This is a genomic window from Winogradskyella vincentii, assembly GCF_020166345.1.
In the GTDB taxonomy this organism is placed as follows: Bacteria; Bacteroidota; Bacteroidia; order Flavobacteriales; family Flavobacteriaceae; genus Winogradskyella; species Winogradskyella vincentii.
The window spans coordinates 461,374-576,716 of sequence record NZ_JAIUJS010000003.1; the positions used below are offsets into that span (position 1 = coordinate 461,374).

The following is a 115,343-nucleotide window of genomic DNA, read 5'->3' on the forward strand; positions in this document are numbered from 1 at the left end:
ATGAACAAACGGTACTTCCACAAACAGAAAAAAGATAACGAATTTGTATCTTTCATAGAATCACTTAACGAGGAAAGGTTTAATATACTGTTGGACAATATACCACGAAATATCACAATTAGAAATCCTGATGAATTCACGGATTATGATGAGGTAAGAGTTGCTGATTTATTAATAGACTGAATGCTAACTCTAGTAACTGAGGCGTTATTCCCATCCTGAACATTATAAGTGCTTAAAAAATCAACTTCTGTGGATTCAAGAACTTTTTTCTTGTAAACTTTTGTAGAGTCTTGGTGGGCTAAAATTAAACCACCGTAAAAGAATATTATATATACAATGAATTCTTTCACTTATAAAAAAGTTTAATTATATCCACAGCCACCACCAAAATTTCCACCATTTGCACCTGACGCACCTTCTCTATACAGCTTATAACTAGTAGAAAAAATTTTAATTTTTTCTAAGATAATGCCATGTCTGGATCATTTAAATTTACTTTTTCATATTCTTTCAAAGCGAAATACTCAGGTTTTTTTGAAGTACTAAAAATGACTAAAAACTGACCATCATCATTACTAGAGGGAAGTTAAACTTGTACCTTTAAAATCTATTTAATCGATTAGTTATCAATTATTTAAAACATTATTTAGTCATGAAATATAATACTATAATTATAGGTGGTGGATTGGCAGGATTAACCGCTGGAGCGACACTCTCAAAGTTTGGAAAAAAAGTTCTTTTATTAGAGCAACATCACAAGCCTGGTGGCTGTGCAACCACATTTAAACGAGGCGATTTTATTGTAGAAGTTGGCCTTCATGAAATGAGTGGATTGACCGAAAATGGTTCAATAACACAAATTTTTAAAATGTTAAACGTGGATAAACACGTACAATTTGAAAAAGTTCCTGAGTTTTACGGAGTGGTTTCTGGCGATGAAGACTTTGTTATGCCACACGGATACGAAGCTGCCACTAAAGCACTAATCGAAAAATATCCTGAAGATAAAAAAGGTATCAACCGGTTTATGAAACTTATTGCAGGTACGCGTAAAGAGGCCATCAACTTACCACGATCTCGATTTATGCAGAAATTAATTTATCCATTGATGCCATTATTATACCCTAACTTAGTTGAGGCGACTAAACATACTGTTGGATCTTGGCTAGATAAATACATTACCAATGAAAATGCAAAATTAGATCTAATAGCACATCTTGTTTATTGGGGAGATGATCCTTATACGCTGTCAATGTTTTACTACGCTGTACCGTTTTCAGGCTTTATTGAGAATGGTGGTCACTTTATAAAAGGCGGATCACAGGAACTTTCCAACTACCTCGCTTCATACATTGAAAAAAATGCTGGCACTGTTCTTTTAGGCAAAAGAGTTGAGAAAATCAGTACCAAAAATGGCAAAGCAACTGGAGTAACATTCCGTGATAGTTTTAACGAAAATTCAAAACCTACAACTATTTTATGTGATAATGTTATAGCTAATTGTGCCATTCCTACGGTACCATCGCTATTAGACAAACCCTACTCTACTCAACTTCAACAAAAAATCGATTCAAAAACAAATTCATGTTCACTATTATGCATGTATCTAGGTTTCAACACTGATGTCGCAAAATTTGGTGTAAAATACTATTCAAATGTTTTTAACGGAGACGATGTAACTGCCATAAAAGATATTAAAAATAACCACCATGGCGATTGGTCTAAGCGCAGATTCATTTTTGTTGACTATAACAAGGTAGATTCTGGATTGGCTCCGTCACCTAAAACTGAAGGTGTAATTTGTGCAGTAGACTATATCGAAGATTGGGAAAATTTAAATAAGGAAGAGTACAAAGCCAAAAAAGAAGAAATCGCTCAAATATTATTAGAACGTTTAGATAAACGTTATCCAGGAATAAAAAGTAGTATTGAATACTACGAAGTATCTACATCTAAAACTATTAAAAGATATACTTCAAATCCTAGTGGTTCTGTTTATGGTTATGCACAAATTAAAGACCAAATTGCAAGTAAGCGATTTAGAAACAATTTCTTGATCCCAAACCTTTACTTTGCATCAGCATGGGCATTCCCAGGAGGTGGCTTTGAAGGGTCAATTCAAGGAGGTTTCTTGGCAGCATTACAAATGAATCAAGACAAAATTTGGTCAGAATGTGACGATGAGAAATATCAGGATGATAGGATAGTTCAACTTATAGACAGAAAAGAAATTGATGATCATACATTGCAATTATCCTTTGCCAAACCTGTTGGTTTTGAAAAATCAAACGGTGAGTATGCGATTCTTGAAATTATAAATCCAAAAGAACTGGCATTAGACTTACCATATCGCTGGCTACCGTTAGACAATAATAGCGATAGCCTGAGGTTTCAAATTAAATCAGATGACAGCAGTTTCTCTAAAAGTTGCGAACTCATAGATATTGGTGATGATGCTATTGTATACGGACCTATGGGTTAGTTAAAAAACAATTTTAAGTCCTATTAAAAAAGTTTATTACTTTCATTTTTCCGCTCGAATAAATCAAGTTTGTAAACACAGATTATACTGCTGTATGCAAACTTGTTTTAATAAGTGACAGTGTGGTTCATTCAAGAATTGGAGCTTACCATAAGGAATTAAAAGCAATGGATGTTAGTAGTATAATAAAATAATAACGCGTAACAAATTGTATATCAACGTTGAAAACACTGGCATATCTGAATACATAAAAAGCCTGTAACTATAGAAATTAATTATGACAAGCCAATAACGTGTATAATTCCATATATTTACTTCTTTTGTTGGTTGGGTAGAGATTAATAACCCATTTGATATTTAAATAAATGGAAAACACTCCCAAAACGGGTATTAAGGGACTTCTTGAGAATTGGCAAAGCGATTTAATCGCAGCGGTGAGTGTAGCACTCATTGCATTACCCCTTTCGTTAGGTATTGCATTAGCGGCAGGTGCACCAGCAATGTCTGGTATCTTTTCAGCCGTTATTGGTGGTGTGGTTACTACACTCTATCGAGGAGGTCATATTTCAGTAAACGGACCAGCTAAAGGAGTAATTGGAGTTATTCTCCTAGGTATTGTATTAATGGATGATGGAAAAGGTCAGGCATTTAATTACGTTTTGGCTGCAGTGGTTGTTTCTGGTGCTATACAAATGCTATTGGGAATATTAAAGTTAGGTCGATTGGCGGATATTTTCCATAGTTCCGTGATTCATGGCATACTAGCCGCTATTGGAATTATCATTTTTGCAAAACAGATCCACGTGGCTATGGGTACGCATTCTGATAGTCCGAGCATTATACAAAACCTTATTGATGCTGTTTTATTCTTGCCTCAAGCTAATCCATTCGTGCTTATTATTGCTTTGTCTGGATTACTCTTATTATTGTTTCATTCAAAAATCAGTTATAGGTTTTTTCATCTATTACCTGCACCAATGTGGGTTATAGCACTTTCTATTCCTCTCGTTTATGCATTCAATTTCTTTGACCAACAAACGCTTTCATTCCTAGGCAGATCCTATGAAGTTGGACCTCATTTATTATTGGATATTCCAGATACTATTGTGGATTCCATAATGCATCCCAACTTTGGAAAAATTAATACCATTGAATTCTGGACAACCGTATTTTCCATTTTGATCATAACAAGTATAGAATCCTTAGCTATTGCAAAAGCAGTTGATAAAATAGATCCTTATAGACGAAAAACAGATTTAAATAAGGATTTAACAGGTATTGGGTTTAGTACAATGATTGCTGGGTTAATTGGAGGTTTGCCAATTATTGCTGTGATTATACGAAGCACTGTTAATATCCACAATGGTGCAAAAACTAAATGGTCTAATATGTATCAAGGCCTTTTGTTGTTACTTTTTATAGTAGTATTGAGTCCAATAATGAGACAAGTACCATTATGTGCTTTTGCTATTCTACTTGTATATACAGGTTTTAAATTGGCATCTCCAGCTGTCTTTAAACAAGTGTATAATCAAGGAACTGAGCAACTCGTTTTCTTTATTGCCACAATGATTTTAACCTTATATACTAATCTATTAGTTGGTTTACTTGGTGGTTTATTACTAGCATTGATAACGCATATGTTACTTGCTAATGTGTCTATCCCACAGTTTTTTAAGATGGTTTATAGATCGCGTACAAAATTAATGAAACGTCCAGATGGTAGTTTTGATTTAAAGATTAGAGGTATTGCCAATTTCTTAGGAATTTTAAAAGTGGATAAACTGGTAGCACAAATTCCGGCAGGAGCAGATGTTAATATTGATTTATCAGATACAAGATTGGTAGGTATGACCTATATGGACTATTTGGTAGAATACCTCAAGATTCAAAAATCAACCGGTGGTGAGGTATTTATAACAGGATTGGATTCGCATGTTTCATCATCTACATATAATAGAGCTTTAAAACTTAGTTTAACCAGCTCAACAGTCAAATTATCTCAAAGGCAAAAACGATTAAGAAATTTAGCAACTGAAAAAGATTATGAATATTCTAGTCTGGTTGATTGGAATACAATTTATTTAAAGAAGTTCCACTTTTTTGAAATAAGACCAATTGAACGTAAATATAATTGCCTCAAAGGAACCTTTGAAGATTTAAATGTATCATGGGAAATTGCAGATGTAACTTTTAATGAAGGCCAAGCTTTTACAGCTGAGACGTTCAATACAACGCTCATGGTTCTAAAATTGAATAAGAAAATACCGATTTTCACAATGGAAAAAGAGGCGGTATTAGAAAAATTATTTGATCGTGTTATGGCTTTCACAGGGTATAAAGACATTGATTTTGAGATGTATCCAGATTTTTCTAAAAAATTCCTACTTATGGGAAATAATGAATCTGAGATTAGGTCATTTTTTACAGATGAAATAGTTCGCTTTTTTGAGAATAATCAGATTTATCATTTAGAAAGTAATGGAGAGGCAATAATTATTTTTGATAAAATCAAATTGGCACGTACAGATGAAACTATAGCGTTTATAGATTATGCCAAAGAATTGGCGACGCTATTAGATGCTAAAACGACATAATATTCTTTAAGTCAGGCTAAGATTCAGTTAAATTTTGATTGCTTTACTAATATTTAATTGATTGGCCAGCTACTTCGCGTCAGTTTGACAACTGGCAACAACTGAATATAGGCACTTGGAGAGCTATGGAGGAATTGCACAATAATGGTAAAATTCGTGCCATTGGCGTTAGTAATTTTTTAAAACACCACCTAGAGCCACTTTTGGAGAGTGCCAATATTAAGCCTTCTGTTAATCAAATAGAGTATCATCCAGGATACAAGCAAAAAGAAATCATGGAATACTGTAAGGATCATAACATATTGATTGAAGGATGGAGTCCACTAGGAAGAGGGAAAGTTTTACAAAATGAACATCTAAAAAGCATAGCTAAGAAACACCAAAAAACGGTGGCATAACTATGTATTCGCTGGGCAATACAGAATGAAGTGATACCATTACCCAAATCCATAACTCCACATAGAATAAAAGAAAACATCGAAGTTTTTGATTTCGATATATCTAAATCAGATATGGACATTATAGATCAACTGGATACATTTGGTAATTCAGGTCTACATCCAGAATATGTTGAATTCTGAGCTAAAAAGCCTTTTTTCAAAAATTTAGTTTTGTTTCATAAAAAATAAACCTGATTTGGAAATTAGCATACCAACTAACGTTAAATACTTGAAGCTATTTATCTGCTAAATCCCTTATTCTATTTTTGTAATTGATAAATAATATACGGGGCAATTGTTATCCAAATAAGTACTAAAACCCAAACTCGTCCTTGGAAAATATTATAGTCTTGAAATAACCTATTCCATGAATGGCCTGCAACGTAATGACCAAATGTAAATTCGAAGATTATTGTTAGAACGAGCCATAATAATCCAATTTTAATTGCTTGGATTTCCGAAGAGGGGTTCAAAATCTTAAATAATACCCACACGTAAATACCAAATAATACAATCATTGTTGCCGTTGATATTTGATGTGCCTGAAGCTCATTCAATTTATTTCTTATTACCTTTTCACGAAATAAACCGTTTGCAATTGCTATTATTATCATTGGAAACCAAGCAATTATATACCTCCACATTTCTCGAGTTGTTTTTCTGTAAGCCTAATAAAATTATACATTTTACAAAGGTAATTTTATGACTTAGATCAGTACATTTCAATTGAACATGCATTGTTCATATCAATTCATTATCTTAGAGATGCACAAATAATACTTATTGATTCTCAAAAATAGATTTGATTCATTCAATCTATGATAAAATAAATATAATATGGACAAGGCCTTGCAAACTATGTTAGATAATATGCCTGCGAAAACAGGTAAATCTTTAGAAGAATGGAAGATGATTTTAAAAGAAAAAAACTTTCAAAAACATTCTGAAGGCGTTAAGTATTTAAAAACGGAGCATGGTGTCACCCATGGTTTTGCAAATACTATCGTATCCCTGTCAAAGGAGAATAATGCCACTCCAAGTGATTTAGTAGATTCACAATACAAAGGGAAGGAAGAATTGCTACCCATATATAAATCGCTCATTGACTATATTAATACTTTAGGGTCTGATATAACTATTACTCCCAAAAAAGGAAGTGTAAGCATAATACGTAAAAGACAGTTCGTATTAATAAAACCTGCTACTAAAACTAGAATTGATCTCGGATTTAAACTTAAAGATAAGCCTTTAACTGAACGACTTGAAAACTCTGGCCCCTTTGGGACAATGTGTACTCATAGAGTAAAATTGACTACGGTTAACGAAATTAATAGCGAGCTTAAAGGTTGGATTAAGGAAGCTTACGAAAAATCTATTTAAAATATGCTAACATTCTCCTTTAACCATATTGCAATCTCTGTGAGCAATGTAGATCAATCCGTAGATTTTTACCAAAAAGTATTGCAATTCCCTGAAATTGAGAATACTGCTTCAAAATCTAAAACCAGATGGCTAGCAATTAATAATGAGGTTCAGCTTCATTTAATTCCAAGGCCAAATGCTGAGATTAAAACTAATAAAGCGGTCCATTTTGCACTAGCAACCTCAGATTTAAAATCTTTTATTGGCCGTTTGGATGAATTAAAAATAGAATTTTCAGATTGGAGAGATACCCCTGACAAAAGCTATATAAGAAACGATGGTATAAAACAGATTTACTTTCAAGATCCTGATGGCTATTGGATTGAAATAAATGAAGACTTCTAGTTTATAACTTTCCTATTGCATCAGTTAAACCTAAGACTGATGAATATCATTTCAAATTTTTACTATAATCTCTACATTTAAAACTATAAATGTATAGTACTACATTATTTACTAATTAAAATCGATCGTTATGTCTAGTAGAATTAAACAAAACAAATTAGGCAAACTACAGAGTTTCGTAATGGCATTTATATTATTATCTGTAGGTTTCCTAGCAAGCAGCTGTAATGAACAAGCAAGCGGATTTGCATTACCAGAAGGCGACATTGCAAATGGCAAAATTATGTTTGAGCAATTATCTTGTATTGAATGTCATAGTATATCAGATATTGAATGGCGTGGTGGAATTGATAGTCTTCATATTCCGCTTGGTGGTGATATTTCAATACAGAAATCTTATGGTGATCTTGTAACATCTGTAATTAATCCATCTCACAAAATCGCAAGACGCTATAAGGCAAGCGCAACGACAGAAGATGGACAATCAAAAATGGCATATTACAATGAAGTAATGACCGTTCAAGAACTTATAGATATTGTTACTTTCCTTCAATCTGAATATAACGTAAAAGCACCACCATCAAATTACTATCCTTATCACTATTGATAAGAATTATTGATTTTTAAAAACTAACTTATCCCACTAACAAAGGATTCAATTTAAGCCAAATTGGTTCTTTGTTATGGGTTATTAAGGAAAGGAAACCAAGAACTTGCTTAATGTTTCTTCGTAAATAGCTTCGTATCTAGGAACAATATTATGTATATCAAATTTCTTGGACTGTGTTTTTGCGTTCTTTTTAAATGTATTTAATACATCTTTATCCTTTAATATTCTTAAGGCATTTTTAGTCATATCCTTAACTGCGTTAACATCACTTAAATAACCTGAATATCCATCGACATTTACCTCGGGTAATCCTCCTGTATTAGTTGATATTACAGGTACTCCACTTGCCATAGCTTCTAGTGCCGCAAGTCCAAAACTTTCAGTCTGAGATGGTAATAAAAATAAATCGCTGAAACATAGTATTCTATCTATCTCATTACTATTTCCAAAAAATATAACCCTATCTGAAATACCTAATTCTTCAACCATAAGTTCCGCTCCCTCCTTCTCTGGCCCTTCGCCTACCATCATTAGCTTAGCTGGTATTTCTTTCTGTATATTGTAGAATACCTTAATAACATCTGGAATTTGTTTAACCTCTCTAAAATTACTGATATGCGTAATTATACGCTCGTGGTCTTCTGCCATCATTCCTCGCTGGCAATCTGTAAAATTATTAAGATGCTTTTCTAAATCAATAAAATTTGGGACAACATGAATATCCTTTTTAATACTAAAAAGTCTTAGTGTATCTTCCTTTAAGCTCTCCGATACAGAGGTTACTGCATCTGATTTATTAATACTAAAGGTTACTGCTGGTTTATAGAAAGGATGACTACCAACTAAAGTAATATCTGTGCCATGTAAAGTTGTAACAATAGGCACCAAAATACCTTCATCCAAGAGCATTTGTTGCGCCATATAAGCTGCGTAAGCATGTGGCATAGCATAATGCACATGCAATAATTGAATTCCATGCAACTTTACCATATCTACCAGCTTACTCGATAGTGCTAATTCATATGGTTGATAATGAAAAAGTGGATATTCTGGAACATGTACCTCATGAAAATGTACGTTGTTGCTTAATAATTCTAATCTCACAGGTTGGCTGTAAGTAATAAAATGGATTTCGTGGCCTCTACGAGAAAGTTCTAACCCTAATTCTGTAGCTACAACGCCACTACCTCCAAATGTAGGATAGCAAACAATTCCTATTTTCATGTATTACTAATTGTGTTAAGTTGATAACATTAAAAGTCGAAGTTATTCAAAATACTTACAACCTAAGATCTTTTTAACTTATTATTAAAATAGCTTATTCTATAATCGCCTCGTATATAAGACGTTGAATTTCCGTTCTAATATTTTCTCTCAAGAGTAAATTCTTTCCAGCTTCAGGATAGGTTCTATTGGCTAAAAACACATACACTATTTCTTCCTCAGGATCAGCCCAAGCATAAGTACCTGTAAAACCTGAGTGTCCAAAGCTTGTCATAGAAATACATCCGCAAGTTGGACCTTCATCTCCTAGCTGTGGTTTATCAAAACCTACACCTCTTCGATTATCAGAATCGCAATAATAACAGGTATTGAACTTATCAATAGTTTCACTCTTAAAATAGCGTTTCCCACCGTAAAAACCTCTCTGCAAATACAACTGCATAATTTTTGCAACATCATTGGCATTACTAAAAACACCTGCATGTCCTCCAACACCATCTTGCATCGCGGCACCCATATCATGCACGTACCCATGTATTTTTCTATATCTATAATACTTATCTACCTCTGTAGGTACAATATCTTTTAAACTAAATTTTTTTCTTGGGTTATAGGTTGTATAATTTGCTCCTAAGGATTTGTAAAAACGATCTTCAGTAATTTCATTCAACGGTTTGTCGTAAAATCCTTCTAAATATTCTTTTAAAATATAATAAGGTAAATCACTATACCTATACCTTAACCTAGAAAGTAAATCACTCTCTTTAATAATTTCTTGAATAGAATCTTTATAATCATTTCGTAAGAAAAGTGTATTTGTAACTTCAATATTAAAGCCTTTTGTCCGTTTTTTTCTATAGTACTTTGGATCGGGTTTGTTTGTTAATGAATCTAATGTAGCATAATAGAATGGAATCCAAGGTTTAAGCTGGGCATAGTGGGATAGCATTTTTTTTAAGGTAATGTCCTCTTTATTTGTACCTCGATAATCCAATATCAAATCTCCCAGTTTTGAGTCTAAGGAAACAGCTCCTTTCTCTTCAATTTCCATTAAAACCGGTAAAGTACCAAGTATTTTAGTTAGAGAAGCAACATCATAAATATCATCAAAATCTACCTTATTCTTTTTAGCATAGGTATGATACCCGAAACTCTTGTTGTAAATCACCTTACCACGTCTTGCAACCAACAACTGAATACCAGGTGTCATTTTATTCTTTACAGCATAATAAGAGACAGAATCTAATTTTTCTAATAGATCTGAGTCCATCCCTACACGCTCAGGAAGACCATAACTCAAATTTGAAATTGCATTATATGATTCACCAGTACCTAAAGGAAAAAATTGTCCAGTACTAACAGGCAACCTACCCTTAGCAGGTATTGCTCCAAAAATCACTTGAGCAGATTTTTGTTGAGCAATTTTACTATTCTGGTAACTCATAATAATTCCTTCAATATTATCAATTGACAATATATCATTCAATGCATAGGGTCTTGCAAATACGTCTAATATAACTGTATTGTTTCTAGAAATTTCATATAACCAAGCCATCTCCTTTTGTGCGAATTTGTAACCTTTCCAAGGATTAGCATTAGATTTGTGGAAACCAATAATTACGGTATTATAATTTTGAAGTTTAGAAATTAACTCATCTAGCTTATCTGCCTTAATGTGATGTACTTTGGTGTATTTTTTTAATTCACTATAAAAAGTAGAACCATTATCATCACCCAAATTTACATAAGCTATTTTTCTAGTTTCTAAATCACGCAATGGTAGGATTACTTTATCGTTTTTCACAACCGTAATAGCATTCTCCATTAGCTCTTCATACAAAACGTCATCTTTGAGTCTATTAAGGTCTTTCTTCAAATTTACAAGACTCACTGGGCTGTAATTGTTTAGTCCAACCTTATACTTGGCCATTAAAATTTTCTTTACAGAATGTTCTAACCGTTCCTCAGAAATAACACCTTCATTATAGGCCTCAACAAATCTTTCTATTCCATAAACAGGATTTTCAGACATAAGCATAACATCATTACCAGCTAAAAAAGCCATAAGATCTATCTCTCCACCAGTTCTGACAGAATTTTTATTTATTCCATCTATATCCTTTTCAATATAATCAGCCGCACCCTTCATAGTAAGAGCATCAGTGAATATTAATCCTTTAAAGCCGAGTTCTTCTTTTAAAATATCGGTAACTATGTGTTTGGATAGTGACGAAGGAAAACCACGACGCTTTTCTAGACTAGGAACGTTTAAATGGGCCACCATAACACTAGAAAGACCTTCTTTAATCAAACTGCGGTATGGATGAAGCTCAACAGAATCTATACGTTGTTCACTAAATGACACAGTTGGCAATGTTTTATGACTATCATCTTCTGTGTCACCATGACCAGGGAAATGTTTAGCATTTGCAAGGACACCAGAACTCTGCATCCCTTTCATAAACGCTAATCCCTTTGCCGTTACATTATCTCTATCCTCACCGAAAGAACGATTTCCAATAATTGGATTTTTAGGATTAGTATTGATATCTACAACTGGCGCAAAATTAAAATGTACACCAAGTCGTTTACAATGTTCACCAATATGTTTTCCTGTGCGTTCAATTAAATCATTGTCTGAAATTGCTCCCAAAGTCATATTCCACGGAAATGCGTATGTAGAATCTAAGCGCATACTCAGTCCCCATTCTGCATCCATTCCGATCAGCATAGGTACCCTAGAAACTGCTTGTAATTTATTATTTAGTTTGGCTTGACGCATTGGTCCGCCTTTAGAATAAATAATTCCACCAATACCATATTCATTTACTAACCTGAAATATTTGTTATTAACATCAGCATTGTCAGCCGACATTATCTGTACCATGAATAATTGTGCAATTCGCTCTTGGGTAGACAAGGTTTTATAAATACTATCAACCCATTGTTTTTGAAGTAAAGGATCTTGTGCCTGGAGTGGACTCTTTATATCATTTTGAGCAAATGAAGGAAGAAGGTTTAATAAGATAATGATAAGGGCAAATCTTCGCATGTAATAAAATTTCAAATTTAGATTAATCAATAACGAATACTATGCCAAAATAGTACAATAAACAGTACGAATGAAGACTTTAAGATAGATTTATAAACAAGTTTTTTACAACTAATCTTGTATAAATTTAATCCCTATTCCAATGTAATTTGCATCTAAACCTGTATTACGATTATAGTTGTTAAACTGAAGATCGATACTCTTCAATCCAAATTTCCAGATATGGGTATTTGTAAAAATATCTGTGTAACTAATTCCAATACCAAACTGATGAGCATTGAACTTTGATAAATCATAATCTGAAGTATAATAGATATCCGTAGTCAGATGTTGATCAAATGGCGCAAAATAATCTGCAGCTGTCTGATTATAAAACCTGTAAGAAGGATATAAAGTAAACTTTTGCGATATCTTTATTGGTATTTCCAGATCGAAGGTATGGGATTGAATTCCCCAATCATCATTATAGTATCTGTAGTATGTCCTAAAAACAATATTTTCATTCAAATAGTAATTAAAACGCATACCAACAGGAATTTTTAATCTGTTTGATGGTAGTCGCTCAATATCATCGGCTAATTGAAATACATCACGATTTTCATGAGACGTATAAATTGGAATACTCTGAGCATTACCAATAAAGTAATTCTCAACATCAGCAAAATAGACTCTCTGCAAAGGGTTTGCTAACCATCCCTGTTGCTTAACAACATCCATAAAAATGGAAAATTGAGCATTTTTACTGATAATTTGTGACCAACTTAGTGAAAGGGAATATGTATTTCTGGATTCATCCATTATTGTAGGGAAATTATTGAATGGACTCCATGTCGTTGAAGTATTACCAGACTGGTCTAATATAGTCACACCTTCAAAAAATCCTTCATTTAAGTTTCCACCTGTATCGCTATATGCTTTTAATTCAGTTGGATAAATTGGTCTCCAAGTATCTAAAAACACTTTACCACTGATTCCTAATGTTGTGTTTTTATCATTGAATAACCTGGTTAATCCACCACCAAAACCAATTGACATGTAATCATACTCATTTGCAAAAGAAGCATTTGCATTCCAAATAGTATTTCTATCATCCGAACTATGTGCATAATCTACATTGACACTAGACCATAAATCAGAGCGTGAAGCGCCAGATGAAGCAACCCAAGGACTACCTATTTGATCTTCTGACAGAAACCTTCTATCATCATCGTCGTCGTCATCATCATCGTCGTCATCTCCAGAAGCACCTGTTCGATCAAAAGGATTACCATTACTAGAAGAAGCCGATGTATAAGCCGAAAAACCAACATCTACAGTAAGTACGTCATCTGCATTTATAGGCATGCTCACAACAATAGTCCCGGTTAAATCAGTTAATTCTTCTGTGCCAATACCTCCCGTAACTGAGGCGTTATTCCCATCCTGAGCATAATAAGTGCTTAAAAAATCAACTTCCGTGGATTCAAGAACTTTTTTCTTGTAAACTTTTGTAGAGTCTTGCTGGGCTAAAATTAAACCACCATAAAAGAATATTATATAAACAATAAATTTTTTCACTTATAGAAAAGCTTAATTACATCCACAGCCACCACCAGATTTTCCACCATTTGCACCTGACGCACCTTCTCTATACACCTGATAACTAGTAGAAAAACGTTTCAATTTTTTTTGAGATAATGCCATGTCTGGATCATTTAAATTTACTTTTTCATATTCTTTAACAGCTTTGCAAGAGGTAAATAGTACGACTGCAATTAATAATAATGATAATTTTTTCATGATTTTAATTAGTTGTTTCTAATTCAATGTTTTTTGATGTCAAAATATTATTTTCACTATCCACAATTATACACTCAACCCCTTTGAGCTGATTGATAAAATTTAAACCTGATTCTACACCCATCACAAATACTGAAGTTGCCAGTGCATCTGCCAATTCCGCAGTAAGCGTAAAAATGGTAACACTCAAAATTCCTGAAGATGGATAACCCGTTCTAGGATCAATTATATGAGAGTATAGAATACCATCAAACTCAATATATTTTTCATAATTACCAGATGTCACAACAGCACTATTTTTAACTGGCATCCATGAAAAAACCTTTTCTTTATTTAAAGGATTAACAATTGCAACCTTCCAGTCTTTTCCATTTGGTTGTGTTCCCCATGTATTTAAATCACCTGAAGCATTTATAATACCTCCTGTTACACCAATATCCTTAAGCAGTGCCTTGGCCTTATCCGCAGCATAGCCCTTGCCAATAGCGCCAAAGCCAATCTTCATTCCTGGTTCCTTTAAGTATACTGTTTGATTTCCTTTATCTATAATAATATTATGGTAACCTACCTTTGATACAGAATTATTAATCGCTTCTTTAGATGGCATCTCAGACATTGATCCATCAAATTTCCACACTTTATCCATTGAAGCATAACTTATGTCAAATGCACCATCAGTAAGTTTTGATAATTTTAAAGCACGCTCAATTAAATGAAACAATTCCTCATCTACTTTGATTGGTTTAACTCCAGCAGACCTATTTATTTGTGATGTTTGAGACTTTGGATCCCACGAAGATATAAGACGTTCAATTCTAGAAATTTCATTTATCGCAGTATCAATGTACTTAGACCCCTTGATAGAATCTTTTGCCTCCACTGAAATATCAAAGCGACTACCCATTAATTTCACGGTCCTACTATAGACTTGTTGCCCAAAACAAATTGAACTACATAGAATTAATATGATTATTAATTTAGTTCGCAAATGACTTCAATTTATTGTAGTATATTTTAGGAGATGATTTTTCATACCCTATTGAACCAAGTGCTTTACCCTTAGCATCTAATACTACGACGTAAGGAAAGTATCCATAAGTATTATACTGTTCAGCAAGTTTGTTATTATGTGATTTTTGCTCTTCAGAAAGCTGGTTTTGCTTTCTTCTAGGAAAATCAGCCTTAAGCATAATGAATGAGTCTTGAGCTAAATTCTGAAATTCTTTAGTACTCCAAATTTCCCTATCCAGTTTCATACATGGCGCACACCAATCAGAACCTTGAAAAACCAAAACAATTGATTTATCTTCTGCTAAGGCGCGTGATTTCGCTAATTCAATATTAACTAACCAATCTTGAGAAAACGATTGAATTGAAAAGATCAAACAAATAAATGTGAAGAATCTTAAAATTGACATGTTGATGATTTAGTACTTACAATGTATAACAATTAAACAACACTTAAATTGTATTTAATTGGTAAAAAATTGTTTAGTCTAATAAATCAATGTGCCTATCGTGGTAACCTAAAAGATATAAAACACCGTCTAGACCCATACTTGAAATAGAACTCTGAGCATTATCCTTAACCTTTGGTTTTGCATGAAAAGCGATACCCAAACCTGCTAAATCTAACATCTTAAGATCATTAGCACCATCACCAACTGCTATTGTCTGACTAATATCAATACCCATTTTATCTGCAAGTAATTTTAAGTATTCTGCCTTCTTTTCTCCATTTACAATATCTCCAATATAATTACCTGTAAGTTTGCCATCTTTAATTTCTAATTCATTGGCATAAACATAATCAATGTCTAATTTTTCCTTTAGGTAATTTCCAAAATATGTAAATCCTCCAGAAAGAATAGCAGTTTTAAAACCATAACTATGGAGCGTATCAATTAACCTACGTGCACCTTTGGTAATAGGTAATCTTTCAGCAACCTGTTGCAAAACCTCTTCGCTAAGACCTTTCAATAGTTTCATACGTCTTTCAAAACTCTCGTTAAAGTCTATTTCACCTTGCATTGCAGACTCTGTAATAGCCTTAACTTGTTCTCCAACGCCAGCTAATTCAGCTAACTCATCAATAACTTCAGTTTGAATGAGTGTAGAGTCCATATCAAAGCAAACCAATCTTCTATTTCGCCTAAATATATTATCCTCTTGGAAAGCTATATCAACATCTAAATCATGAGCTATCTCCATAAATTTTTCAGTAAAATCGCTCTTATTTTCAATTTTACCCCTTACAGATAATTGGATTGAAGCTCTTGGATACTCCTCTTCTTTAACTAAGGAAATTCGTCCTGTTAGACGCTTAATAGCATCAATATTTAGATTTTTGTCAGATATAACTTTAGTAACCTCCGATATTTGTTCAGCAGCAAGTTTTTCTCCAAGAATAGTAATAATGTAGCGATCCTTACCTTGAAGATTCACCCATTTCTCATAATCCTCTTGCGTAATCGGTGTAAACTTTGCCTGTATACCTAACTCATAGGCCTTAAACAGTAAGTCTTTCAGTACAGAAGCAGATTTTTTACCTGAACTAATCTCAAAAAGAATTCCCAGTGAAAGTGTATCGTGAATATTAGCTTGACCAATGTCTAAAACTTTTGCACCATATTCCGCCAGTACGCTTGTGAGACTGGATGTTAATCCTGGTTTATCTTGTCCTGAAATATTAATTAAAAAAATATCTGTAGCCACTATTCTATTGTGATTAAAGTATTGTAAAATTCAATATTAAAAATGAATAATAAAACTTTTGTTAAAGTTCTATTTTAAAAAACGACTGTGCCAGCTTTCGCTAGCTGGTACTTCCCAATTTTCTTTAAACTCGGCAATGTTGTTAACCAAATTGTTAAACACAATGGTATTTTTACTTATCGCTCTATCTTTCGCCATTTTTTTAAACTCTAACAATGGTTTATAAGCAATAAACTCGCCTTGTTTATAAGATACGTTCATTTTATCCATTAAATCTACATTATATTTTTGTTCTAAACCTTGAATAAAGTGTACAGAAGCATCAATGGAGCAACCTGTTGCGTTATTCAAGTTTTGATTTAAAGCAATAACTATAAATCTCTTATAAACAATCTTATAGCCAGATTGAAGATCCTTACCGTGAGCTGTCCAGTTTTCAATAAAAACATCTAGTTCACTTTTAAGTTCCTTAATTTCATCATCAGAAAAACTTCGGTTTGCCTGATAAATCCAAACCCTAGATTCGTCTGGTAAAACATCGAAATCTACTAGCATTGTTTTAAGTCTTTTAAGGATTAAAGTATATCTTAAAGTTCTTCAATTTTAGTAATCACTTTTTTAATAATGTATTGTTTTTCACTTAAGTCGAAAAACTCTGCCTCCCTAAAGGAAACAATAAATGACTTACCAAAACTAGATTTCTTGAGAAGCTCATAGCCCTCAAATTCTTGCGTAATTAGGAATATGTGATTCTTGTCAAAATCATCTTTGGTTTGAATATATGATATAGCATCATTATTCATGGATACTAACTCTACCTCAATTGAAAGATTTGACGCCTCTTCATCCTCATAGCTCATATCGTCATCATCATCCACAATATCAATTAATTCTTCAGTAGAAAAAATAGACATAAAATCATCAACACATATTGTTGCCATGACCATACCCACTTCTTCTCCTATTTTTTCAAAATTGGTAGATTTTTGTTTGCTAAAATATCTAGACTTTGATTTGTGTTCATTATAACTTGAAATTAAACAAAGACCCAGGGCCATTTGCTTGTCATCCATGCTATCATTAGGGTTTATTTTTTTCTTAGAGATACACTCACATGTATCCTCAGCCATTAGCTCTAATACTTCTTCTTTTGATTTGTTTTGGGCATAAATTAGGTTAAGACCTAAAATGGCAACTAGGGTAATTGTAATTTTCTTCATTTATATATTAATCTATGTGTTCGCAATTAATTCAGCAATATCCATGACAGATATTTCACTCTCTTTTTCTTTGAACTTAATGCCGTCTGTCATCATTGTCTTGCAATATGGGCAACCCGTTGCAATAATTTCTGGCTTTGTTTCTAGAGCATCTTCAGTACGCAGAATATTGATATCCATATCTCCTTTTTCAGGCTCCTTAAACATTTGTGCTCCACCAGCTCCACAACATAACGCTGTAGATTTGTTTCTCTTCATCTCTACTATAGTTGCGTTGGTTTTGCTCAAAACATCTCTTGGCGCATTATATTCACTATTGGCTCTTCCTAAATAACATGGGTCGTGAAAGGTAATTCGTTTCCCTTTATAGGTATTGCCCTCTAATGAAAGTCTACCATCATCAATGAGACTCTTTATATATTGCGTATGATGAATTACTTCGTAATTACCACCTAAACTTGGATATTCATTTTTTAAGCAGTTGAATGAATGTGGGTCACAAGTTACAATTCGCTTTACTTCGTAAGCATTCAATACCTCGATATTCATCATAGCTTGCATCTGGAATAAAAACTCATTTCCAGCGCGTTTGGCAACATCACCTGTATTACTTTCTTCAGTGCCTAAAACAGCAAAATCTACATTTGCTTTGTTCAGTATCTTTACAAATGCCTTAGTTATTTTCTTAGCTCTATCGTCATAACTGCCAGCAGAACCAACCCAAAACAATATTTCTGGCTGTTTTCCTTCAGCCATAAATTCTGCCATAGTTCTCACTTTTAGTTCTTCTCCCATATATTATACTTTTTTATTATATGTTATTAACAATCCAAGACCTAATGCTATTAAAAGGCCAGTTATGAATCCACCAAAAAAACCAGTTTCATAATTTGTAATAATATACATTAGGATTAAGGCAATAATAGAAATTACTATTCCTGCTACTAATCTATATTTTGGCCGTATTTTTAAAATAAAACTCATTTATTCTTCTTTAGCCCAGTTTAATCTATCCATCTGGTTGTAAGGCCATGGTGCACCATTATTTTCAATATTGGTCATCATATTGTTAAGCTCCATAGGTGCAGCACTTTGTTCCATGACCAAATACCTTCTCATTTCTAAGATTATGGATAATGGATTTATACTTACGGGACACTCCTCAACACATGCATTACATGTTGTGCATGCCCATAACTCCTCATTACTAATATAATCTCCTAAAAGTTGTTTGCCATCATCCTTAAACTCGCCATTATTGGCATCAATATTTTTACCAACCTCCTCTAAACGATCTCTAGTATCCATCATTATTTTACGAGGCGATAATTTTTTGCCAGTTAAATTGGCAGGACAAGCAGATGTACAACGCCCACACTCCGTACAGGTATAAGCATTCAAGAGCTGTATTTGGTTTAAATCCATTACATCACTAGCCCCAAATTTAGCGGGCATCTCATCTCCTTCACCTTCAACTGGTGCCGCAAATGGATCGGCATTGGGATCCATCATAAGCTTTACTTCATTTGTAACAGCTTCTAAATTGTTGAATTTGCCTTTAACCTCAACGCTACCAAAATATGTGTTTGGAAAGGCCAATAATATGTGTAGATGCTTAGAAAAATAGAGGTAATTTAGAAATACTAATATACCAACTATATGAAGCCACCATGCACTGCGCTCAATTAGATGTAAGGAAGATTCAGACATTCCTTGAAACCAAGGCGCTATAAACTGTGAAATAATATTTCCAGAACCTAATTCTTGAAATGAGGTATCCGTAGCATTCATTACAAGAAACAGACACATTAATACAACTTCGAAATAAAGAATAATATTACCATCATTTTTAGGCCATCCTTTCATCTCAGAACTTAAGAATCGTTTTAACTTAACAACATTTCTTCTAAGCCAAAAAACAACTACAGCAAGCAATACCAAAACGGCCAAAACTTCAAAAGCACCAATTAGAAATCCATAAATTGATTCTGGCAATACCTTTAAACCAATGCGGTGTGTGCCTAACAAGCCATCAATAATTATTTCTAGAACTTCTATATTAATTATTACAAATCCAATATACACGATAACATGCATGATACCTGCTATAGGACGTTTTACCATTTTACTTTGCCCAAGCGCTATCCTTGCCATATTTTTCCAGCGTTGAGATTTATTATCACTGGCATCTACTTCTCTACCGAGTTTGATATTGCGGATAAGTTTCTTTACGTTTCTGGCAAAATAACCTACGCCTAAAACTAAAATTATTGCAAAAAGGATATTAGGTATGTATTCCATATTGAAATGTTAGGTCTAGTTCTTTTGATCTTCTGTTGGTGCTTGGTATGGTATCTCCTTTTTTGATAAGATACGTCTGTATCTTGCAGGATGAAGTTTAATGTCTAATAATAGCAATTCCATTTCTTTTGAAGCGGCTTCTAAATTATTATATAGGGAATCATCATTTAATAATTTACCGATTGTACCCTCGTTATTGTCAATGGTTTGAAGCATATTCTGTACACCAACCAAAGTCTTGTTTAAATTATCTATAGTTTCTGACAAACCTGCCTCTTTAATCTCATTTGAAAGTTCACTTAAATCTTTACTCGCCTTGTCAAAATTGTCTAGTACAGAAGCAATCTTTTCATCATTAGTTGCTATAACACTTTGTATTGAATTTGACAGATCCTTAAATGACTTTAGAGTTTCATTTAATTCTGCTATTGTATTTTTCAGACTTCCTTCACTTTCGTCGATTACCATAGTGTTAATACTAGTCATTAACGTATCTGCCGAACGGATTGCACTATCTAAATCAGTACTAATACCAGAAAAATTATTTTTTAAAGTTGTAATTAACCCAGGCTGAACTTCTGAAGATATAAAATCACCAGATTTTGCTATATCATTATCATTAGCCCTAATAATGGCTAGCGCATTACCACCCATCAAACCTGTTTCATAAAGCCTAATCGTACTATTTTTAGAAAATACTAGTTTAGGACTTACCGAAAATTCAACTCGTGTCTTTCCAGTTTTAAATTCATAACTGATATCTTCTATTTTACCAACTTTATTGCCACGGATGGTAACTGGTGACGACATACTTAGAGCATTATAATCAAACTCTGTATAATAGGTGTTTGTTGTTGTGAAAAGGTCTTCACCTTTTAAATATGAAAATAGATATATAAAAAGTGCTATTCCGGAAAGTACGAGAATAGCGGTTTTAATTTCTCTTGAGATCTTCAATTGGTATCAATTTGATTGTAAACAAAATTAGGAATATTTTTATTAATAATGTTTCTAATTTGTTGATGATTTCAACACGTCAGAAACATCAATCCTTTCCCCATTTTTATAAGCAACCACAAAGCTAGATGTATAGCCTTTAGTTTTAGCTTCTTGCAGCAATTGTTTTACTTTACTGTAATCTGAAGTATTACCGTAATAATATTTGTAAAGATTCCCAAACTTGTCTTTAGTAATATCTGATAGTCCATTAAAATTGTAGGATTTAGGAGCAAGATTTTTAGAGCTTGCAGCAATTTGTACTTTAAACGTTACACCACTGTATACTTGAGGTAAATCCTCATATTCATTTGAAATATCTTCATTCAATCCTGCAATATTTGTACTAATATTCTGATCTAACTCTTTTTTATATGCTATAATAGCATCTTTAATAGCGGTAGCTATTTTAGCTTGCCCACTTTTAGAATTTAAGTAAGCTCCTTCTTTTTTATTTGTAATAAACCCTGTTTCTATGAGTACACTTGGCATATATGTGTTGTGCATTACCCAGAGACTAGCTTGTTTAATGCCTCTACTCTTTCTTTTTAGCTTACCAGAAAAATTATCTTCAATTTTACGTGCTAAAATTATACTCTGTTCCACATATACTTCTTGCTCAATACCAATCGCTATAGTAGACTCAAGCGAACTAGGATCGAAACCAGCATAATTCTCTTCATAATTATCTTCTAAAAAAATAACTTCATTTTCTGCTTTCGCAACAGACATGTTTCGTTCAGAATTTTTAGCACCAAGTACAAATGTTTCGGTACCATAAGCTTGGGTGTGGTGTGCATTACAGTGTATAGACACAAATAGATCAGCATCTGCTTTATTTGCTATTTTCGCTCTGTTTTTTAAGGTAACAAAGACATCCGTTTTACGCGTATAAATCACTTTAAATTCAGGGTTTTTCTCAAGTTCTTTTCCAACCTTCATAGCAATTTTTAAAGCGATATCTTTTTCTTTATAACCATTCTTAGTAGGACGACCAGGATCATGACCACCATGACCAGCATCAATCACTACAACAAATCTATCATCTTGAGCATACACTGAATTAAGTGATGTTAAATAAGTGATAAATGTGAGAACAAATAATACTATTATATAACGACGTTCCGTTTGCATATTTAATTTAACGATTTAAAAACTCAGTTATTACCCATTATTAATGGTTAACAAACATTTTTAAACTTTGTAATTTTAATAATTAATCACAAAAAAATATCTGTACTTTTGGCGTTTCAAAAACCGAGCCATACTTTTACAAAAATACATTTAAAAGGATTGCGTACAAATAGCCTACACATACTTTTTACCTTGAGTTTTACAGTGCTTATCAACACTTTGAGCTTGGCGCAAGAATTACCAAAAAAGAACAAAAAAATTCCTGCAAGAGAATTAGATGACCGTATGCCAGTAAGGGCAGATTCGTTAATTAACAGACCAGTTAAAACAATAGAGATAGACACTACTGAACAAGATTCTATAAAAAAAGACGAATTTCTAAAGGACGTAGTAACTTATAAGGCCTCTGATTATGTAGCAGTTAACCAAAAAAAGCAAAAAATTTATTTGTTTAATGAAGCAGTGGTTCAGTATGAGGACATGGAGATTAAGGCTGGTGTAATTGAAATTGATTACAGTAAAAATTTAGTTTATGCTGGCCGACTAAAAGATTCTACTGGTTACTCGCAAAAACCTGTCTTTACCCAAGGTGCTAATGTCATTGAACCTGATTCAATCATTTTTAACACGGATACAAGAAGAGCTTTAATCTTTAATTCTGTTACAGAGCAAAGTGGCGGTACTGTTATCGCAGAACGTACCAAACGCGAAAATGACTCTGTCTATTTTATTGGTAGGGGAAAATTTACCACATCAGAGAACATTGAAGATCCAGAATACTACATTTTGATGAATAGGGCCAAAATCGTACCGAACAAGAAAATTGTTACGGGTTTAAGCCAAATGTACATATATGATGTACCGACACCTATAGCCATACCATTTGCGTACTTTCCTATGTCTAAAAAACAAACCTCAGGAATAATTTTCCCATCATTTGGTGAAGACACTGGTAATGACAGAGGGTACTTTTTGCAAAATGGAGGTTATTATTTTGCTATTAGCGACTACTTAGATCTTGCTATATTAGGTGATTATTACACAAACGGGAGTTATGGGTTTAGAGTAGACAACAATTACGCCGTTAGGTATAAGTTTAGAGGTAATATTAGTTTTAGATACGAGAATTTATTGAATAGCGAGCGTGGGTTCCCAGACTTTGCCCAAAGCACTATTTATAATTTTAGGTGGTCGCACAATCAAGATGCAAAAGCTAATCCAAATTCTCGCTTTTCGGCCTCGGTGAATTTGGGTAGTTCTGAATATTACCAAAGATCCATAAATCAGCTAAATCAATCTAATTTTTTAAATAATACACTTGCATCTTCGGTTTCTTATTCTAAAACTTTTAAAGGAGAACCACAAGTAAACTTAAATGTAACAGCCACACACTCTCAAAATACAAATACAGAATCAATTAATTTAACTTTACCAACTGTACAGGCTTCTATGAGTAGAGTTTTTCCATTTGCCCCTAAATCTGGTGCCAAAAAGGGAATCATTCAAAATATAAACTTTCAGGTAAATACTAGAGGCGAATATCGTATCAATACTACTGATTCCTTGTTTGGGAAAAGTGAAATGTTTGATGACGCACTGGCAGGAATGAAACATACAGTACCACTTACGACTAATTTTAAAGTTTTTAATCATTTCAGTGTGAGTGCAAGTACAAATATTGAGGAAACATGGACATTAAAAACCATTAGACGCTTTTATGACACAAGCCTCGATGAAGTTGTTACTACAGATATCAATGGCTTTGATAGATTTATGACATATAATTTTAGCACTAGTATAGGTACGACGCTTTATGGTATGTTCAACTTTGAAAAAGAAGGAAAAGATCCTAAGATTCAAGCCATACGGCATGTAGTTCGACCCTCGCTTTCATACAGTATTACTCCAGCTTTCGATCAGTACTATGAGACTTATGAAGTAATCGATGCAGATGGCACAACAACTGAAGAATATACGAGGTTTGAGAACTCATTATTTGGTAGGCCCAGCAACAATTATTCTAGTAGTGTTGGTATGTCTATTGGTAATAATTTTGAGGCTAAAATACGTGATAAAGATTCAACTAAGACAGAACCAAAAAAGGTCTTTTTACTTAATAACCTCAACTTTTCAACTGCCTATGATTTGGCTGCAGATTCGTTAAGTTGGAGCCCAGTAAGAGTTACAGGTGGTACTCAGATTCTCAATAAAAAGATGAATATTAACTTTGGTATGACATTAGACCCTTATGCGTTAGATAGTAACAATAATAAAATCAACACTTTTAATATTGATAATGGTGGTAGCCTATTCAGACTAACTTCTGCTAATATGAATATTAGTTACACGCTATCAAATGAAAGTTTTGGAGGTGGTGATGACGAAGAAGATAGTGCTTCATCAAGAGAGGCTGCAAGGTCTGGTGGTAGAACTGACGGTCTATTTGGAAAAACACAAGACTTCGCCGACAAAAGACTTTCTGATAGAGACAAAGATAATAATGAGGAAGAAGAAAATAACGAATTTTATAATTACAAAATGCCGTGGTCTTTACGTTTATCATATGCAGTTAATTATGCGAATACTAGACGACAGAACCAGATTTCCTCAAATTCATTAATGTTTTCTGGTGACTTAGAATTATCGCCGAGATGGTCAATAGGTGCTTCATCGGGTTACGATTTTCTCAATAAGGGTTTTACATTTACTCAATTACGTTTTGAACGAGATTTATTGAGTTGGCGTATGAATTTTACTTGGGTACCTTTTAGTGATCGTTCGTCTTGGAACTTTTTTATAGGCATAAAATCTAACTTATTAAAAGACTTGAAATACGACCAAAGACGTCAACCAGATCAACGTTTAGGAAACTAACCTGATTAATTTAAAGGTATTTTTCTAAATTTAGTTCACCAACAAACAATACCCTAATTTATGTAAGATGAAAAAAATCATTAATACCTCAAAAGCTCCAGCTCCAATAGGACCGTACAGCCAGGCTGTTTTAACTGGAAATACACTTTACACATCCGGACAGATTGCTCTAGATCCAGAAACTATGGAATTAGTAACAGACTCTATAGAGGCAGAAACCACTCAGGTTATGGAAAATATGAAAGCTGTTTTAGCTGAAGCAGGATTAACCTTCGAGAGCGTTGTGAAAACTTCAATTTTTATTAGTGACATGAATAATTTCTCTAGAATCAATGCTATCTATGGAAAATATTTTGATGAAGCAACTGCACCAGCAAGAGAAACCGTAGAGGTTGCAAATTTACCCAAGTTCGTAAACGTTGAAATTAGTATGATTGCCATTGTTTAAATGGTATAATAAGCCAATCTTTATAATTGAAACTTAACAAAATAGAACTTAAGGAGTTTTTAGATACTAAAGTTAACCTCTATAACAATCCCAAATTTATAGATAGTGATCCTATCCAGATTCCTCACAAATTTTCCAAAAAAGAGGATATTGAAATTATTGGTTTTTTAACCGCTACAATTGCATGGGGAAATCGTAAAAGCATAATCACAAATGCCAACAAAATGTCGGAATTAATGGACTTCTCCCCTTTTGACTTTGTGATAAACCACCAAGCGTCAGATCTAGAAAATCTTAACGGATTTGTGCATCGTACTTTTAACGCAGAAGATTTTAAACAGTTTATAAAAAGCCTCCAGCATATTTACCAAACTCATGGTGGACTAGAATCAATTTTCAATAAGTATTGTACTAATGAATCTTTACAAGTAAGTATTCATAAATTTAAAAAGATATTCTTTGAAATAGAACATTTAAAGCGCTCAGAAAAACATGTTAGTGATCCTTTAAAGAATTCTGCTGCAAAACGAATAAACATGTATTTACGTTGGATGGTTAGAAATGACAACAATGGTGTGGACTTTGGTATATGGAAATCCTTAAAACCATCGCAGCTTAGTTGTCCGTTAGACGTACATTCAGGAAACGTAGCTCGCAAACTTGGTCTTTTAAAAAGGAAGCAGAATGATGCTAAGGCTTTGCTAGAACTTGATACCGCTCTTAGAAAGTTAGACTCAACAGATCCGGTTAAATACGACTTTGCACTTTTTGGACTTGGAGTGTTTGAAGGGTTTTAATTTATAGACTCCCTTTTATTATCTTTAAACTTCAAAAAACTCTCAAATGAAACTTCACAAATTATTATTCTTTCTTTTATTCTCAAGCTGTCTTGTTTATGGACAAGATTTAAAAATTCCTGTTGACACAACAATTATTAGTAATGGCTCAGTGTCAATAAAAGGAAAGCAAGTAAACTACAAAGCTGAAACTGGATTTCAGCCCGTTTGGGATAAAGATGGCAAGACCATTGCGTCACTTTATTACACTTATTACAAGCGTACTAATGATAACAAAGGAAACAAACGGCCTATTATTTATTCTTTTAATGGAGGTCCAGGTTCTGCTTCAGTTTGGATGCATTTGGCTTATACCGGACCGAAAATCTTAAAAATTGATGAAGAAGGGTATCCTATTCAGCCATATGGTGTAAAGGACAACCCTAATTCTATTTTAGATCTTGCCGATATCGTTTACATAAACCCTGTTAATACCGGCTACTCCAGAAAAATTGCCGATAACGAAGGTAAAATGCCTGAAGATGAAATATTCTTTGGAGTAAACGCAGATATAAAATATTTGGCAAGTTGGATGAACACTTTTACAACGCGTCACAACCGTTGGGAATCTCCCAAATATATAATTGGAGAAAGCTATGGTGGCACCAGAGTAATGGGATTGTCACTTGAATTGCAAAATAGTCAATGGATGTATTTAAACGGTGTTATTCTTGTATCGCCTGCAGATTATAAAGTTTTGCGTGTTGGAGGTCCACTGTCCTCGAGCTTAAACTTACCTTATTATACGGCAGCTGCTTGGCATCATAATGCTCTGCCTAATGCTTTACAAGCTAAAGATTTATTAGATATATTACCTGAAGCTGAAGAATTTGCAATCAATGAATTAATACCTGCTTTGGCAAAAGGCGGATTTATTAGTACCGCTGAAAAACAAAATATTGCCAAGAAAATGAGTTACTATTCTGGCTTATCCGAGAAAGTGATACTACAACAAAATTTAGATGTTCCAAACCGTTTTTTCTGGAAAGAACTCTTAAGAGACAAAACAGGACAAACCATAGGCAGATTAGATTCTAGATACTTAGGCGTGGATAAGGTAGAGACCGGAATAAGTCCAGACTATAGTGCAGAATTAACATCATGGCTACATAGTTTTACGCCAGCAATAAACTATTATGTTAAAAATAATTTAGGCTTTAATACAGATGTAAAGTACAATGTCTTTGGGAATGTTGGAGAATGGGACAGAACCAATGACAATACTAGAGACAACCTAAGGCAAGCAATGGCACAAAACCCTTACCTAAAAGTAATGACCCAATCAGGATATTATGATGGAGCAACAACATATTTCTCGGCAAAATACTCACAATGGCAAATTGACCCAAGTGGTAAGATGAAAGATCGATTTTATTTTAAAGGTTATCGTAGTGGACATATGATGTACTTACGAAATGAAGATCTCATACAAGCTAATGACGACTTAAGGGAATTTATTATTAATTCGTCCTCTAACGGTAAAGCCGCCAAATATTAATGGGAGAAGTTATTGGTGAATTTATATTTTATGTACTGTTAAATTTCATTGGTGGCACTATTAGATGGATAATAGGAAGCATCTGGAGAATTCTTTTTAACAAGCCAAAATTTACCTATAAAGAATATATCTATGGGCCAGAAGAACCAGATTTCTATAATTCTACTCATACTTTTATTAATGGTGCGATTGCAGTTGTTTTTATTGTAATAATAATTGCCATAATAACATAAAAAAAGCCTCCTAATTGGAGGCTTTATCTTTAATTATAATCTCTTAGCCCTTTAACCAGGCATTACGTAAAGCAACTTTCTCATCTGATGCGTTGGGATCTTCAATTAATGATTCACTTTCTGCTGTAGCTTTTGTTAGAGTCGTTTTAATCGAAACTGTTTCGCCATTACGATTTAATTCAACATCAATCTCTTGCCCTTCTTGCCATCCAAACATTCCGGTAATAATTTCTTGAGCATTCATTAAAGTCAATTCTTTTCCATCAACCTTCTTTATCACATCACCAACCTGTACTCCTTGAGACGCCCAGAAAGAATTTTTAAGTGCCATTTCAGAGAAAAATATTTCGCCTTTTTGTGGGTCAGCATCAAAAATTATGTTTTGGCCACCAGCAAAAATATAATTTGTTGGGACTTCAGAATTACCATAGGTTAAACCAACCATATCAAAAAATTCATCATAATTAATAGGAACATCACCCTCAACATGTGTTTTAAAGAACTCTCCTATACTTGGGTAGGTCATAGCAGTAATTTCTTCAATAATTTTATCATCTTCAAATGGTTTATTCTTACCATATTTATTTGATAATTCTTTCATAAGCGATAACATGCTGCGCTCTCCATTACTTTCCTTCCGCATTAAAATATCAATACACATACCTATAAGTGCGCCTTTCATGTAGACATTATAATAATTGGTTGCATACGGTTCGTCTAATACATTTTCACTCATTATTGTAAAGCTCATAGCATCATCAAGATTCATAGATGTTGCAATTTTTTGCATTACCGTATTATAAAATTGATTATTGTCTATAAGACCTTCATATACTTGAAAATGCTGAGCAAAATATTCCGTAACACCTTCATACATCCATAAATGCTTAGAAAATGTTGGTATGTTATAATCAAAATAATGAACATCTTCTGAGTGCACTGATAAAGGGGTTACAATATGGAAAAACTCATGCGCTACAACATCGACCATTTGAAACTTAAGTCCTTCTAAAGTGCTATCTTCAGGAAATACTACCACAGTAGAAGTATGATGTTCTAAAGCACCAAATCCTTTTGGAGAGGTTTCATCACCACGTGATAAATACACATATATATCATATCTAGGTGTACTGTTTATATCACCCAAATAGGCTTTTTGAGCTTCCATCATCTTGTAAACGGTTTCCTTTAAACTAGAGGCAGTATGCTGTTTAGTTGGAGAATATAGACTCAAAACAATTTTGATATCTCCAACCATAAATTCTTCTACATCGAGTTTACCATACATCATTGGATTATCAGTAATATCAAAATAACGTGGTGCATAATAACTACTTGTTATTGATTTGCCATCAGCCGAAGTGACGTTACCTTTACTTTCTAAAGCAGAGGTTCTTATAAAATCTGCAGGCGCAGTAACATCTAAAGTGTATTGGTTATTCTTTAAAGAATCAAAGTAACCCACAAATCCATGCAGGTTTAATACATAGTTTTCAGGCTCAATATTAGTACCTGCTGGAGAAAATGGCTGTTCTCCTTGTATACCTCCACTTGTTTCGATGTCGTAGGTATCATTTACAAAATATTCTATTCTGTCTAATTGTGTAGCATTGCTGATAGACCAAGAGTTTGTATCAATTTTGCTAACTGATAACGTATTCCCGTCGTAATCAATCGCTCTAAAATCGTCTATATACTTGCCAAAATCACTCACTGAGTATGTTCCCTGAACTACTCTAGGTAATCTATACGTCACCGTTTCTGTAGTGAATCTTCCTGGGTTAATTACAACAGGTACTTTATCCTCTGTTACCGCAGACAAATTAAGAGCGGTTTCAATAGGATTGTTTGTTGCCAAATCATCAATTTTAGGCTTAGCAGATCCACAAGCAACCAAAATCACACTAAGTCCAAAGAGGGCTATATACTTCTTCATTTTAACTTTATTTATTTTTAACATGTCGCACAAATCTACAACCTGTTACTCCTTAAAATCTAAAGGTTTTGTTAAATTCGTGCCGTGTCAGAACCATTAATTACCATAATAACGCCCTTTAAGAATACCGAATCATTTATTGAGGAATGCGTCCAATCTATTATTAATCAGAGCTATACAAATTGGGAAGCAATTTTTGTAGACGATAATTCTACTGACAGTTCATTCAAAATTATCGAAACCTTCACTAGCAAAGAAAGAAGAATTAAACTTTTAAACAATGAAGGTTCAGGTATAATTGAAGCATTGAGAACCGCATATAAAGCGAGTTCTGGACAATACATCACAAGGATGGACAGTGATGATATAATGGCCAACAATCGATTAGAACACATGCTTAATGACCTTATATTATTTGGTAGAAAACACCTTTCAATTGGTTTAGTAAAATACTTTAGGGATGATGGCATTAGTGATGGTTATGCCAAATATGAAACATGGATTAATGGTCTAACTAAAGTAGGACAAAATTATTCTGAAATCTATAAGGAGTGTGTTGTACCCTCACCTTGCTGGATGTTGCACAAGGAAGATTTTGATAATTGCGGAGGGTTTTCACCTAATCTTTATCCTGAAGATTATGACCTTACATTCAGGTTTTATAAGGCTGGTTATACTTGTATTCCTTGTAGTGAGGTTTTGTTACACTGGAGAGATTATAGCACAAGAACTTCAAGAACACATGAGCATTATGCTCAAAATTATTTCTTAGATATAAAAGTTCGTTATTTTCTAGAATTAGATTATGACAAATCAAGACCATTAACTATTTGGGGAGCTGGATCTAAAGGGAAAACTGTCGCACAACTTCTGATTAAGAATAGTATCCTATTTCATTGGATATGTGATAATCCAAAAAAAATAGGAAAACACATCTATAACAAAGAGATGCTGAAGTTTGAGCATTTAAAAGAACTTACAAATCCGCAAAGCATTGTTACAGTTGCCAACGAAGAGGCACAAAATGAGATACGCTCTTACTTTTCAAAGCATAAAATGACCTCAATGACAGATTATTTCTTTTTCTGTTAAATTTCTCAAAAGTGACTCACAGTTATCATTGAGCATTTTCTATATTTGACGATACAACTTTGGCTTAAAAAGGAATGCAGTTTAAACATCCAGAATTACTATACGCTTTATTTTTACTGGTTATTCCAATTCTCATTCATTTATTTCAATTACGACGTTTTCAAAAGGTAGAGTTTACAAACGTAAAATTTTTGAAAGCCGTCAAATTACAAACTCGCAAAAGTTCTCAAATAAAAAAATGGTTAACACTGTTAACTAGAATGCTATTATTAGCTTGTGCAATTATTGCATTTGCCCAGCCTTTTATACCAAAAACAGAAAATTTCAATGAATTGCAAGAAACTGTTATCTATTTAGATAATTCTTTTAGTATGGAGGCACAAGGCAGAAACGGTAGCTTACTAAATGAAGCTATACAAGATCTTATAAATTCATTACCTGAAGACGAAAATATCAGTGTTTTTACTAATGATAATGTATTTACCAAAACAAGTATTAAGGCCATTAAAAATGACTTAATTAATCTATCATTTTCTAATAATCAAATTAATTACGATGCTGTTATCTTAAAAGGAAAACAAATGTTTTCTAAGAATACTAATGCAGAGAAAAATCTGGTTCTAGTTTCAGATTTTCAACAAGGAACCGAGGCTCTTGACATCGAGAAAGACAGCATAGTAGACATATCATTGGTACAACCTAAATCAAATCTAGTCGCAAATGTTAGTATTGACAGTGTTTATGTTGCCAATACAAATGCAGAAACCTTAGATTTAAACGTAAAACTCTCAAACTATGGAGAACCAGTTGAAAGTATAAGTATATCATTGTACAACAATGACGTGTTACTAGCAAAGAACTCTGTAAACATTGAAAATGAAGCAGAAGCTACATTTACTATTGCAAATAATACTGAATTAAATGGTAAATTAATTATTGAAGATGCTGGCTTGCAATACGACAACGTCCTCTACTTTAATATTGGTAAGAAACCCAAAATTAGAGTACTAGCCATAAACGACAAATCAAGTGATAATTTCTTAAAACGTATATATACCAATGATGAATTTGAATTCAATTCATACAATATCAAAGCACTAAATTTTAACTTAATAAATGACCAAAATTTAGTTGTTTTAAATGAACTAGAATCTATTTCATCAGCTTTAGTTTCGGCTTTAAATGCATTTAAAAAAGACGGAGGAAGTATATTAACTATCCCATCAAATAACATTTCACTAAATACTTATAATCAATTATTTAATGTAATTAATTTGTCTAGATTTGACGATGGTATCTATTCAACAAAAAGAGTCACTTCTATTAATTATGACCATCCTTTGTTATTGAACTCTTTTTATACTAAAGTGACTAATTTTCAATACCCACGTGTCAACTCGTCGTTTAGATTTTTATCAAATACAGGTGGTGTGTTATCTTATGATGATGGCTCAATATTTCTGCAAGGTAAAAATGGAAGTTATGCTTTTGCTTCTGCCATAAATGGCGACAATTCAAACTTTCAAAACTCTCCTTTGATTGTTCCTGTTTTATACAATATTGGTTTACAAAGTCATGAATTACCGAAGTTGTTTTATACCATAGGCAGGCCTAACTCAATAGCTATAAAAACCGAATTAGGACAAGATGATATTTTAAGTCTTCATGCAAAGGGCGGATCAGTTATTCCTCCTCAAAAAACATATAGTAAATCTGTTGTATTAGAAACCAAGGAATATCCTGAAAATGACGGTATTTATACTATTAAGAACGATGATGAAAATTTGCAAAATATAAGTTTTAACTATAGCAGGGAAGAGAGTAATATAAATTATTTAAATATTAATTCCCTAAACAATATAAAAACAGAAACTAGCTTGTCCAAAACAATAAATGCGATAAAAAGTAATGCAAATGTTAATGCGCTATGGAAATGGTTTGTTATTTTTGCCCTAGTATTTCTGATTTTAGAGGTACTTATTTTAAAATATCTTAAATGAACGCACTCATAAAATCTGCAACTGTCGTTGATTCTAAAAGTGATTTTCACAATGAGACAGTCGATATTTTAATTGAAAAAGGTCGTATCGCTAAGATTTCCAAAAGAATTTCTAATCCCAATAATTACAGAGAAATTAAACTAGACAACCTTCATGTGTCACAGGGCTGGTTTGATAGTAGTGTCTCGTTTGGAGAGCCAGGATTTGAAGAAAGAGAAACCATTGACAATGGTCTTAAAACGGCTTCAAAATCTGGATTCACAGCAGTTGCCTTAAATGCAAACTCTTTCCCTGTAATTGACAGCTATGCAGACATTTCATTTGTTAAATCTAAAGCATCCAACCATGCTACTCAGCTTTTACCAATTGGAGCATTAACTAAGGAGAGTAAAGGAATAGACCTTGCTGAATTGTACGACATGAGCAATGCAGGCGCAGTAGCATTTTATGACTATCAAAAGCCTATTTCTAATCCTAACTTAGCCAAAATTGCAATGCAATACGCAGGTAATTTTAATGGTTTAATCTGTTCGTTTCCACAGGAAAATAAGATTACTGGAACAGGAGTTGTAAACGAGCATGTCAATAGTACTAAACTCGGTCTTAAGGGCAATCCAAATCTAGCCGAAGATTTACAGGTCGCAAGGGATTTATTTTTATTAGAATACACAGAAGGCAAACTTCATATACCTACAATATCGACTGCAAAATCAGTTGACTTAATTAGACAAGCCAAAGCAAAAAAACTTGACGTTAGCTGTAGTGTGGCCATACATAATCTTATTTACACCGATGATGTATTATCGGATTTTGATACTAATTTTAAGGTTCTACCTCCTTTAAGAACTAAGAATGATTGTAATGCATTAATAGAAGGATTAAAGGATGGCACTATTGATATGGTAACTGCAGACCACAATCCAATTGATATTGAAGACAAAAAAGTAGAATTTGATTATGCCAAATATGGTACTATCGGTTTGGAATCTTCATTTGGAGCGCTTCAAACAATTTTCACAACCAAAAAAGCTATTGGTCTTCTTACGCAGGGAAAATCCAGATTTGGTGTTGATGAAAATACGATTAATGTAGGTAACGATGCAGAATTAACTCTATTCAATCCTGATGTTAATTACCAGTTTTCTGTTTCTAACATACTATCAAAATCAAAAAACAGTGCTTTTATTGGCCAAGACCTAAAAGGGATGGCTTACGGTATTGTTGCAAATAAAAAAATCGTCTTACTGTAATGGATCAGAACTCTGCTAAAGAGGGCAAAGGCCTAAGTATTATTGCTTATATCACCATTATTGGTGTGCTGATTGCTTTCTTTATGAATCAAGAAAAGAAAAACTCATTTACATTTTTTCATATTAGACAAAGTCTAGGTCTTTGGTTAATGTATTTCATTTTTGGATACGTTATAAGTGGATTTGATAGTTGGATGCTCACCTACTCTTTTTGGATATTTTTTGCTGTTTTGTTTCTATATGGACTATTAGGTGCCATTTCAGGAAAGGCCAATAGCATACCTATTCTTGGTGATTTTTTTCAAAAGCTATTTAAGTCCTTAGGTAATTAATTATGAGTGATTTATTTTACGTAAAACGTCCTTCATCATTACAATCTAACGCTCCTTTGGTAATCATGTGTCATGGTTATGGAAGTGATGAAAATGATTTGTTTTCCTTTGCTCAAGAATTACCAGAAGAACTTTTCATTATTTCCTTGAGAGCTCCTTATAGAATGCAACCTTTTGGGAACGCATGGTATGCCATAAATTTTGATGGAGTGCAAGGCAAATGGAGCAATAATGAACAAGCCAAAGAATCGGTTGATTTAATTGCGGGATTTATTGATTATGCCTGCACTAATTATCCGGTTGATAAAAACAACGTTACATTATTAGGTTTTAGCCAAGGCACAATTTTAAGCTATGCTGTCGCCTTAAATTATCCAACAAAAGTAAAAAACGTTGTTGCGTTAAGTGGTTATATAAATAATGATATTATTCCAGACAACCTAGACACAGAAGATTTTAAGCATTTAAATTTCTATTGCTCACATGGTACAGTAGACCAGGTAATCCCTGTAGATTGGGCAAGAAAAACCCCTGCTTTTTTAAAGGCTTTAAATATTAACCATGTTTATTCAGAATATCCAGTTGGACATGGAGTTGCTCCGCAAAATTTTCATGATTTTAAAGACTGGCTGAAGAAATATATTTAATAATTCATTGGATACATAAAGTATTCAACGAGCTTATATTTTAATTCATTGTTTTCATCAATTTCATAATTAACAAAAATCTCACCCCAATTCTCTGTATCGGTAAAATCTGCGATAATCCATTTGTGATTAAGTATTCTTACTTTATTGATTACCATTTTTGAATCTGTCATGGATACATATGGAACAATTGGGTGATCTTCACCTTTGTAATTGTTCATGCTATATAAACCATCAACTATTGCTGGAATGAGTTCTTCAGTATTGTAGCCTTTATCTTCAAAAAATGTCAAAGCATCCTCATTTCCATTAATGCTGAAATGATTTAACTCAAAATTCTGCTCTTCTAATTCATTAGATTTCTGCTCTAGTTCAGCAATATTGGCCTTAAAGGTTTGTATATCTTTTTCGTATTTATCAATTATATTTTTTGAATTAACATATTGAAATACAATAAGTAATACAGAAAATAAAAACAAGTACATAAAAATTCTATTCTTCATTCTTGGATTTTTATTTGTAGATTATCATAGGCTAAAAAAACGTTTTTGGGTAGTTTTTGTTGTACATCATCATGAAATCCCATATGATGACTGATATGAGTTAAATATGCACGTTTAGGTTTAACCTCTGCAATAAATTCTAAGGCTTCCTCTAAGTTGAAATGTGAGATATGTGGCTCTTCACGCAATGCGTTAACGACAAGAACTTCTAGATTATTTAATTTTTTCATCTCCTTTTTTGATACTGTTTTCATATCGGTGAGGTATGCAAAATCGCTAAATCTAAACCCGAAAACTTGTAATTTATAGTGCAAACCATCTATTGGTAAAACATCCAAATTACCTGCTCTAAAAGCACTGTTGGATATCTCATGTTTTATAACACTTGGTACACCAGGATATTTCTTTTCAGAAGTGAATATATAGTCAAATCGCTTTTCTAGAGCTTTAAAAACTCTTTTATTAGCGTATAGTGGAATATCGCCTTGCCTAAAAAAGAATGGTCTTATATCATCTAATCCCATCGTATGGTCTGCATGCTCATGCGTAAATATTATGCCATCTATCCGATTCACTTTAGCATTTAGCATTTGCTGTCTAAAATCAGGCCCGCAATCAACAACAAAAGTGTAATCATCCCACTCTACCAATATAGAAACTCGTAATCGTTTATCTTTTGGATTTTTGCTTAAGCAAACAGGATGTTCACTTCCGATAATGGGTATTCCTTGAGACGTACCAGTACCTAAAAATGTTATTGTCAAGACTGTTAAGTTTAAAACAAAAATAAGCTTATTTTTTTGTATACCACCGTAAAATAGTACCTTTACGGCATTATGAAGAACCCAAATTCTATGGAAGACATAAGGTACAAAGGTGACTTTGAGATAGAAAATATACCTTCATTAAAGGACAAAGCCCTACGAATAAACCTTAACAAAGATATTTACGGAACATTTGCAGAGATTGGTGCAGGCCAAGAAACTGTGCGTCAGTTTTTTAGAGCAGGTGGTGCTTCTGGTACTATTGCAAAGACAATGTCAGCATATGATAAGGACTTTAGTGATGCTATTTATGGTATTGAAGACGATAAGCGTTATGTAACCGAAGCTAGGTTAAGAAAAATGCTTAATCATGAGGTAAATCTTATTGAACAACGTATAGGAAGAGAAAAGCAACCAAACAAGATATTCTTTTCATATGCTAATACTGTTGCAACCATTGATTTTGCAAAGAAATATAAAGGCCACGGATGGGTAGGAATTAAATACCAAGTAGCACCAGACCAAGATTACAATGATATTGTTTTGCATATTAGATTTAAAGAAAATGATGCAAGACTACAACAAGAGACCCTAGGTAAATTGGGAACTAACCTCATTTACGGTGCTTTCTATAAATACAATCAACCACGTAAATTATTACGGTACTTATATGATCATTTAGATAAGGATCAATTAGAAATTGATACTATTAATTTTTCTGGTCCGGTTTTCGAAGATGTAGATAACAGGTTAATGAGTCTTCAACTCGTTAAAAATGGAATGACCGATGCAGTAATGTTTGCACCAGATGGTAATAATGTTCTACCAGCAAGAGTACTTTACAAAAAGAATATACTTGCATTAAGAGGTAGCTTTAGACCTGTAACCAAAGTGAATATGGATATGTTTGAAAAATCATATGAAATGTTCATTAAAGAAAACAAGGTTGATAAAGAAAAGACGCAAGTAATTTTTGAAATTACCCTTTCAAACCTCAGGGCTGAAGGTGAAATAGACGAACAAGATTTTATGGATAGAGCTCGTCTATTATGTTCTCTAGGTCAGACAGTTTTAATATCAAACTTCCAAGAATATTATAGACTAGTCGAGTATTTCTCTCAATACACCAGAAATAGAATGGGATTAGCAATGGGAGTAAATAATCTCATTGATATTTTTGATGAAAAATACTACCGTCACTTAAGTGGTGGTATATTAGAAGCTTTTGGTAAACTTTTCTACAAAGATCTCCGTGTTTATCTTTACCCTATGGAAAATGAAGATGGAAGCTTAACCGACAGCGAAAATCTTAAGGTTCATCCACGTATGAAAGAATTATACAAATTCTTTAAATACAATGGAAAAGTGGTAGATATTCATGATTATGATCCATCCATATTGAGAGTTTTCTCTCGAGAAGTTTTAAAGAAAATCACTAGTGGTGATGATGGTTGGGAAGAGATGCTACCAGAAGGTGTTGCTAAACTTATCAAAGAGAAGTCGTTATTTGGTTGTGAAACTGAAGAAGTTTTAAGGTAATCCCATTTTTTTATTATTACGATAAATTGCATATTCGCTGAGGATTATTGATTGCTGAAATGCTACTTTGACTATAATTACTTATTTTTAGTCCAGTCATTCAACCATCACTATCAACATGAATCAATTGTTCAAAAATATTGCTACCATTCTAATCATACCATTAATTTTCTTCACTTGTAAAGAAAATACCAAAGAAAAAATAGTTAGTACAAAAGAACTCATCGAAACTGAATTAAAAAATGATGAGTGGAATTTGGTATGGTCAGATGAATTCAATTCGGATACTATAGATTCAAGTAATTGGAATCTTCAAGTTCTAAAAGCCGGTCAATTTAATAACGAGTGGCAACGATATACTGATAGCAATGAAAATGCATTTATTGAAAATGGAAGTTTGGTCATTAAGGCTGTACATGAGACCGATATTCATGGGATGGACCAATATTCTTCAGCGAGGCTTAATACTGCAAACAAGCAATCTTGGAAATACGGTAAAATCGAAGCTCGTATAAAACTTCCAAAGGGCAAAGGAATATGGCCAGCATTCTGGATGTTGGGAGCGAATATAGATGAAAATGGAGGTGATACTCCATGGCCACAATGTGGTGAAATAGATATTCTAGAACTATACGGTACTAAAGACAATGCCATTGTCGAGGCTAATTTACATTATGCTGATCAGTCAAATTCTCATGCAATGATGGGAGCAAAATCCTATAAATTAGATAAGGGAATTTTTGCAGATGATTTTCACATATTTGCTTTGGAATGGGATGATAAAAATATCAAATGGCTTGTAGATGGTTATCAATATGCAATCACCTCTATTGCTGACGCAGAACGCTCAGAATTCCATAAAGAATTTTTTATCCTACTTAATCTAGCTGTTGGAGGCACGTACGCAGGACGACCAGATACCTCTACTCCATTTCCACAGTTTATGTATGTAGATTGGGTTAAAGTTTATCAAAAGGACCAAAGCAGCTAAGCTCAGTTTATTATAATTCACTGATCTCAATGACATATATTCTAAAAAACAAAACCATTGAACTTCATATTGATGACCCTTCAGAAAATTATAATTTTTCTCGTTTTGACTGGAGCGGTAAAATCAAAAAATTAATTTATAAGGGCACTTGCGTAACAGGTGATGAAAAGACAGACGCAAAGGAAATTCCAGATTATGGTAGGGGATTTTACAATGAATTTGGAATAAATAAACCTGTAGGTTTTCAAAACCTTGAACTGAATGATTGGTTTCATAAAATTGGAGTTGGACTTTTAAGAAAGCAGGAATCAGATTATTTTTTCATGAATAAATATGATATTAAACCAGCAAGATTTTCGTTGAATGCTAATTCTGAAACACTTCAAATTAAATGTCAATCTCTATCACATAATGGCTATGCATATATACTCGAAAAAGAAATAAAACTATTAAAGAGTGGCTTTGAAATTAATTATACTCTCAAAAACACTGGACAAAAATCCATTATTACAGATGAATATGTACATAACTTTATGTCAATAAATAAATCCTTGATAAATAAAGATTATGAGCTATCATTTAATTTCGTTATCGATCCTGATACATTCAATGAAACCGTTAATCCTAAAAATGTAGTTACATTCTCAACCAATCAAGTATCTTTTAAAGCCTCTCCTGAGAGCGCTTTTTTCTTCAGCAATATAACAGGAGGTAAAAAAGTAACAGCACAGTGGAAATTAGTAAATAAAAGAAATAAGATCTGCATATCGGAGAAAGGTGATTTTGAAACTAACTCAATTAATCTTTGGGGTTGTCGTCATGTAATAAGTCCAGAATTATTTTTTGACATTAATCTTAAACCAGATAACACCAAGAAATGGTCAAGAACATATACACTATATAATTTAAGTTAAACATCATAATTTCTGGTTTAATTATAGATTATTACCTTAGACGATATTTTGGCGTAAGCCATTTTAAATTACTAACTAACTCTTACCAACTAAAATGAATAATCAATCTTTATATACCATACGTATTGCTCTTATTGTAGCACTAGGTGGATTTTTAATGGGTTTTGATGCATCTGTGATTTCTGGTGTTAACAAATTCATTCAAATAGATTTCAATTTAACAGATATTGAACTAGGTTTCTCTGTTAGTTCACTGACCATCATAGCAGCCTTAGCAATGATGATTTCAGGACCTTTAAGCGATCGTTTTGGTAGAAGGATAATGCTTAAAGTTTGTGCTATAGTGTTTACAATTTCTGCCGTTGGTTCCGCCTTGGTGTCAAATTTTTCACTTTTCTTGATTTTTAGAATGCTTGGTGGTTTTGGGGTTGGAGCCTCATTAATTTTAGCGCCAATGTATATTGCTGAGATTGCACCACCAGCACAAAGAGGTAGACTTGTATCTTTCAATCAATTAAATATTGTACTTGGTATAACCATTGCGTTTTTTAGCAACTACTATATTTTATCACTTGGTGATTCTGATGCAAGTTGGGTACAATCTCTAGGGATAGCAGAAAATAATTGGCGTTGGATGTTAGGTGTCGAAGCCCTTCCTGCAATTCTCTACTTTTTTGGGCTATTAACTGTTCCTAGAAGCCCTAGATGGTTGGTTATGAAGAATCATTTAGTTGAGGCAAAAGACGTACTACAAAAGTTTTATACAGATGAACAAGCGGAAAAGGATATGGTAGCAATACAAGATTCATTAGAAACTGATAAGAATAAAAAGAAAGTATCAGTAATGGAAATCTTTAAACCTGCCATGAGACTCGTTATCACCATAGGTTTAGTTGTAGGTGTTCTCCAGCAAATAACAGGTATAAATTCTGTCTTTTTCTATGCACCTATGATATTTGAACAATCTGGTATTGGTACTGATGCGTCATTCATACAAGCCATACTAGTTGGAGTAACCAATTTGGTCTTTACAATATTAGCAATGCTATTAATTGATAAACTTGGGCGTAAACCATTGCTTACATTTGGCGTTGCCGGAATTGGCGTTTTTATGGTGTTATTAGCCTATGGGTTTAATTCAGCAACATATTCATTAGATAGTGAAAAAATAAACCAATTATCAAATACAGAATTAAGAGAAGAATTATCTGTACTTGCTGGGAAATCCTTTAAAAATGATGTAGCATATAAAAATGAACTCAAATCACTTTTAGGACCAGAAAGAGCAAAACAAAATGAGTCTGAATTAATTACTGCCGCAATTAGTATGAACCCATCTCTTATCCTTATAGGTATCCTAGGCTTTGTAGCATGCTTTGCAATTTCACTTGGGCCTGTTATGTGGGTACTTTTTTCAGAGTTATTCCCATTGAGAATCAGAGGTGTGGCAATTTCATTCGTTGGATTTGTAAATTCTGCTGTTTCAGCAGGTGTCCAATTTATTTTCCCATGGGAATTATCTACCATAGGCAGTTCAATGACCTTTTTGATTTATGGTCTTTTTGCCTTTGCTAGTCTAATATTTATTGTTAGAGTAATTCCAGAAACAAAAGGTAAATCCTTAGAAGAACTAGAAGCTCAATTGGTAAAATAGCTTGTTAAAATTTAATACTACATCAATGTTCTAGTCGACTAGAATTTGAGCTGTATGTTCTTTGGTTTTAACTTTGGTGATTACATCTTCAATGATACCGTTTTCATCTATGACAAAGGTAGTTCTATGGATGCCATCATATTCCTTACCCATGAACTTTTTTGGTCCCCAAACACCGAAAGCATTTATTACTGCCTTATCCTCGTCTGCTAGCAGAGGGTATTGAAATCCATATTTAGTTTTAAAGTTAGATTGACGCTTAGCACTATCAGCACTCACACCTAATATTTCATAGCCTTGCGCCTTAAACCTGTCATAATTATCGTTAAGATTACAAGCTTCAGCTGTACATCCTGGTGTACTAGCTTTTGGATAAAAGAAAACTACAAGTTTTTTGCCTTGATAATCCGCTAATGATATTGTATTTCCTTGTTCGTCTTTTGCCGTGAAACTTGGTGCTTTATCACCTATTTTTAAGTGCGTCATAATGCTTAATTTTGTTTTTGTAAAAATACAATGAATGACTAAGCAAGAAAAGGTACAATTTGTTATAAATACGTTAAATGAATTATACCCAGAAATTCCTATTCCTTTAGACCATAAAGACCCATATACGCTTTTAATTGCAGTACTAATGTCAGCCCAAAGCACAGATGTACGTGTTAACCAAATCACGCCCTTGTTGTTTGAACGTGCAGACAACCCTTATGATATGATTAAATTAAGTATTGAGGAAATACGCGAAATTATAAAACCTGTTGGTCTATCTCCAATGAAAAGTAAAGGAATATATGGCTTATCTCATATTCTCATTGATAAGCACAACGGTAAAGTACCTAAAACCTATGAAGAGCTTGAAGCATTGCCAGCTGTAGGCCACAAAACGGCAGCTGTTGTACTTTCACAAGCCTTTGGTATACCTGCTTTTCCTGTTGATACTCATATTCATAGATTGATGTATCGTTGGAATTTAACCAATGGTAAAAATGTTGTGCAGACCGAGAAAGATGCAAAACGTTTATTCTCGAAGGAACTATGGAACGACCTTCACCTTCAAATAATATGGTATGGTCGTGAATATTCTCCGGCTAGAGGTTGGGATTTAGAAAAAGACATTATTACGAAAACAATTGGCCGACAGTCCGTAATTAAAGATTATTATAAAAATAAAAAGTAGTTGCAATGGTATAGTTATTGATGCTTTTGCATCAAACTAACTTTCCATGAAAAAATTTGTTCTATTCATATCTTTATCGGCTATTATCACGTCTTGCATTCCTACTAAAATTGCACCACGGTTTAAAAATGAAGATTACAAGGTAATGCAAGCGAAAAAATTTGAGCGGAAACTACCCAGAGAGACTTTCTTTATCTTTAAGGATCCTAAAGATGCAGATGAATTTTATCATTTCATAAATACCAAGTTAAATCTACAGCACAAAGACGTGGGATACAATTCCCCTTTTCAACTGAATGGAGCGACTTACTATCTATCTTACAAAGAAGTGGGCAAGGAAGATAGAACTTTAAATATAGGATTGGCAGCTGTAGATCTTGTTCTCAGTGAAAAAGCTGGGTTTACAGTTTTTGACGAGAATTATGATAGTAGAAAAGGCCACTGGTACATCCTCATAACGGTATATGATGAAAAGGTTAGCAATTGCTTATTAAATAAACACCCTAAAAGACAAGATATTCTTCAATATTTAAAATCATTGAAAAAAGAATATTTAGATACGCACAACTACGAAGAGTTATTATTCACAAAAAAATCCTGATTTTACAATCAGGATTTCTTTCCAACTTAATTTAGAAGTGCTTCAAACTTCAATTTATTATAATTTATAACACTTAAAGCCTTAGAATAATTCAAAAGGAAACTTACAGTTTCATCTTTTGGTTTTAGGTTAATGTTTTTTGGGGTTTTAGTAGAGTAAATTTTTGCCATATTAATAATTTAGGATTTATTATATGGTTATAACGCAATCTATTCTACTTTATTATATCAATTTGTTAAAACAATATTATTTTGTTCTATCACCTTACGCATATTGATTAATGCATACCTCATGCGTCCTAATGCTGTATTAATACTAACACCAGTTCTTTCTGAAATTTCCTTAAAACTCATATCCTGGTACATACGCATCATTAATACTTGTTTCTGGTCATCTGGTAATTCTTCAATAATACGTCTTACATCTTCTTCTACTTGCTCTTTAATGATAGATTTTTCTGCGTTCAGACTAGAATCACTTAAAACCGAAAAAATACTGAATTCGCCCGCGTTGTCAAACTTGGGCATTCTGCTATTCTTTCTAAAATGATCAATAACCAAATTATGGGCAATACGCATTACCCAAGGTAAAAATTTACCTTCTTCATTATACTTTCCTAATTTTAAAGTTCTAATTACTTTAATAAAAGTATCTTGAAATATATCTTCAGTAATATCTCTATCGTAAACTTTAGAATATATAAAGCTATATATTCTTTGCTTATGCCTTTCTATCAAAATTGATAAAGCATTCTCATTGCCTTGTATGTAATTTGATACCAACTCAGCGTCTTGGATAAGTTCTTTATTCATAATATTTACTTTAATACCTAATAACTAGGCTATTAGGCTTGGGGTTTCTAGCTTTTTAATTAAAGTAATATTATGCTATACGCTGTGTTTTTTAATTGAATACGTCTCAAATATAACAACAATCATTCCGAAAAAACAAAATTTACTACTAAATTTTAACATTTAATCTAACATTATTGCGTTTTATCAGCTTAATAAGTTATAGTATCTTTGCAAAATTATACACCTCGATTACCTATGAATACTGCTATCACAGATGTAAACCCTAAAGAAAATATCATAATAAAGGGTGCGCAGCTCCATAATCTTAAAAATATTGATGTTGTAATTCCTAGGAATGAACTAGTAATTATCACAGGATTATCGGGTTCTGGTAAATCAAGCCTGGCCTTTGATACCTTGTATGCAGAGGGCCAAAGACGATATGTAGAGAGTCTTTCAAGTTATGCTCGTCAATTTTTGGGTCGGTTAAACAAACCCAAGGTTGATTACATAAAAGGAATTGCACCGGCAATTGCAATTGAACAAAAGGTGAATTCTACAAACCCACGTTCTACTGTGGGTACTACAACTGAAATTTATGACTATTTAAAATTGCTTTTTGCTAGAATTGGAAAAACATATTCACCAATTTCAGGTAAACAGGTTAAGAAACATACGGTAACAGACGTTATTGACTTTATTTCATCCTTTGATGAAGGAACAAAACTGTTGCTCCTATCACCTATAATTTTAGAGGAAGGCAGATCAATTGAAAACAAGTTAGATACACTTCAAAAACAAGGTTATTCTAGGGTTAAAATTAATAATGAAGTAACAAGAATTGACGAGGTACTAAAAAATGGAATTAAATCGAGTGAAAATCTTTTCTTGGTAGTAGATAGAATAGTATTTAAGCATGATGAAGATTTTTTAAACAGGTTGGCAGATGCTATTGAAACCGCGTTTTTTGAAGGAGTTGGTTCATGTATAATAGAAACAGTTAATGAAGGCAAGCAAACTACCTTTAATAATAAATTTGAACTAGACGGTATTACATTTCTAGAACCAAATGCACATCTCTTCAGTTTTAACAATCCTTATGGTGCTTGTCCCAAATGCGAAGGTTATGGCGATGTCATTGGTATTGACGTTGATTTGGTAATACCCAATACAGCTTTGTCTGTATATGAAAATGCAATATTCCCATGGCGTGGTGAAAGTATGAGCTGGTACAGAGATCAACTAGTCAATAATTCACATAAGTTTGATTTCCCAATTCACAAACCGTTTTTTGAATTAACCGAGAGCCAAAAGGCCTTAGTCTGGTCTGGTAATGAATATTTTGAAGGTTTGGATAGCTTTTTTACCGAATTAGAATCCAAAGCTTACAAGATTCAAAATCGTGTAATGTTATCTCGTTATCGTGGTAAAACTAAGTGCAATGTATGCAAAGGCAAAAGATTACGTGAAGAGGCTAACAATGTTAAAATCAATAATTCTACTATCACAGATTTGGTTGATTTACCAATCAAAGAGCTGATTTCATTCTTTAACGAATTAAAATTAGATAAGTACCAATCAAAAATTGCAAAGCGTCTTTTAGTTGAAATTAATACTAGGTTAGAATTTTTATCTAATGTGGGTTTAAGCTATTTAACGTTGAATAGAAAATCAAATTCACTCTCTGGTGGAGAAAGTCAACGTATAAATCTTGCAACCTCATTGGGTAGCAGTTTAGTTGGGTCAATGTATATATTAGATGAGCCAAGCATTGGGCTTCATCCTAAAGATACAGAACGGCTTATTAATGTTTTAAAATCTCTTCGTGATTTAGGAAATACAGTCGTTGTGGTAGAACACGACGAGGATATAATGAAAGCAGCTGATACCATTATTGATATTGGACCTGAGGCTGGTACATTTGGTGGTGAGGTAGTCGCTAAAGGTGGTTTTAAGCATATATTAAAATCTGATACACTTACTGCCAAATATTTAAATGGAGAATTGCAAATTGAAGTTCCCAAAAAACGAAGAAAAACTAAATATCACATTGATGTTGTAGGTGCCAGAGAAAATAACCTGAAAAATATAGATGTAACTTTTCCATTAGGCATGTTAACCGTAATTACTGGTGTTTCTGGAAGTGGTAAAAGTACTTTGGTTAAGAAAATCTTATACCCTGCAATACAGAAAAAGTTAACTGGTTTTAGTGATAAAGCTGGTCAATTCACCAAAATAAATGGTAACCATAGCAATGTACAACATGTTGAATTTGTAGACCAAAATCCAATTGGTCGTTCTTCAAGGTCTAATCCCGTCACATATGTAAAAGCCTATGATGATATTAGAGCTTTATTTGCATCTCAAAAATTAAGTAAAATTCGAAATTACCAAGCCAAACATTTTAGTTTTAATGTAGATGGTGGTCGATGTGAGACATGTAAAGGTGAGGGTGAAGTTACTATAGAAATGCAATTTATGGCAGATGTGCATTTAACCTGTGATACGTGTGGTGGTAAACGATTCAAAAAAGAAGTGCTAGAAGTAACCTTTGAAGGTAAAACAATAGATAATATTTTAAATATGACTATTGATAATGCAATTAACTTTTTTGAAACTACTGGTCAAACTAAAATTAAAAACAAACTACAGCCATTGCAAGACGTAGGATTAGGTTATGTTACTCTTGGCCAGTCCTCTTCTACTCTATCTGGTGGAGAAGCGCAACGTATAAAGCTTGCAACATTCTTAGGCAAAGGAAGCAAGAGTGATAATGCACTCTTTATTTTTGATGAACCTACCACAGGCTTACATTTTCATGATATTCAGAAATTACTTAAATCATTTCAAGCACTAATTGAAAAAGGACATTCAATTATAGTAATTGAACACAATATTGATTTGATAAAATGTGCTGATTATATCATAGATCTCGGCCCAGAAGGCGGCAAAGAAGGTGGTAACTTAATAGCAAGCGGGACACCTGAAGAAATTATAAAAAATTCAAAATCCATAACAGGAAAATACTTATCTGATAAGCTCCATTAATAAAACACAAAGGAGAATGCTAACAACAGCAAAAATGAAGTTGGGATAATAAATATTGTAAAAATAAATGTGATTATTCCACTTTTAAACCAAGTTAGCAACCAGTGCTGGCGATAAAATTTTATCAGTGCTATTAAAAAATACAAATAGGTTGAAATTGCAATTAGCCAATCAATCCCATCCGGAATATCATAAACAAATCTGTTGACTGCAAATAAAATTGCAAATACTGTAAACAGAAATGAGAAAAAGTAAAAACTAAAAACTAAGTGGTGCGCGTATGTCCCTTTATTGTAATAGAAAATTTTCAATATAAAGGCAAACAGCGGCATTAAAAAGAACATCGCGATTGGTATACTATCAAAAAAGGCCTGTACCATTCCTCCCGCTCCTCTACCTTCCATAAGATTAAGAATATTAGCAAAAAATCGTCTTTCCAAGAAACTAGCATCATGTGTCATTCCCATTTCCTTATAAATTAACTCTTTATCAGAACCAGCATCAATCATAGAGTCAATTTTCTTCTTATTAAAATCAGAAATAGATTTAATATTATTTGGTTGATTATTAGCACTCTTAATTATAGAATCTGCTATTTTTAAATCATCTTCCTTTAGACCTAACTTATCTTGATTTTCCTTTAATGGCTTCAATACTTTCTCTAACTGTATTGAATCGAGAACAGCTTCTACACTATCAGTATTAACCGTTTTGGTTTCGATATCACCTTTTACAACCTTTTCATTAAAAGTATTTGCTTGAGACACCAACTCTCTTGTACTAAATGAAATAACAAAAAAGAAAATCACCGAAATAAATAAATACATCTGGGCAGGATGTAAATAGAGCAGTCTTTTTCCTTTAATAAACTCCTTTGCCAAGTGACCTGGTTTAAACATCAATGGCAAAAAACTCTTTAAAAAACGAGCATCAAAAGAAAAGTAGTTACTAATAGTGTTGTAGAACAAAACACCTATTGTGAGATCATCATTGGTCTTTTGCCCACAATGAGGACAGAATCTAAACCCTTCTTGATAAGGTTGTTCGCAATTTTGACAATTGACTTGTTGGTTACTCATGGTTGGTTAATGTCTGTTTAAAATTAGTGAAATTTCTAATACACTTCACTCAGAATATAGAAGATTGAAAATAAATATTGTAACAACACAGTAATCAATAAATCATTTAATCACCTGAATATATGGTGTTTACAATAATGGCACGCTAATTGAAAACAGCTTAACAAATAGCGTAAGCCGAAAAGCTAGATATGAGTAGGCAAAATCTAAATTTTACAACTATGAAAAAATTAGTTTTACTTTTTACAGGTTTGTTAATGGGATTAACAACTGTATCCGCAACAGAAAAAATTTCTGAAACTAAAAGTATCGATTTAGATATTACATCACGCTATCGTTATGCACAACCTATTTTGTTTGTAGAGCGTGGTGTAGAATTCTTAATCTTTGCTGATGGAAGCTTTGACTTTAATACAGAGATTTTCTATGATTCACCTCGAGATGTCTATTACAAAGACAGACGAAATAGAAGAAGCAGAAATTACGGAGCTCCCGGGCATGTTTACGGAAGATCTAACCGAGGAACACTTGTGAGACATGATAGACTCGGAAGAGTCAGGCGTATTGGAAATGTATTTATTAATTATGACAGATTTGGAAGAATTATCAGGGCAGGTTCAGTATATATGGATTACAGACGTGGTTTACTGCGTCAAGTTGGAGGGTTGAGAGTTTTATACAGCAGACATGGTATTATGACCGGTACGCGTGGACAAATAAACTTTGGAAATCCAGGTAATGGTATATATGGTTTTAATGATTTTGAATCAGATCGATATTATGATAGAAGAGGACAAAGAAACAATAGATGGGATAATGATTATTGGGATGATGACTGGGATGATGATAGATACTTCTATTATAAAAAAGATGGAAAAGTCAAAAAACAGAAAAAGCTGAAAAGCAAAATTTCAGACTGATTTATAGTCCATTAAGAATTTCTTAGTGGTTTCAAAACCCTGAATATTACCCCAAATAATTCAGGGTTTTACTTTTAATATATCTCGCTAACAATCAGACTTTTAAGTTTTTTGGCACGCTGTTTGTTTAATAGATAATGAGTATAATTTTAAAACCCTTTTACTATGAAACGATTACTATATTTTATTGCAGTTTTGGTGACGGCTAGTACCACTGCATTTGCAACCAACACAAGTTCAAAGGAAGCTGATGCTTCAATTAATAATTATGTGAGAGGTTACGGTAATTCTTTCATATTTATGGAAGCAGGTATTGAATTCTCTGTATACCCAGATGGTCAGTTTGATTTCTACATGCCTCAATATGGACCAAATGTTAGCGTTGGCATCAATAGACCAGGCTTTGCTTTAAGCTTTAATACTGGTTTTGATTATAATGCATACGTACAGTACGATGGTTATGGTGCCATTATTCAAATAGAAAATACACCGATCTTCTATGATTATTATGGTAGGGTAAACCAAATAGGTAACATCTTTATCAATTATAACGGGTTTGGAAGAATTAATAGAATTGGTGGATTAAACATTTATTACAGAAATAATGCTTTCTGGAGATATGATGGGTTTATAAATGTCTATAACAGAGGTTATGTTTGGAGACCATGGCATAGATACTATGCAATTCCACCGGTAAGCTTCTGTGTAATAAACACATATCCATACAGACAGTTTTACACGCCTGTACGACATATTTGGTATAGACCATACAGAAACAATGTAAGATATTATAATGTGCACAATGGAAGACGTGGTAACCCACAATATGGAAGACGTAATGCATCTACTAGAAACTCAAATAGATATGCTCAAACTCCTCGAAATAGAACGGAACGAAATATTCAGAGATCAGTAGAACGAAGAAATGCAGAAATTACAAGGTCTAGATCTACACGTATTGCAAGTAATTCTGGTACTATGCGCTCTGGAACGACTAATAGATCAGGGTCATTAACATCTCGCTCTTCATCTAGAAACTCTGAACGTAGTCTGAGTACCAGATCCAATAGCAGAAATGTTGAGCGTGGAGTAAACACTAGATCTAATAGTAGAAATGTTGAACGTGGTGTTAACACGAGAACAAATTCTAGAGAAAATACTTTAAGTAGATCAAGAAGTGATAGAAATAGTAACGCTACTAGTTCTCGATCTAGCTCAAGAGTAACATCTCAAAATAGAACAAGTAGATTAAATAACAATACACGTTCAAGAAATTTAAAAGAAAATGTGACCAGAAGTAGATCTTCTGTGTCCAATAAACGAACAGGAACAAAAAGTACTTCTGTTAGAAAACCAAATTCGACTAGTTCTCGTACATATGGTAGAACAACATCGAAAAACAGTAGACAAAGAAGTACAATACAAAATAAGAGAAAGTCATCGTCAGTATCGGCAAGATTTAAAAGCAGTAGAAAAAGCAACCAAAGTTCTACCAGATCAAGTTCAAGACGAGCAAGAGGATAAAAAATGATTTTTTTGGTTGGTTAGTAGAAGTCCCGCATGCTGTATGCCTCAGAGCACCTTGCGGGACTTCTCATTTATATAGTTACTTAAAACTTTAGGTACCTTTTTATTTGTTCATTAACGTCTTCTGAAACATTTAATTTATAAATACTCACAAAGTATAAAACCCCAATTAAAGTAGATTTTAATGCTATGTTAAGAATTGGATGGAACGGAAATTCCCAGAAATACATAACTAGAACCGAAACTACTATTAAAAGGCATATTTTCAACGATTCAGCTGAAAACGGTTGTATATTAAATTTCCGTTTAACAAAAAGGATTTTCACCGTATTATAAAATACAATTGCTAAAAAAGTGGCAAGTGCAGAACCTTCAATTCCATACCTTGGAATAAAAATAATATTTAAAACTATAGCAGTAATCGCAAGAAAAACACCAAAATATAGAACCATCTTATAGTATTCGCTATTAAAAAGTATGGCATTATTATTTCCTAAACTGTTATCATAGAGTTTAGCTAGACTGACAATAAAAACAACAAATAGGCCACCAGTAAATTCTTCTGGTAGGATAAGATAAAGCTGATTAATATTTAAAACTATTAGTAAAAAAATAAAACCACTTACTACCAATAGAGTCATGGAACTACGTTTATACAAATCTTCAAGCGCATTTAAATCATTATCATTTAAATACTTCGCTGTTAACGGCATCATAATTTGATGCATAGCTCGCTGTGGCACAGCAATGACCGTAGCTATAAATATTGCTACACTGTAATATGCTACTTGTTCAATATCTTCTATTAGTATGCCTATCATAAACTTGTCTATATCCAATATCAACATTGCAACAGAGCCAGCAATTATCATTAATACAGCATACTTAAATATAGATGATAAATTATTTGGTAATTGAAATACAAATTTTGGAAATCTAACAGTATAGGCATATAACTTCATTATTAGCATTCTTAATACGTAAACTCCTACCAATCCAATAATGAACTCATCTATGCTAAGCCAATTAAGATAAACTGCGAATAACAAAATCATTATAGCCACTCTATGGAAAACTTCTTTCATTATATTTCCAAAAACAGTTTGCATTTGCACTTTTGTCCACGCAAAAAAGATCTCAAAATAGGCCATGGCAATAGCCAAAATAAAAATATGCCATGTATAATTTTCTACAATTGAATTTTCTCTAGAAAGAAAGGAACCTATAGTTTCATATGAGAAATAACCTATAATCCCAACTGGAATAATAAAGATTAATGGGAGGAACAGCATCAATGTTAGGAATCCATTAATACTATTTTTTGCTTTAAAAGAAGAATAATATTTTATTATCGCATTATGAACGCCAAACGCCATAAATGGCATCATAATATTGGCTGTAGATAACAAAAATGCGACTAATCCATAATATTGATCAGTTAAAAAATTGGTATAAAGAAAAAGCGTATTAATAGCACCTATACCAAAACCTAGATAAGTACTAATGGTATTTTTGAAAGATTGTTTTAAAATGATGCCCATTGCAAGGCAATTTACAACTTAATTTTATTTATGATTAAAGCTTCATTATTAAACCCTATGAATAATTTTACTCAATTTTTCGGTTAAAGATTTACGGCTATATTGTTCTAGGCCAACTGCATTTACTTCAATATTCTGCGACTTATAATCCGCAAATAATGATAAAATTTTAGTCTTTAGATTATCCTTGTCATCATAGGTGAAATAAAACCCAGTATTTGTTGATTTTATTATTTTCTCCACATCAGAATCAGATGGGCCAATGGCTAAAATTGGAGTTTCAGAAATCAAATATTCAAAAACTTTACCTGGTATTATTGATTTTGTATCCTCAGAATCTATTTCAATTAACAATAATACTTGAGATTTCATTTGATAAGCCAAAGCTTCTTTATGTTCAACATAGCCCATTATATTCATGTATTTATCAAGCTGATGGTACCTAATTGATTGAATTACTTCCTCGCTCACAACTCCAATTAAATTCAATTGAAAGTTTTCGGCAAAATCCTCACTTTCAGAAATGATTTCTGAAAGTACTTCCCACAACACTTGCGGATTTCTCTCAGATAATAAAGATCCAATATGTGAGAAGGTAAACTTTTCATCCTTCTTATCAATTGTTACATTATGACTATCATAACCATTTGTTATTACTGTAATGGGCTGTTTTGTTTTAGACGAAAACTCGGCTTTAGTATTGTTACTAGTGACAATTATCTCATCAGCATTGTTCAGTACTCTTGATTCGAGGGTTCTATGCTTTTTCTTAGCTCTAGAAGTTAACTTCATTTCTTTGTGATATCCTATGGTTGTCCATGGATCTCTAAAATCTGCAATCCACTTCACTCCTATTGTGTTTTTTAAAGCTAATCCTATTAAATGCAAACTATGAGGTGGACCTGAAGTAATTATTGAATCAATATCATTTTCTGAAATAAACTTTGAAAGAAATTTCACCGATGGCTTAATCCAATTTTTACGTGCATCAGGAATGAAAAAGTTGCCTCTTATAAAAAGTAATAGTTTTTCTATTAGAGATTGTTTCTTTGACTTCGGTATTATCCCTGAGCTTATGTTTTTTGTGCTTTTACTTGAAAATGCACTAGCAAATCGATAGGGTTCTTTAATTGGACGCTTAACTATTTCTATACCCTCTGGTATTTCATTAACTAAAGTCTCATCAACTATTGGGTAACTTGGATTTTCAGGACAAAAAACAAATGGTGTTGCATTAAAATCTACTAAATACTTTACGAATTTCAACCAGCGTTGCACACCAGGGCCACCAGCTGGTGGCCAGTAATAGGTAATCACTAAGACTTTCTTTGATGACATTACTATAAACTAAGCATCAATTTTTTTACGTTTAAACTCAAAGAAGAGTCCTACGACTAACAAAATACCTAAAACTGCAGAACTGGCCAATGCAATGTTACTACCTGTTTTAACTACTTGAGGTTCAAATTTAAATTCGATTATATGGTTACCTTTTGGTATTGACATCCCTCTTAAAACATAATTTACACGTTGATGAGGGACTTCTTGACCGTCTATTAACGAAATCCAACCTGGCTGGTAATATATCTCTGAAAATACAGCAAAAGCATCATTGCTATTGTTGGTTTCATACTTTAAGTAGTTAGGTTTAAATTCTTTTAACTCTATCGAAGCAATTGAATCTAGTGAATAACTTTCTTTTAAAATATTCGAACTTAATAGTGATTTTTGAATTACTGCCTTCAATTTTGTATCTAAACTATCGAGAGCTTTTATTTCTTCATTAGCAGTTTCAACAATTTCAAATTCCCTAATAAACCAAGCATTACCATTGGTTTCTTTATTTGTATAAGGCAGTACTTGGCCTTGCTCTTCAATGATAATATACTTTGTATTAAGCATGTTTAAGACATTCATGTTGTTTCTATAAACATGAAAATCTAGTAGTTCATTATAACGTCCAAGTTTAGCGGCATGGTAACCAAATAAAGAATTATGGAAATATGCAGCCTTTCCAGGTTGACTCTGACCTTGAGACGACATGTCCAAGACTCTAAAATGACTTTTATCCTTCAATATTTCCTTATCTGCCGCGTTTGCCTGATATGGCATATCAACAATTCGTGCAGATTTAAAATTACTACTATTTACGTATTCTCGATCAACCATAACCAAATCAAACAGAACTAAAATTACAAACACAATTACAACCTTTTTTTCTGAGAGCTTTTCCTTTAAAAAAAGAAATACGGTTCCTGCGGACAGCAAAACTAAAATCAGTGTTCTTAGGGTGTCAGAAGTGAACAATGCTTTTCTATCTTCAATTAGAGCGTCTACGAAGGGCTGACCATAAGCCTGAGCGAATCTATCATCGCGTAATCCTTCAAAATCAAAAAGAGAGGATTTAAATAGTAGAAACACAACACAAAGACCTGCCGTAATAATTACTGTGTATTTTAAATACCTTAATTTCTCTTCATTTTTTTGAAAGTCATTAAACAAACGTACTAATGCAAAAACACCTAGTATAGGCATACATAATTCAAGAATGACCTGTATTGAACTCACTGCTCTAAATTTATTGTACAACGGCACATATTCAATAAAGAAATTAGTAAGGAAATCTAAATTCTTACCGTAGGACAATAGCAATGAAAGAATAGTACCACCAACTAACCACCATTTTAATCTTCCTTTCACTAAAAACAGCCCAAGAACAAATAAGAAAATAATTACTGCGCCAACGTAAGCTGGTGCTTCTACTATTGGCTGATCTCCCCAATACATAGGTGCTTCTCTTGATGCTTCTAATGCTTCAATAGGCGATGCACCAAGATTTACATAAGCTTTGTAAGTTGCGCTTTCCTTTCCGACATCTTCCGAATTTCCACCACCCATAAATTTAGGAATGTAAAGATTAAAGGTTTCCCAAATCCCATAGCTATATTCTGTTATGTATTCGTTAGACAAACCTGTTGAGACCTCCTTTGGTGAACCATCAGGATTAATAGTCAGTTCGCTTTTACCGCGAGTACTTTCCTTGACATATTCTTGAGTGGCCAAAAAGTTGGTGGCATTTAAACCAACAGCAATTATGGCAGCTACAATTAAAATCCCAACAGATTTAAAAAAGTGAGGCACTAGTTTTTTTCTATATGCATCAATGAGATATGTTATTCCTAGTACTAAAACTAACAATAACAGGTAGTAGGTCATTTGAAAATGATTGGCTACAATTTCTAATCCTAGTGCTATTGTGGTTAATAGAAATCCTAAAACATACCTTTTTCTAAAAGTTAATATTATGCCAGCCAATACCATAGGCATGTAGGCAATAGCATGTGCTTTAGAATTATGGCCTACACCAAGAATAATTATCAAATACGTTGAAAACCCAAAGGCTAAGGCACCAAAAGCAGCCAATTTAAAATCAACCTTCAAGCTTAATAATAATATATAAAAACCAAGAAAATACAGAAAAAGGTAATCTGCAGGTCTTGGCAAAAAGCGTAAGGTTAAGTCTAGTTTCTTTATATAGTTATGTGGGTATTTAGCACCTAATTGATAAGTCGGCATACCTCCAAACGCACTATTGGTCCAATAGGTTTCCTCACCCGTTGTTTTTGCAAATTCTTTTTGCTGTTGGGCCATGCCTATATAATGCATGATATCGCTTTGGAAGATCTTTTTACCCTCCAATACTGGGCTAAAGTAAGCCAATGACAAAATAACGAATCCTAGTAAAACAAAAAGATGCGGAAGAAATTTCTTCAAAGAAAACGACATGAATTATGAAAAATTTGAATGATTCTGAAAAGTAGTTATTTTTTTGAAAAGAATTTGATATGACTTACTCTATTTCCTCGTAATCTATATATTCTCCTACTTTATCATTTGAATTTTTAGACTTATTCGGCATTTTATCTATTACAGTCTCACCTTCTTTTCTGCGGTCATTCTGACGATTGTTTTGATTTTGAAAACCACCGAATTGATCTCCAAATCGTTGCTCTGCCTTCTTAGCAACAAAACGCAAAAGTAATGGAGCAAAAATGCGTGACAATATCTTTAATCCAAAATAGATTAGTAAAATAATTAATATAGTTCTCAATAATCCCATTACCGACGCCGTATATATCATATTATCAAATTCTAATCAAAAATACAATTATCATAATTTATAATACGTTATAATTCCCTAAAAAAACTATAAAATATATATATTTGAATTTAAACAAAAACCAATGAAAATTCTCAGATCACTACTTACCTTACTTATTTCATTCAGTTTTTTTACAGCCTTTGGTCAATATACAGAAGTCATAAATTCCAACAGACCAGGTGTCTCAGAAAGTGCATTCTCTGTTGGCACAGGTATTCTTCAATTTGAAGCTGGAGCATTTACCGTTAAAGAAGAGCATACACCCCTTAACTATGAAGTAGGTGGATTTGGACTTGATTTTTCCATTAGATATGGTGTACTGTTTGAACAACTTGAATTTTCACTTGATGGCATTTACCAGAATGATAAAATAACATTTAACAATGCTGCAATCCCTGTAGAAAACAAAAGATCTAATTTTAAAAATTTTACACTAGGCGCTAAATATTTGGTTTATGATCCTTATAAAAATGCGGAAGACGATAAACCAAATCTGTATAGCTATCGTGGAAATAGAAAATTTAAATGGAAATCATTAATCCCTGCTGTGGCGGTTTACGTAGGTGCAAATTATGATAGTGACCCAAACCCGTACACAGCGGCAAGTGTTGAAGGGTTTAGCCCAAAAGTAATGATAGCAACTCAAAATAATTTTAATGGAGGTTGGGTTTTTGTAATGAATTTAATTCAAGACAGAATCGGATCAGATGATTCAATTTTTCAATACATTCTAACATTAACCCATTCATTCAATCCTCAATGGGTTATTTTTGGCGAGGCACAAGGCATTAATAGTGATTTTTATGCTGATAATATTTTTAGAGTCGGTGGCGCCTATCTTTGGGATAAAGATTTTCAATTAGATGCCAATATTGCATTTAATACAAAAGATACACCATCAGTATTTAATATAGCATTTGGTGCGTCGTACCGTTTAGATTTTCATAAAGACAAGAAAATTGATAACGGATATTAGACTAATACCATCTCAACCAACTATATGATTACAATAAAAGAAGTTTCTTCAAAATCGGGCCTTAGAACCTTTGTCAAATTTCCATTTAAACTATATGAGGACTCAAAATTTTGGGTTCCTCCTATTATATCAGAAGAAGTAAAAACTTTTAATAAGGACAAAAACCCTGTATTTAAAGATGCAGATGCTAGGTTTTTCTTGGCTTACAAAGGAAACCAAGTTGTTGGTAGAGTCGCTGCAATTGTAAATTGGTTAGAGATTAAGGGCCAAAAGCAAAAGAAGATGCGTTTCGGTTGGTTTGACTTTATCGATGATTTAGAAGTTAGCAAATCATTGTTGGAAGTTGTTGAGAACATTGGTAGAGAACATAAATTAGACTACGCTGAGGGTCCTGTAGGATTTTCTAATTTAGATAAGGTAGGTGTTATGACTGAAGGATTTGATAGTGTTTCTACTATGATTACTTGGTATAACCATCCATATTATGTTGATCACTATTTAAAGCACGGCTACAAAATAGAAAAAGAATATTCTGAAAGTAAATTTCCATTTAAGAATGTTACGCCCGAAGCCTTTGTAAAGGCTCAGGAGCTTATTAAACGTCGTTATAAACTCAGAGCGCTTAAGTTTACTAAAACCTCAGAAGTAATGCCGTATGCGGATAAAATGTTTGATTTATTCAACGAAAGTTATGCAGCACTTTCATCATTTGTTGAAATCACAGATATCCAAAAAGAGTATTTCAAGAAAAAATTTATAAGTTTTGTGAATCCTGAATACATAAAATTTGTGGTAGATGCTGACGACAATCTCATTGGATTTGCAATTGTTATGCCTCGATTTGCAGAAGCATTACAAAAAGCTAAGGGTAGAATATTTCCGTTTGGCTTTCGACATATATTAAAAGCTAAGAAGAAAAGTAAAGATGTTATTTTCTACCTAATAGGTATTCATCCAGATTACCAAAACAAGGGTGTTCACGCAGTTATTTTCAATGAATATTATGAGACGTTTAAAGCAAAAGGTATCGAATATTGTTATAGAACTCCAGAGTTAGAGGATAATGAGGCAATACATAAAATTTGGAAACATTTTGACACTGTGGTTTATAAACGACGAAAGACTTTTAAAAAATATTTATATTAAAATGAAAAAGACCTTGTATTCCAAGGTCTTTTATTTTTATGATGATAAAGTAATGATTACTCTCCCATTGCAGCGATTAGAGCTGCAGACATTCTTTTATATGTTCCGTTTGTTAAACGTTCTCTAATTGCATCAAACGCATCTAAAGTTAGTTTAACATCTTCCAAAGTATGGGTTGCTGTAGGTATCATTCTCAACAAAATCAATCCCTTTGGAATAACAGGATAAACAACAATGGAACAGAAAATACCATGATTCTCTCTTAAATCTCTTACCAATGCCATTGCCTCTGGTATACTACCCTTTAAATAAACGGGAGTAACACAACTTTGAGTTGTACCTATATCAAATCCTCTTTCTTTTAATCCTGATTGCAATGCGTCTACAATAGTCCAAAGGTTTTGCTTTAACTCTGGCATTGTTTTTAGCATTTCTAAACGCTTTAATGCACCTACCACTAGTTGCATTTGTAATGATTTTGCAAACATTTGAGAGCGCAGATTATATTTCAAATAATCTATTATTTCCTGATCAGCAGCTATAAAAGCTCCGGTACTGGCCATAGATTTTGCAAATGTTGCAAAATACACATCAATCTCGTCTTGCACACCTTGTTCTTCACCCGCACCAGCACCTGTTGCACCTAAAGTACCGAAACCATGCGCATCATCAACAAGGAACCTGAAATTAAACTTTTTCTTAAGCTCAACGATTTCCTTCAATCTACCTTGCTCACCTCTCATTCCAAATACTCCTTCAGAAATTACAAGAATTCCTCCTCCAGTCTGCTCAGCCATCTTTGTAGCTCTCTCAAGATTCTTTTCTAAACTAGCAACATCATTGTGCTTGTAGGTAAATCTTTTGCCCATGTGTAAACGAACACCATCTATGATACATGCATGAGCATCAACATCATACACTATAATATCGTCTTTAGCCACTAAAGCATCAATTGTAGACATGATACCTTGATAACCAAAATTTAAAAGATAGGCTGCTTCTTTATTAACAAACTCAGCAAGTTCATTTTGTAATTGTTCATGTAATTCAGTATGACCAGACATCATTCTGGCACCCATTGGATAGGCTGAGCCATATTGCTTGGCAGCTTCCGCATCAACTTTTCTTACTTCTGGATGATTGGCTAAACCAAGGTAATCGTTAATACTCCATGTAATAACCTCTTTACCTTGAAAATTCATTCTATTAGAGATTTGACCTTCTAATTTAGGAAACACAAAATAACCTTCTGCCTGAGATGCCCATTTACCTAAAGGACCCTTATCTCTATAAATTTTCTCAAATAAATCTTTCATTAGTTACGTTTGCCATTAATCGTTTAAATAGTGCTTTTCAATCACATAAATAAACTCTTAAAGTTTAGTTAATTTAATCTTGTTAGTTCGTGCAAAATTAGTTAATAATATTATGACAGCATAATTTATTTTTATTGACTATTCACACTGTTTTCAACATAAAAAAACCTATCACAGTATTACCATGATAGGCTTTATCTATTATTAAAATAAATTTATTTTATATACTCTATTGTAGTATGTACTTCATGCTTACTATCAAAGAATCCTTGATCTTCCATCCATTTATCGCTATAGACCTTGCTCATATATCTTGAACCATGGTCTGGGAAAACCACAACAACCTTATCAGTTGATTTGAATTCTCCTTCTTCATTTAATTGTTTGATTGCCTGCATCGCGGCACCACTCGTATATCCTACAAAAAGTCCTTCTGTATTAGAAATTTCTCTTGCTGTATGGGCACTTTCTTCATCTGTTACCTTGACAAACTTATCAATTGCATCAAAATCTGTTGCAGTTGGAATTAAATTTTTGCCTAATCCTTCAATTCTATATGGATAAATCTCTTTGTCATCAAATTCTCTGGTTTCATGGTATTTTTTCAATACCGAACCATAGGCATCAACGCCAATTATCTTAATATTAGGATTTTGCTCTTTCAAATATTTGGCAATCCCTGAAATAGTTCCACCAGTTCCACTACAAGCCACAAGGTGTGTTATTTCACCTTCGGTCTGATCCCAAATTTCCGGACCTGTTGTGTTGTAGTGTGCATCAATATTCAATTGATTAAAATATTGATTTATATAAATAGAACCCTTGATTTCTTCATGAAGGCGTTTTGCAACTTGATAGTAAGATCTAGGATCATCTGCATTAACATGGGCAGGGCAAACATATACTTTTGCTCCCATTGACTTTAACATATCAATTTTATCCGCAGAAGACTTTGAACTCACCGCAAGAATGCATTCATATCCTTTAATTATGCTTACCATAGCGATACTAAAACCAGTGTTACCAGATGTAGTTTCAATTATAGTATCACCAGGAGTTAAAATTCCTTGTCGCTCTGCTTCTTCAATAATGTGTAGTGCTATTCTATCTTTAGAGGAGTGACCTGGATTAAAAGCTTCTACTTTCGCGTAAAAATCACCGTCGAAATCGGCAGTCATCTTGTTTAATTTGATTAAGGGTGTACTACCAATCAGCTGTAGTACGTTATCAAATACATTTTTGTTTTTACTCATAAATGCTATTTATCGCTCACCAATTTAACAAATTGATGACTTAAACCTCGCAAAAGTAACATTTTTTTTTAAATCAGCCCCTTATTCCTTCAAGATCTAATAGGAAAGCAAATTCTTCTGCATCTTCTCTTAGACTCTCAAATCGGCCAGAAGCACCGCCATGTCCTGCATCCATATTGGTTCTTAGGTACAGCTGATTAGAATCTGTTTTCAACTCTCTTAATTTGGCAACCCATTTTGTTGGTTCCCAATATTGTACTTGAGAATCATGCAAACCTGAAGTTACAAGCATATGAGGGTATTTTTTTGCTTCTACATTGTCATATGGCGAATAAGATTTCATATAGTCATAATATAACTTATCATTAGGGTTTCCCCATTCATCATATTCACCTGTAGTAAGTGGTATAGAATCATCTAGCATTGTGGTGATAACATCTACAAAAGGAACTGCCGCAATTACTCCATTATATAATTCTGGTGCCTCATTGATAACAGCACCAATTAATAGTCCACCTGCACTACCTCCCATTGCATATAAATGTTTAGATGATGTAAATCTTTGTTTTATTAGCTCAATTGAACAATTTATGAAATCTGAAAATGAATTTTTCTTATTAAGCAACTTACCATCTTCATACCATGGCCTTCCTAGATATTCTCCACCCCGCACATGAGCTATCGCATAAATAAATCCTCTATCTAATAAACTCAGTCTAATAGTTGAAAAATATGGGTCTACTGTAGAACCATAACTTCCATAAGCATATTGCAACAATGGATTTTTTCCATTTTTTTTAATCCCTTTTTTATATACAATTGAAATTGGAATCTTAGCTCCGTCTTCTGCCTTGGCCCAGATTCTTTCTGATATATAATTTTCTTTTTTGAATTTACCTCCTAAGACTTCCTGTTCTTTTAAAACTATCTTTGATTTGGTTTTTAGATTATATTCTATAATAGAAGCAGGTGTTGTTAAGGAATTGTATCCATATCTTAAGACATCAGTATCAAATTCAATATTAGTAGTAGTGTAGCATGTATACGTCTCATTATCAAAAGGTAAATAATAGTCCTCATGATTATCCCAACGTTTTATCCTTATTTGGTTTAAGCCATTGCTCCGTTCACTAATTACCAAATAATCCTTAAAAATATCTATGTTTTCAATTAAAACATCATTTCGGTGAGAAACTACATCTTCCCATTTTTCAATGGAAGTATCATGTATTGAAGTTTTCATTAATTTGAAGTTGGTAGAATTGTCTTTATTAGTCAGAACGAAAAAATGATCCTTGTAATGAGAAATACTGTATTCTACACCTCTTATTCTTTCTTGAAATAATTGAAACTTACCCTCTGGTTTATCAGCATCTAAAATATGATATTCGTTAGTTAATGTACTGTAACAAGCAATGATGATATATCTTCTTGATTTGGTCTTGTAAACTGTAACACCAAATGTAGTATCACCTTCTTCAAATAACAAGTCATCCTGATTATCTCCGAGCTTGTGCTTGTAGATTTGATGTGCTCTTAAGGTAACTTGATCCTTCTTTGTATAGAAGATTGTTTTATTATCATTTGCCCAACTGGATGAACCAGTTGTGCTTTCCATTGAATCCTTAAGAATCTCTCGAGTAACTAAATTTTTTATATAAATCGTATATTGACGTCTACCTGTTAGATCAATTCCATAGGACACCAATTTATTGTCTGGGCTAATACTTATACCAACAATTTTGAAATAATTATGCCCTTCTGCCATTTCATTGCAATCAAAAAGGAGTTCCTCAGGGTTATCTAGAGAATCTTTTTTTCGAGTATAAATGGGATAATCTTTGCCTTTCTCAAACTTTGTGATATACCAGTAACCATTGTATTTATAAGGCACAGACGAATCATCTTCTTTTATTCTAGCCTTCATTTCTATGAATAAACTTTCTTGAAATTCCTTTGTATGAGACATTTTCTCATCACAATAATTATTTTCAGCCTTTAAGTAATCAATTACCTCTTTATTTTCTCTTTCATTCATCCAAAAGTAGTTGTCGATTCGCACATCACCATGCATTTCTAATCTCTGTGGCTTTTTCTTCGCTATTGGATAAATTGAATTTGATTTCTTTAACATTGCTTTATAATTATTTAGACTAGAAAAGTTGGGCAATTTACTAATTTTGTACTCCACAATATAAAATTGAAGAATATGTTTGGAGATATGATGGGTATGATGAATAAACTTAAAGAAGCCCAAAAGAAAGTTGAAGAAACAAAAGAGCGATTAAATACAGTACTTCTTGATCAGTCGAGCAATGACAATAAACTCTCTGTTACGATTACTGCAAACCGTACTATAAAATCATTAAGAATAGACGATGAACTACTTGAAGACAAAGAAATGCTTGAAGATTACCTAATCTTAACTTTAAATAAAGCAATAGAAAAGGCTTCAAAAGTCAATGAAGCTGAATTGGCTGCTGTTGCGAAAGAAGGTATGCCTAATATACCAGGAATGGATATGTTTAAATAAAAGGATACTAAAATTTTAGACTCTTTAAAATTTTTAAATGAGAATCGTGCATCTCATCTATATAATCTAAATGCGTAACCATTCTTAATTTGTTGCTACCCATACCTATTATATGAATATTTTTTTCAGTTAAAGTATTTAAAAAGTCTTTTTCGCTTACAGAATCTTTTAGTTCAAAAATTATGATATTTGTTTCAATAGGTTCAACCTTTTTAATAAAGGTTAATGATTCTAAAACTTCACCTATTTCTTTGGCTTTTAAATGATCTTGCTTCAAGCGCTCAATATTGTTGTCTAGAGCATATAATCCTGCTGCTGCCAAATAACCAACTTGGCGCATACCACCACCAAATATTTTTCTTATTCTAATGGCGTGTTGCATCAACTCATTATTTCCAATCAAGACAGATCCAATAGGACAACCAAGACCTTTGCTGAGACAAACTGAAATGGTGTCGAATAATTCACCATATTTCTTTGGTTTATGATCTAATGTCACCAACGCATTCCACAGCCTTGCGCCATCCAAGTGATATCCAAGATTATGTTTATGAGCTACTTCCCTAATTTTCTTAAGTTCTTCAAAATCCCAACATGCACCGCCTCCTTTATTGGTGGTATTTTCTACCTCAATTAACGAGGTTAATGGGCTATGATAAAAATCCGGTGGGTTTATAGAAGCTTCTGCTTGTTGAGCTGTAAACATTCCTCTATCCCCATCAACAAGTTTGCAAGATATTCCACTGTTAAATGATGCCCCTCCTCCTTCGTAATTATATATATGTGCATATTTATCACAAATAACTTGTTCTCCAGGGTTTGTGTGTAATTTCAATGCTGCTTGATTTGCCATACTTCCAGTAGGAAAAAACAAGGCCCTATCCATCCCAAACATACTTGCAAGCTTTTCCTCTAAGGCATTAACTGTGGGATCTTCTTTATATACATCATCTCCAACTTCTGCGTTTAACATGGCATTTAACATGCCTTTAGACGGCTTGGTTACAGTATCGCTTCTTAAATCTATAATCATTTTTGGTTAAGGTTTTTTCAAAAATACTTTTTATTACAAAACTGAATAAATTCTAATATTTTTTTTCCAGGTAGTTTTGTTACTTATGTCGATGAATTTTGGCGTTAATCTATTTAACCTAAAAATGCATGTTTTCAACCAGTTTATTGTGTGTTAAAATTAATATAAAATAACTTTGAAAATAATGCTATTAATCATTTATACAATTAATTAATTATGAAACATTTTACTAAACTAACGCTATTAGCCTTGCTAGTGGTATTCGCGTCGTGTCAAAACGAATCAGTACAAGAAGACGCACCAGAACAAGCCTTATTGAGATTTAAAGATGGACAAGTTGTCTCAGATGGTGAAGAGGACAAAGAATTAATGTTCGACGGAGAAAGTGAAATACTGAGATCTTCTAAGGATTCTTTTAGTACAAAAACAAGTAACTGTACACCAGATCTTTTAGATACAGGTCTTAATTCATCTGTAAATATTGATGTTGTAAATAAACCTGGAACAGGAGGTTATTTTGATATTTCCTTAGATGGGGGTGAGATCATCCAAGCCTATTGTGCAGATCAGCAACCAAGTTTAGGTGTTAATGATGACGGTTTAGATTTCAGTGTTGTGTCAACCTATGATGATGGCCAACTTCAAGGTTCTGGGCAGTTTGCGAGTGTATTTGCAAATCCGCAAAATTTTGATAAAGTTAACTGGATGTTGAATAATATTGATATCAGTGAAGGGTCAGAATATACATATGGTCATGTGCAATATGCTATTTGGAAATTAATTGAAGGAGCAGACAATTTTGTAAATGACTTCCCTTTGTATCTTACAAACCCAACAAATAATTGGAATAGTGACGATATAATCAAAGCTGAAGAAATCTACGATATGGCTATCGCAAACGGTGAAGGTTTTGAACCTGGTTGTGGTGAAATGTTAGGATTAGTATTGATTCCAGCTAATTTTGAAGTAGTACAGTCAATTTTAATTTCTAGAGAAATTCCGGACGAAGAAGATTGTGAAACTACTACCCTAACGGATGGTGATTGTACAGGTTGCGATGCGAGTATGTCCGTAACTTATTCTTGCGACTGCCAATGTGTAGAGGTCAGTGCTTGTAAAGACTTATCAAATATAGTTTTATTAACCGCAGATGGCACTGAAGTAAAATACGAAGATCTAGAGGGTCAAACAGCCAATTTATGTTCACCTGATGGATCTCCGATTGTTAGTGTATGGGTAAAAGCAGGATGTTTTAGAAGTGGAGATGGACCAGGCTACGGACGTAGATTTGACAATCCAAATCCAGATTGTTCTGTACCTGAAGAAGAATGTGAAGACTGTTTGGGTAAAGTTACGGACCTAACACTAAACTGGGATTGGCATAATGATTATCGAGTGAAAGTTTACCAACGTCGTGGGAATACACGTTACGCAAGAAAAATATTTGACCAAGTAGTTGGTCCGAATGAAGATTTCACGATTGAAGGTGCTAATTCAAATGGTACATTTGGAAAATGGGTTTATATATTTGTAGGAAATTGCTACTACACCAAAATTAAGACAAACTGTCACATTAATATTGGCCCAGGCTACAGACGAGGTGTCATTGAAGTCGTTAGCGGGCAGAGTTCTCTTGGTGGAGAATTATGTGAATATGAACCTCCTCACAGCTGGTGTTGGTGGTGGTAATCACATAAAAATTTATAAAGTATATAAAAAGAGGTGCAATTATGCACCTCTTTTTTAATATAATGGTTACTAAATTATTTATTTATGCTTGAGATAAAACATTCTTCATACGCCAAATAAATTTATTAATTGTAGTTAATGGATCCTTCATTACAAACCTGATCGGTGAACAACTCCACAAATATTTGAGTTTAATTAAGCGGAAAGGATTATGTTTCAAATGAATAAAAAGACCCTTTAAACTTAAAAAATTACTGTTGTTATAGGAATCAAGTGGTTTAATATCTTTGTTTAAACATAAAAGACAATATAAGTATGGGAAATTAACTCCATATAATGCAGACAATTCTGTATTAACCCAAAATCTTGGATTTATTTCAATAATCTTAAATGCTTTGTCATTTATGTCAAATCTGCAATCTATATTCGCTACTCCCGACCAATCAAGACTTTTCATTAAATTATCAATTGTATTTAGTAATTGTTCGTCATTAATAAAATTAAATCCCAATTGATATGATCTGTTTTTTTTATCAGTAACACTACTTCTTTTTTGCATAGTATGAAACAATATATCTCCATTCTTACAAAGCACATTACAACTAACGTCAAAACCTACAATATGTTCTTGGAAAAGTATGGCACATCCATATGAATTTTTTTCAAGGTATTTCACGGCATCATTCTGCGAAGAAATTAATTTTACTCCTCGTCCAGCATTAAAACCAACTACAGGTTTTGCAATTAATGGAAAATCTATTTTTTTTGAATTATTGAAATTTCCATCCATCGATATAAAACCCTTAGGAGTTGGTATATTATTACTTTCCATATGCTCATAAAGAGAATATTTATTTCTAGCAATATCAAAATTCTCAAGACTCGGTAATAGACATAATTTATCTTTATGTCTTAGAAAGGTTTTATTCTTTATTAACTTTCTAAACCCTATTTCAAAAACTGGAATTATTAAGTCTATATTATATCTTTCTACTAGTTCATTTATTGATTCAACCCATTCCCTTTCATCCGTTTCTTCCTTGAAAATAAATTTTTCAATGAATCTTGAATATTTCATGTAGTGGTTTTTAGATGAAGACAAAACGTAAATTGTAATGTTTGATTGAAGGGACAAGCTATATACAACATTCAATAGCATATTGTCTTCTCCATCAGGTATAAGTACAGAAATATCTCGTAATTTTTCGTCCATTAAACTGTGGAGCTGTGTTTTAAAGTGAAGTTTTAAGAATTGTAATTAATAGCAAGAGTAAAACTAGTCAATATAAGTGCAAATACCACTTCCAATAGGTGAACCGTCCGGTATTTTCGGTGTAGGTGTTAGTTTGAACTTATCAGGATGTGATTTAAACTCACTAATCAATTTCATATATTGTCTAGCATAAGGCACAGATTTTTTCTTGTCTTGTAATAACGGTATTACATCATTGATCGCCTGATTAGATTTAGCCTTAACCTGAAAGAAGGTTTTATCATTGACAGCTAAATTCATCATGTATTTCAACACATTGATGTTTATTTGATGCTGTACTTCTGAATAATAACTATCCTCATGTTTGGCACCAAATGTAGATTGAATTAATGCCTTCAAAACATTGTCTAATGAGAGTTGATTTTCATCTAAACTTTTCTGAACAATTAGTCTATTTGCACGTTCTGGATGTAATAGCAATTTTAAAGTCATGTCACTAGCTGTATTTACTGCACTAAATGGATCGAATGCTACTCCAGTTTGTCCTTTAAAAGATTCACGTGTACGATTATAACCATATGCTCTTGGCGGAAACATGCCAAGTTTATCCTTAGGAATCGCAAGCGATTCAACATTTAATGTATTAATTATAGCATTTAAAGTCTGTTCTTGTATTTCTGCATCAACTCTTTTTGATGTGAATTGCCCATCACTTTTCACGGCATAATTATAATCTAATCCACCTATAACTTTTGTCGCCGCTTCAACTTGATATCTGTGATAAAAATATAAAGGCACAAATACATCCTCTAAAACAGAATAAGGTTCAAAATCTTTAATGTTGTCTCCAGAAAAATTACGTATGGCTAATTCCCGCACTTTCATCACTTCAGAAAGCCCTTGATGTGGTAATTTACCATTATCCCATAAATGCGCTAATGCATGAGCACCACCAATAGCTCTTGCATCACTATCCGAGATAAACCGTAACCCATCATTCTTGGCGTTTTCTAAAATGACATTCAAAGCCTCAGTTTCATTTATTGTTTTATCAAACTCAGAATAACTATAGGCAACCGTTACTTTATCCCACTCTCCTATCCCTTTGTCATAAGCATCGCTAAAATCAATAGTATTATTCTTTACAAAAACATTTGGGTGCGGATAATCCATTACAGAAGCCCTATCACTAGTACTTGAGGCAAAATTATGAGTAAACCCTAGGGTATGTCCAATTTCATGTGCACTCAATTGTCGTATTCTCGCCAATGCTAATTCTAACATTGGTTCATAATTATCGTCACTTATAGCGTACGGATTATTCATTAAAGCCTGGGCAATCATAAAATCTTGACGTATTCGCAAACTTCCTAAACTAACATGACCTTTAATAATCTCACCTGTACGAGGATCGACTACACTTGCACCATAACTCCAGCCTCTGGTACTCCTATGTACCCATTGTATAACATTGTATCTACAATCCATTGGATCAGCGCCTTCAGGCAACATATTCACTTGAAAAGCATTTTTAAAGCCTGCTGATTCAAATGCTTCATTCCACCATGCACCACCTTCTAAAAGCGCAGACCGAACTGGCTCTGGTGTTCCTGGATCTAAATAATAAACAATTGGCTCTTTCGCTTCACTTTTTGCCAAATCTGGAAATTTCTTCTCTAACCTATGACGAATAATAAAACGCTTTTTGATACTTTCTTGAACAGGTGTTGCATAGTCCATATAAGAAATCGATATGGCTCCACTTCTTGTGTCAAAAACCCTTGGCTTATAGTTATTATCTGGCAACTTAATAAATGAATGGTGTTGAATAACAGAAACAATTGAAGGCGTAGGTGTTACAGTTTTCAGGTTTTTCCCTATTGGTTGCCCAGTATAGGTTATCAGAGCTTCAAATTCCACATTTTCAGGAAAGGCTTTGGTACTATTCAATTCTATAGCACTTCTCGTCTTATCTAACTTAAAATTACCTTCCTTTTTACTTTTTAATCTGTTTATAACACCATGGGTATCCTGCATTAGAAATGGTGTAAAATCAACAATATAACCATCAGTATCGGAAAGTATTTTAAAACCAAACAATACAGATTTGGCAAAAGCTTGTTCAATACTTTTCCGTTCTAACTCATTCTCAGTGTTGGCACGATACTTTAAATTTGGTTGAATCAACAACAACTTATTGCCGGCTTTTTGAAAATAAACCAGTCGCTCATTACCTAGTTGACCGCGATCTAACCCTATGTCATTGCTACCAATACCAGAGGCAAGAGAATTTACATAGAGAAATTCTTTATTTAAGTTTTCAACTTTTAAATAAATCTTGTCTGTACTTTCTTCATAATAAAAATCAAAATAGCCTTCGAATGTTTGTAAATTCTTTTTGTTTAAAATTTGAGCGTTAATGGTAAAGTTAATTGCAATAAAACCGAGTAGAAATAATATTTTATTCATATAAATAGATGTAGCCTATAAAACTAATGAAATTCAAAAAAACAGCATAAAATTATGGCACTTTATTAGAGCAACTTATATTTGTCAAAATAGTAATTGTATATGATAACATCAGATCAAATTAAAGATCTAAATACACGCCTAGCTAAGTTAAGGCAATATCTTTGACTTAGATGCTAAGTTGATAGAAATCGCCAACGAGGAAGAACAAACCTTCGACCCAAATTTTTGGAACGATTCAAAAAAAGCAGAGCAAGTGATGCGCTCTTTAAGAGAAAAGAAAAGCTGGGTTAAGGATTTTGAAACTGCACACACGTTTTATGAAGACCTTGAGGTCATTTACGAATTCTACAAGGAAGATGAGGCTCCAATGGAAAACGTTGAAGCTCGATTTAGCAAGGCAATAGAAGCCATTGAAAAGCTCGAATTTAAAAACATGCTTTCAGAAGAAGGTGATAGTCTTAGTGCGGTTTTGCAAATTACAGCAGGCGCAGGTGGTACGGAAAGCTGTGACTGGGCCAGTATGTTAATGCGCATGTACTTGATGTATGCAGAGAAAAATGGATATAAAGTAAAAGAATTAAACCATCAAGAAGGAGATGTTGCTGGTATAAAAACAGTAACATTGGAAATAGAAGGCGACTACGCTTTTGGTTGGTTAAAAGGAGAAAATGGAGTTCATCGCTTAGTAAGAATTTCCCCTTTCGATAGTAATGCTAAACGTCATACAAGTTTTGCTTCAGTATACGTCTACCCTATGGTTGATGATTCTATTGAGGTTGAAATAAATCCAGCTGATATTGAAATTACAACAGCTCGTTCAAGTGGTGCGGGAGGACAAAATGTAAATAAGGTTGAAACAAAGGTTCAACTTTTGCATAAGCCAACCGGAATTCAGATTCAGTGTTCAGAAACTAGATCTCAACACGATAATCGAGCTAGAGCTTTGCAAATGTTAAAATCTCAGTTGTACGAGATTGAACTACAGAAACAAATGACGCAAAGAGATGATATTGAAGCTGGTAAGATGAAAATTGAATGGGGAAGCCAAATTAGAAACTATGTGATGCATCCATATAAATTGGTGAAAGACGTCAGATCTGGTCACGAAACCGGTAATGTTGATGACGTAATGGACGGTAATATTGAGCCGTTTTTAAAATCTTATCTTATGATGATGGGACAAAAAGAAGAAGATAATAACACAATATAAATGAACAAGATAGATACCATTATTTTTGATTTAGGAGGTGTTCTAATCGATTGGAATCCTGAGTATGTCTATTTGGATGTATTCAAAGGAGATCGCCAGAAAATGAAATGGTTCTTTGATAACATCTGTACCAACGATTGGAATGAAAATCAAGACGCAGGCTATCCTTTACAACTGGCAACTGAAGAAAGAGTAGCCATGTTTCCAAAACACGAAGAAATCATTAGAATGTATTACGGCAGATGGGTCGAAATGCTTGGAGATTCAATTGAAGGTACTGTGAAAATATTGAGGGCGTTAATAGATAATCCAAATTACAAAGTAGTTGCACTAACTAATTGGAGTCATGAAACTTTTCCAATAGCATTAGACCGTTTTGATTTTTTACATTGGTTCGAAGGCATTGTTGTTTCTGGTGAAGAAAAAACAAGAAAACCTTTTAAAGATATCTATGAAATAACCTTGAATAGGTTTGATATTACGGCACAAAATTCAATTTTTATTGATGACAATCTAAGAAATATTAATGCTGCGAAAGAATTAGGCATAAATGGCATACATTTTGAAAACCCTAAAGCATTGATTAAAGAATTAAGTAACTACACAATTAATATCTAATATGATCACTATTTACCATAATCCAAGATGTAGAAAATCAAGAGAAGGTCTCGAAATTGTTGAAAAATCTGGTAAAACTTTTAATGTTGTTAAATATTTAGATGACCAACTTAATGTTGCTGAATTAAAGAATATCATTGCAAAACTGGAAATTAAACCAATTGACCTGGTAAGAAAGAATGAAGCAATTTGGAAATCAGAATTTAAAGGCAAATCGCTTACCGATGCTGAAATCGTAGAGGCAATGATTGCCAATCCAAAGTTAATTGAGCGACCAATTGTGGTAAATGGCAATAAAGCTATTGTTGGCAGACCACCTGAAACTATAAACGAAATATTATAAGCGCTTTTAAAATGAAAAAAATAGTTATAGCATTATTATTACTTTTCCTAGGACTCAATGTATACAGTCAAACAAGAAGAGATAGAATGGGCAACCCGCAAGTGAGCAGTGAACCATCTGAGCAAGATATTGAAAAGCGAAAGCGAATGATTGAGGAGCGTAAACTAGAATACATCGATAATTTTTTATCAACGCTCGAGGCAGATGAATTTCAAAAAGTTATCATTAAGCAACATTTATTAACCTACTATGATGCTAAAATGGCAGTATTGAAAACGCGTTTTGAGCATAGTTTAGACAGAAATAATGCCATTAAAGCACTTGAAGACAATCACTTTAAAGAGCTTGAAACAGTTATATCCGAAGGCGATATGAATAAAATTCAGGATATGATTAAGGGCGATTTTGACGAAAAAGCTGTCAAAAAAGAGAAGAAGAAGAAAAAGAAGAAAAAGAAGAAAAAAGGATAAATCCTATACTAAAATAACCTTGTAAAAAATAATCTATTGCGCTTTACAGGTAAAAGTATGTCATTCAGGCAATAGTACATACCATTCATGTTTTTCGACTAAACAACGTACAATAATAGCGTATTTTTGCGGTGTGAAATCAAATATTAACACACCACCGTTTAATTTAAAAGAGCTTTTTTTTCAAATTGCACTTAATATTATTGTGTTCATATTTTTTGCTTTTGACAGGCGCTTACCTGGCATAGAAGCTCATCAGATTTTATTTTATTTAAACTTTGCTATTGCTGCGCTAATTATTAATTATGTTCTATTACCAAAATTTCTTTATAAAAATAGGTATTGGCACTTTGCACTTTACTCGCTAATTGTAATTGCGATAGTAATAGTAACAGAAGAAGCTGTTCTAGAACAAATCTATTATCCTGAAACACGAGGTAGAAGGTTTTTGGGGATTTTTTACAATTTATTGAGTTCCTTACCTACTATAACTATATTGGTTGGTTTTAAGTTTGCATGGGATGCTCTCATTAAACAACGTGAAGTTCATGAGTTAAAGAACTATGCAAAAGAGAGCGAATTACAATATCTTAAATCACAAATTAATCCACATTTTCTGTTTAACAATATAAATAATCTTTATGCCTACGCCGTAGAGCAATCACCAAAAACTCCCGATCTTATCTTAGAATTATCCTCAGTGCTTCGTTACATGTTATATGATTGCAAAGCGAGATTTGTCCCTTTAAACAAAGAAATAGAGCATCTTAAAAACTATATTAATTTAAGTACACTCCAAATAGAAGGTCGTGGAAAGGTTAACATTACCATAGGTAACATACCAGAAAACTATAACATTGCCCCTTTGGTTTTAACCGTTTTTATAGAAAACGCTTTTAAACATAGTGCATCAAGTCAAACAGAAAGAATTTCAATTAACTCAGACATTAATGTTAGTGATAATGGTATACTGAATTTTACATGCATAAACTCATACCAATCCGAGACAAATGTGAATAAGTTAGATCAAGGAATTGGGCTTGAGAATGTAAAAAAACGTTTGGATTTGATGTATCCTAAATCACACAAATTGAAAATTTCAGATGATAATGAATACTTTAAAGTACAATTAACTTTAGATCTTAATAAAACTAAAAATTAATGAACTGTATAATAATAGAGGATCAATTACCTGCACAGCGTCTGTTAAAAAAATATATAGCAGACACTAGCTCTCTCAACTTAGTAGCGACCTTTACAGATTCATTAGAAGCAATTGAAACAATAAATTCAAAACAAATTGATCTCATATTTCTAGATATACATCTGCCTAAAATATCTGGAATGGATTTCTTAAAAAGCTTATCTAATCCTCCTTCAATAATTCTAACAACTGCCTTTCAAGACTATGCTTTAGAGAGCTATGAATATAACGTTGTGGATTACCTATTAAAACCCTTTTCATTCCAAAGGTTTATTAAAGCAATTTCTAAGGTAAATAATGCTTCTGTAAATAAATCTGCCGATGAGCTTTATATAAAAAGTGGTCATGAACATATTAGAATTATACCAGAAGAAATCATTTATATAATGGCAGATTCTGATTATACCGAAATACATTTTAACAACAAAAAAATTGTTTCTGCCGAGCCTTTACGTCATTGGGAAAATCAACTTTCCAATAGCATGTTTTATAGGATACATAAATCCTTTATTATTAATACCAATAAAATTATTAAGATTTCTGGTAACGAAGTATTCCTTCAAAATGATATTATCGTTCCTATCGGTAGAACTTTTAAAAATGAATTTATCAAAAAATTTGCCTCATAAATTAAAAATATATGATACTTAAAAATAAATTTATACTTACAATATTACTTGTAATTTCTATTAGTGTTAGCAACGCTCAAAAAGAAGTAAAAGTTGAAGGAATTGTTGTAGAACAAGAAAGCAATATTCCTTTGGAGTACGCTACAATCACATTTAAGTCAAATACAGATAGTAAAGTTATAACAGGAGGTATTACCGATTCTAAAGGTAAGTTCAGTATTAAAGTTGCAAGTGGCACTTATAATATATCGGTAGAATACATTTCATATAAAACTAAAGACTATTTCAATAAGACTATTAGCCGTAACGTCAATTTAGGAACTGTAGGATTAGTACCAGATGTTGAAGCTTTGGAGGAAGTGGAAATAATTGCAGAAAAAACCACAGTTGAGATAAAGCTAGACAAGAAAATTTATAATGTTGGTAAAGATCTTACGGTCAGAGGTGGTACCGTAAGTGATGTTTTAGACAATGTACCTTCTGTTTCGGTAGATGTTGAAGGTAATGTAGCCTTAAGAGGAAATGATGATGTAAGAATCTTAATAAATGGTAAACCTTCTGGCCTAGTTGGATTGAATTCTACAGAAGCACTTAGACAATTACCTGCAGAAGCAATTGAAAGAGTTGAAGTAATTACATCACCATCGGCAAGATATGATGCTGAAGGTCAAGCTGGTATTTTAAATATTATATTAAGACGAAGTAAATTAACTGGATTAAATGGTGCAGTTACTGTTAATGCAGGTTATCCTGAGCAAGCTGGAGTTTCTGGGAATATTAATTTTAGAACTGGCGACTTAAATTTCTTCAATACTACGAGTTACAACTATCGCAATGTGCCAGGTAATTCATATACCGACACAGAGTTTCTAGAGACCAACAACTCTATTCAGGAGGAACGCGAATTTGATAGAATTAGAAAAGGGCTAAACACAAACTTAGGTGTAGAATGGTATATCAATGAAACTGCATCGTTAACGACATCAATTCAATATAGAGATAGCAATAATGAACAGGAAACAACTAATGTTTTACAAGAATTTGATGGAACAAACAATTTAGTAAACACAACTTTACGTTTCGATCCAGAATTTGAAGATGACAAAACCATCCAATATTCAGTCAATTTTGATAAACAGTTTAATGGTGATTCCGAACATAAATTAACTGCAAATTTTCAATATGAGAGCAGTTCTGAATTAGAGGCTTCATTGATTCAGCAGGATGGTATTGATGTTGAAGACGTTGTAACGGACGAAAATCAAGATCGTATTTTTTTACAGGGTGATTATGTACAACCAATTGGAGAAGTAAGTCAGTTTGAAGCTGGTTATCAAGGTAGGTTCCTGACATTGGATACTGATTATGCAGTAGCTTTTAGCAATGACAGTGGAGATTTTATTCTTGACGAGAATCTAAGCAATAATCTAATATATAAGGAATACGTCAATGCATTTTACACGCAATTTGGTAGTAAAATGGGTGAAAAATTTAGCTACTTATTAGGTCTTAGAATGGAAGATTCACGAATTACTATAGATCAGGTAACAAGTGGTGACTTTGAAAAAAAGAGTTATGTTGGTCTTTTCCCAACTGTGAATTTGGCCTATGAAATGAGTGAAGATCAAAATATTACCTTAGGTTATAATCGTAGAATTAGACGTCCAAGATCAAGATTTATCAATCCATTTCCATCTCGTAGTTCTGCAACAAATTTATTCCAAGGTAATCCAGATTTAGATCCTAGTTATTCCAACACTTTAGATTTAGGGTATTATAACAAGTTTGGCAAGCTGTCCTTAAATAGTTCAATTTATTATACCCATGCCACTGATATATTTGTTTTTATAACAGAGGAAACTGGAGAAACAGCTATAGTTGGTGGTACAGAAGTGCCTGTGATTCGTCGCTCACCAATTAATTTAGCCACTAATGACCGTTATGGATTTGAATTTACACTTACCTACAGACCATCAAAAAAATGGAATATGAATGGTAATTTTAATTTATTTCGCTCAATAACTGAAGGGTTTTACGAAGGCACTGATTTTGGTGCTGAAAACACAAGTTGGTTTGTTAGACTCAATAACAAATACACCTTACCTGGAAACATAGATTGGCAAACGCGTCTTAACTATAGAGGCCCTTCTGTAGATGCTCAAAATGAACGTAAAGGTATATTTTCAATGAATCTTGCTTTCAGTAAAGATTTATTTAAAGATAAAGCCTCATTAGCATTTAATATTAGTGATGTTTTTAATTCAAGAAAACGAATTACCGAAACCACTACTCCAACATTTAATTCCGAAAGTGAATTTCAATGGCGAGTAAGATCCTTTAATCTTGCTTTCACCTACAGATTTAACCAACAAAAGAAAAGGGAACGTTCTGGTCGTGCCAATGGTGATAATGGTGATGACTTTGAGTTTGAAGGTTAAACACATAATGGTTTAGTATAGTTCTCATAATAGCTATATCAATTTAGCAAGAAAGATGACTATTCTCATATTAGTCTCTTTATTTTTTCGCTAAATTGCTAAAATGAATACCATAGCTGAGCGGATATATGATTTTTTAAAGGAATTCCCTCCTTTTGATATGCTCACTAGGGATCAGTTATTCTCAATTTCCAAAGCATGATAGACATACAGCATCAGGTGATGCTTTTATTACGGCGTTGTTATTTCTAAAGCTAGTCACTTATTTAAAAAGAGAAAAAGAAATCAGTCTGAATGATTTACTGAGACCCTAAATAGAATTGGTTTAATTTGATATAATTATTTCACAAAAGAATTATCTTATAATAACCTTCTCTGTTCTAATATGATTTCCAACCTTAAGCTTAACTATGTAAACACCAGAATTTAATGATTCAACATCGATAGAATTTATATTGCTGTTGTGATTTAATACATCTGTTATGACTAACCTTCCTTGCATATCATATAAATTTAATATTGAAGGTCCGAATAATCTACCATTAACATTTATAGTCTCAGGACTAGCTGTTGTATAAATTTGCAGTCCATTCAACTCATCCCCTTGAAGCGATAATATTGAAGCTGAGAAATGAAGAAAAAATCTACCGACTCCATTTAGTTCTTCACTTGAAGTGAAGGTATAATCGTTAGAATTTAAGAGCGTGAATGTATTTTCTATATTATCCTCTAAATACACATTTATACTTCCAGGTAAGTTACTTTGACTTATTTGAAATGTAACAGATTCTCCTGGCTGAGAGTTCAATCCAAGAGGTATACTAACGTCATTCATATCTTCAATTGACATAGCTTGTATTGCCATATTTACTCCGTTATTATCATTGACTAAGTGAGAATATAATGCAAACTCAGAATTTTGAGAATCGAAAGATCCAGCATCATAACCTGGGTCCAATCCTAAAGTAGAATTATTAGTAAAGTAAAAATCCGTTTCATATGATATAGATGAATTCTCGATAGATAATTCAAGATGAGAAATGGTATTTTCTTGATTCTGCCTACCCAATATAAAATCATCAGTTCCATTTAATGTTCTCATATCTGGTGTGAAAGACAAATTGTTGGCACCTCCAGTGCCATTTGACGCAACGAAAAACCCTTGTCCTGGCGCTATATTTTTACCTATGTTTTGAACATTGTTTATAATAGTCCATATACCTGTGCCATCAGTACCAGCATTATATCCATAAACTGCGTTGAAACTCGAATCTAAAACATCGCTTCCAAGCGCACCATTGACATCGAGGAACTCTTGGCTATCTAAATAACTTGTGTAAGGGTTACCAACCAAATTCCAAATACTAGAAGTCCCTGTAGAAATGGTTGTGTTAACATTACCAATACTGACATTGCCTGTAAATACCAATGGACTGCCATCATCAGTGGCAGCACGATATCCTTTTCCTGGTTCTAATTGGGTTGTCTCATTGGAGACAACATTGTAATTTTCGAAATTACCCGAATTATTATTATAAGGAGCAAATGCTCTAATGTCGTTAAGCGCAGACATGTTTTTATTCCAATCTGCAAATGCACCAAAGGTCTCCATAGTGCCGCTTGTAAGAGGAGATGCTATTAAATCATTACCTCCTGAAGAACCTGAACCGATTTGATTTGTGTAACGTTCATATTTAGTCTTGCCATTAACAGTGCTAGAAGTGCTCGGGTTGAGCACTGAATAATTATCTGAGTCCGATTCAAGAACAATTGTATTAGCTGTTAGACTCACACCAGAATCAATACTCAATTTAGCTCCAGGATTTACTACCACTGTATTTGAGGTAGTATTAGAAGAAATTGAAGCTGTTCCTGAAACAATTGCAATATCCTCCAAATCTGTAGATAATCCATTGGGATTATTTCCATCCTGCCAAGAGCCGTCAAAAATGTAATCAGGGCCTTTGTGAATGGAAAATTGATCTTCTATTACACCAAAACGATTCAAAAATTTCATGGAAAGGGTGTTGCCCTCTACTTCTAGAATCCCAGTCCCATATTGTTTAACAGAATAATACATTGCATTGTGATCACATTCACAATTGGCATCACGAGATGCAGTTGCATTAACTGAATAAACAGTTCCAATATTTGCATTTTGTCCTATTAACGATTTACTGTAAACTCCATCACCATTTAACTTACCATCTCCCTCACCATTAGGCCCAACTGCATGTGTAGCAAAATCAAAAGATGCAGATTCACCATAATGTCCATTAATAAAATAAGATCTTTCGTAAACCTCTGTATGACCTGAAATAACTAAATCAATTCCATTAGCTTCTAACATCGGAATAATATTCTCTCTCATTTCAATTAACTGAATTTCTGCAGGGGTACCAACATATTGCAAACCTTCAGAAGTATGATAACCTTTAGAATAAGGTGGGTGGTGCCAAATCCCAATAATCCATTCCTGTGTTGTACTTTGAATATCATTTAAAGCCCAATTGTACATAGTTGAACCTACAGATCTGTCCTCGTCATGCGAGTTCAAAACTATAAAATGAATATTTCCATAATCAAATGAATAATATGACTCTGTACCTGAAGCTAAACCTCCTGATTCTCCGGATGTTGGAAATGTAAAAACATCATAATAAGCCCCTATTGGAGCTGTTGTATTATTAACAAATTTCCCATCAATATTACCGAGTGTAGCCCACAATATAGAATTTTTAATCTTGTCATTATATACATTAAATAAATGAGTTTGAAATTGAGCATCAGTTCCTTTAGAGTCTGCATTATCACCAGTCAAAATAATACCGTCTGTAATATCATTTCCAATATATGAATAATACGCATCTCTCACTTCTACCGCAACGGCATTTGCAGAACTAAAACCTGCTTGACCTATACCACCAGCAATCCAAAATGTGTAAGGATCGGTCGAGCCAATTACAGGATGGGTTTTAAAATACAGTTCTGAATCATTTGGTAATAAACCACCTCCTATTCCAATTCTATAATAATAAACTGTACCGGAGGTTAAACCAGTAATTTCTGCTTCATGATCTGACTTCAAAGTTGAATCACTAAAAGTTGTAAAGGTACCAAAAGCAGAATCAGTACTATACTCTATTATTGACGAATCGTTAGAATCTGTCCTCCATTTAATTACAACACTGGTTTGCGTTCCTTTTTGAAGGTATGGTCCTCTAATAATAGATTGAGTAAATCCTATATACCCGAATAAAAATAAAAGACATGTCAAAGTGTACTTTTTAATCATTTTTAACTAAATTTTTCGTTCAAGATTTTGTTTTTTTAAATTCAATTCAGAATAAAATTCTTTCATGAATTTTGCATTCTTAATTCTATAGGGTAGGGATTCGTAATGAGTTATTGCATATTTAAGTGATATTATAGCATCAGCATATTCTTTTTGCATTTCTTGTATACATGCCAACTTTAGATAAGTTCGTTCTTTTCTTGGACTAATTTCTATGACTTTTAATTGAACTTCGGCAGCCTTAGAGTAATCACCAAAATTTATATAATTCGATACGAGTTGATTATACAGAACCATGATATTTCCTAAACTTTCAATTCCTTGATATAATATCATTTGGGCTTTTATAACTCCTTCCTCGGAATTGGTTGAATACCAAGCTTTTGAAGCATATATATAATACTCTGGATAGGTAACATTTGAATATTTAATTACATCTTCATATGCTTCTGCAGATTTAATAAATTTTTTCCTTTCAAAATAAATATCTGCTAATAATCTAATGACAACTGGATTTTTTGGTTGTTTCCTTATCAATTTATCCACCAACCGTTTACTAGATCGGTATTTTTTAAGTTCAAAATTACACTTAGCTAAAAGAAATTGGACATCATCGCCATCATCTCCTAACCTCTTGGATGTCATTAAATCTTTATGACTCTTAATAAAATTATTGTGCTGAAAATAAAGCTCTCCTCTTTTAAAATATAAATAAGAACTATCAGGGTATTGTTTAATTTCTTCTGTGACTTTTAATATTCGTTTATGCAAATCACCGTGTGCATTGGCATTTATACCAACGAATATTGAGAATAGTATTAATAGCGATTTTCTAAACAATGTCCCCTTTTCAATAAAAGTATAGAAAATACAACTCCAAAAAAATAAAATAAGGGGTAGTATCTGTTAAATTAGATGAAATGTTATTATTCTTGATTATCTGCAATTAATTTATAATGAAATAATTATGATTTATAATCGTAATCTAAATCACAATTTTACTTCATGTAAAACGACTGTTTCAATATGTGAAATTTTAAATAAACAAAAACACACCCATTTCTGAGTGTGTTTCAATCTAACTAATTAATAAACAGAACTGATTCTACATAACCAAATTTCTTAAGCAACAACACCAAGTTTTTGATTAACCTTTTTAACTTCGGTCTTATCTTCAAACTGATTTGATGTATTCTTTTCACCACCAGCTTTTAATGCTTTATCTCCTGCAAAGAATGTTTTGTGGTCATCACCAAGATCAGAACCTGCCATTCTTTGATGCTTAACACAAGACACTTTCTTTCTTATTTCCTGTCTTTGTACACCTTGAACATATGCCAACATACCTTCATCTCCAAAATAACCTTCGGTTAAATCATTCATGTGTAATGCAGTTGTATGATATGTAGGCAAAGTGATTAAATGATGGAATATACCTGCCTCTCTCGCACCATCTTTTTGGAATGATTTAATTTTCTGATCCGCACGATAGCTAAGTTCGGTATCATCATATTTTTCATTCATCAAGTCATTTCTATCGTAAGCAGTCATATTTTCACCTTCTAACAACATTTCTTCATAGGCTTGATCCCTGAAATTTAAAGTCCAATTAAATGACGGTGAATTATTATAAACCAATTTTGCATTCGGAATTTTAGCTCTTACACGATTTACCATATGAGCAATCTGCTTAATATTTGGTGTTGGTGTTTCAATCCAAAGTAAATCCGCACCATTCTCAAGACTTGTAATACAGTCAAGCACAACCCGATCAATGTTAGATCCATCCTTAAATTTGTAAAGACCATTTGCCAATCTTTTTGGCCTTACTAATTTACCATCACGCTTTAATAAAACATCGTCTTCTTTTGCATCCTCAATAGCTACTTCTTCAGCATCAACAAAAGCTAAATATTGAGACGCTAAATCACCTGGTTCTATACTCACTGGGAGCTTTTGAGTTAACCCTGCACCTTCAGAATCGGTACGTGCCACAATAATACCATCATCAATACCTAGCTCCAGAAAAGCATATCTAACCGCATTTAACTTTGCAATAAAATCCTCGTGAGGCACTGTTACCTTACCATCTTGATGTCCACATTGTTTAGCATCAGATACCTGGTTTTCAATCTGAATCGCACATGCGCCTGCTTGAATCATTTTCTTTGCCAATAAGTATGTTGCTTCTTCATTACCAAAACCAGCATCAATGTCAGCTATAATCGGTACTATATGCGACTCAAAATTATCTATTAGATCCTGTACATCTTCACCTTTAGCCAGTCGTCTAAACAAATCATTCAATTCAATGGCATCTGCCTGTCTCAGAAAATCATAAATCTCTTCAATTAGACTAGGAACGGCTGTTTTTTCATGCATTGATTGATCTGGTAGAGGTCCAAATTCAGATCTCAAAGCTGCAACCATCCATCCAGATAAGTACAAATATCTTTTGCTTGTTGTTTTGTGATGCTTTTTAACAGCTATCATTTTTTGTTGTGCCACAAATCCATGCCAGCATCCTAATGATTGTGTATAATTAGATGAATCATTGTCATAATCTTCCATATCCTTGCGCATCACAGAAGCGGTATATTTCGCAATATCCAATCCTGTTTTAAAACGGTTTTGTAGGTTCATTCTTGCTACATTTTCTGGAAGGATAGAGTTCCATGTTTCCCCGTATTTATTTTTTAAATCTCTTACGGTTTGTAGTACTGAGCAATACTTGCTTTGTGGTAAATTTTTCATAATTTTGATTTGTATTAATTATTTAATATCGATCCCGTGAAATGTTGCAGCATTAGCGGGATTTGTTTTTTACAGTTGTTTATATGCTGAGAGGGTTAAAAATTCTTCAAATTTATCTTGCGTCACTAGACGTTTGAATAATTGAACCGCTTCACAGAATTTGGTACTTTCAATTTTTTCTTCACTCACTTCGGTTACAATTTTTTCCACTTCATCGTCAAAAAACTCCTCAAAAAGTGATGCGTTAAATTGGCGTCCATCCTCGAGAATAACTTTATTCTTTAACCATTGCCATAGTTGTGTTCTCGAGATTTCTGCAGTGGCAGCATCTTCCATTAAATGGTAAAGGGCTACAGCTCCATGTCCTCTAAGCCAAGCTTCCATATAAAGTATACCAACATTTATATTTTTTCTAATTCCAGCTTCGGTAATGGTACCTTTTGGTATTTCTAATAAATCCGATTCTGTAATAGATAAATTCTCCCGCTTTCTAAATATTTGATTTGGTGTTGGCATATATTTATCAAACTCATTCATTGCCACTTCAACTAATGCTGGATGTGCCACCCAAGTACCATCATGGCCATTTTTAGCCTCACGCTCCTTATCAATCCTCACCTTTTCTAATGCTTCCTCATTCGCTTTTGGGTTGTTCTTAATTGGAATTTGAGCAGCCATTCCACCCATAGCGTGAATTCCCCTTTTATGGCAAATCTGAATTACCAAATCTGAATATGCTGCCATAAATGGAGTTGTCATTGTCACTTGATCTCTATTAGGAACAATAAAATCTTTATGGTTTCTAAATTTCTTTATATATGAGAATATATAATCCCAACGACCGCAATTAAGCCCTACAATATGATCTTTAAGCTCATAGATTAGCTCATCTAATTGAAAACTAGCAGTTATGGTCTCAATTAATAAGGTCGCCTTAAAAGTCCCTTTGGGTACATTCAGGTAATCTTGTGCAAATTCAAATACTTTATTCCACCAACGTGCTTCTAAATAATGTTCTAGCTTAGGTATATAGAAATATGGAGCGGTATTCTGTTCTAATAAAATTTTGGTGTTATGGAAAACATATAAACCAAAATCAAACAAACTTCCTGAAACCTCTTCTCCATCAACTAATAAATGACTTTCATTAAGATGTAAACCCCTTGGTCTAACCAACAGAACAGCAGTTTCATCATTTAATCTATAGTGCTTTCCTCTTTTTTCATCTATTAATTCTATAACTCTTTTGTTAGCATCAAATAAATTCTGCTGACCTTCTAAATTATTTGACCAACTTGGTGCATTGCTATCCTCAAAATCAGCCATGAATGTTTTGGCACCAGAATTTAGAGCATTAATAACCATTTTTCTGTCAACTGGTCCTGTAATCTCAACACGTCTATCTAATAAATCTTGAGGAATATCTCCAACTGTCCAATTACCTTCTCTAATATCTTTGGTTTCTGCTGGGAAAGAAGGATAAAGACCTTGATCAAATAAAGCTTGTTGTCCTTTACGTTTTTCTAATAATTGTAAACGCTGAGTATTGAACTTTTTATGAAGTTGTTTAATAAACAATAAAGCTTCCTCAGTTAAGATGTTTGGATAATACTTGTTTACATCTTTAGAGAGTGAAATTTGTTTAGGTGTTTCGATTAAATATTCCATATTGATTTGATTTTATGAAACAATGTTACAACAAGTTTTTGGAAAAAACAAGCGAACGTTCGCTAATCTATATTTTTCGCTTTTTATCGATTATTCGCAAATAATTTTATATTTGCCTTATGGAACAAGATTACATAAAGTTGATTTTTGGCCTTAAACTCAAGCAAATACGCTCAGAACGAGGGCTTTCACTATTTGGGTTGTCAAAACTTTCAGGTATGTCAAAATCATATTTGAACGAAATTGAAAAAGGTAAAAAATATCCAAAACCAGATAAAATCGCCTTACTCTCTGAACATTTAGATGTGCCTTATGACGACATGGTGTCTTTAAAACTAGATAAGAATCTTGCACCAATCGGTGAAATTCTTCAATCTAAATTGCTCAAAGAAATTCCATTAGAGTTATTTGGTATTCAAGAGAGCACTATGATTGATATTATTTCAAATGCTCCAGTAAAAGTAACTGCATTTATAAGTACCATTATTGAAATTGCACGTAATTATAATTTTAGCAAGGAGAGTTTCTATTTAGCTTCAGTACGTTCGTTTCAAGAAGCAAACAATAACTATTTTGATGATTTAGAACAAGCAGTAATTAAATTTGCTAAAACCTATCAAATAAATCTTAATGAAAAGATATCTACCCAAGAATTAGAGGACGTCCTAACAGAAGAATATGGATACACTATCAATAATGATGAGCTAAGCGCACATATAGAACTTGAAAATTTAAGATCAATATTTGTCCCAAAAACCAAAACATTATTAATAACCAAAAGCATTGACGACTCACAACGTGCTTTTATCTACGCAAAGGAACTTGCCTATAATTATTTAAACATTAAGGAAAGGCTATATACGTTTTCATGGATAAAATTTGAAAATTTTGATGAAGTTCTCAATAATTTTTATGCTTCCTATTTTGCAGGTGCTCTCACAATACCAAGGCAAAGTTTTGTCAATGACATTAAAAATTTGTTTGAGCAAAAACAGTTTAACGCAAAAGATTTTAACGCAACATTGTTTAAATACAACGGTTCTCCTGAAAGCATTTATCAACGACTAACAAATATTCTACCAAAGGATTTTAATTTAAACAACCTCTTTTTTCTTAGATTTTCTCATCGGAAAAATTCTAATTTGTTCTATCTCAACAAAGAACTGCACCTGGCAAAGCAACAATCACCTAGGGCAAATGAAAACAATGAACATTATTGCAGAAGATGGGCGTCACTTAAGGTATTGGAGGAGATCAGTAAAAATGATTCGGAACATGCTTTTGATATTCAAATTTCTAATTACCCAGAAGAAAACACTCAATACCTGGTCTTAGCTTCTGCAACTAAAGACCCTTTTAGGTCAGATCGTTTTAGAAGTATTGCTATCGGCATAAAATTAAATACCCAATTACGTCGAAAAGTTAATTTCCTTGACCACAAATCTCTTAAAAAAATTGATGTTGGTGTTACCTGTGAACGATGTAGTATTCAGAATTGCGATGTTAGACAAGTCCTAGCAACTCGATTGGCATCTAAAGAAAAAGAAGCTAAAACAGCTGCTGTAGTTAAACAGATTACTGAACGCTACAGTTAACTGCATAAAAAAGCGTTTAGATTGTGAAACCTTATATCATTAAAATCTGAAATAACTAAATCTGCATTCGAATAATCCTGCCCAGATGAGTGAGGGCTTTTAAAGCCAACACAATAAATATCAGCATCCTTAGCTGCCTTAATGCCATTTGTGGAATCTTCAATAACTATGCATTCAGTCTTTAAGAAACCTGTAAATTCGGATGCTTTTATAAATATCCCAGGATGTGGTTTTGATTCCTTTAAATCAGCACCACTAAATTTCCCATTGAAATACTGGTTTAAATTAAACCTTTCAAAAACCCTATTAATATTAGGCATTGAAGCAGAAGATGCAACCACTAACTTAATGTTATTATTGTAATAATCCTGGATTAATTGCAATACACCATCAATTAGCTTTAACTCCTTGTCATGCTCAAACAAATATTTAAAATGCTGACGTTTTAGCTCAACCAAATATTCTGGTATAAAATCTAATTTGAAATGATCGACCAATCGTCTGCAAATATTAATTGTAGATTGCCCAGTGAATGATTCATACAAATCTTCATCGACATTAATATTAACGTCTTTAAACATCTTATGATAGGCCTTATAGTGTAAAGGTTCAGTATCTACAATTACACCATCCATATCAAAAAGAACAGCTTTAAGCATCGTTTTCTAATTTGCGGCGAATATAAAAACTTAAACATAAAAAAGCATCAAATCTTAATTTGATTTGATGCTTAACTCATAGGATTTTATTATTAGACACAACTAAACAACATTGTCCATAATATCTTGAACGACTTCAGGATTCAACAATGTACTTGTATCACCTAAATTACTCGTGTCATTTGACGCTATTTTTCTTAATATTCTTCTCATAATTTTTCCAGATCTTGTTTTAGGCAAGCCAGCAGTAAACTGAATTTTATCAAGCTTTGCAATAGGGCCAATACGATCGGTTATCAATTGGTTTATTTCTTTTCGAACATTTTCATGAGAACGGCCTTCTCCTGCATCCTTCAAAGTAATGTAACCATATAGCGCATTACCCTTTACGTCATGAGGGAATCCGACAATTGCAGATTCGGCAACAGCATTATGCTCATTGATGGCATCTTCGATTGGTGCAGTTCCTAAATTATGACCGGAAACAATAATTACATCATCAACTCTACCTGTTATCCTATAGTAACCCACCTCATCTCGTAAGGCACCATCTCCAGTAAAATACATGTTTTCAAAAGCAGAAAAATAGGTGTCTTTATAACGTTGGTGATTTGCCCAAATAGTCCTTGCCATAGATGGCCATGGAAATTTTATACATAATCTACCGTCTACTTGATTGCCTTTTATTTCTTGTCCATTTTCATCCATAAGAGCCGGCTGAATACCAATAAACGGCAATGTTGCATATGTTGGTTTTGTAGGAGTAGAAAAAGGAATAGGTGTTATCATAATTCCTCCTGTTTCGGTTTGCCACCAAGTATCTACTATCGGACTCTTCTTCTTTCCTACATTGTCATTATACCAATGCCATGCTTCTTCATTTATCGGCTCACCTACCGAACCAAGTACTTTTAAAGATGATAAATCATATTTATCAACTAATTCTGTACCATGCTTCGCTAATGCTCTAATAGCCGTTGGTGCCGTATAGAACTGATTAATTTTATGTTTTTGTACTATTTCCCAAAAGCGTCCAAAATCAGGATAGCTAGGCACACCTTCAAACATTACTGTGGTTGCACCATTAGCTAGTGGACCATAAACTATATAACTATGTCCTGTAATCCAACCTATATCAGCGGTACACCAATACACATCTCCCTCTCTATATTGAAATACATTTTTAAATGTATATGCCGCATACACCATGTAGCCAGCAGTTGTGTGCATCATACCTTTTGGCATACCAGTAGAACCTGATGTGTAAAGAATAAATAATGGGTCTTCCGCATCCATTTCAACAGCAGAATATTCCTGATAAGCATTGTCTAATAGTTTTTGCAACCAATAGTCCCTACCCTCTTTCATATGTATATCAGAATCTATACGTTTTGCTACGAGAACAGTTTTAACTTCTGGGCAATCTTCTAAAGCCTCATCTACAATACCTTTTAAATCAATAGTTTTATCACCGCGATAAGAACCATCTGAAGTGATAACCATTTTAGCATCACAATCATTAATTCGAGTTGATAGTGCTGTTGAAGAAAAACCAGCAAAGACCACTGAATGTATAGCGCCAATTCTAGCACAAGCCAGTACTGAAACAGCAAGTTCTGGTATCATTGGTAAGTAGATACAAACACGATCACCCTTTCTTATGCCCTTATCATGAAGCACATTAGCAAATTTGCAAACGCGTTGATGCAGATCTTTATATGTGATGTGCTCCGCAGGTTCAATTGGGTCGTTAGGCTCAAACAATATAGCTGTTTTATCACCTCTTGTATGCAAATGTCTATCTATACAATTTTCGGTAATATTAAGCTTTGCGCCTTCAAACCATTTTATTTCTGGTTTACTAAAATCCCAGCTGAGGACGTTTTCCCATTTTTTACGCCAAACAAAATGTTCTTCAGCAATTTCTTCCCAGAATCCCTCGGGATTTCTAACTGATTTTCTATAAACCTGAAAATACTCTTCAAAATTTTTAATGTGATAGTTACTCATTGGGTTTGTTTAATTTGATTTCAATTTAATAAAATATTTCTTTGATTCTATAACCACCTTAGGTGCGAGAATAATTGTTGTAAGCATTGTAGGTATAGCCATTAGGGCAAAAACACCATCAATAAGGTTAATCATCGCCTCAAATTCTGTAGTTGCAGCGAGTACTATGCTTGCTATATATAGATAATTGTAATAATGCTTTTTGTCTACTCCTATCAAGAAAGACAAGCATTTGGTGCCATAATACGCATAAGAAAACAAGGATGACACACTAAAAAAGAAAACGCAGAGCATCAAAAGGTATTGGCCATATGGCATTGCATTCTGAAATGCTGCAGCTGTAAGGCTTACACCATTACTACCTGTGGTTTCCCAAACACCTGTTACTAAAATCGCTAAAGCTGTTAAGGTACAAACCACCAAGGTATCTATTGCTGGGCCAAGCATCGCTACCAAACCTTCCCTAACCGGTTCATCGGTTTTTGCAGCACCATGTGCTAAAGGTGCAGTACCTAAACCGGCTTCGTTAGAAAATGCGCCTCGTTTTATACCATGTAATATCAATGCACCTAGAACACCACCAAGAAACGACTCATCTTTTGGATAATAATCTGCATTAAAAGCATCCGTGACTATTAGTGCCAAATATTTAGGAACTTCCGTGTAATGTATTGCAAGAATTATCATCACCAAAATGAAGTATAGGACCACCATAGAAGGTACCAAGCGAGATGCCATAGTACTAATGCGTTTAAGACCACCAAGTATTACCATACTCGTAAAAAGCACTAATATCAGAGCAATGACTAGATTAGACTGAAAGGATACCTCTACGTCGTTTGGTATCAATATTATATCGTTTATTGCTTGCTTTAATTGGTTAACGTTGACTACTGGTAAAGCACCCAACATACCAAAGAAACTAAACATCACCGCAAGAGGTTTCCAATGCTTACCTAAGCCTTCCATAATAAAGTACATTGGCCCACCTTGTACCACACCAGCACTATCCTTACCTCTATATAAAATGGCGAGCGTAGATGTAAAAAATTTGGTAGACATTCCAACAATGGCACTTACCCACATCCAAAACATAGCACCAGGTCCACCAACGGAAATGGCCAAGGCCACACCTGCAATATTTCCCATACCAATGGTTGAGGACAGTGCTGTTGTTAAGGCCTGAAAATGCGATATATGCCCAGGATCATTTGGGTCATCATACTTACCACGTAAAACACTAATGGCATGTCCTAAATACCGAAATGGTAAAAACTTAGAGCGAATAAGCAGATATAAACCACCTCCAATAAGAAGTATGAGCAATGGTAAACCCCAAGCCAAGGATGAAAAATGCTCTAAAAGATAATTGAGTGTCTTCACTGCCGTTAAAAATAAGGAATCTAAAGGACTGTTTATAATTTCTTACAATAGCATAGCTAATCTATTGAATTCCAATTTTCAAACTTAAAACATCGTTTATCATCTGATAAAAACTTATTAAGTTTTATTTGTTTAACTTGTATTGCCTCTCTTAAAGAAATTCGATATGTAAATGGGTACTGACCAAGAATTACACAAAAGAATTCAAGAAAAACAATCAAGGGAAACTCTGGTCGACAAACTGACCAAAGTAATTGAGTCCAACCTTAACAACGATCAATTCGGGGTCGATGCACTTGCACGAGCATCCGGAATGAGCCGATCTAGTCTTCATAGAAAACTGCAAAAGCTCTTAGGAGTGTCTACAAGCCAATTTATTCGGGAATATCGATTAAAAAGGGCCTTGGAGATTATGACAAATGAAGGAACTACAGCCTCTGAAACCGCTTATCGAGTAGGGTTTGGTAGCCCAACCTATTTCAATACATGTTTCCATAAGTACTTTGGCATTACTCCTGGCGAAGTCAAATCAAAAAACAGCGATGAAATTATAAAACTTATCCATGGAGGGAATACTAAACCTGTAAAAGTTAAAACTAAAAAAAGATTGATTTGGCTAATATTATTAGTACCTGTATTTGCTTGGGCAATCTTTAGTTTTCTAGGTCCAGACACCAAGGACAAACAAGAATTGGGAAAAAGGGGCACAAGCATTGACGAAAAAACCATAGCTGTACTACCCATAAAAAACTGGACAGGAAATCCCGATTTAGAATATATCTCTGATGGTATGACAGATGCTGTAATCTCTAGACTTACAAAAATCGATGCTATTGAAAAAGTGGCGCCCTTTGCTTCAGTCTTGCAATACAAGGATAGTGAAAAAACAATTGAGTTAATCGCCCAAGAATTAGGTGTTACAAACCTTTTGCAAGGAAATCTTCAAATTTCAGGCAATCAAATTAAAATCAACTTACAATTAATTCACGGGAATTCTAATGTTCATCTTTGGTCTGAAGAATATACAAAAGAATGGAAAAGTGATGAAATCTTTAAGATTCAAGCCGAAGTGGTCGAGTCCATAGCCAAAAATATGAGCGCAAGTATTTCTGAAAACGAATTAGCAGCTATCCAAAAAATACCCACTAAAAGTAAATTGGCCTATTCCTTTTTCCTTCAGGCCGAGTTTCAACGTAACAAAGCCAATGAATCAACCTACAAGAATGCTATTGACCTTTATAAAAAATCCATTGCCTTAGATTCCAATTTTGTGGAAGCCTATACTAGCCAGGCAAGAGTATGGAGTTTTGGAGGATTGGTTTGGGGAATTTTTGACGAACGTACTGCATGGAAGAATACCAAGGGTCTATTAGAAAAAGCACTCAAAATTGATCCAGGTAATAAAGAGGTGGAAGAAGAACTGTATTCTGGCTATTTCTATTATGACTGGAATTTTGAATTGGTAGAACCGTATTATCAGACTATATTCAAAGATGCATATTATGATGATACACCCTCTTTAATTGCAGATTATGCTATCAAAACAGGAAGATACACCCAAGCGGCAGAGGGAATGGATCAACTTCTCTTGATAGATCCCTCTTTTGGAGTTCTTTTCTGTTTTAAGGCCGAAACGTTAATGTTCCTCAATAAACCCAACGAAGCACTAAAATTGTTGGAAAGCACTAATAGTTTGTACGACGACAACCTTTGGTATTTGCGTGAATCTGCAAAGAACTACTATTACCTCGGAGAATTTGAAAAGTCAAAACATCAACTAGATAAAATTTTAACCAAATTTCCTGATTACCCACCAATCTTAATGTGGATGAACGCCGTTTATGCCAAAATGGATGACGATGAAAAAAATACTGCCATGTACTTGACACAACTGCATAAGGCATACCATTCAGGTTCATCAGGTAGTCCTGCCTGGTTTCTGGCCATGTACCATTGCCATTTAAAAGATTACGAAGAAGCCTTTGTTTGGTTACAAAGGTCCTATGAACGGCACGAGGTGGAACTTACATGGCTTCGCGAAGAACCACTTTTGGCTCCTGTAAGAAACGATCTACGATACAAAGAACTTTATAAAAACATAGGTTTCTCAAGTATTGGCTTGCCCATAAAGTCGACTTCCGAATTTTGATTGGAACAAACTAACCTATCAACATCATTTAAAGGTTCTGCACCATAATTTCAATCTTCGCACAAAATTTAAAATCAACGCAACATGCCTGTTAGGCAGTGTTTTACTCTTCTTTTCATCTTTGTTTCAATCAAATACTGATGCAAGAAAATCTTGAATTAAAATCAATTATAAACACTTAAATCAATTATTATGAAATCAAAATTAAAGTTGGCATGTATTATTTTATTAGGCTTTTTAACGAGCAGCTGTAACGCACAAATGGAGAAAGCTAAAGTAGATTTGATCAATGAGGAATTCCCAGAAGCAAAACAGGAAGTAATGGAAACTTTTGGAGCAATAGCTCAGAGTATTAAGGATAAAGATTTAGATAAGCTAATTTCTTTTCATGCGTATAGCAATAAGTTTACAGAATTTAAAAATGGCGAGCCAAGAAACGGGAGCGAAGCAAATGAAGCTCATGAACGTGGTGTTTTTGGATCTGTGAGCGAAGTCGTTAAATTTGATGCTAATGATTTAAAGATCGCTGTTTATGGTAATGTAGCCAATTTAACATTTCACTCAGATTTTCATCTCAAATTCGGTGAAGACCTAGTTGTAGTAAATGATCAAATTACTTTGCTATTCGTTAAAACATCCGATGGGTGGAAAATGGTTCACGAGCATCATTCTCCTTTAAAAAAAGAGGAAAATTAAAACTATCCTACAATAATCATTAGAGATTATTAAACAAGCGCAAATCAATTTAACTTGCGCTTTTTTTTATGCTTTTATTCATTTCTCAAAATAAGCATACCCAAATCCATAACGGCTAATTCTTTTTTTTTGAGCGATTAAGAAATAAAGTCCATGACCAATAAGAGGCATAAACAACAGTAAATGACAGACTCATAATATAACAAACTGTTGATAATTTCTTACAACAGAATGGCTAATCTATTGATTTTCAATTTTGAATCCTCTAAATTCGCTTATCAAACAATAAAATCAATTACAACTGAATTTATCTAACTGTTAGCCTCCATTAAGACACAAAGAAAAATCAATGATAAAATTCTTTAGAAAAATAAGACAGCAATTGCTCAAAGAAAATAGCGTTGGTAAGTATTTCCTCTACGCCATTGGCGAAATTGTTCTTGTTGTAATAGGGATTTTGATTGCGGTTCAGTTGAATAATAGAAACCAGGATCGGGTTCAGCAAAAAGAGATAGAAACCATCCTGATCAAGATACAAAAAGAGATTGTCTCAGATTTACATTACAGTAATGGTAGGCTTAGAAATTTTGTAGAGAGAGATTCCTTAAAAAATCGAATCCTCAAGCGCCAGATTACCTACGACGAATTAAAGACCGGTAAAACTAACCTATTTCACTTCAGCAATCGTTATTTCCTTTTTAGTATGAAAATAGCAGGCTATGAACAGTTAATGGAGCATCTTGATGACATGCCTGAAAAATATGACGATCTTTTACGACGACTTGATAGACATTACCGGTCTGGAACAATACAGAGAACCAGAGCTAAATTAGACATTTACGAAGTTGTTCAGAATTATAATAATTATTTGGCAGAACATGAATCCTGGTATGGGCAAGACCGGTATCATAACACAATTAGTGACGCTCAAATCAATTTTTATTTGAATGATCCTTATTTTTTAAACCATATCACCAGATTAAATCAAGCAATCAATACATCAATGCGTGAACTGGTACGTTGGCGTATTGTGGCTATCAGGATTTTTCACGAGATCAATGAACTCTTAGGCGAAAACCGTCAAACGGTACCAGATATTGCAAGAACTACAAGCCTCAACTCGGCATCAGAAAGCTCCAAATATGTAGGAACCTATGTCCTTTCCAAAGGACCAAAAAACACCGATTTAGGTAGCAGGTTGGAAGTGACCTCCAATAAAAATGATCTATTTATCCAATACCGTGATGAGCGCGAACCCATTCAGTTAAGGATCATGCATGAAACTAAGCCTTGGTTTGTCCTAAATAGGTTTGCATCTACTGTTTTTCGATTTGAACATAGTGGACCAAACACCATTTCTGTGGTTCTTGGTAACCATGATCAGACCTCTTGGGTAAAAATGGATGACAACTAAAATATTGAAACTAATAAACGAATAACGACAGGATAATAAATTCTATGAAGTTCATGCCTCCCTTTTGGTCGCCACGCCACATACACAAAAACGATAAGCGCTTCTCCCAATAACTCCATTAATTCTCTAAATACTACATTTGTATCTATACTAACTAATCTTTGAGAACCAATAGGCTATATTTTATTGATGCAGTGCGTGCATTTGCCATCTTAATGATGCTGCAAGGGCACTTTATTGATACCCTGTTAGACGTTAACTTTAGAGATGAGAACAATACTGCGTTTCAAATTTGGACCTACTTTAGAGGGATAACCGCACCCACCTTCTTTACCATTTCTGGGCTTATATTCACCTATCTGCTTATCAGAGCAAAACAAAAAGGCACTGCAAAACAGCGCATGCGTAAAGGATTGATAAGAGGATTGATGCTCATAGGTATCGGTTATCTTTTGCGCGTACCAATTTTTGAGTGGCTGGTCGGTGAGTTTAACAGCTACTTTTTGGTTGTTGATGTGTTACAATGCATAGGTTTATCGCTAATTGGTGTTGTCCTCTTCTATAAACTAACACTTAAAAACACCTTGGTTTTTTCGGTTTTAATGTTACAGATTGGGATATTAATTTTCACTACAGAGCCTTTATATCGCGACTTAGTTCTGACAAATGTACCTGAGTTTTTGGCAAACTATATGACCAAATCACACGGTTCTGTTTTTACCATTTTACCATGGTTTGGATACATGGCCTTTGGTGCTTTTATTGCTACCTTGTTCTATGGTTATGTTGACAGACCAAAGTTTAAACCAAGTATTATAGCTGGTTTTATTATCGTTGGCTTATTTTTAATTAACACCTCATCTTATGCGTTGATGAAACTCTATTACTGGAGTGATTTCATTTTGCTAAAAGAGGTGGCCTATTTTAATTATCTATACACCAGGTTAGGAAATGTGCTTATTCTATTCGCAATTTTTTATTTGTTTGAATCTATTGTAAAACAACCCTTAATATTAAAAATTGGTCAGAAGACCCTATCTATTTACGTGATTCACTTTATTATTATCTGGGGAAGTTTTACGGGTTATGGTTTACATCAGATCATAGGCAAAACCTTAGTGCCTTGGCAAGCTATTTTGGGAGCCTTAATATTCTTAACCGTAGTTTGCTTTATATCCTTCCATTATGCCAAGACCAATGCCTTTGTATATTCTAAAATCAGAATATTAATAGATAAGATAAAGCGTATTTAATATTGGTTATACCAATCGAAGTTTTCTTCTATAATCCGTTCTTTTTCTGAATTAATAAAATCTAGATAAGCCAATGCTGTTGGTGACAATTTTTTTGATTTTTGCCATACCAAATTCCAAGTTGTAGTTATAGGTAATCCTTTAAATGGAATAATCTTTAAATCTCCGTTTTTTAGTTCGTTTTTTATACCAATTAATGGCATTATTGAATAACCCAAGCCAGCAATAACGGCTTGCTTAAGCGCTTCGTTTGAAGTGAGTTCCATTTTTTTTGGAGTAGAGATATTGTGGCTGGCAATAAAGCTTTCCATTGCGCTTCTCGTTGCAGATCCATCCTCTCTGTATAACATTGGATAGGTTTCAAAAATTTTCTTTTTGCTTACTTTTCTATCAAATTTATCTTTGGTACCACCGACCAAATAAAGTTTATTAGCCATAAGTTCTACACGCTCTAAATTCATTTGTTCAGGTATAACTGAAACCAATGAAAAGTCAACCTCATTATTTTCTAAGCTCTTTACCACACTTTGCTTATTGGTAACATCCATTATAAGATCTACACCACTATTCTTATTTGTAAAGTCCGATAAGAAATATGGCATTACATATTTACCAGTTGATACTACTGAGATTTTTAATCTACCAGCAACCTGGCCTTTAAAAGACAAGGTCTTATAGTTTATGGCATTTACCTCATTTAATATTTTTTCTGCAGCTTCAGCAATTTCTTGTCCAAAATCCGTGACATAAAGCTGTCTTCCAACAACTTCAGTTAATGGAATTGAAAACTGATCTTGGAATTTTTTTAGTTGAATTGACACAGCTGGCTGGCTTAAAAAGAGAGCCTCTGATGCTTTTGTAATGCTCTTTAACTGTGTGATTTTTAAAAAAATTTGAAGTTGATGCAAGGTATAGTTCATAACTTTTATTTATGTATATCATTAAAAATATATATAAAAATAAATAAAATATTTGTTTCAATTTTGCATCAGAATAAATTTTAATAAACATTTAATACCCAATTTAACATGTCGAGATTAGAATCTAACGCATCCATTAAAAACTTAAGTAAAGAAGTATCTAAAAAGTCCGCATTAAGACCAAAAGTATATGCCGCATTAACCATTTTGGGCTTTTCAGGTTTACTAACATTGTCTTATATGAATGGCAACATTTTTATGGAACAAATTGCCATATGTGCCTTTATCATTACTTGCATAGCCATTATCAGAATAATGGAAACGAATTAATCTTAACCAAATAATTATTTATAAAATTTATATCATGACAAATACTGAAACAAAGCAAAACGTAGAAAAAGCAAAACAAGAAGTACAGTTGGTTGAAGGTATGTTTACACCATCTGAAGCAACTCATATTGTTAATGCATTGATAGATCAAAAAGTGAATTTTCACAAGATTCAGAAATTAAGACTTTGTGAAGGATATGAAGCGTCTGACACAACTTACGAAAACAATCGTATCACAGAACTAAATGATGCAAAACAAACAGCTAAAGATTACATTTCTATCGCCAGAAAGGAAGGATACAACGTAGTAATCAACGGTACACTCAACATCTCATTTGTAAAGTAATTAGTTGCTAATAGCAATTTTTGAATGGACTTACATCTATTATTCGATAACTTAACGAATCCTGCACTCCTATTCTTCTTCCTAGGGATAATTGCTGTGCAACTGAAGAGTGATTTAGAGATACCTCCAAATTCCTCAAAGTTCATTTCGTTATACTTGCTCTTGTCTATAGGGTTTAAGGGAGGACAAGAGCTTTCACATAGCGACCTAAATATGGAAATTATTTGGTCGCTATTTTTTGGAATTATACTCGCCATAGTCGTGCCCATTTACAGTTATTTTATTCTGAGACGTAAATTTAGTGTTGCCAATGCAGGTGCTATAGCAGCTGCTTATGGTTCTGTAAGTGCAGTGACCTTTGTTACGGCAATTTCATTCTTAGAAATAGAACAGATTTCCTTTGGTGGACATATGGTTGCAGTAATGGCTTTAATGGAAGCACCATCAATTATTGTGGGTCTATTACTTATATCAATGTTTGATAAAGAAAATGCCGTAAAAATCTCAATGGGAAAAGTAGTAAAACACGCTCTAACCAATGGTAGTGTTTTATTAATATTGGGAAGCCTTGTAGTTGGGTTCCTTGCCAGCGAACAACAAGCTGAAGGTATAAAACCATTCACTACGGATATTTTCAAAGGGTTCTTAGCTGTATTCTTATTAGATATGGGAATAACAAGTGGAAAGAAACTTTCAGCCTTTGTTAAAAAAGGTTGGTTTGCGCTCATATTTGCTATTGTAATACCTATAATAAATGGAAGCGCAGTTGCGGTAATTAGTTCAATTTTTACTCAAAGTGAAGGAAACCGCCTATTATTTGCAATTCTTGCGGCAAGTGCATCTTACATTGCTGTACCAGCAGCAATGCGAATAGCAGTTCCTAAAGCAAATCCAAGTTTATACCTGCCAATGGCATTAGCGATAACATTCCCGTTTAATATCACATTGGGAATGCCCTTATATCTGTGTATTATTCAAATGTGTCAGATATTTTAATTGGTTGTAGTTAGTAGTGTTGAAAAGGCTTCCCGTTTAGGAAGCCTTTTTATTTAAGTGGTTATGAGATTGTGTCTAGAAGTTTTAATTACCTTTATAAGACCAACTAATGAAGCATATGAGCAAGGAAATTCTTGAAGATTTTTACACTGCATTTAATAACCTAGATGCCAATACAATGACATCATTATATCATGATGATATTGTTTTTGAAGATCCTGCCTTTGGCATTTTAAAAGGAGAGAAAGCAAAAGCCTTGTGGCAAATGCTTTGCGAATCACAAAAAGGCAAAGACTTCAAAGTTGTACATTCTAATATTGATTCTGAAAATGATATTGGTTCTGCGCATTGGGAAGCCTTTTATACGTTTAGTAAAACAGGCAGAAAGGTGCATAATAAAATTGATGCTAACTTTGAGTTTAAAGATGGATTAATAGTAAAGCATACTGATGTATTTAATTTATATAAATGGGCAAGGCAAGCAATGGGTTTCAAAGGCCTGCTTTTAGGTGGGTTTTCTTTCTTTAAAAGTAAATTGAATCAACAAACTAATCGTCTATTAGAAAAGTATATGAATGAAAAAAAGCTATCTCGTTAGGATCAAGACAGCTTTTTTTAATAGCAATGTTTCTTTTTAGGGACTTTATAAGTTTACTTTATGTTTCATTGCATATTAGAATATTCAAATCTTATGCCAAAAATTTGTTACTTAAAGTTAACGGATTGATACTAAAATCCTCTATTTCAAGGGAAAACGGAACATAAATTGGATAAAATAAATGTGGAAGTAGTTTTTATCGATTAACTGTAGGCCTTGACCTTACCCACTACACCTTTATAAAATGACTTTATGTGTTCAAAATCAGCTTCTATATCATCAGTCGGGTAAAAAGGTTCAGAAACTTTATTCTGTTTATTTTCAAAATCTAAAGTGAACATTATTATAGGCACATTGGCAGCTTTAGCTATATAATAAAAGCCTGTTCTCCACTCTTCTACTTTTTTACGAGTACCTTCTGGTGCTAAAGCCAATCTAAACTCATCTTCATTTTCAAAAAGCTTTGCAATAGCTTCTACCTTATTTTGACCAGGAGTTCTATCTATTGGTCGTCCTCCAATGGCTTTAAAATAATAATTAAAAGGCCATTTAAAGAGTTCCTTTTTACCAATGAAATTGGTTTTAATATTTACAATCTGTCTAAGTAAAAGTCCGATATAAAAGTCGTGCCAACTAGTATGGGGTACAGCAATAATTACCGCTTTTTTGATGGTTTCTTTAGAAAAGGTTGTATTTCCAACAATTTTCCAGCCGAGAATTTTAAAGTAAATAAATTTTGCCAACCAACGCATTCTACATCTTTTTGTATAGCGTCGTCAATTTTTCTCTGGTAATTTTGGTTTTCCAGTTCTTACCTAAGGCATTTTCCCAAAGCGGTTCCAGGCTTAAAGCCACGTTCACCATAATATCTATTTGATCGTCATGCAGTTCCGCGCAAATACCTTGTGGCAACTCGATATTATGCTTTTCTTTCATTTGCTTAAACATAGCCACACCTTCTGGATAATACTCCTCAAGATGATCAAAAACGATACAGTTGCCAATTCCATGTTTAATGCCTAAAAGATAACTTAATCCATAACTCATTGCATGAGCAACACCTACTTGAGAATATGCAATGCTCATACCTCCGTGCCAAGAGGCCATCATTAATTTATCTTGAGATTCTTCTTCAGTCAAGGTATCACTTAGAAATATTTCTTTACAAAGTTCAAACGCCTTTTCGCCATAGCTTTGGCTAAATGCATTAAGAAACGTACCATCTAAAGATTCTACACAGTGAACAAAACAGTCCATACCAGTATAAAACCATTGATCCTTTGGTACACCCTTAGTTAATTCTGGGTCCAACACAACTTGATCAAACGGAGTATAATCACTATTAATACCCAGTTTTCTATCAGGACCAGTTAATATAGTAGTTCTAGAAACCTCAGCTCCAGTACCAGATATAGTTGGTACGCCAACATGATAAATTGCTGGGTTTTTAATTAAATCCCAACCTTGGTAATCCTTGGATTCCCCTGGGTTTGTTAACATCAATGAAACTGCCTTGGCAATATCCATTACAATACCACCTCCAATTCCAATAATTCCAGAGGGCAACTCACTGAACTCAAGTATAATATCTTCAACTAGTTTATCGATCTGAGAAGTTTTAGGCTCCTCTTCAGTGGGAATGTAAATGATCTTATCCTTGTATGACAAAGGAATTCTAGAAGTCAACCAATGGTTTCCTTTAAAAACATCATCAACGTAAAATATAAATGGTGCATTGCGTCCTTTGCGTTTTGACGCCAAAATTTCATCTAATTGATTGAAACTTCCGCGTCCAAATATTACTCTAGACACCATTGGATAATTTTTATATATCATTTACTTAATTTCTTAAACAAAAATAAAACTTAGTTTAATTCTTTAATTTGAAATACTTTAAAATTTCAGTTAAACTTTCTACTGTTTTATAGGACTTTCCATTAGTTTCCTTATCAGTTACCTTTTCATGTTGCCATGTCGTATGAAAAGGCACATGAATTGCTTGTGCACCGATATTAACCAATGGTAAAATATCGGACTTTAATGAGTTACCTACCATTAAAAACTCAGAGGGTTTTATATCTAAATGCATTAATAGCTTTGAATAATTGCTTTCTTGTTTTTCGCTCAATACTTCAATATGATGGAAGTAATCTAACAGTCCAGATTTTTCCAGTTTTCGTTCTTGATCTAAAAGATCACCTTTTGTCGCCAATATTAATCTGTATTCTCTTGAAAGCATTTTCAAAACCTCCTCTACTCCTTCTAATAGTTCAATTGGTTTATTAATCATCTCTTTACCAATATCTAAAATGTGGCTAATTATAGAATTTGATACAGATCCATTAGAAAGTTCAATAGCCAATTCTACCATAGACAGAACAAATCCTTTAACACCATAACCATAGGTGGCAAGGTTTTTCATTTCCATCTTAAATAATTCTTGGTCTATCTTATTAGGTGTTTCAAAATGAGACAATAAATTACCCACACGTTCTTCAGCTTCACGAAAATATGTTTCGTTAACCCAAAGCGTATCGTCGGCATCAAAACCTATTACTTTTATATGTTCAAAATCTATTTCCACAGTCGTTTTGCACGTTCTAAATCTTCAGGTGTGTCTATTTCTACACCTTGTATTTCGGTTTCAACCATTTTTATGCGCTTACCATATTCTAGGTATCTGATGCACTCAATCTTTTCAGTTGCTTCTAGAAATTGCATAGGCAATACAGTAAAATCTAAAAGCGCTTGTTTTCTAAATGCGTATATACCCTTATGCTTAAAATACCTTGCTCCAGCATCCTTATCTCTTGGATATGGTATGGCGCTTCTAGAAAAGTACAAAGCGAAATTATCTTGATCTACAATCACCTTAACCGTATTAGGGTTATTGATTTCATCCCAATCGCTTATCTCTACCATTAAGGATGCTAGGTCTATCTCCTTTTTGGAATCATCCTTAAAAACTTCTAATACTTTTCTTAAACTTTCACGTTCTGTAAAGGGTTCGTCTCCTTGAACATTTACAACTATATCGCAATCTACTGATTCTACTGCTTCAGCTATCCTATCACTACCAGACTCATGTTCCTTAATGCTCATTATGGCTTTGCCACAATTATTCACAATTTCATCATATATAATAGAACTATCAGTAACAACATATACCTCACTAAAAAGCTCCGTCGCCACTGTTGCTTCGTAAGTGCGAAGAATGACGGATTTACCAGCTAAATTCTGCATTAACTTACCTGGAAATCTAGAAGCACTATAGCGTGCAGGTATCATGGATATAATCTTCATGTTTCTATTTTAACGAAACCAAAAATACGGGTTTAGGTTGATTTTTCTCTCTTAGGTTTTAACTTTTTGTACACTTTGAAAATCAAGTAAAAAAGAAATAGAACTAAAACAATTGCCAATATTGGTAAAAATATGGAAACAATGGACATAACTACCGACGTACCAGTCTCTATTGTAGATACTAAGGGGTTTGCAATGCCTGCAGTTGATACTGTAGAACCCAATCTGGTAGTACTCGTTGTACTTTTAATTGCGGCTGCTGTACCGCCTCCTGCAATAATTGCCAATGCCCAAGTTACCACAGGACTTAAATCTGCGACTGTTGAAACCATAACTGCAGTACCTGCAATAGTCGCTAAAGGAATTGCTATGGTATCTAGTGCATTATCTATTAGTGGAATGTAATAAGCTACAACCTCTACCAAGGTGGCTACACCTAGTGTTATCACTGCAACAGTACTACCAATCCAAGCCCAAGATTCATTAAGTTCCCAAACATCAAAATAGGCTGCTAAACTTAGTGCAAAAAGAGGTAGAAAAACTCTAAAACCAACAGATGCTGCAAGACCAATACCAAGAAATATACTTAAAACTGTTTCGGTTGTCATACTTCTAATTTAAATCATTTTCAACAAACATTTCATTTTTAAACCCAATAAGGTATAATTTCTCCTTAGCTCTTGTTACGGCAGTGTACAACCATCTTATATAGTCCTTATCCATTCCATTAGGCAAGTAAGGCTGCTCAACAAAAATGGTATTCCATTGACCACCTTGAGATTTATGGCATGTTATTGCATAAGAAAATTTCACCTGTAACGCATTGAAGTATTTATTGTTTTTTACGCCCAAAAATCGTTTATAGTTAGATTTTTCATTAGCATAATCTTTAGCAACCTCTTGATATAACCGATTTGACTCATCATAACTTAAGGATGCACTCTCAGCGTCAATTGTATCTAGTAATAGTACAGTTTCAAAAGGCCGCATCCTTGGGTAATCTACCATTTTTACTTTTACTTCGGCAAATCTAAATCCATATAACTCTTTAATGCTGAAAATCTCTAGAACCTCAATAATATCACCATTAGCAATAAATCCTGCTTCTGTGGTTGGTTTTATCCAGAAATAATTATTCTTTACCACCATTAAATAATCACCGGCAGACAATTCACTTTCATTAAACAAGATCCGTTCTCTTATTTGCTTGTTGTATAGGTTTGCCCTTTTGTTACTTCTTACAATTATCGCTGTTTCCTCATATCCATCATTACTGTAGGCATCATTAATGGCATCCATGATTTCATGACCATCAATAAGACGAACTATATCCTCAAAAGGGTTGACATTAAATTTAAAACTTTCATAAAAGTGAGATTCTAACACTGCCCTTAATTCGGTCGCATTCTCTAAAATACCTGAATCTTGTTCTTGTCTAACGACTTCATCCAATTCAATACTTGTAACTTCCTTATTATAATTAAGGCTCAATTTGTCTCCATCTAAAGCAGGACTTAAATCTGATTTTACGGGTGGTAATTGTGCCTTGTCTCCAATTAGCAGTAATTTACATTGGTGGCCAGAATAGACGTATTGCATTAAGTCATCTAATAATGATCCGTTTTCAAAAAGTTTTGAATCCGAAGGGATATCTGGTATCATAGAAGCTTCATCAACAATAAAAATTGTGCTTCTATGCTTGTTGGGCTGCATTACAAATTTTACACCACCACTTTTTTCCTTTTTCGGAAAATAAATTTTCTTGTGAATGGTAAAAGCTTCTTTTTTAGAATAATTGGATATTACTTTAGCCGCTCTACCCGTTGGTGCCAACAAAACAGCACTTTTCTTCGCTTGCCATAAGTTTGACACCAAAGTTCCTATTATACTAGTTTTACCTGTACCAGCATATCCTTTTAATAAATAAATGTTGTTGGATGACTTATCAAATATAAACTGCGACAACTGTATTAACACCATATCTTGCTTGGATGTAGGTGCAAAAGGAAACTTGGATTTTATTAAAGTATAGAATGCAGAGGCATTGGAAATCATACATCAAAAAATATATAAGCAAGATAGTACTATTCTACATTTAAAAAAGGGTTATTTGAGTTAGTGAGCTATTTTGAATGATTTTTATTTAGATAGTTTTTACGAACAAAAAAAAATTGTAGATTTGCGATAGACCTAATTAATTAATAAGAATATGTTAAACGTAATCATAGCAATTGTAGTTATTATTTTATTGACCATTGGTATAGTATGGTTGATTGATAAATTTGTACCTAGTAAAATTAAACCTGTAATTAATATCCTTCTTTGGGGTTTAATAATTTACTTGGGATATATTACGTTCATGTCGGTATATAAAGAAATCCAATTCAACCAATTAAAAGTAAAGCGTTATGCAGTTGTAATTGATAGATTAATTGATATTAGAGATTCTCAATTAGCATACAAAGATGTTAAAGGAGAATATGCTGATACATTTGATAAACTAATAAAGTTTATAGATGTAGATAGTGTACCAATTACTCAAAGAAGAGACACACTTGTTTTAGATGAAGAAAGAACACGTGCATTTGGTGGTGTTGAAACTATGAAAACCATTACATTAATTGACACGTTAGATCATTGGTTTGTAAAGGACTCTATTTTTAAAGGAAATAATAGATATAAAAACATGGCTGACGTTGGTGTCGGAAAAGAAGGCGCTAAGTTTAAACTGGAAGCAGGAAAATTAGAAGATATACCTGTTTTCCAAGCAAGCGTGGAGAAGTCTGTTATTTTAGATGACCAAGAAAAATATTTAGTTGAGAAAGAAAACCAAGTTGTTTCTGTTGATGGTGTTAACGGTTCAGCATTGACTGTTGGTTCTATGGAAGAAGTTAATACTACAGGTAACTGGCCTAAAAACTATTCTAAAAAGCAGTAGTTTTGACTAAAAATAATATTAAAGAACTGTCCATTCAAGTTAATTTGAATGGGCTTTCTTTTTGCATATTAAACAGAACCTCTAATACAATAGAATATCTCAACAGTTTAAGCTTTGATACCAAACTGACACCCTTTGACCTTTTAAAAAGATTAAAAACAGAACTGAGCTCAAATACAGTATTTGCAGATGAGTTCAACGAGGTGCAAGTTATACATCAAAATGAATTGGCATCACTTGTTCCAAAAGAACTATATAGTGAGAACCATAAAGCAGATTATTTAAAATTCAATTCTAAAATTTTAAAAACAGATTTTATTGCGACGGATGAACTGGCAATAAATAATAGTATTAATGTGCATGTCCCATTTGTCAATATAAATAATTTCGTTTTTGATACCTTCGGTACCTTTATCTATAAACATTCATCTACAATTCTAATTGATTCTATATTACAAAGAGAAGAAACTACTGAATTACCTCAGGTTTTTATTAACGTGAATGCAAATACTATGGAAATGCTAGTATTTCATAATAAAGAGCTTTTATTATTTAATGTATTTGAATATCATAGCAAGGAAGATTTTATCTATTACATTCTTTTTGTTTTTGAACAATTAAAGCTAGATACTGAAACAACACAAATAGAACTAAGTGGTAACATTCAAATTGACGGAGAGCTATTCAAAACACTTTATACTTACGTTAGGCATGTAGATATAAATATATCAAATTATTCATTCAATTTCACCGAAGAAATAAATGAGATTAACCTACACAAATACTTTCTAGTCTTAAATTCATTTTAGTGAGAATTATCTCTGGATTATATAAAGGAAGACGCATTACTGCGCCGAAAAAATTACCTGTAAGGCCAACGACAGATATGGCCAAAGAGGCATTATTTAATATCTTAAACAATAGATATTATTTTAATGATATTTCGGTTTTAGATTTATTCTCTGGCACAGGAAACATATGCTATGAATTTGCATCACGAGGCACAGAACAGATTTTAGCTGTGGACGATAATTACGGCTGTATAAAATTCGTAAATCAAACTGCTGAGTCTTTTGAAATGCCTATAAACACAGTGAAAAGTGACGTGTATAAATTCTTAGAGCAAACTAAGAAAAAATACACAATAATATTTGCAGATCCTCCTTATGATTTTGATTTGGATGCCTTTTCAAAAATACCTGAATTAGTATTCAAAAATGAGTTGTTAGAGGATGAGGGACTTCTAATTGTAGAGCATTCTAAGCACACCGATTTAAGTGGATTAGAACACTACTCTCAATCCAAAAATTACGGCGGAAATGCCTTTAGTTTTTTCGAAAAATACTAATTATCAATCATGTAGGTGTTTTCCTAATTAATTTTTTTCATTAATTTTAAGAGCCTTTGCAAAAAAATGCAAAACAATTCTTCTGTGAATTTATTCCCTTATTAATGGTTAAATAGCTATTAACTAAATTCACAACAATCATGAAAATTTTTAAAGCAGGAGTGTTACTCTTATTGACTTTAGTCTTTGCATTTAACTTTTCAAATGCACAAGACTACCAACCAACAATGTTCGCAATACATACGGACAATGTTAAATTCGGAATGATGGCCCAATATGAAGAAGCGGCCAAGGAACTAAAAGCACATTGTGACAAGCACAATGTAGAAGGTGCCAACTGGATGGCAATTAGTGTTGAAGACGGCAGATATGTCTATGTAACACCGATTAAAAGCATGGCAGATCTTGACAAAAACCCAATGGGAAATTTAGCTGAAAAAATGGGTGAAGAAGAGTTAGCGAAACTTTTTGATAAAATGGATGATTGCTATGACTCGCATAGCGACTCAGTAGTGCATTACATGTCAAATCTGTCCCACACACCAGAAGGATATAGTACTGAAGGGAAAAATCACAGAGAGTATCATTTCTTATACTACGCACCAAAACATGCCGGTGAAATGAATACCGCAATGGCCAATGTAAAAAAGATGTTTGAAGAAAAAGGAGTAAAAAATGGTTATGAAGTGTATCATAGTGGCTTTGGTAGTGAAGAGAGTTATTATATGGTGGCTATTTCTGGCACAGATGACTTATCTGTTGCTCAAGGCGGAAAAGACAATGACAAATTATTGGGTGAAGATAAGGATGCTGTTTTTTGGGAAGTTATAAAACTAGCAAGTAGGTATGATCAAGTAGAAGCTACAATGAGGCCAGACCTAAGTTACATGCCAGCTAATAAGAGTAATTAATAAACCAAAAACCCACAAAATGAAAAATATATTAGTATTAGGTATTCTAGTTTTATTCATAACTGCATGTACTGAACACAAGCAGAGATATTTTGCAGAATCAGCAGAAACTAAGACCTTAGAAGCAGGAATAGCTGCCTATGAAAGTGGCGATTGGAATAAATGGAAAAGTCATTTTTCTGATACTGCCAAGATTTATGTCAATTCTAAAGATGCAATAACTTTAGATGCAAGGGTAAAAGACCTTTCAGCAATGACAGAGGCATTTTCTTCTTATGGTTTTGATAAGGATGACGATTATATAGAAATGGTAATAGACAAAGAAGATGAAACTTGGGTCTATTATTGGGGTCAACATAGCGGAACAATGGTAAATGGTACAAAATTGACAATACCTGTGCATTTAGCTGTACAGTTTACAGATGGTAAAATTACTGCTGAGCATGTTTATTTTGATGGTACGGAAATGAATGCTGCCATGAGTGCAATGCAGGCAGAGTCTGAAAACGAAATGGAATCTACAGATGAATAAAACCTAATTTCAATGTTTATAAAAAAACCTTCTTTTTCAAGAAGGTTTTTTTAGTAGGCAAATCTATAAGCCGAATTCTGTATACTTTTCTTTTTAAGAAAAGAATTCTAAAAAGATAAGTTTCTTATCATTTATCTGAGTCTATTGTCACCAACAAACTTTAGCTGTCTACCCTCCAACATTGGGCGTGCAACCCTCAAACGTTGGTTTACATGACATTGCACCACATAGAGTTTACCTGATTTCACTACAGCATTACCTGTACATACTTTCTGTTGCACTTTTCCTAACCTCTCGGTCGGTGGCTGTTAACCACTATGATGCACTATGGTGTTCGGACTTTCCTCCATTTCATAAATGAAATAGCGATAAGACAATTTACCACTGCAAAAGTACTTAAATTGTTAATAACTCCTATTAATTTTAAGTTTCTAAAAATGGCTATTTATTGGTTATTATTAAATTTGTAATGCGAGAAATTCGGTGTTGAAAGATGCTGAATTAAATTCAGCATATGATGGAACATTTTGTAGTATCAGCACGTAAATACAGACCCCAAACATTTAAAGATGTTGTTGGGCAGCAGGCTATTACAAATACTTTACTAAATGCTATTGAGAACAATCATTTAGCTCAAGCATTATTATTTACTGGTCCTCGTGGTGTTGGTAAAACCACATGTGCGCGGATTTTAGCAAAAATGATAAATAGTGATGGTAACACTAGTGAAGATGAGGATTTTGCTTTTAATATTTTTGAACTAGATGCTGCATCTAACAATTCTGTAGATGACATCAGAAATCTTACAGATCAGGTAAGAATTCCACCTCAAATTGGAAAATACAAAGTATATATTATTGATGAAGTACATATGCTATCTCAAGCAGCATTTAATGCTTTTCTTAAGACATTAGAAGAGCCTCCTAAACACTGCATCTTTATTCTCGCAACAACTGAGAAGCATAAGATTATACCAACAATACTCTCGCGTTGTCAAATATTCGATTTTAAGCGAATTACTGTTACAGATGCAAAAAATTATTTAAAGTTCATAGCTGAAGAACAAGGCGTACAAGCTGAAGATGATGCATTGCATATTATTGCTCAAAAAGCAGATGGCGCTATGCGTGATGCGCTTTCGATCTTTGACCGAGTTGTGAGTTTTTCTGGGAAAAACCTAACCAGACAAGCTGTAACTGAGAATTTAAATGTCCTTGATTACGAAACTTATTTTACAAGCACGGATTTAATTTTAGAAAATAAAATTCCAGATTTGTTGCTACAATTCAATTCAGTTTTGGCCAAAGGTTTCGATGGTCATCACTACATTGCTGGTCTTGCCTCCCATTTTAGGGATTTAATGGTTTGTAAAAACCCTGAGACTATAGAACTTCTAGAAGTTGGCGAAGACACAAAGCAGAAATATATTGAGCAGAGTAAAAAGACCTCAAACACCTTTTTAATGCAAGGCATTAATCTTGCAAATGATTGCGATTTAAAATATAAAACAAGTAAAAATCAGCGTTTGCTTGTAGAATTAACATTAATGCAATTAGCCTCTATCACTTTTGATGGAGAAAAAAAAAACAATAAACACTTTATAATACCTCCCTCCTATTTTAAAGCAAGAGGAATAAAGCCAGTACCTGTTCAGATTCCACAAATTGAGCAACCTGTTGAAGAAAAACCCCTTATTAAGGAAAAAGAATTAGTCAGAGAGGAAATATCCAACAATGTGGTAAAAGAGCCAGTTATACCTAAAATTTCAATAAAAAAACCTGCTAACGTTACATCTGGTCTTTCTCTCAAAAGTATTAAGGAAAAGAAAGAGCACCAAATAAAACAGTTAGATGTTATAATTGATGAAGAACTACTCCCTAAAGAACCTGTTAATCAAGAAGATTTAATTAAGGCCTGGAATGAATATACCCAATCTCTTCACAGAAAGGGTGAAAAGATATTAGCCTCTATTTTCGAGATGGAAGTACCAGAATTGAAGGATACTGCGATTTGCCTTACTTATTCAAATAATACTAATAAGATTGAATTAGAACGTGCACAATATCCGTTAATGGCATATTTGAAAAAAGCCTTAAAAAACTATGATCTTTATTTAGATATATCGGTAAACGAGGAGGTTGCTAAGAAATATGCATTTACACCAAAGGAGAAGTACGAAAAGCTAAAAGAGAAAAATCCGAATATAGAAGTACTTAGAAAAACTTTTGGATTAGATATTTAATACTGATACCATGTTAGGACTAAAATTACCAACGGACCCGAGATGGGTAAATATTGTAGAGAAAAATATTGAAGAAATTTTAACAGATCATGCTTATTGTGAACAAAAAGCAGCAAGCACAGCAATTTCTTTAATAGTAAGTTTTCCTGAATATACTGAGCTTGTACAAGAAATGACGGAGCTGGTAAATGAAGAGATAAGCCATTTTAAAATGGTTCATGATAGAATAATCGAAAAAGGTTGGACTTTAGGTAGAGACCGTAAGGACGAATATGTTATTCAATTAATGAAATTTTTTCCTAAAGGAGGAAGTAGAACTACGCAGTTAGTCCATAGGTTACTGTACGCTGCCCTTATTGAAGCACGGAGTTGCGAACGGTTCAGACTGCTTTCTGAGGAATTAGAAGATAAAAAATTAGCGAAGTTTTACAGAAAATTAATGATTAGTGAGGCTGGGCACTACACAATGTTTCTCAACTTTGCAAGAAAATATGGAGATAGAAAGGAAGTAGATGAGAAATGGCAACAGTTATTAGATTACGAGGCAGAAATAATGAAGAACCTCGGTAAAAAAGAAACCATTCACGGATAATAAAAAAGCTTCGGTAATACCGAAGCTTTTTTATTTAAGTTATTTGAGCAATTTATATTTTCATTCCAAAACCAAATTGAATAACGTTATTCTTTGCTGAACTATTAGTCATATCCTCGTCTAATATATTGGTTAACCCAAAAGAAAATCTCGCGTCAACAAACAGATCAGAAGTAATCATATATTCTGCACCTAATACACCTGAAAATGCAAAAGTTGAAAAAGCATCCTCATTCTTCCAAGTTTTTAATGCAACTTGAGGTCCTACTCCAAAAGATAAACGGTCAGATGCTGAGAGTCTAAGCTGAATAGGCAATTGAATATAGTCAGCCCTAAGATCTTCATCCTTACCACCTTCGGCAGACCATTGAAGCTCTGTTAATAATGAAACAGTATCAGAAAATCCAAATTCTACAAAACCACCGAAAGCAAAACCATTACGGTGTTTATTTTCAAAATCTGCATCTGGATCAAAGTCTAAATTCGAAATGTTTAAGGCACCTCTTACACCATAACTTACGTCTTGAGCCATTGCAACACTTGTAAAACAAACTAATAAAATGGCTAATAAATAATTTTTCATAATAATAAATTTGAGACTGCCAATATAAATGAAAAAATTAAACTATTAATAATTGAAATGATTTAAAGGCAATTATTTTAGACAAAGAACACTTATGACAATCAGTATTTAGACTGTTTCACTGGTAACAGTTTCATAATACACACTTTTAATAATTCCATCAGATAAACCAATTTTTGGAACATAGATGTGCTTTGCACCACTCCATTTCATTGCAGAAAGATAAATTCTGGTTGCAGGAATAATTACATCAGCTCTATCTTGATTTAAATTTAATTCAGTTATACGTTCTTCATAAGAATAGCTCTGCAACATCTTATAGTAGGTCGTTAAATAAAAGTAGGTTAACGGTTTACCTAAATCCTTACCAGAAATCTTGAAAATCTTATTAATATTCCCTCCAGATCCAATAAGTTCTATTTTATAATAGTGCTGTGTGTTTTCCTTAATCCAATGCTCTAATTGGTCCCAAACTTCTTTTTTAACAATATCATTTAACAATCTTACCGTACCTATTTTAAAAGATTTTGATTGCACTTTTTCTCCATTGTGTATAATTGAAAACTCAGTACTTCCGCCTCCAACATCCACATACAAGTATGTTTTATTTGGGTCTATGTACGAATTTAAATCTGTTGCTGCGATAATGGCTGCCTCCTCTTCACCTCCAATAATATCAATACTTATTCCGCAGGCATCAAAAATCTTTTTTGTTAAATCACTACTATTATTTGCTTCTCGCATCGCCGAAGTAGCACAAGCTTTATAGCGTGCAACACCATGAGATTTTATCAAAAGGCTAAACGCCGTCATGGTATCCAGCATTCGTTGTTGATTATATTCTGAAATTTCGCCATTAATAAATACATCGGCACCTAACCTAATGGGAACACGAACAAGTGAGTTTTTCTTAAATACAACAGGTTTATCTTTTTGTTCTATAATATTAGAGATCAATAACCTTACTGCATTAGACCCAATATCTATAGCTGCATATTTCTGTATTTTCAGCATTAACTTTCTAGTTTTTTTAGATAATAATTATATGTTTCAAATTGTGCCCTTATTTTCTCTTTATCATTTCTAAGATAAGTATTATCCTGAGTTTCATTAATAACTCGGGCCTTTACATTATCATTCCAACAAATGTCAAATAAATCTTGGAGCTCGTTTTTAATATCTTCGCCATATATAGGACAAGTTACTTCAACCCTTGTATGTATATTTCGTGTCATCCAGTCTGCTGAAGAAATATAGATCTTAGGATCGTTATTATTAGCAAATACAAATAATCTAGTATGTTCTAAAAACTTATCTACAATACTTATTACTTCAATATTTTCACTCATGCCTTCTATGCCAGGCACCAAACAGCATATTCCTCTTACTATCATTTGTATTTTAACTCCTGCTCTACTTGCTTCATACAACTTATCTATCATATCATTATTAGATATGCTATTCATTTTTAATTTAATATAAGCAGGTTTTCCGGAGTTAGCATTTAAAATTTCGTTATCAATTAAATTGAAAAGTTTAGTTTTTGTATAGTGTGGTGAGGTAATAATGTGCTTGTATCGAGATACCTTATAGTTGACCTCAAAAAAGTCAAAAACCTTATTGATGTCCTTTAGGATTTTAGAATTTGCTGTTAATAATGTAAAATCTGTATAAAGCTTGGCTGTAGATTCATTGAAATTACCAGTGCTAACAAAACCATATCGCTTCATCTTACCTTCCTCTTCGCGCTCTACAACACACATTTTACAATGTACTTTTAATCCTGTTACTCCAAAAAACATTTTAACTCCTGCATCCTGCATTTGTTCAGCATAATTTATATTTGCCGCTTCATCAAAACGTGCTCTTAACTCAATGGATACTATTACTTCTTTTCCATTCTTAGCAGCATTTATTAAGGAACTTGCAACATGAGAAATTTGAGCCAATCTATAAATAGTGATTTTAATTGTTTTTACATTAGGGTCTAATGCCGCCTCTCTTAAAAACTTTACTATATAGGAGAATGTATGATAAGGCGTGTAAACCAAATAGTCTTTAATTGCAATGGTATTAAAAATACTTTTTTGAAGACTGAGTCCTTTTACTGGTAATGGTTTTATTTTTTTGTAGAGTAAATCTGTCCTGCCTAAACTAGGAAAATCCATATAATCACGTCTATTGTGATAACGACCGCCTGGTATGATGCTATCCTGAGAATCAATACCCATAATATTGAGTAGAAAATCTAAAGTGTCTTGGTCTATCTGTTTATCATATACAAAACGCACGGGCTGTCCACTTTTCCTATTTTCTACACTAGCAGAAAGTTTTTCAACAAAACTCTTACTTAAATCACTATCAAAATCTAGTTCTCCATCTCTAGTGATTTTAATCATATGGGCAGATATACTATCGTAATCAAAAATATTAAAGATGTCATCTAGACAATATCTTAAAATATTATCCACCATGATAATGTATTGAGAATTACCTACACTTGGCAATACAATAAAGCGGTCCATTGCTTTAGATATCTCAATTAAAGCAAATCTATCTTTGCCATTAGTATTTGACATTTTAACAGTAAGATAAGCAGCACTGTCCTTTAATTCTGGTAAGGCAACTTCTTCATTCAGTATTATCACCACCAAAGCTGGGCTGATAACTTGAAAGAAATAGTTCTTTATAAAGTCATGGTGGGTCTCGGTAATATCCGTTTCATTAAGAATATGAATATTTTGTTGCTCTAATTCTTTATCTATTGAAGCTAAGATTTTTAAACTCTCACTTTGTTGATCAATAACAATTTTTGTAATTGCTTCCAACAATTCCTCAGCCTTTAAACCTCCAAGTTGACTCTTTCCCTCTTTTCCTGCTTCATAAATACGTTTTACCGTAGCATACCTCACTTTAAAAAATTCATCTAAGTTATTTGAGAAAATCCCTAAAAATCGTAATCGTTCTATTAATGGTACATTATTGTCTGCAGCTTCTTGTAAAACTCTCGCATTAAACTGCAACCAACTAAGTTCTCTATTTATATATCTGTTATTTTGCTTAAGCATTATCGTAAATCCTTCGGGACAATTATTAATTCCGTTTTACCTTTTTCTAATGATTTCCAATTATCGATTTCAAAATTGATCTTTACCAAACCACTAGTTGGCAAATTTTCAATAAATCTGTCACCAAATATATTAGAAATAGATGTGAACGCATGATTGTGCCCAAATATCATTATAGAATTTATTGTATCCTCTAAAGATTTAATAAAGTTGATCACATTTCTACCGTTAAAATCGTACAATTCTTCGATAATCGTCACCTCTTTCTGGTCTAATTCGCACGTTTTTATGAATATTTTACACGTTTGATATGCTCTTTTTGCTGGACTTGAAAAAATTTTTTCTGGCAATTCTCCAAACTTTATATATTCCTTTGCCACCAATTTAATATCATTTAAACCTCTGGTTTTCAATGGTCTTTGACGGTCACCAACGTCATATTTCCATGAGGATTTACCATGTCTTACTAGTATAATTGTTTTCATATTAATCGATTAAATGCATATTATTTCGATAAAGTGTTGCATATATTGTTAA

103 protein-coding genes, 1 other RNA gene and 2 pseudogenes (1 of these 106 running past the window's edge) are annotated in these 115,343 nt (G+C 33.3%); 53 read left to right on the forward strand and 53 right to left on the reverse strand.

From position 1 onward, the window contains the following. Positions 1-183, forward strand: the final stretch of a protein-coding gene (locus tag LBV24_RS07960) for a glycosyltransferase (protein ID WP_224478093.1). 1,041 nt of this gene lie to the left of the window's left edge; 183 of the gene's 1,224 nt are visible here — the last part of the coding sequence; the start codon falls outside the window, past its left edge; the stop codon is at positions 181-183. Here LBV24_RS07960 and LBV24_RS07965 read toward each other — a convergent pair. Continuing rightward, a complete protein-coding gene (locus LBV24_RS07965; RefSeq protein WP_224478095.1) occupies positions 144-353 on the reverse strand; it encodes a hypothetical protein in 210 nt (69 codons plus the stop codon). The genes LBV24_RS07960 and LBV24_RS07965 overlap by 40 nt on opposite strands. A 12-nt stretch (positions 354-365) precedes the next feature. Continuing rightward, positions 366-553 (reverse strand): annotated as a pseudogene (locus LBV24_RS07970) (DUF4266 domain-containing protein). Positions 554-655: 102 nt separating this feature from the next. Between LBV24_RS07970 and LBV24_RS07975 the strand changes: the two are divergent. From LBV24_RS07975 to LBV24_RS07985, 3 genes and pseudogenes are all read left to right on the forward strand, one after another. Further along, positions 656-2,485 (forward strand): phytoene desaturase family protein, encoded by a 1,830-nt coding sequence (locus LBV24_RS07975; RefSeq protein ID WP_224478096.1) that lies wholly within the window; start codon positions 656-658, stop codon positions 2,483-2,485. A 365-nt stretch (positions 2,486-2,850) separates the two neighbouring features. After that, positions 2,851-5,082: a SulP family inorganic anion transporter gene (locus LBV24_RS07980; RefSeq protein ID WP_224478098.1), complete on the forward strand. Its 2,232-nt coding sequence runs from the start codon at positions 2,851-2,853 to the stop codon at positions 5,080-5,082. 107 nt (positions 5,083-5,189) lie between these two features. Further along, positions 5,190-5,663 (forward strand): annotated as a pseudogene (locus tag LBV24_RS07985) (aldo/keto reductase). 119 nt (positions 5,664-5,782) lie between these two features. On the opposite strand, the gene LBV24_RS07990 reads toward LBV24_RS07985, so the two are convergent. Continuing rightward, positions 5,783-6,166 carry a hypothetical protein gene (locus LBV24_RS07990; protein ID WP_224478100.1) on the reverse strand — a complete coding sequence of 128 codons (384 nt, stop codon included), beginning with the start codon at positions 6,164-6,166 and terminating at the stop codon, positions 5,783-5,785. Between the two features lie 193 nt (positions 6,167-6,359). Between LBV24_RS07990 and LBV24_RS07995 the strand changes: the two genes are divergently transcribed. The 3 genes from LBV24_RS07995 to LBV24_RS08005 all read left to right on the forward strand — a co-directional run bounded on the left by LBV24_RS07995 (position 6,360) and on the right by LBV24_RS08005 (position 7,896). Beyond that, the gene (locus tag LBV24_RS07995; protein ID WP_224478101.1) at positions 6,360-6,902 is read left to right on the forward strand and encodes a DUF4287 domain-containing protein; all 543 of its coding nucleotides are present in this window, start codon (positions 6,360-6,362) and stop codon (positions 6,900-6,902) included. A 3-nt stretch (positions 6,903-6,905) separates the two neighbouring features. After that, positions 6,906-7,289 carry a VOC family protein gene (locus LBV24_RS08000; protein WP_224478102.1) on the forward strand — a complete coding sequence of 128 codons (384 nt, stop codon included), beginning with the start codon at positions 6,906-6,908 and terminating at the stop codon, positions 7,287-7,289. A 130-nt stretch (positions 7,290-7,419) separates the two neighbouring features. After that, on the forward strand, positions 7,420-7,896 hold the full coding sequence (locus LBV24_RS08005) for a c-type cytochrome (RefSeq protein ID WP_224478103.1): 477 nt from the start codon (positions 7,420-7,422) through the stop codon (positions 7,894-7,896). Positions 7,897-7,980: 84 nt separating this feature from the next. Here LBV24_RS08005 and bshA read toward each other — a convergent pair whose 3' ends face one another. The 14 genes from bshA to LBV24_RS08075 form a co-directional block, all read right to left on the reverse strand. Beyond that, positions 7,981-9,123, reverse strand: coding sequence for an N-acetyl-alpha-D-glucosaminyl L-malate synthase BshA (gene bshA / locus LBV24_RS08010; RefSeq protein ID WP_224478105.1), 1,143 nt, complete (start codon positions 9,121-9,123; stop codon positions 7,981-7,983). Positions 9,124-9,217: 94 nt separating this feature from the next. Beyond that, entirely contained in the window at positions 9,218-12,175 is a 2,958-nt protein-coding gene (locus LBV24_RS08015; RefSeq protein ID WP_224478107.1) for a glycoside hydrolase family 3 N-terminal domain-containing protein, read from the reverse strand. Between the two features lie 111 nt (positions 12,176-12,286). Further along, entirely contained in the window at positions 12,287-13,732 is a 1,446-nt protein-coding gene (locus LBV24_RS08020) for a DUF3570 domain-containing protein (RefSeq protein ID WP_224478108.1), read from the reverse strand. A gap of 12 nt (positions 13,733-13,744) precedes the next feature. Then, positions 13,745-13,954 (reverse strand): DUF4266 domain-containing protein, encoded by a 210-nt coding sequence (locus LBV24_RS08025; RefSeq protein ID WP_224478110.1) that lies wholly within the window; start codon positions 13,952-13,954, stop codon positions 13,745-13,747. Positions 13,955-13,958: 4 nt separating this feature from the next. Next, complete coding sequence (locus tag LBV24_RS08030; RefSeq protein ID WP_317196176.1) at positions 13,959-14,858, reverse strand: FAD:protein FMN transferase; 900 nt, start codon at positions 14,856-14,858, stop codon at positions 13,959-13,961. A gap of 73 nt (positions 14,859-14,931) precedes the next feature. Beyond that, positions 14,932-15,372, reverse strand: coding sequence for a thioredoxin family protein (locus LBV24_RS08035; protein WP_224478112.1), 441 nt, complete (start codon positions 15,370-15,372; stop codon positions 14,932-14,934). A gap of 73 nt (positions 15,373-15,445) precedes the next feature. After that, complete coding sequence (gene serB, locus LBV24_RS08040) at positions 15,446-16,669, reverse strand: phosphoserine phosphatase SerB (protein WP_224478114.1); 1,224 nt, start codon at positions 16,667-16,669, stop codon at positions 15,446-15,448. 69 nt (positions 16,670-16,738) lie between these two features. Beyond that, positions 16,739-17,224, reverse strand: coding sequence for an ABC transporter ATPase (locus LBV24_RS08045; RefSeq protein WP_224478116.1), 486 nt, complete (start codon positions 17,222-17,224; stop codon positions 16,739-16,741). Positions 17,225-17,256: 32 nt separating this feature from the next. Next, complete coding sequence (locus LBV24_RS08050) at positions 17,257-17,889, reverse strand: hypothetical protein (protein WP_224478118.1); 633 nt, start codon at positions 17,887-17,889, stop codon at positions 17,257-17,259. A 12-nt stretch (positions 17,890-17,901) separates the two neighbouring features. Then, positions 17,902-18,684, reverse strand: a complete 783-nt coding sequence (locus LBV24_RS08055) for a (Fe-S)-binding protein (RefSeq protein ID WP_224478120.1) — start codon at positions 18,682-18,684, stop codon at positions 17,902-17,904. A gap of 3 nt (positions 18,685-18,687) precedes the next feature. After that, positions 18,688-18,873, reverse strand: a complete 186-nt coding sequence (locus tag LBV24_RS08060; RefSeq protein WP_224478121.1) for a hypothetical protein — start codon at positions 18,871-18,873, stop codon at positions 18,688-18,690. Further along, positions 18,874-20,190 (reverse strand): (Fe-S)-binding protein, encoded by a 1,317-nt coding sequence (locus tag LBV24_RS08065; protein ID WP_224478123.1) that lies wholly within the window; start codon positions 20,188-20,190, stop codon positions 18,874-18,876. Between the two features lie 15 nt (positions 20,191-20,205). Then, positions 20,206-21,147, reverse strand: a complete 942-nt coding sequence (locus LBV24_RS08070; protein ID WP_224478125.1) for an MlaD family protein — start codon at positions 21,145-21,147, stop codon at positions 20,206-20,208. 54 nt (positions 21,148-21,201) lie between these two features. Then, a complete protein-coding gene (locus tag LBV24_RS08075; RefSeq protein ID WP_224478128.1) occupies positions 21,202-22,320 on the reverse strand; it encodes an N-acetylmuramoyl-L-alanine amidase family protein in 1,119 nt (372 codons plus the stop codon). A 108-nt stretch (positions 22,321-22,428) separates the two neighbouring features. Here LBV24_RS08075 and LBV24_RS08080 point away from each other — a divergent pair, with 108 nt between their 5' ends. From LBV24_RS08080 to LBV24_RS08100, 5 genes are all read left to right on the forward strand, one after another. Continuing rightward, complete coding sequence (locus tag LBV24_RS08080) at positions 22,429-25,194, forward strand: putative LPS assembly protein LptD (protein ID WP_224478130.1); 2,766 nt, start codon at positions 22,429-22,431, stop codon at positions 25,192-25,194. 67 nt (positions 25,195-25,261) lie between these two features. After that, complete coding sequence (locus tag LBV24_RS08085) at positions 25,262-25,642, forward strand: RidA family protein (protein WP_224478131.1); 381 nt, start codon at positions 25,262-25,264, stop codon at positions 25,640-25,642. Between the two features lie 26 nt (positions 25,643-25,668). Beyond that, positions 25,669-26,439: a TIGR02757 family protein gene (locus tag LBV24_RS08090; RefSeq protein ID WP_224478133.1), complete on the forward strand. Its 771-nt coding sequence runs from the start codon at positions 25,669-25,671 to the stop codon at positions 26,437-26,439. A 46-nt stretch (positions 26,440-26,485) separates the two neighbouring features. Further along, positions 26,486-27,976: a S10 family peptidase gene (locus LBV24_RS08095; protein WP_224478135.1), complete on the forward strand. Its 1,491-nt coding sequence runs from the start codon at positions 26,486-26,488 to the stop codon at positions 27,974-27,976. After that, positions 27,976-28,209: a hypothetical protein gene (locus LBV24_RS08100; protein WP_224478136.1), complete on the forward strand. Its 234-nt coding sequence runs from the start codon at positions 27,976-27,978 to the stop codon at positions 28,207-28,209. The genes LBV24_RS08095 and LBV24_RS08100 overlap by 1 nt, the downstream gene beginning before the upstream one ends. A gap of 43 nt (positions 28,210-28,252) precedes the next feature. Here the strand turns inward: LBV24_RS08100 and LBV24_RS08105 are convergent, their stop codons facing one another. After that, the gene (locus tag LBV24_RS08105) at positions 28,253-30,145 is read right to left on the reverse strand and encodes a M61 family metallopeptidase (RefSeq protein ID WP_224478138.1); all 1,893 of its coding nucleotides are present in this window, start codon (positions 30,143-30,145) and stop codon (positions 28,253-28,255) included. 84 nt (positions 30,146-30,229) lie between these two features. Between LBV24_RS08105 and LBV24_RS08110 the strand changes: the two genes are divergently transcribed. The 5 genes from LBV24_RS08110 (at position 30,230) to LBV24_RS08130 (ending at position 35,466) form a co-directional block, all read left to right on the forward strand. After that, positions 30,230-31,237, forward strand: a complete 1,008-nt coding sequence (locus LBV24_RS08110) for a glycosyltransferase family 2 protein (RefSeq protein WP_224478140.1) — start codon at positions 30,230-30,232, stop codon at positions 31,235-31,237. 74 nt (positions 31,238-31,311) lie between these two features. Next, positions 31,312-33,237 carry a vWA domain-containing protein gene (locus tag LBV24_RS08115; protein WP_224478141.1) on the forward strand — a complete coding sequence of 642 codons (1,926 nt, stop codon included), beginning with the start codon at positions 31,312-31,314 and terminating at the stop codon, positions 33,235-33,237. Further along, positions 33,234-34,487: a dihydroorotase gene (locus LBV24_RS08120; protein ID WP_224478143.1), complete on the forward strand. Its 1,254-nt coding sequence runs from the start codon at positions 33,234-33,236 to the stop codon at positions 34,485-34,487. Before LBV24_RS08115 ends, LBV24_RS08120 begins: the two co-directional genes overlap by 4 nt. After that, positions 34,487-34,819, forward strand: coding sequence for a hypothetical protein (locus LBV24_RS08125; RefSeq protein WP_224478145.1), 333 nt, complete (start codon positions 34,487-34,489; stop codon positions 34,817-34,819). The genes LBV24_RS08120 and LBV24_RS08125 overlap by 1 nt, the downstream gene beginning before the upstream one ends. 2 nt (positions 34,820-34,821) lie before the next feature. Then, entirely contained in the window at positions 34,822-35,466 is a 645-nt protein-coding gene (locus LBV24_RS08130; protein WP_224478147.1) for an alpha/beta hydrolase, read from the forward strand. Here LBV24_RS08130 and LBV24_RS08135 read toward each other — a convergent pair. Further along, positions 35,463-35,969 (reverse strand): hydrolase, encoded by a 507-nt coding sequence (locus LBV24_RS08135; RefSeq protein WP_224478148.1) that lies wholly within the window; start codon positions 35,967-35,969, stop codon positions 35,463-35,465. The genes LBV24_RS08130 and LBV24_RS08135 overlap by 4 nt on opposite strands. Beyond that, positions 35,966-36,733: an MBL fold metallo-hydrolase gene (locus LBV24_RS08140; RefSeq protein WP_224478149.1), complete on the reverse strand. Its 768-nt coding sequence runs from the start codon at positions 36,731-36,733 to the stop codon at positions 35,966-35,968. Before LBV24_RS08140 ends, LBV24_RS08135 begins: the two co-directional genes overlap by 4 nt. Before the next feature lie 72 nt (positions 36,734-36,805). Between LBV24_RS08140 and LBV24_RS08145 the strand changes: the two genes are divergently transcribed. The 4 genes from LBV24_RS08145 (at position 36,806) to LBV24_RS08160 (ending at position 41,831) form a co-directional block, all read left to right on the forward strand. Then, positions 36,806-38,272 carry a TonB-dependent receptor gene (locus LBV24_RS08145; protein ID WP_224478150.1) on the forward strand — a complete coding sequence of 489 codons (1,467 nt, stop codon included), beginning with the start codon at positions 36,806-36,808 and terminating at the stop codon, positions 38,270-38,272. A gap of 118 nt (positions 38,273-38,390) precedes the next feature. Further along, entirely contained in the window at positions 38,391-39,263 is an 873-nt protein-coding gene (locus LBV24_RS08150; protein WP_224478151.1) for a glycoside hydrolase family 16 protein, read from the forward strand. 29 nt (positions 39,264-39,292) lie between these two features. Then, positions 39,293-40,177, forward strand: a complete 885-nt coding sequence (locus LBV24_RS08155; RefSeq protein ID WP_224478152.1) for a hypothetical protein — start codon at positions 39,293-39,295, stop codon at positions 40,175-40,177. Between the two features lie 94 nt (positions 40,178-40,271). Next, complete coding sequence (locus LBV24_RS08160) at positions 40,272-41,831, forward strand: sugar porter family MFS transporter (RefSeq protein WP_224478153.1); 1,560 nt, start codon at positions 40,272-40,274, stop codon at positions 41,829-41,831. 30 nt (positions 41,832-41,861) lie between these two features. Here the strand turns inward: LBV24_RS08160 and bcp are convergent, their stop codons facing one another. Continuing rightward, positions 41,862-42,317, reverse strand: coding sequence for a thioredoxin-dependent thiol peroxidase (gene bcp / locus LBV24_RS08165; protein ID WP_224478154.1), 456 nt, complete (start codon positions 42,315-42,317; stop codon positions 41,862-41,864). 34 nt (positions 42,318-42,351) lie between these two features. Here bcp and LBV24_RS08170 point away from each other — a divergent pair, with 34 nt between their 5' ends. Beyond that, positions 42,352-43,008 carry an endonuclease III domain-containing protein gene (locus LBV24_RS08170; protein ID WP_224478155.1) on the forward strand — a complete coding sequence of 219 codons (657 nt, stop codon included), beginning with the start codon at positions 42,352-42,354 and terminating at the stop codon, positions 43,006-43,008. Positions 43,009-43,054: 46 nt separating this feature from the next. Continuing rightward, a complete protein-coding gene (locus LBV24_RS08175; RefSeq protein WP_224478156.1) occupies positions 43,055-43,609 on the forward strand; it encodes a hypothetical protein in 555 nt (184 codons plus the stop codon). 26 nt (positions 43,610-43,635) lie between these two features. On the opposite strand, the gene LBV24_RS08180 is transcribed toward LBV24_RS08175, so the two are convergent. Together LBV24_RS08180 and LBV24_RS08185 are read right to left on the reverse strand one after the other, a co-directional pair. Then, the gene (locus LBV24_RS08180; protein ID WP_181855252.1) at positions 43,636-43,779 is read right to left on the reverse strand and encodes a hypothetical protein; all 144 of its coding nucleotides are present in this window, start codon (positions 43,777-43,779) and stop codon (positions 43,636-43,638) included. A 57-nt stretch (positions 43,780-43,836) separates the two neighbouring features. Beyond that, positions 43,837-44,421 (reverse strand): RNA polymerase sigma factor, encoded by a 585-nt coding sequence (locus tag LBV24_RS08185; protein WP_224478157.1) that lies wholly within the window; start codon positions 44,419-44,421, stop codon positions 43,837-43,839. A 237-nt stretch (positions 44,422-44,658) separates the two neighbouring features. Here LBV24_RS08185 and uvrA point away from each other — a divergent pair, with 237 nt between their 5' ends. After that, positions 44,659-47,451 (forward strand): excinuclease ABC subunit UvrA, encoded by a 2,793-nt coding sequence (gene uvrA / locus LBV24_RS08190; RefSeq protein ID WP_224478158.1) that lies wholly within the window; start codon positions 44,659-44,661, stop codon positions 47,449-47,451. On the opposite strand, the gene LBV24_RS08195 is transcribed toward uvrA, so the two are convergent. Beyond that, positions 47,448-48,530, reverse strand: a complete 1,083-nt coding sequence (locus LBV24_RS08195; protein WP_224478159.1) for a DUF3667 domain-containing protein — start codon at positions 48,528-48,530, stop codon at positions 47,448-47,450. The genes uvrA and LBV24_RS08195 overlap by 4 nt on opposite strands. A 221-nt stretch (positions 48,531-48,751) precedes the next feature. Between LBV24_RS08195 and LBV24_RS08200 the strand changes: the two genes are divergently transcribed. Continuing rightward, on the forward strand, positions 48,752-49,450 hold the full coding sequence (locus tag LBV24_RS08200; protein ID WP_224478160.1) for a hypothetical protein: 699 nt from the start codon (positions 48,752-48,754) through the stop codon (positions 49,448-49,450). Positions 49,451-49,615: 165 nt separating this feature from the next. Continuing rightward, a complete protein-coding gene (locus tag LBV24_RS08205; RefSeq protein ID WP_224478161.1) occupies positions 49,616-50,974 on the forward strand; it encodes a hypothetical protein in 1,359 nt (452 codons plus the stop codon). 86 nt (positions 50,975-51,060) lie between these two features. On the opposite strand, the gene LBV24_RS08210 is transcribed toward LBV24_RS08205, so the two are convergent. The 4 genes from LBV24_RS08210 to LBV24_RS08225 form a co-directional block, all read right to left on the reverse strand. Further along, positions 51,061-52,518, reverse strand: coding sequence for an oligosaccharide flippase family protein (locus LBV24_RS08210; RefSeq protein ID WP_224478162.1), 1,458 nt, complete (start codon positions 52,516-52,518; stop codon positions 51,061-51,063). Positions 52,519-52,566: 48 nt separating this feature from the next. Next, entirely contained in the window at positions 52,567-53,856 is a 1,290-nt protein-coding gene (locus tag LBV24_RS08215; protein ID WP_224478163.1) for a glycosyltransferase family 4 protein, read from the reverse strand. Positions 53,857-53,865: 9 nt separating this feature from the next. Further along, on the reverse strand, positions 53,866-56,304 hold the full coding sequence (locus tag LBV24_RS08220; protein ID WP_224478164.1) for a YfhO family protein: 2,439 nt from the start codon (positions 56,302-56,304) through the stop codon (positions 53,866-53,868). A gap of 64 nt (positions 56,305-56,368) precedes the next feature. Beyond that, positions 56,369-56,659, reverse strand: coding sequence for a DUF4834 family protein (locus tag LBV24_RS08225; protein WP_224478165.1), 291 nt, complete (start codon positions 56,657-56,659; stop codon positions 56,369-56,371). Between the two features lie 103 nt (positions 56,660-56,762). Here LBV24_RS08225 and LBV24_RS08230 point away from each other — a divergent pair, with 103 nt between their 5' ends. Beyond that, complete coding sequence (locus tag LBV24_RS08230) at positions 56,763-57,656, forward strand: transporter (RefSeq protein WP_224478166.1); 894 nt, start codon at positions 56,763-56,765, stop codon at positions 57,654-57,656. 24 nt (positions 57,657-57,680) lie between these two features. Continuing rightward, complete coding sequence (locus tag LBV24_RS08235) at positions 57,681-58,802, forward strand: GNAT family N-acetyltransferase (protein WP_224478167.1); 1,122 nt, start codon at positions 57,681-57,683, stop codon at positions 58,800-58,802. A gap of 56 nt (positions 58,803-58,858) precedes the next feature. On the opposite strand, the gene LBV24_RS08240 is transcribed toward LBV24_RS08235, so the two are convergent. The 3 genes from LBV24_RS08240 to LBV24_RS08250 all read right to left on the reverse strand — a co-directional run bounded on the left by LBV24_RS08240 (position 58,859) and on the right by LBV24_RS08250 (position 63,505). After that, entirely contained in the window at positions 58,859-60,118 is a 1,260-nt protein-coding gene (locus LBV24_RS08240) for an aminotransferase class I/II-fold pyridoxal phosphate-dependent enzyme (protein WP_224478168.1), read from the reverse strand. 215 nt (positions 60,119-60,333) lie between these two features. Continuing rightward, positions 60,334-61,371, reverse strand: coding sequence for a PLP-dependent cysteine synthase family protein (locus LBV24_RS08245; RefSeq protein ID WP_224478169.1), 1,038 nt, complete (start codon positions 61,369-61,371; stop codon positions 60,334-60,336). Between the two features lie 73 nt (positions 61,372-61,444). After that, the gene (locus LBV24_RS08250) at positions 61,445-63,505 is read right to left on the reverse strand and encodes a S9 family peptidase (RefSeq protein ID WP_224478170.1); all 2,061 of its coding nucleotides are present in this window, start codon (positions 63,503-63,505) and stop codon (positions 61,445-61,447) included. Between the two features lie 75 nt (positions 63,506-63,580). Here LBV24_RS08250 and LBV24_RS08255 point away from each other — a divergent pair, with 75 nt between their 5' ends. Next, on the forward strand, positions 63,581-63,904 hold the full coding sequence (locus tag LBV24_RS08255) for a YbaB/EbfC family nucleoid-associated protein (protein WP_224478171.1): 324 nt from the start codon (positions 63,581-63,583) through the stop codon (positions 63,902-63,904). 7 nt (positions 63,905-63,911) lie between these two features. Here LBV24_RS08255 and LBV24_RS08260 read toward each other — a convergent pair whose 3' ends face one another. Further along, the gene (locus LBV24_RS08260) at positions 63,912-64,937 is read right to left on the reverse strand and encodes a threonine aldolase family protein (RefSeq protein ID WP_224478172.1); all 1,026 of its coding nucleotides are present in this window, start codon (positions 64,935-64,937) and stop codon (positions 63,912-63,914) included. Between the two features lie 216 nt (positions 64,938-65,153). On the opposite strand from LBV24_RS08260, the gene LBV24_RS08265 reads away from it, so the two are divergent. After that, positions 65,154-66,626 carry a hypothetical protein gene (locus LBV24_RS08265; RefSeq protein ID WP_224478173.1) on the forward strand — a complete coding sequence of 491 codons (1,473 nt, stop codon included), beginning with the start codon at positions 65,154-65,156 and terminating at the stop codon, positions 66,624-66,626. Between the two features lie 82 nt (positions 66,627-66,708). On the opposite strand, the gene LBV24_RS08270 is transcribed toward LBV24_RS08265, so the two are convergent. After that, on the reverse strand, positions 66,709-67,839 hold the full coding sequence (locus LBV24_RS08270; RefSeq protein WP_224478174.1) for an ATP-grasp domain-containing protein: 1,131 nt from the start codon (positions 67,837-67,839) through the stop codon (positions 66,709-66,711). A 63-nt stretch (positions 67,840-67,902) separates the two neighbouring features. After that, entirely contained in the window at positions 67,903-70,308 is a 2,406-nt protein-coding gene (locus LBV24_RS08275) for a zinc-dependent metalloprotease (RefSeq protein WP_224478175.1), read from the reverse strand. A 102-nt stretch (positions 70,309-70,410) separates the two neighbouring features. Between LBV24_RS08275 and prfB the strand changes: the two genes are divergently transcribed. The 7 genes from prfB to LBV24_RS08310 all read left to right on the forward strand — a co-directional run bounded on the left by prfB (position 70,411) and on the right by LBV24_RS08310 (position 77,223). After that, positions 70,411-71,521 (forward strand): peptide chain release factor 2 gene (gene prfB / locus LBV24_RS08280; protein ID WP_224478176.1). Its coding sequence is split into 2 segments (ribosomal slippage): positions 70,411-70,473 and positions 70,475-71,521, totalling 1,110 coding nucleotides; the frame shifts between segments, so codons are not numbered across the junction. Then, complete coding sequence (locus LBV24_RS08285) at positions 71,522-72,139, forward strand: HAD family hydrolase (RefSeq protein WP_224478177.1); 618 nt, start codon at positions 71,522-71,524, stop codon at positions 72,137-72,139. It abuts the gene before it with no gap. Between the two features lies 1 nt (position 72,140). Then, positions 72,141-72,482 carry an arsenate reductase (glutaredoxin) gene (arsC, locus tag LBV24_RS08290; RefSeq protein ID WP_224478178.1) on the forward strand — a complete coding sequence of 114 codons (342 nt, stop codon included), beginning with the start codon at positions 72,141-72,143 and terminating at the stop codon, positions 72,480-72,482. 11 nt (positions 72,483-72,493) lie between these two features. Then, positions 72,494-72,952, forward strand: coding sequence for a hypothetical protein (locus tag LBV24_RS08295; protein ID WP_224478179.1), 459 nt, complete (start codon positions 72,494-72,496; stop codon positions 72,950-72,952). 133 nt (positions 72,953-73,085) lie between these two features. After that, a complete protein-coding gene (locus LBV24_RS15275; RefSeq protein WP_224478180.1) occupies positions 73,086-74,114 on the forward strand; it encodes a sensor histidine kinase in 1,029 nt (342 codons plus the stop codon). Next, positions 74,114-74,785 carry a LytR/AlgR family response regulator transcription factor gene (locus LBV24_RS08305; protein WP_224478181.1) on the forward strand — a complete coding sequence of 224 codons (672 nt, stop codon included), beginning with the start codon at positions 74,114-74,116 and terminating at the stop codon, positions 74,783-74,785. Before LBV24_RS15275 ends, LBV24_RS08305 begins: the two co-directional genes overlap by 1 nt. A gap of 11 nt (positions 74,786-74,796) precedes the next feature. Then, a complete protein-coding gene (locus LBV24_RS08310) occupies positions 74,797-77,223 on the forward strand; it encodes a TonB-dependent receptor domain-containing protein (RefSeq protein ID WP_224478182.1) in 2,427 nt (808 codons plus the stop codon). Positions 77,224-77,578: 355 nt separating this feature from the next. Here the strand turns inward: LBV24_RS08310 and LBV24_RS08315 are convergent, their stop codons facing one another. From LBV24_RS08315 to aceB, 4 genes are all read right to left on the reverse strand, one after another. Further along, the gene (locus LBV24_RS08315; protein WP_224478183.1) at positions 77,579-80,518 is read right to left on the reverse strand and encodes a T9SS type A sorting domain-containing protein; all 2,940 of its coding nucleotides are present in this window, start codon (positions 80,516-80,518) and stop codon (positions 77,579-77,581) included. A gap of 6 nt (positions 80,519-80,524) precedes the next feature. Continuing rightward, a complete protein-coding gene (locus LBV24_RS08320; RefSeq protein WP_224478184.1) occupies positions 80,525-81,358 on the reverse strand; it encodes a tetratricopeptide repeat protein in 834 nt (277 codons plus the stop codon). A gap of 282 nt (positions 81,359-81,640) precedes the next feature. After that, positions 81,641-83,272, reverse strand: a complete 1,632-nt coding sequence (locus LBV24_RS08325; protein ID WP_224478185.1) for an isocitrate lyase — start codon at positions 83,270-83,272, stop codon at positions 81,641-81,643. 69 nt (positions 83,273-83,341) lie between these two features. Next, positions 83,342-84,940: a malate synthase A gene (gene aceB / locus LBV24_RS08330; RefSeq protein ID WP_224478186.1), complete on the reverse strand. Its 1,599-nt coding sequence runs from the start codon at positions 84,938-84,940 to the stop codon at positions 83,342-83,344. 119 nt (positions 84,941-85,059) lie between these two features. Here aceB and LBV24_RS08335 point away from each other — a divergent pair, with 119 nt between their 5' ends. Next, a complete protein-coding gene (locus LBV24_RS08335) occupies positions 85,060-86,535 on the forward strand; it encodes a helix-turn-helix domain-containing protein (RefSeq protein WP_224478187.1) in 1,476 nt (491 codons plus the stop codon). Here LBV24_RS08335 and LBV24_RS08340 read toward each other — a convergent pair. The 3 genes from LBV24_RS08340 to LBV24_RS08350 form a co-directional block, all read right to left on the reverse strand. Then, positions 86,532-87,194, reverse strand: a complete 663-nt coding sequence (locus LBV24_RS08340) for an HAD family hydrolase (RefSeq protein WP_224478188.1) — start codon at positions 87,192-87,194, stop codon at positions 86,532-86,534. The two genes, LBV24_RS08335 and LBV24_RS08340, sit on opposite strands and share 4 nt — an antisense overlap. 102 nt (positions 87,195-87,296) lie before the next feature. Further along, the gene (gene acs, locus LBV24_RS08345; RefSeq protein WP_224478189.1) at positions 87,297-89,204 is read right to left on the reverse strand and encodes an acetate--CoA ligase; all 1,908 of its coding nucleotides are present in this window, start codon (positions 89,202-89,204) and stop codon (positions 87,297-87,299) included. A 9-nt stretch (positions 89,205-89,213) separates the two neighbouring features. Then, a complete protein-coding gene (locus LBV24_RS08350) occupies positions 89,214-90,587 on the reverse strand; it encodes an alanine/glycine:cation symporter family protein (protein WP_224478190.1) in 1,374 nt (457 codons plus the stop codon). A gap of 172 nt (positions 90,588-90,759) precedes the next feature. On the opposite strand from LBV24_RS08350, the gene LBV24_RS08355 reads away from it, so the two are divergent. The 4 genes from LBV24_RS08355 (at position 90,760) to LBV24_RS08370 (ending at position 96,099) form a co-directional block, all read left to right on the forward strand. Continuing rightward, positions 90,760-92,736, forward strand: a complete 1,977-nt coding sequence (locus LBV24_RS08355; protein ID WP_224478191.1) for a helix-turn-helix domain-containing protein — start codon at positions 90,760-90,762, stop codon at positions 92,734-92,736. A 192-nt stretch (positions 92,737-92,928) separates the two neighbouring features. Further along, on the forward strand, positions 92,929-93,432 hold the full coding sequence (locus LBV24_RS08360) for a YybH family protein (protein WP_224478192.1): 504 nt from the start codon (positions 92,929-92,931) through the stop codon (positions 93,430-93,432). A 349-nt stretch (positions 93,433-93,781) separates the two neighbouring features. Beyond that, complete coding sequence (locus LBV24_RS08365; RefSeq protein WP_224478193.1) at positions 93,782-94,846, forward strand: hypothetical protein; 1,065 nt, start codon at positions 93,782-93,784, stop codon at positions 94,844-94,846. 161 nt (positions 94,847-95,007) lie between these two features. Next, entirely contained in the window at positions 95,008-96,099 is a 1,092-nt protein-coding gene (locus LBV24_RS08370; protein WP_224478194.1) for a heparan-alpha-glucosaminide N-acetyltransferase domain-containing protein, read from the forward strand. On the opposite strand, the gene LBV24_RS08375 is transcribed toward LBV24_RS08370, so the two are convergent. Further along, entirely contained in the window at positions 96,096-97,019 is a 924-nt protein-coding gene (locus LBV24_RS08375) for a LysR family transcriptional regulator (protein ID WP_224478195.1), read from the reverse strand. The two genes, LBV24_RS08370 and LBV24_RS08375, sit on opposite strands and share 4 nt — an antisense overlap. Positions 97,020-97,127: 108 nt before the next feature. Between LBV24_RS08375 and LBV24_RS08380 the strand changes: the two genes are divergently transcribed. From LBV24_RS08380 to LBV24_RS08395, 4 genes are all read left to right on the forward strand, one after another. Further along, the gene (locus LBV24_RS08380; RefSeq protein ID WP_224478196.1) at positions 97,128-97,349 is read left to right on the forward strand and encodes a hypothetical protein; all 222 of its coding nucleotides are present in this window, start codon (positions 97,128-97,130) and stop codon (positions 97,347-97,349) included. Positions 97,350-97,383: 34 nt separating this feature from the next. After that, a complete protein-coding gene (locus LBV24_RS08385; protein WP_224478197.1) occupies positions 97,384-97,695 on the forward strand; it encodes a hypothetical protein in 312 nt (103 codons plus the stop codon). A 24-nt stretch (positions 97,696-97,719) separates the two neighbouring features. Further along, positions 97,720-98,691: a sodium-dependent bicarbonate transport family permease gene (locus LBV24_RS08390; protein WP_224478198.1), complete on the forward strand. Its 972-nt coding sequence runs from the start codon at positions 97,720-97,722 to the stop codon at positions 98,689-98,691. Positions 98,692-98,809: 118 nt separating this feature from the next. After that, positions 98,810-99,289 carry a nuclear transport factor 2 family protein gene (locus LBV24_RS08395; protein WP_224478199.1) on the forward strand — a complete coding sequence of 160 codons (480 nt, stop codon included), beginning with the start codon at positions 98,810-98,812 and terminating at the stop codon, positions 99,287-99,289. A 203-nt stretch (positions 99,290-99,492) separates the two neighbouring features. On the opposite strand, the gene LBV24_RS08400 is transcribed toward LBV24_RS08395, so the two are convergent. From LBV24_RS08400 to LBV24_RS08425, 6 genes are read right to left on the reverse strand one after another with little or no spacing between them, the layout of a single operon-like run. Further along, entirely contained in the window at positions 99,493-100,041 is a 549-nt protein-coding gene (locus LBV24_RS08400) for a 1-acyl-sn-glycerol-3-phosphate acyltransferase (RefSeq protein WP_224478200.1), read from the reverse strand. Between the two features lies 1 nt (position 100,042). Beyond that, positions 100,043-101,125, reverse strand: coding sequence for an iron-containing alcohol dehydrogenase family protein (locus tag LBV24_RS08405; RefSeq protein WP_224478201.1), 1,083 nt, complete (start codon positions 101,123-101,125; stop codon positions 100,043-100,045). 34 nt (positions 101,126-101,159) lie between these two features. After that, the gene (locus LBV24_RS08410) at positions 101,160-101,873 is read right to left on the reverse strand and encodes an HAD family hydrolase (RefSeq protein WP_224478202.1); all 714 of its coding nucleotides are present in this window, start codon (positions 101,871-101,873) and stop codon (positions 101,160-101,162) included. Further along, positions 101,864-102,592, reverse strand: a complete 729-nt coding sequence (gene kdsB, locus LBV24_RS08415) for a 3-deoxy-manno-octulosonate cytidylyltransferase (RefSeq protein ID WP_224478203.1) — start codon at positions 102,590-102,592, stop codon at positions 101,864-101,866. The genes LBV24_RS08410 and kdsB overlap by 10 nt, the downstream gene beginning before the upstream one ends. 32 nt (positions 102,593-102,624) lie before the next feature. Continuing rightward, complete coding sequence (locus LBV24_RS08420) at positions 102,625-103,200, reverse strand: DUF4126 domain-containing protein (RefSeq protein ID WP_224478204.1); 576 nt, start codon at positions 103,198-103,200, stop codon at positions 102,625-102,627. Between the two features lie 4 nt (positions 103,201-103,204). Beyond that, positions 103,205-104,647 (reverse strand): ATP-dependent DNA helicase, encoded by a 1,443-nt coding sequence (locus tag LBV24_RS08425; protein ID WP_224478205.1) that lies wholly within the window; start codon positions 104,645-104,647, stop codon positions 103,205-103,207. 154 nt (positions 104,648-104,801) lie between these two features. On the opposite strand from LBV24_RS08425, the gene LBV24_RS08430 reads away from it, so the two are divergent. The 5 genes from LBV24_RS08430 to LBV24_RS08450 all read left to right on the forward strand — a co-directional run bounded on the left by LBV24_RS08430 (position 104,802) and on the right by LBV24_RS08450 (position 108,321). Continuing rightward, positions 104,802-105,530 carry a hypothetical protein gene (locus tag LBV24_RS08430; RefSeq protein WP_224478206.1) on the forward strand — a complete coding sequence of 243 codons (729 nt, stop codon included), beginning with the start codon at positions 104,802-104,804 and terminating at the stop codon, positions 105,528-105,530. Positions 105,531-105,532: 2 nt separating this feature from the next. Beyond that, complete coding sequence (locus tag LBV24_RS08435) at positions 105,533-106,339, forward strand: DUF3822 family protein (protein ID WP_224478207.1); 807 nt, start codon at positions 105,533-105,535, stop codon at positions 106,337-106,339. Beyond that, positions 106,339-106,878, forward strand: coding sequence for an RsmD family RNA methyltransferase (locus LBV24_RS08440; RefSeq protein WP_224478208.1), 540 nt, complete (start codon positions 106,339-106,341; stop codon positions 106,876-106,878). The genes LBV24_RS08435 and LBV24_RS08440 overlap by 1 nt, the downstream gene beginning before the upstream one ends. Before the next feature lie 140 nt (positions 106,879-107,018). Next, positions 107,019-107,789, forward strand: a complete 771-nt coding sequence (locus LBV24_RS08445; protein ID WP_224478209.1) for a hypothetical protein — start codon at positions 107,019-107,021, stop codon at positions 107,787-107,789. A 19-nt stretch (positions 107,790-107,808) separates the two neighbouring features. Further along, positions 107,809-108,321: a nuclear transport factor 2-like protein gene (locus tag LBV24_RS08450; protein WP_224478210.1), complete on the forward strand. Its 513-nt coding sequence runs from the start codon at positions 107,809-107,811 to the stop codon at positions 108,319-108,321. Between the two features lie 50 nt (positions 108,322-108,371). Here LBV24_RS08450 and rnpB read toward each other — a convergent pair. Then, an RNA gene (gene rnpB, locus LBV24_RS08455) (RNase P RNA component class A) lies at positions 108,372-108,706 on the reverse strand. A gap of 132 nt (positions 108,707-108,838) precedes the next feature. Between rnpB and dnaX the strand changes: the two genes are divergently transcribed. Beyond that, positions 108,839-110,563 carry a DNA polymerase III subunit gamma/tau gene (gene dnaX, locus LBV24_RS08460; RefSeq protein ID WP_224478211.1) on the forward strand — a complete coding sequence of 575 codons (1,725 nt, stop codon included), beginning with the start codon at positions 108,839-108,841 and terminating at the stop codon, positions 110,561-110,563. 10 nt (positions 110,564-110,573) lie between these two features. After that, a complete protein-coding gene (gene miaE / locus LBV24_RS08465) occupies positions 110,574-111,155 on the forward strand; it encodes a tRNA-(ms[2]io[6]A)-hydroxylase (protein WP_224478212.1) in 582 nt (193 codons plus the stop codon). A gap of 52 nt (positions 111,156-111,207) precedes the next feature. Here the strand turns inward: miaE and LBV24_RS08470 are convergent, their stop codons facing one another. The 4 genes from LBV24_RS08470 to LBV24_RS08485 form a co-directional block, all read right to left on the reverse strand. Beyond that, positions 111,208-111,738, reverse strand: coding sequence for a porin family protein (locus LBV24_RS08470; protein WP_224478213.1), 531 nt, complete (start codon positions 111,736-111,738; stop codon positions 111,208-111,210). A 108-nt stretch (positions 111,739-111,846) separates the two neighbouring features. Beyond that, positions 111,847-112,752 carry a Ppx/GppA phosphatase family protein gene (locus tag LBV24_RS08475; RefSeq protein ID WP_224478214.1) on the reverse strand — a complete coding sequence of 302 codons (906 nt, stop codon included), beginning with the start codon at positions 112,750-112,752 and terminating at the stop codon, positions 111,847-111,849. Beyond that, positions 112,752-114,806, reverse strand: coding sequence for a polyphosphate kinase 1 (gene ppk1, locus LBV24_RS08480; RefSeq protein ID WP_224478215.1), 2,055 nt, complete (start codon positions 114,804-114,806; stop codon positions 112,752-112,754). Before ppk1 ends, LBV24_RS08475 begins: the two co-directional genes overlap by 1 nt. Beyond that, positions 114,806-115,291 (reverse strand): SixA phosphatase family protein, encoded by a 486-nt coding sequence (locus LBV24_RS08485; protein WP_224478216.1) that lies wholly within the window; start codon positions 115,289-115,291, stop codon positions 114,806-114,808. Before LBV24_RS08485 ends, ppk1 begins: the two co-directional genes overlap by 1 nt. Positions 115,292-115,343: the final 52 nt, after the last annotated feature.

What these genes read in the sequence shown, in the direction of transcription:
- LBV24_RS08305 (WP_224478181.1), top strand. Translation starts at nt 74,114, where the DNA reads ATGAACTGTATAATAATAGAGGATCAATTACCTGCACAGCGTCTGTTA.
- LBV24_RS08295 (WP_224478179.1), top strand. Translation starts at nt 72,494, where the DNA reads ATGAAAAAAATAGTTATAGCATTATTATTACTTTTCCTAGGACTCAAT.
- LBV24_RS08215 (WP_224478163.1), bottom strand. Translation starts at nt 53,856, where the DNA reads ATGTCATCAAAGAAAGTCTTAGTGATTACCTATTACTGGCCACCAGCT.
- LBV24_RS08205 (WP_224478161.1), top strand. Translation starts at nt 49,616, where the DNA reads ATGAAACGATTACTATATTTTATTGCAGTTTTGGTGACGGCTAGTACC.
- LBV24_RS08055 (WP_224478120.1), bottom strand. Translation starts at nt 18,684, where the DNA reads ATGGGAGAAGAACTAAAAGTGAGAACTATGGCAGAATTTATGGCTGAA.
- LBV24_RS08270 (WP_224478174.1), bottom strand. Translation starts at nt 67,839, where the DNA reads ATGGACGAAAAATTACGAGATATTTCTGTACTTATACCTGATGGAGAA.
- LBV24_RS08060 (WP_224478121.1), bottom strand. Translation starts at nt 18,873, where the DNA reads ATGAGTTTTATTTTAAAAATACGGCCAAAATATAGATTAGTAGCAGGA.
- LBV24_RS08220 (WP_224478164.1), bottom strand. Translation starts at nt 56,304, where the DNA reads ATGTCGTTTTCTTTGAAGAAATTTCTTCCGCATCTTTTTGTTTTACTA.
- LBV24_RS08075 (WP_224478128.1), bottom strand. Translation starts at nt 22,320, where the DNA reads ATGCAAACGGAACGTCGTTATATAATAGTATTATTTGTTCTCACATTT.
- LBV24_RS08160 (WP_224478153.1), top strand. Translation starts at nt 40,272, where the DNA reads ATGAATAATCAATCTTTATATACCATACGTATTGCTCTTATTGTAGCA.
- dnaX (WP_224478211.1), top strand. Translation starts at nt 108,839, where the DNA reads ATGGAACATTTTGTAGTATCAGCACGTAAATACAGACCCCAAACATTT.
- bcp (WP_224478154.1), bottom strand. Translation starts at nt 42,317, where the DNA reads ATGACGCACTTAAAAATAGGTGATAAAGCACCAAGTTTCACGGCAAAA.
- LBV24_RS08395 (WP_224478199.1), top strand. Translation starts at nt 98,810, where the DNA reads ATGAGCAAGGAAATTCTTGAAGATTTTTACACTGCATTTAATAACCTA.
- LBV24_RS08420 (WP_224478204.1), bottom strand. Translation starts at nt 103,200, where the DNA reads ATGACAACCGAAACAGTTTTAAGTATATTTCTTGGTATTGGTCTTGCA.
- LBV24_RS08360 (WP_224478192.1), top strand. Translation starts at nt 92,929, where the DNA reads ATGAAATCAAAATTAAAGTTGGCATGTATTATTTTATTAGGCTTTTTA.
- LBV24_RS08180 (WP_181855252.1), bottom strand. Translation starts at nt 43,779, where the DNA reads ATGGCAAAAATTTACTCTACTAAAACCCCAAAAAACATTAACCTAAAA.
- LBV24_RS08135 (WP_224478148.1), bottom strand. Translation starts at nt 35,969, where the DNA reads ATGAAGAATAGAATTTTTATGTACTTGTTTTTATTTTCTGTATTACTT.
- LBV24_RS08195 (WP_224478159.1), bottom strand. Translation starts at nt 48,530, where the DNA reads ATGAGTAACCAACAAGTCAATTGTCAAAATTGCGAACAACCTTATCAA.
- LBV24_RS08050 (WP_224478118.1), bottom strand. Translation starts at nt 17,889, where the DNA reads ATGAAGAAAATTACAATTACCCTAGTTGCCATTTTAGGTCTTAACCTA.
- LBV24_RS08155 (WP_224478152.1), top strand. Translation starts at nt 39,293, where the DNA reads ATGACATATATTCTAAAAAACAAAACCATTGAACTTCATATTGATGAC.
- LBV24_RS08200 (WP_224478160.1), top strand. Translation starts at nt 48,752, where the DNA reads ATGAAAAAATTAGTTTTACTTTTTACAGGTTTGTTAATGGGATTAACA.
- LBV24_RS08355 (WP_224478191.1), top strand. Translation starts at nt 90,760, where the DNA reads ATGGGTACTGACCAAGAATTACACAAAAGAATTCAAGAAAAACAATCA.
- LBV24_RS08470 (WP_224478213.1), bottom strand. Translation starts at nt 111,738, where the DNA reads ATGAAAAATTATTTATTAGCCATTTTATTAGTTTGTTTTACAAGTGTT.
- LBV24_RS08100 (WP_224478136.1), top strand. Translation starts at nt 27,976, where the DNA reads ATGGGAGAAGTTATTGGTGAATTTATATTTTATGTACTGTTAAATTTC.
- LBV24_RS08005 (WP_224478103.1), top strand. Translation starts at nt 7,420, where the DNA reads ATGTCTAGTAGAATTAAACAAAACAAATTAGGCAAACTACAGAGTTTC.
- ppk1 (WP_224478215.1), bottom strand. Translation starts at nt 114,806, where the DNA reads ATGCTTAAGCAAAATAACAGATATATAAATAGAGAACTTAGTTGGTTG.
- LBV24_RS08365 (WP_224478193.1), top strand. Translation starts at nt 93,782, where the DNA reads ATGATAAAATTCTTTAGAAAAATAAGACAGCAATTGCTCAAAGAAAAT.
- LBV24_RS07990 (WP_224478100.1), bottom strand. Translation starts at nt 6,166, where the DNA reads ATGTGGAGGTATATAATTGCTTGGTTTCCAATGATAATAATAGCAATT.
- LBV24_RS08185 (WP_224478157.1), bottom strand. Translation starts at nt 44,421, where the DNA reads ATGAATAAAGAACTTATCCAAGACGCTGAGTTGGTATCAAATTACATA.
- LBV24_RS08400 (WP_224478200.1), bottom strand. Translation starts at nt 100,041, where the DNA reads ATGCGTTGGTTGGCAAAATTTATTTACTTTAAAATTCTCGGCTGGAAA.
- LBV24_RS07995 (WP_224478101.1), top strand. Translation starts at nt 6,360, where the DNA reads ATGGACAAGGCCTTGCAAACTATGTTAGATAATATGCCTGCGAAAACA.
- LBV24_RS08000 (WP_224478102.1), top strand. Translation starts at nt 6,906, where the DNA reads ATGCTAACATTCTCCTTTAACCATATTGCAATCTCTGTGAGCAATGTA.
- LBV24_RS08095 (WP_224478135.1), top strand. Translation starts at nt 26,486, where the DNA reads ATGAAACTTCACAAATTATTATTCTTTCTTTTATTCTCAAGCTGTCTT.
- arsC (WP_224478178.1), top strand. Translation starts at nt 72,141, where the DNA reads ATGATCACTATTTACCATAATCCAAGATGTAGAAAATCAAGAGAAGGT.
- LBV24_RS08445 (WP_224478209.1), top strand. Translation starts at nt 107,019, where the DNA reads ATGAAAATTTTTAAAGCAGGAGTGTTACTCTTATTGACTTTAGTCTTT.
- LBV24_RS08375 (WP_224478195.1), bottom strand. Translation starts at nt 97,019, where the DNA reads ATGAACTATACCTTGCATCAACTTCAAATTTTTTTAAAAATCACACAG.
- LBV24_RS08255 (WP_224478171.1), top strand. Translation starts at nt 63,581, where the DNA reads ATGTTTGGAGATATGATGGGTATGATGAATAAACTTAAAGAAGCCCAA.
- kdsB (WP_224478203.1), bottom strand. Translation starts at nt 102,592, where the DNA reads ATGAAGATTATATCCATGATACCTGCACGCTATAGTGCTTCTAGATTT.
- LBV24_RS08145 (WP_224478150.1), top strand. Translation starts at nt 36,806, where the DNA reads ATGAAGAACCCAAATTCTATGGAAGACATAAGGTACAAAGGTGACTTT.
- LBV24_RS08235 (WP_224478167.1), top strand. Translation starts at nt 57,681, where the DNA reads ATGATTACAATAAAAGAAGTTTCTTCAAAATCGGGCCTTAGAACCTTT.
- LBV24_RS08380 (WP_224478196.1), top strand. Translation starts at nt 97,128, where the DNA reads ATGTCGAGATTAGAATCTAACGCATCCATTAAAAACTTAAGTAAAGAA.
- LBV24_RS08170 (WP_224478155.1), top strand. Translation starts at nt 42,352, where the DNA reads ATGACTAAGCAAGAAAAGGTACAATTTGTTATAAATACGTTAAATGAA.
- LBV24_RS08450 (WP_224478210.1), top strand. Translation starts at nt 107,809, where the DNA reads ATGAAAAATATATTAGTATTAGGTATTCTAGTTTTATTCATAACTGCA.
- LBV24_RS08315 (WP_224478183.1), bottom strand. Translation starts at nt 80,518, where the DNA reads ATGATTAAAAAGTACACTTTGACATGTCTTTTATTTTTATTCGGGTAT.
- LBV24_RS08045 (WP_224478116.1), bottom strand. Translation starts at nt 17,224, where the DNA reads ATGCTAGTAGATTTCGATGTTTTACCAGACGAATCTAGGGTTTGGATT.
- LBV24_RS08385 (WP_224478197.1), top strand. Translation starts at nt 97,384, where the DNA reads ATGACAAATACTGAAACAAAGCAAAACGTAGAAAAAGCAAAACAAGAA.
- LBV24_RS08265 (WP_224478173.1), top strand. Translation starts at nt 65,154, where the DNA reads ATGAAACATTTTACTAAACTAACGCTATTAGCCTTGCTAGTGGTATTC.
- miaE (WP_224478212.1), top strand. Translation starts at nt 110,574, where the DNA reads ATGTTAGGACTAAAATTACCAACGGACCCGAGATGGGTAAATATTGTA.
- acs (WP_224478189.1), bottom strand. Translation starts at nt 89,204, where the DNA reads ATGAGTAACTATCACATTAAAAATTTTGAAGAGTATTTTCAGGTTTAT.
- LBV24_RS08225 (WP_224478165.1), bottom strand. Translation starts at nt 56,659, where the DNA reads ATGATATATACGGCGTCGGTAATGGGATTATTGAGAACTATATTAATT.
- LBV24_RS08240 (WP_224478168.1), bottom strand. Translation starts at nt 60,118, where the DNA reads ATGAAAGATTTATTTGAGAAAATTTATAGAGATAAGGGTCCTTTAGGT.
- LBV24_RS08035 (WP_224478112.1), bottom strand. Translation starts at nt 15,372, where the DNA reads ATGTCAATTTTAAGATTCTTCACATTTATTTGTTTGATCTTTTCAATT.
- LBV24_RS08260 (WP_224478172.1), bottom strand. Translation starts at nt 64,937, where the DNA reads ATGATTATAGATTTAAGAAGCGATACTGTAACCAAGCCGTCTAAAGGC.
- LBV24_RS08025 (WP_224478110.1), bottom strand. Translation starts at nt 13,954, where the DNA reads ATGAAAAAATTATCATTATTATTAATTGCAGTCGTACTATTTACCTCT.
- LBV24_RS08325 (WP_224478185.1), bottom strand. Translation starts at nt 83,272, where the DNA reads ATGAAAAATTTACCACAAAGCAAGTATTGCTCAGTACTACAAACCGTA.
- LBV24_RS08065 (WP_224478123.1), bottom strand. Translation starts at nt 20,190, where the DNA reads ATGGAATACATACCTAATATCCTTTTTGCAATAATTTTAGTTTTAGGC.
- LBV24_RS08210 (WP_224478162.1), bottom strand. Translation starts at nt 52,518, where the DNA reads ATGGGCATCATTTTAAAACAATCTTTCAAAAATACCATTAGTACTTAT.
- LBV24_RS08430 (WP_224478206.1), top strand. Translation starts at nt 104,802, where the DNA reads ATGTTAAACGTAATCATAGCAATTGTAGTTATTATTTTATTGACCATT.
- LBV24_RS08425 (WP_224478205.1), bottom strand. Translation starts at nt 104,647, where the DNA reads ATGATTTCCAATGCCTCTGCATTCTATACTTTAATAAAATCCAAGTTT.
- LBV24_RS08250 (WP_224478170.1), bottom strand. Translation starts at nt 63,505, where the DNA reads ATGTTAAAGAAATCAAATTCAATTTATCCAATAGCGAAGAAAAAGCCA.
- LBV24_RS08245 (WP_224478169.1), bottom strand. Translation starts at nt 61,371, where the DNA reads ATGAGTAAAAACAAAAATGTATTTGATAACGTACTACAGCTGATTGGT.
- LBV24_RS08015 (WP_224478107.1), bottom strand. Translation starts at nt 12,175, where the DNA reads ATGCGAAGATTTGCCCTTATCATTATCTTATTAAACCTTCTTCCTTCA.
- LBV24_RS08085 (WP_224478131.1), top strand. Translation starts at nt 25,262, where the DNA reads ATGAAAAAAATCATTAATACCTCAAAAGCTCCAGCTCCAATAGGACCG.
- LBV24_RS07980 (WP_224478098.1), top strand. Translation starts at nt 2,851, where the DNA reads ATGGAAAACACTCCCAAAACGGGTATTAAGGGACTTCTTGAGAATTGG.
- LBV24_RS08275 (WP_224478175.1), bottom strand. Translation starts at nt 70,308, where the DNA reads ATGAATAAAATATTATTTCTACTCGGTTTTATTGCAATTAACTTTACC.
- LBV24_RS08285 (WP_224478177.1), top strand. Translation starts at nt 71,522, where the DNA reads ATGAACAAGATAGATACCATTATTTTTGATTTAGGAGGTGTTCTAATC.
- LBV24_RS08150 (WP_224478151.1), top strand. Translation starts at nt 38,391, where the DNA reads ATGAATCAATTGTTCAAAAATATTGCTACCATTCTAATCATACCATTA.
- LBV24_RS08310 (WP_224478182.1), top strand. Translation starts at nt 74,797, where the DNA reads ATGATACTTAAAAATAAATTTATACTTACAATATTACTTGTAATTTCT.
- LBV24_RS08230 (WP_224478166.1), top strand. Translation starts at nt 56,763, where the DNA reads ATGAAAATTCTCAGATCACTACTTACCTTACTTATTTCATTCAGTTTT.
- uvrA (WP_224478158.1), top strand. Translation starts at nt 44,659, where the DNA reads ATGAATACTGCTATCACAGATGTAAACCCTAAAGAAAATATCATAATA.
- LBV24_RS08175 (WP_224478156.1), top strand. Translation starts at nt 43,055, where the DNA reads ATGAAAAAATTTGTTCTATTCATATCTTTATCGGCTATTATCACGTCT.
- LBV24_RS08340 (WP_224478188.1), bottom strand. Translation starts at nt 87,194, where the DNA reads ATGCTTAAAGCTGTTCTTTTTGATATGGATGGTGTAATTGTAGATACT.
- LBV24_RS08115 (WP_224478141.1), top strand. Translation starts at nt 31,312, where the DNA reads ATGCAGTTTAAACATCCAGAATTACTATACGCTTTATTTTTACTGGTT.
- LBV24_RS08335 (WP_224478187.1), top strand. Translation starts at nt 85,060, where the DNA reads ATGGAACAAGATTACATAAAGTTGATTTTTGGCCTTAAACTCAAGCAA.
- LBV24_RS08475 (WP_224478214.1), bottom strand. Translation starts at nt 112,752, where the DNA reads ATGCTGAAAATACAGAAATATGCAGCTATAGATATTGGGTCTAATGCA.
- bshA (WP_224478105.1), bottom strand. Translation starts at nt 9,123, where the DNA reads ATGAAAATAGGAATTGTTTGCTATCCTACATTTGGAGGTAGTGGCGTT.
- LBV24_RS08405 (WP_224478201.1), bottom strand. Translation starts at nt 101,125, where the DNA reads ATGATATATAAAAATTATCCAATGGTGTCTAGAGTAATATTTGGACGC.
- LBV24_RS08485 (WP_224478216.1), bottom strand. Translation starts at nt 115,291, where the DNA reads ATGAAAACAATTATACTAGTAAGACATGGTAAATCCTCATGGAAATAT.
- LBV24_RS08390 (WP_224478198.1), top strand. Translation starts at nt 97,720, where the DNA reads ATGGACTTACATCTATTATTCGATAACTTAACGAATCCTGCACTCCTA.
- aceB (WP_224478186.1), bottom strand. Translation starts at nt 84,940, where the DNA reads ATGGAATATTTAATCGAAACACCTAAACAAATTTCACTCTCTAAAGAT.
- LBV24_RS08105 (WP_224478138.1), bottom strand. Translation starts at nt 30,145, where the DNA reads ATGAAGAAGTATATAGCCCTCTTTGGACTTAGTGTGATTTTGGTTGCT.
- LBV24_RS07975 (WP_224478096.1), top strand. Translation starts at nt 656, where the DNA reads ATGAAATATAATACTATAATTATAGGTGGTGGATTGGCAGGATTAACC.
- LBV24_RS08030 (WP_317196176.1), bottom strand. Translation starts at nt 14,858, where the DNA reads ATGGGTAGTCGCTTTGATATTTCAGTGGAGGCAAAAGATTCTATCAAG.
- LBV24_RS08130 (WP_224478147.1), top strand. Translation starts at nt 34,822, where the DNA reads ATGAGTGATTTATTTTACGTAAAACGTCCTTCATCATTACAATCTAAC.
- LBV24_RS08125 (WP_224478145.1), top strand. Translation starts at nt 34,487, where the DNA reads ATGGATCAGAACTCTGCTAAAGAGGGCAAAGGCCTAAGTATTATTGCT.
- LBV24_RS08120 (WP_224478143.1), top strand. Translation starts at nt 33,234, where the DNA reads ATGAACGCACTCATAAAATCTGCAACTGTCGTTGATTCTAAAAGTGAT.